110 protein-coding genes and 1 other RNA gene (2 of these 111 running past the window's edge) are annotated in these 115,343 nt (G+C 35.0%); 63 read left to right on the top strand and 48 right to left on the bottom strand.

The genetic code is table 11. From position 1 onward, the window contains the following. From CHRYMOREF3P_RS03215 to CHRYMOREF3P_RS03205, 3 genes are all read left to right on the top strand, one after another. A protein-coding gene (locus CHRYMOREF3P_RS03215; protein WP_180563848.1) for an SRPBCC family protein crosses the window boundary here: on the top strand, window positions 1-239 show its 3' portion. Its footprint begins 208 nt before the window's first position; 239 of the gene's 447 nt are visible here — the last part of the coding sequence; the start codon falls outside the window, past its left edge; its stop codon occupies window positions 237-239. Between the two features lie 5 nt (window positions 240-244). Next, complete coding sequence (locus tag CHRYMOREF3P_RS03210) at window positions 245-532, top strand: hypothetical protein (RefSeq protein WP_077417037.1); 288 nt, start codon at window positions 245-247, stop codon at window positions 530-532. 68 nt (window positions 533-600) lie between these two features. Beyond that, window positions 601-1,287, top strand: a complete 687-nt coding sequence (locus CHRYMOREF3P_RS03205; protein ID WP_077417039.1) for a metal-dependent hydrolase — start codon at window positions 601-603, stop codon at window positions 1,285-1,287. A 116-nt stretch (window positions 1,288-1,403) separates the two neighbouring features. On the opposite strand, the gene ffs is transcribed toward CHRYMOREF3P_RS03205, so the two are convergent. After that, an RNA gene (gene ffs, locus CHRYMOREF3P_RS03200) (signal recognition particle sRNA small type) lies at window positions 1,404-1,501 on the bottom strand. A 131-nt stretch (window positions 1,502-1,632) separates the two neighbouring features. Between ffs and CHRYMOREF3P_RS03195 the strand changes: the two genes are divergently transcribed. From CHRYMOREF3P_RS03195 to CHRYMOREF3P_RS03135, 13 genes are all read left to right on the top strand, one after another. Beyond that, window positions 1,633-2,235, top strand: a complete 603-nt coding sequence (locus tag CHRYMOREF3P_RS03195; RefSeq protein WP_077417041.1) for a DUF4199 domain-containing protein — start codon at window positions 1,633-1,635, stop codon at window positions 2,233-2,235. 16 nt (window positions 2,236-2,251) lie between these two features. Then, complete coding sequence (locus tag CHRYMOREF3P_RS03190; RefSeq protein WP_077417043.1) at window positions 2,252-3,202, top strand: glycosyltransferase family 2 protein; 951 nt, start codon at window positions 2,252-2,254, stop codon at window positions 3,200-3,202. A 196-nt stretch (window positions 3,203-3,398) separates the two neighbouring features. Further along, a complete protein-coding gene (locus tag CHRYMOREF3P_RS03185) occupies window positions 3,399-3,782 on the top strand; it encodes a lipocalin family protein (RefSeq protein WP_077417045.1) in 384 nt (127 codons plus the stop codon). A 196-nt stretch (window positions 3,783-3,978) separates the two neighbouring features. Further along, complete coding sequence (locus tag CHRYMOREF3P_RS03180) at window positions 3,979-4,680, top strand: GIN domain-containing protein (RefSeq protein WP_077417047.1); 702 nt, start codon at window positions 3,979-3,981, stop codon at window positions 4,678-4,680. A gap of 180 nt (window positions 4,681-4,860) precedes the next feature. Next, window positions 4,861-6,576, top strand: coding sequence for a phospho-sugar mutase (locus CHRYMOREF3P_RS03175; protein ID WP_180563847.1), 1,716 nt, complete (start codon window positions 4,861-4,863; stop codon window positions 6,574-6,576). An 18-nt stretch (window positions 6,577-6,594) separates the two neighbouring features. Continuing rightward, complete coding sequence (locus CHRYMOREF3P_RS03170) at window positions 6,595-7,506, top strand: hypothetical protein (RefSeq protein ID WP_077417053.1); 912 nt, start codon at window positions 6,595-6,597, stop codon at window positions 7,504-7,506. A 22-nt stretch (window positions 7,507-7,528) separates the two neighbouring features. Further along, window positions 7,529-8,782, top strand: coding sequence for a pyridoxal phosphate-dependent aminotransferase (locus tag CHRYMOREF3P_RS03165; RefSeq protein WP_180563846.1), 1,254 nt, complete (start codon window positions 7,529-7,531; stop codon window positions 8,780-8,782). Between the two features lie 113 nt (window positions 8,783-8,895). After that, window positions 8,896-9,486 (top strand): hypothetical protein, encoded by a 591-nt coding sequence (locus CHRYMOREF3P_RS03160; RefSeq protein WP_180563845.1) that lies wholly within the window; start codon window positions 8,896-8,898, stop codon window positions 9,484-9,486. A gap of 129 nt (window positions 9,487-9,615) precedes the next feature. Continuing rightward, complete coding sequence (locus CHRYMOREF3P_RS03155; RefSeq protein ID WP_077417057.1) at window positions 9,616-10,602, top strand: phosphatase PAP2 family protein; 987 nt, start codon at window positions 9,616-9,618, stop codon at window positions 10,600-10,602. Between the two features lie 141 nt (window positions 10,603-10,743). Beyond that, a complete protein-coding gene (kdsB, locus tag CHRYMOREF3P_RS03150; RefSeq protein WP_077417059.1) occupies window positions 10,744-11,466 on the top strand; it encodes a 3-deoxy-manno-octulosonate cytidylyltransferase in 723 nt (240 codons plus the stop codon). 99 nt (window positions 11,467-11,565) lie between these two features. Then, window positions 11,566-12,228, top strand: a complete 663-nt coding sequence (locus CHRYMOREF3P_RS03145; protein ID WP_077417061.1) for a histidine kinase — start codon at window positions 11,566-11,568, stop codon at window positions 12,226-12,228. Between the two features lie 35 nt (window positions 12,229-12,263). Further along, window positions 12,264-12,839: a glutathione peroxidase gene (locus tag CHRYMOREF3P_RS03140; protein ID WP_077417063.1), complete on the top strand. Its 576-nt coding sequence runs from the start codon at window positions 12,264-12,266 to the stop codon at window positions 12,837-12,839. Between the two features lie 75 nt (window positions 12,840-12,914). After that, on the top strand, window positions 12,915-13,430 hold the full coding sequence (locus tag CHRYMOREF3P_RS03135) for a VOC family protein (RefSeq protein ID WP_317043615.1): 516 nt from the start codon (window positions 12,915-12,917) through the stop codon (window positions 13,428-13,430). A 129-nt stretch (window positions 13,431-13,559) separates the two neighbouring features. Here CHRYMOREF3P_RS03135 and CHRYMOREF3P_RS03130 read toward each other — a convergent pair whose 3' ends face one another. After that, window positions 13,560-14,216 (bottom strand): NAD(P)H-binding protein, encoded by a 657-nt coding sequence (locus CHRYMOREF3P_RS03130; protein ID WP_077417065.1) that lies wholly within the window; start codon window positions 14,214-14,216, stop codon window positions 13,560-13,562. Between the two features lie 118 nt (window positions 14,217-14,334). On the opposite strand from CHRYMOREF3P_RS03130, the gene CHRYMOREF3P_RS03125 reads away from it, so the two are divergent. Both CHRYMOREF3P_RS03125 and CHRYMOREF3P_RS03120 read left to right on the top strand, forming a co-directional pair. Then, a complete protein-coding gene (locus tag CHRYMOREF3P_RS03125) occupies window positions 14,335-14,688 on the top strand; it encodes an MmcQ/YjbR family DNA-binding protein (protein ID WP_077417067.1) in 354 nt (117 codons plus the stop codon). Window positions 14,689-14,771: 83 nt separating this feature from the next. Continuing rightward, window positions 14,772-15,251: a YbaY family lipoprotein gene (locus CHRYMOREF3P_RS03120; protein ID WP_228408814.1), complete on the top strand. Its 480-nt coding sequence runs from the start codon at window positions 14,772-14,774 to the stop codon at window positions 15,249-15,251. Between the two features lie 40 nt (window positions 15,252-15,291). Here CHRYMOREF3P_RS03120 and CHRYMOREF3P_RS03115 read toward each other — a convergent pair whose 3' ends face one another. Beyond that, entirely contained in the window at window positions 15,292-16,212 is a 921-nt protein-coding gene (locus CHRYMOREF3P_RS03115) for a bifunctional riboflavin kinase/FAD synthetase (protein WP_077417070.1), read from the bottom strand. A 216-nt stretch (window positions 16,213-16,428) separates the two neighbouring features. Here CHRYMOREF3P_RS03115 and atpD point away from each other — a divergent pair, with 216 nt between their 5' ends. The 3 genes from atpD (at window position 16,429) to CHRYMOREF3P_RS03100 (ending at window position 19,204) form a co-directional block, all read left to right on the top strand. Continuing rightward, complete coding sequence (gene atpD, locus CHRYMOREF3P_RS03110; protein WP_077417072.1) at window positions 16,429-17,937, top strand: F0F1 ATP synthase subunit beta; 1,509 nt, start codon at window positions 16,429-16,431, stop codon at window positions 17,935-17,937. An 88-nt stretch (window positions 17,938-18,025) separates the two neighbouring features. Then, window positions 18,026-18,307 (top strand): FoF1 ATP synthase subunit delta/epsilon, encoded by a 282-nt coding sequence (locus CHRYMOREF3P_RS03105; RefSeq protein WP_077417074.1) that lies wholly within the window; start codon window positions 18,026-18,028, stop codon window positions 18,305-18,307. A gap of 78 nt (window positions 18,308-18,385) precedes the next feature. Next, window positions 18,386-19,204: a hypothetical protein gene (locus tag CHRYMOREF3P_RS03100; RefSeq protein WP_180563844.1), complete on the top strand. Its 819-nt coding sequence runs from the start codon at window positions 18,386-18,388 to the stop codon at window positions 19,202-19,204. Window positions 19,205-19,427: 223 nt separating this feature from the next. Here CHRYMOREF3P_RS03100 and CHRYMOREF3P_RS03095 read toward each other — a convergent pair whose 3' ends face one another. Together CHRYMOREF3P_RS03095 and CHRYMOREF3P_RS03090 are read right to left on the bottom strand one after the other, a co-directional pair. Beyond that, complete coding sequence (locus CHRYMOREF3P_RS03095; protein ID WP_077417078.1) at window positions 19,428-21,617, bottom strand: B12-binding domain-containing radical SAM protein; 2,190 nt, start codon at window positions 21,615-21,617, stop codon at window positions 19,428-19,430. Between the two features lie 122 nt (window positions 21,618-21,739). After that, complete coding sequence (locus tag CHRYMOREF3P_RS03090; RefSeq protein WP_180563843.1) at window positions 21,740-22,501, bottom strand: hypothetical protein; 762 nt, start codon at window positions 22,499-22,501, stop codon at window positions 21,740-21,742. 352 nt (window positions 22,502-22,853) lie between these two features. Between CHRYMOREF3P_RS03090 and CHRYMOREF3P_RS03085 the strand changes: the two genes are divergently transcribed. The 4 genes from CHRYMOREF3P_RS03085 to CHRYMOREF3P_RS03070 all read left to right on the top strand — a co-directional run bounded on the left by CHRYMOREF3P_RS03085 (window position 22,854) and on the right by CHRYMOREF3P_RS03070 (window position 27,438). Next, a complete protein-coding gene (locus CHRYMOREF3P_RS03085) occupies window positions 22,854-23,441 on the top strand; it encodes a Crp/Fnr family transcriptional regulator (RefSeq protein ID WP_077417082.1) in 588 nt (195 codons plus the stop codon). A 172-nt stretch (window positions 23,442-23,613) separates the two neighbouring features. Beyond that, complete coding sequence (locus CHRYMOREF3P_RS03080) at window positions 23,614-24,285, top strand: hypothetical protein (RefSeq protein WP_180563842.1); 672 nt, start codon at window positions 23,614-23,616, stop codon at window positions 24,283-24,285. Between the two features lie 122 nt (window positions 24,286-24,407). After that, a complete protein-coding gene (locus tag CHRYMOREF3P_RS03075; protein ID WP_180563841.1) occupies window positions 24,408-25,325 on the top strand; it encodes a hypothetical protein in 918 nt (305 codons plus the stop codon). Between the two features lie 493 nt (window positions 25,326-25,818). Continuing rightward, window positions 25,819-27,438, top strand: a complete 1,620-nt coding sequence (locus tag CHRYMOREF3P_RS03070) for a DUF6119 family protein (RefSeq protein ID WP_180563840.1) — start codon at window positions 25,819-25,821, stop codon at window positions 27,436-27,438. 163 nt (window positions 27,439-27,601) lie between these two features. Here CHRYMOREF3P_RS03070 and CHRYMOREF3P_RS03065 read toward each other — a convergent pair whose 3' ends face one another. Both CHRYMOREF3P_RS03065 and CHRYMOREF3P_RS03060 read right to left on the bottom strand, forming a co-directional pair. Next, a complete protein-coding gene (locus tag CHRYMOREF3P_RS03065) occupies window positions 27,602-28,639 on the bottom strand; it encodes a serine protease (protein ID WP_180563839.1) in 1,038 nt (345 codons plus the stop codon). Window positions 28,640-28,898: 259 nt separating this feature from the next. Further along, window positions 28,899-29,132, bottom strand: a complete 234-nt coding sequence (locus CHRYMOREF3P_RS03060; RefSeq protein ID WP_047486272.1) for a helix-turn-helix domain-containing protein — start codon at window positions 29,130-29,132, stop codon at window positions 28,899-28,901. A gap of 90 nt (window positions 29,133-29,222) precedes the next feature. Here CHRYMOREF3P_RS03060 and CHRYMOREF3P_RS03055 point away from each other — a divergent pair, with 90 nt between their 5' ends. After that, window positions 29,223-29,768, top strand: coding sequence for a hypothetical protein (locus tag CHRYMOREF3P_RS03055; RefSeq protein ID WP_180563838.1), 546 nt, complete (start codon window positions 29,223-29,225; stop codon window positions 29,766-29,768). 179 nt (window positions 29,769-29,947) lie between these two features. Here the strand turns inward: CHRYMOREF3P_RS03055 and CHRYMOREF3P_RS03050 are convergent, their stop codons facing one another. From CHRYMOREF3P_RS03050 to CHRYMOREF3P_RS03035, 4 genes are all read right to left on the bottom strand, one after another. Continuing rightward, a complete protein-coding gene (locus CHRYMOREF3P_RS03050; RefSeq protein WP_232538963.1) occupies window positions 29,948-31,240 on the bottom strand; it encodes a serine hydrolase domain-containing protein in 1,293 nt (430 codons plus the stop codon). Between the two features lie 257 nt (window positions 31,241-31,497). Next, on the bottom strand, window positions 31,498-32,634 hold the full coding sequence (locus CHRYMOREF3P_RS03045) for a helix-turn-helix domain-containing protein (RefSeq protein ID WP_180563836.1): 1,137 nt from the start codon (window positions 32,632-32,634) through the stop codon (window positions 31,498-31,500). Window positions 32,635-32,829: 195 nt separating this feature from the next. Continuing rightward, window positions 32,830-33,369, bottom strand: a complete 540-nt coding sequence (locus tag CHRYMOREF3P_RS03040) for a DUF3575 domain-containing protein (protein ID WP_180563835.1) — start codon at window positions 33,367-33,369, stop codon at window positions 32,830-32,832. Between the two features lie 89 nt (window positions 33,370-33,458). Then, the gene (locus CHRYMOREF3P_RS03035) at window positions 33,459-34,595 is read right to left on the bottom strand and encodes a helix-turn-helix domain-containing protein (protein WP_180563834.1); all 1,137 of its coding nucleotides are present in this window, start codon (window positions 34,593-34,595) and stop codon (window positions 33,459-33,461) included. 369 nt (window positions 34,596-34,964) lie between these two features. Between CHRYMOREF3P_RS03035 and CHRYMOREF3P_RS03030 the strand changes: the two genes are divergently transcribed. From CHRYMOREF3P_RS03030 to CHRYMOREF3P_RS03020, 3 genes are all read left to right on the top strand, one after another. Continuing rightward, window positions 34,965-36,119: a helix-turn-helix domain-containing protein gene (locus CHRYMOREF3P_RS03030; protein WP_077417101.1), complete on the top strand. Its 1,155-nt coding sequence runs from the start codon at window positions 34,965-34,967 to the stop codon at window positions 36,117-36,119. Window positions 36,120-36,256: 137 nt separating this feature from the next. Then, on the top strand, window positions 36,257-37,717 hold the full coding sequence (locus CHRYMOREF3P_RS03025; protein ID WP_077417103.1) for a serine hydrolase domain-containing protein: 1,461 nt from the start codon (window positions 36,257-36,259) through the stop codon (window positions 37,715-37,717). A gap of 43 nt (window positions 37,718-37,760) precedes the next feature. After that, on the top strand, window positions 37,761-38,459 hold the full coding sequence (locus CHRYMOREF3P_RS03020) for a hypothetical protein (RefSeq protein WP_180563833.1): 699 nt from the start codon (window positions 37,761-37,763) through the stop codon (window positions 38,457-38,459). Between the two features lie 327 nt (window positions 38,460-38,786). Here the strand turns inward: CHRYMOREF3P_RS03020 and CHRYMOREF3P_RS03015 are convergent, their stop codons facing one another. Next, the gene (locus tag CHRYMOREF3P_RS03015; protein WP_180563832.1) at window positions 38,787-40,004 is read right to left on the bottom strand and encodes a hypothetical protein; all 1,218 of its coding nucleotides are present in this window, start codon (window positions 40,002-40,004) and stop codon (window positions 38,787-38,789) included. A 521-nt stretch (window positions 40,005-40,525) separates the two neighbouring features. On the opposite strand from CHRYMOREF3P_RS03015, the gene CHRYMOREF3P_RS03010 reads away from it, so the two are divergent. The 6 genes from CHRYMOREF3P_RS03010 to CHRYMOREF3P_RS02985 all read left to right on the top strand — a co-directional run bounded on the left by CHRYMOREF3P_RS03010 (window position 40,526) and on the right by CHRYMOREF3P_RS02985 (window position 47,990). Beyond that, complete coding sequence (locus CHRYMOREF3P_RS03010; RefSeq protein WP_180563831.1) at window positions 40,526-43,030, top strand: PIG-L family deacetylase; 2,505 nt, start codon at window positions 40,526-40,528, stop codon at window positions 43,028-43,030. 100 nt (window positions 43,031-43,130) lie between these two features. Continuing rightward, the gene (locus CHRYMOREF3P_RS03005) at window positions 43,131-44,822 is read left to right on the top strand and encodes a sodium:solute symporter (RefSeq protein WP_180563830.1); all 1,692 of its coding nucleotides are present in this window, start codon (window positions 43,131-43,133) and stop codon (window positions 44,820-44,822) included. Between the two features lie 35 nt (window positions 44,823-44,857). After that, window positions 44,858-45,376, top strand: a complete 519-nt coding sequence (locus CHRYMOREF3P_RS03000) for a DUF2911 domain-containing protein (RefSeq protein ID WP_077417113.1) — start codon at window positions 44,858-44,860, stop codon at window positions 45,374-45,376. A 208-nt stretch (window positions 45,377-45,584) separates the two neighbouring features. Next, the gene (locus tag CHRYMOREF3P_RS02995; protein ID WP_180563829.1) at window positions 45,585-46,118 is read left to right on the top strand and encodes a hypothetical protein; all 534 of its coding nucleotides are present in this window, start codon (window positions 45,585-45,587) and stop codon (window positions 46,116-46,118) included. Between the two features lie 217 nt (window positions 46,119-46,335). Further along, window positions 46,336-47,043, top strand: coding sequence for a hypothetical protein (locus tag CHRYMOREF3P_RS02990; protein WP_077417117.1), 708 nt, complete (start codon window positions 46,336-46,338; stop codon window positions 47,041-47,043). 296 nt (window positions 47,044-47,339) lie between these two features. Then, window positions 47,340-47,990, top strand: coding sequence for an NADPH-dependent F420 reductase (locus CHRYMOREF3P_RS02985; RefSeq protein ID WP_077417119.1), 651 nt, complete (start codon window positions 47,340-47,342; stop codon window positions 47,988-47,990). Window positions 47,991-48,066: 76 nt separating this feature from the next. Here the strand turns inward: CHRYMOREF3P_RS02985 and CHRYMOREF3P_RS02980 are convergent, their stop codons facing one another. From CHRYMOREF3P_RS02980 to CHRYMOREF3P_RS02970, 3 genes are all read right to left on the bottom strand, one after another. After that, window positions 48,067-48,945 (bottom strand): DMT family transporter, encoded by an 879-nt coding sequence (locus CHRYMOREF3P_RS02980; RefSeq protein ID WP_077417121.1) that lies wholly within the window; start codon window positions 48,943-48,945, stop codon window positions 48,067-48,069. Window positions 48,946-49,008: 63 nt separating this feature from the next. Further along, entirely contained in the window at window positions 49,009-50,280 is a 1,272-nt protein-coding gene (locus CHRYMOREF3P_RS02975; RefSeq protein WP_175627264.1) for an aminotransferase class I/II-fold pyridoxal phosphate-dependent enzyme, read from the bottom strand. Window positions 50,281-50,364: 84 nt separating this feature from the next. After that, on the bottom strand, window positions 50,365-51,402 hold the full coding sequence (locus CHRYMOREF3P_RS02970; RefSeq protein WP_077417123.1) for a PLP-dependent cysteine synthase family protein: 1,038 nt from the start codon (window positions 51,400-51,402) through the stop codon (window positions 50,365-50,367). A gap of 223 nt (window positions 51,403-51,625) precedes the next feature. Between CHRYMOREF3P_RS02970 and CHRYMOREF3P_RS02965 the strand changes: the two genes are divergently transcribed. The 10 genes from CHRYMOREF3P_RS02965 to CHRYMOREF3P_RS02920 all read left to right on the top strand — a co-directional run bounded on the left by CHRYMOREF3P_RS02965 (window position 51,626) and on the right by CHRYMOREF3P_RS02920 (window position 65,922). Further along, window positions 51,626-55,111 (top strand): DUF2723 domain-containing protein, encoded by a 3,486-nt coding sequence (locus CHRYMOREF3P_RS02965; protein WP_077417125.1) that lies wholly within the window; start codon window positions 51,626-51,628, stop codon window positions 55,109-55,111. Window positions 55,112-55,198: 87 nt separating this feature from the next. Continuing rightward, window positions 55,199-56,692 (top strand): hypothetical protein, encoded by a 1,494-nt coding sequence (locus CHRYMOREF3P_RS02960; RefSeq protein WP_180563828.1) that lies wholly within the window; start codon window positions 55,199-55,201, stop codon window positions 56,690-56,692. An 83-nt stretch (window positions 56,693-56,775) separates the two neighbouring features. After that, window positions 56,776-57,300, top strand: a complete 525-nt coding sequence (locus CHRYMOREF3P_RS02955; protein WP_077417129.1) for a DUF1697 domain-containing protein — start codon at window positions 56,776-56,778, stop codon at window positions 57,298-57,300. A 406-nt stretch (window positions 57,301-57,706) separates the two neighbouring features. Then, window positions 57,707-58,516 (top strand): 3-deoxy-8-phosphooctulonate synthase, encoded by an 810-nt coding sequence (kdsA, locus tag CHRYMOREF3P_RS02950; RefSeq protein ID WP_047385197.1) that lies wholly within the window; start codon window positions 57,707-57,709, stop codon window positions 58,514-58,516. Between the two features lie 43 nt (window positions 58,517-58,559). Further along, complete coding sequence (locus CHRYMOREF3P_RS02945; protein ID WP_180563827.1) at window positions 58,560-60,797, top strand: TonB-dependent receptor plug domain-containing protein; 2,238 nt, start codon at window positions 58,560-58,562, stop codon at window positions 60,795-60,797. Window positions 60,798-60,949: 152 nt separating this feature from the next. Beyond that, window positions 60,950-61,330 carry an HYC_CC_PP family protein gene (locus CHRYMOREF3P_RS02940; protein WP_228408819.1) on the top strand — a complete coding sequence of 127 codons (381 nt, stop codon included), beginning with the start codon at window positions 60,950-60,952 and terminating at the stop codon, window positions 61,328-61,330. A gap of 119 nt (window positions 61,331-61,449) precedes the next feature. Further along, window positions 61,450-61,923 carry a DUF3347 domain-containing protein gene (locus CHRYMOREF3P_RS02935; RefSeq protein ID WP_077417135.1) on the top strand — a complete coding sequence of 158 codons (474 nt, stop codon included), beginning with the start codon at window positions 61,450-61,452 and terminating at the stop codon, window positions 61,921-61,923. A 103-nt stretch (window positions 61,924-62,026) separates the two neighbouring features. After that, a complete protein-coding gene (locus CHRYMOREF3P_RS02930; RefSeq protein WP_180565744.1) occupies window positions 62,027-64,801 on the top strand; it encodes a multicopper oxidase domain-containing protein in 2,775 nt (924 codons plus the stop codon). A 36-nt stretch (window positions 64,802-64,837) separates the two neighbouring features. After that, window positions 64,838-65,443, top strand: coding sequence for a DUF3347 domain-containing protein (locus CHRYMOREF3P_RS02925; protein WP_180563826.1), 606 nt, complete (start codon window positions 64,838-64,840; stop codon window positions 65,441-65,443). Window positions 65,444-65,457: 14 nt separating this feature from the next. Further along, entirely contained in the window at window positions 65,458-65,922 is a 465-nt protein-coding gene (locus CHRYMOREF3P_RS02920) for a heme-binding domain-containing protein (RefSeq protein WP_180563825.1), read from the top strand. A gap of 64 nt (window positions 65,923-65,986) precedes the next feature. Here the strand turns inward: CHRYMOREF3P_RS02920 and CHRYMOREF3P_RS02915 are convergent, their stop codons facing one another. The 4 genes from CHRYMOREF3P_RS02915 to CHRYMOREF3P_RS02900 form a co-directional block, all read right to left on the bottom strand. Next, window positions 65,987-68,017, bottom strand: a complete 2,031-nt coding sequence (locus CHRYMOREF3P_RS02915) for a S9 family peptidase (RefSeq protein WP_180563824.1) — start codon at window positions 68,015-68,017, stop codon at window positions 65,987-65,989. 73 nt (window positions 68,018-68,090) lie between these two features. Beyond that, a complete protein-coding gene (locus CHRYMOREF3P_RS02910; protein WP_077417141.1) occupies window positions 68,091-69,209 on the bottom strand; it encodes an FAD-dependent monooxygenase in 1,119 nt (372 codons plus the stop codon). 91 nt (window positions 69,210-69,300) lie between these two features. Further along, the gene (locus tag CHRYMOREF3P_RS02905; protein ID WP_180563823.1) at window positions 69,301-69,801 is read right to left on the bottom strand and encodes a GNAT family N-acetyltransferase; all 501 of its coding nucleotides are present in this window, start codon (window positions 69,799-69,801) and stop codon (window positions 69,301-69,303) included. Between the two features lie 15 nt (window positions 69,802-69,816). Beyond that, on the bottom strand, window positions 69,817-70,422 hold the full coding sequence (locus tag CHRYMOREF3P_RS02900) for a hypothetical protein (RefSeq protein ID WP_180563822.1): 606 nt from the start codon (window positions 70,420-70,422) through the stop codon (window positions 69,817-69,819). 238 nt (window positions 70,423-70,660) lie between these two features. On the opposite strand from CHRYMOREF3P_RS02900, the gene CHRYMOREF3P_RS02895 reads away from it, so the two are divergent. Beyond that, window positions 70,661-71,401, top strand: a complete 741-nt coding sequence (locus tag CHRYMOREF3P_RS02895) for a hypothetical protein (protein ID WP_180563821.1) — start codon at window positions 70,661-70,663, stop codon at window positions 71,399-71,401. Window positions 71,402-71,665: 264 nt separating this feature from the next. On the opposite strand, the gene CHRYMOREF3P_RS02890 is transcribed toward CHRYMOREF3P_RS02895, so the two are convergent. Then, window positions 71,666-72,532: an RNA polymerase sigma factor RpoD/SigA gene (locus CHRYMOREF3P_RS02890; RefSeq protein ID WP_002979276.1), complete on the bottom strand. Its 867-nt coding sequence runs from the start codon at window positions 72,530-72,532 to the stop codon at window positions 71,666-71,668. Between the two features lie 450 nt (window positions 72,533-72,982). Beyond that, on the bottom strand, window positions 72,983-73,774 hold the full coding sequence (locus CHRYMOREF3P_RS02885; protein WP_077417147.1) for a S1/P1 nuclease: 792 nt from the start codon (window positions 73,772-73,774) through the stop codon (window positions 72,983-72,985). 488 nt (window positions 73,775-74,262) lie between these two features. On the opposite strand from CHRYMOREF3P_RS02885, the gene CHRYMOREF3P_RS02880 reads away from it, so the two are divergent. Genes CHRYMOREF3P_RS02880 through CHRYMOREF3P_RS02870 form a run of 3 tightly spaced genes read left to right on the top strand, consistent with a single transcriptional unit; the run spans window position 74,263 to window position 77,303 of the window. Then, a complete protein-coding gene (locus tag CHRYMOREF3P_RS02880) occupies window positions 74,263-75,180 on the top strand; it encodes a type VI secretion system baseplate subunit TssG (protein ID WP_232538961.1) in 918 nt (305 codons plus the stop codon). A 54-nt stretch (window positions 75,181-75,234) separates the two neighbouring features. After that, the gene (locus CHRYMOREF3P_RS02875; RefSeq protein ID WP_077417149.1) at window positions 75,235-76,137 is read left to right on the top strand and encodes a TssN family type VI secretion system protein; all 903 of its coding nucleotides are present in this window, start codon (window positions 75,235-75,237) and stop codon (window positions 76,135-76,137) included. A gap of 26 nt (window positions 76,138-76,163) precedes the next feature. Next, on the top strand, window positions 76,164-77,303 hold the full coding sequence (locus CHRYMOREF3P_RS02870) for a hypothetical protein (RefSeq protein WP_047374599.1): 1,140 nt from the start codon (window positions 76,164-76,166) through the stop codon (window positions 77,301-77,303). Window positions 77,304-77,383: 80 nt separating this feature from the next. On the opposite strand, the gene blaIND is transcribed toward CHRYMOREF3P_RS02870, so the two are convergent. Further along, window positions 77,384-78,124, bottom strand: a complete 741-nt coding sequence (blaIND, locus tag CHRYMOREF3P_RS02865; protein WP_180563820.1) for an IND family subclass B1 metallo-beta-lactamase — start codon at window positions 78,122-78,124, stop codon at window positions 77,384-77,386. Window positions 78,125-78,368: 244 nt separating this feature from the next. Beyond that, a complete protein-coding gene (locus CHRYMOREF3P_RS02860; RefSeq protein ID WP_180563819.1) occupies window positions 78,369-79,022 on the bottom strand; it encodes a metal-dependent transcriptional regulator in 654 nt (217 codons plus the stop codon). Window positions 79,023-79,107: 85 nt separating this feature from the next. On the opposite strand from CHRYMOREF3P_RS02860, the gene CHRYMOREF3P_RS02855 reads away from it, so the two are divergent. Then, window positions 79,108-80,142 (top strand): threonine aldolase family protein, encoded by a 1,035-nt coding sequence (locus CHRYMOREF3P_RS02855; RefSeq protein ID WP_077417155.1) that lies wholly within the window; start codon window positions 79,108-79,110, stop codon window positions 80,140-80,142. 46 nt (window positions 80,143-80,188) lie between these two features. Here the strand turns inward: CHRYMOREF3P_RS02855 and CHRYMOREF3P_RS02850 are convergent, their stop codons facing one another. Continuing rightward, complete coding sequence (locus CHRYMOREF3P_RS02850; RefSeq protein ID WP_180563818.1) at window positions 80,189-80,692, bottom strand: hypothetical protein; 504 nt, start codon at window positions 80,690-80,692, stop codon at window positions 80,189-80,191. Window positions 80,693-80,969: 277 nt separating this feature from the next. On the opposite strand from CHRYMOREF3P_RS02850, the gene CHRYMOREF3P_RS02845 reads away from it, so the two are divergent. Then, window positions 80,970-81,929 (top strand): hypothetical protein, encoded by a 960-nt coding sequence (locus CHRYMOREF3P_RS02845; protein WP_180563817.1) that lies wholly within the window; start codon window positions 80,970-80,972, stop codon window positions 81,927-81,929. A 36-nt stretch (window positions 81,930-81,965) separates the two neighbouring features. Here CHRYMOREF3P_RS02845 and CHRYMOREF3P_RS02840 read toward each other — a convergent pair whose 3' ends face one another. The 6 genes from CHRYMOREF3P_RS02840 to CHRYMOREF3P_RS02815 all read right to left on the bottom strand — a co-directional run bounded on the left by CHRYMOREF3P_RS02840 (window position 81,966) and on the right by CHRYMOREF3P_RS02815 (window position 85,643). Next, the gene (locus tag CHRYMOREF3P_RS02840) at window positions 81,966-82,520 is read right to left on the bottom strand and encodes a DUF4256 domain-containing protein (RefSeq protein WP_180563816.1); all 555 of its coding nucleotides are present in this window, start codon (window positions 82,518-82,520) and stop codon (window positions 81,966-81,968) included. A gap of 139 nt (window positions 82,521-82,659) precedes the next feature. Beyond that, complete coding sequence (locus CHRYMOREF3P_RS02835) at window positions 82,660-83,055, bottom strand: DoxX family protein (protein ID WP_180563815.1); 396 nt, start codon at window positions 83,053-83,055, stop codon at window positions 82,660-82,662. An 11-nt stretch (window positions 83,056-83,066) separates the two neighbouring features. Then, window positions 83,067-83,651: a YdeI/OmpD-associated family protein gene (locus CHRYMOREF3P_RS02830; RefSeq protein ID WP_180563814.1), complete on the bottom strand. Its 585-nt coding sequence runs from the start codon at window positions 83,649-83,651 to the stop codon at window positions 83,067-83,069. Between the two features lie 96 nt (window positions 83,652-83,747). Further along, the gene (locus tag CHRYMOREF3P_RS02825) at window positions 83,748-84,218 is read right to left on the bottom strand and encodes an SRPBCC domain-containing protein (RefSeq protein WP_180563813.1); all 471 of its coding nucleotides are present in this window, start codon (window positions 84,216-84,218) and stop codon (window positions 83,748-83,750) included. Window positions 84,219-84,296: 78 nt separating this feature from the next. Further along, window positions 84,297-84,629 carry an ArsR/SmtB family transcription factor gene (locus tag CHRYMOREF3P_RS02820; RefSeq protein WP_077417168.1) on the bottom strand — a complete coding sequence of 111 codons (333 nt, stop codon included), beginning with the start codon at window positions 84,627-84,629 and terminating at the stop codon, window positions 84,297-84,299. A gap of 249 nt (window positions 84,630-84,878) precedes the next feature. Continuing rightward, entirely contained in the window at window positions 84,879-85,643 is a 765-nt protein-coding gene (locus CHRYMOREF3P_RS02815; protein ID WP_180563812.1) for an O-methyltransferase, read from the bottom strand. Window positions 85,644-86,582: 939 nt separating this feature from the next. Here CHRYMOREF3P_RS02815 and CHRYMOREF3P_RS02810 point away from each other — a divergent pair. Beyond that, window positions 86,583-87,365, top strand: coding sequence for a YdcF family protein (locus CHRYMOREF3P_RS02810; RefSeq protein ID WP_180563811.1), 783 nt, complete (start codon window positions 86,583-86,585; stop codon window positions 87,363-87,365). 55 nt (window positions 87,366-87,420) lie between these two features. On the opposite strand, the gene CHRYMOREF3P_RS02805 is transcribed toward CHRYMOREF3P_RS02810, so the two are convergent. The 3 genes from CHRYMOREF3P_RS02805 to CHRYMOREF3P_RS02795 all read right to left on the bottom strand — a co-directional run bounded on the left by CHRYMOREF3P_RS02805 (window position 87,421) and on the right by CHRYMOREF3P_RS02795 (window position 89,907). Further along, the gene (locus tag CHRYMOREF3P_RS02805; RefSeq protein WP_198424126.1) at window positions 87,421-88,296 is read right to left on the bottom strand and encodes a YDG/SRA domain-containing protein; all 876 of its coding nucleotides are present in this window, start codon (window positions 88,294-88,296) and stop codon (window positions 87,421-87,423) included. A 97-nt stretch (window positions 88,297-88,393) separates the two neighbouring features. Beyond that, on the bottom strand, window positions 88,394-89,263 hold the full coding sequence (locus CHRYMOREF3P_RS02800) for a DMT family transporter (protein ID WP_180563810.1): 870 nt from the start codon (window positions 89,261-89,263) through the stop codon (window positions 88,394-88,396). 191 nt (window positions 89,264-89,454) lie between these two features. Then, complete coding sequence (locus CHRYMOREF3P_RS02795) at window positions 89,455-89,907, bottom strand: VOC family protein (protein ID WP_317043617.1); 453 nt, start codon at window positions 89,905-89,907, stop codon at window positions 89,455-89,457. A 93-nt stretch (window positions 89,908-90,000) separates the two neighbouring features. Here CHRYMOREF3P_RS02795 and CHRYMOREF3P_RS02790 point away from each other — a divergent pair, with 93 nt between their 5' ends. Beyond that, a complete protein-coding gene (locus tag CHRYMOREF3P_RS02790) occupies window positions 90,001-90,612 on the top strand; it encodes a hypothetical protein (RefSeq protein ID WP_180563809.1) in 612 nt (203 codons plus the stop codon). A gap of 72 nt (window positions 90,613-90,684) precedes the next feature. On the opposite strand, the gene CHRYMOREF3P_RS02785 is transcribed toward CHRYMOREF3P_RS02790, so the two are convergent. The 6 genes from CHRYMOREF3P_RS02785 to CHRYMOREF3P_RS02760 all read right to left on the bottom strand — a co-directional run bounded on the left by CHRYMOREF3P_RS02785 (window position 90,685) and on the right by CHRYMOREF3P_RS02760 (window position 95,668). After that, entirely contained in the window at window positions 90,685-91,143 is a 459-nt protein-coding gene (locus CHRYMOREF3P_RS02785) for a cupin domain-containing protein (protein ID WP_077417184.1), read from the bottom strand. 22 nt (window positions 91,144-91,165) lie between these two features. Further along, entirely contained in the window at window positions 91,166-92,257 is a 1,092-nt protein-coding gene (locus CHRYMOREF3P_RS02780; RefSeq protein ID WP_077417186.1) for an alpha/beta hydrolase, read from the bottom strand. Window positions 92,258-92,274: 17 nt separating this feature from the next. Beyond that, complete coding sequence (locus CHRYMOREF3P_RS02775; RefSeq protein WP_232538960.1) at window positions 92,275-92,934, bottom strand: carboxymuconolactone decarboxylase family protein; 660 nt, start codon at window positions 92,932-92,934, stop codon at window positions 92,275-92,277. Between the two features lie 113 nt (window positions 92,935-93,047). Then, on the bottom strand, window positions 93,048-93,677 hold the full coding sequence (locus tag CHRYMOREF3P_RS02770) for a flavodoxin (RefSeq protein ID WP_180563807.1): 630 nt from the start codon (window positions 93,675-93,677) through the stop codon (window positions 93,048-93,050). Window positions 93,678-93,701: 24 nt separating this feature from the next. After that, window positions 93,702-94,691 (bottom strand): alpha/beta hydrolase, encoded by a 990-nt coding sequence (locus tag CHRYMOREF3P_RS02765; protein ID WP_232538959.1) that lies wholly within the window; start codon window positions 94,689-94,691, stop codon window positions 93,702-93,704. A gap of 125 nt (window positions 94,692-94,816) precedes the next feature. Beyond that, window positions 94,817-95,668 (bottom strand): aldo/keto reductase, encoded by an 852-nt coding sequence (locus tag CHRYMOREF3P_RS02760; RefSeq protein WP_077417194.1) that lies wholly within the window; start codon window positions 95,666-95,668, stop codon window positions 94,817-94,819. A gap of 195 nt (window positions 95,669-95,863) precedes the next feature. Between CHRYMOREF3P_RS02760 and CHRYMOREF3P_RS02755 the strand changes: the two genes are divergently transcribed. Next, window positions 95,864-96,760, top strand: a complete 897-nt coding sequence (locus CHRYMOREF3P_RS02755) for a helix-turn-helix domain-containing protein (protein ID WP_077417196.1) — start codon at window positions 95,864-95,866, stop codon at window positions 96,758-96,760. Between the two features lie 374 nt (window positions 96,761-97,134). Here the strand turns inward: CHRYMOREF3P_RS02755 and CHRYMOREF3P_RS02750 are convergent, their stop codons facing one another. Continuing rightward, window positions 97,135-97,578, bottom strand: a complete 444-nt coding sequence (locus tag CHRYMOREF3P_RS02750) for an Lrp/AsnC family transcriptional regulator (RefSeq protein ID WP_180563806.1) — start codon at window positions 97,576-97,578, stop codon at window positions 97,135-97,137. A 139-nt stretch (window positions 97,579-97,717) separates the two neighbouring features. Between CHRYMOREF3P_RS02750 and CHRYMOREF3P_RS02745 the strand changes: the two genes are divergently transcribed. The 6 genes from CHRYMOREF3P_RS02745 (at window position 97,718) to CHRYMOREF3P_RS02720 (ending at window position 104,159) form a co-directional block, all read left to right on the top strand. After that, entirely contained in the window at window positions 97,718-98,602 is an 885-nt protein-coding gene (locus CHRYMOREF3P_RS02745; protein WP_180563805.1) for an alpha/beta fold hydrolase, read from the top strand. A gap of 138 nt (window positions 98,603-98,740) precedes the next feature. Then, window positions 98,741-99,868, top strand: coding sequence for a P1 family peptidase (locus CHRYMOREF3P_RS02740; protein WP_228408830.1), 1,128 nt, complete (start codon window positions 98,741-98,743; stop codon window positions 99,866-99,868). A gap of 56 nt (window positions 99,869-99,924) precedes the next feature. Further along, window positions 99,925-101,064 carry a serine hydrolase domain-containing protein gene (locus CHRYMOREF3P_RS02735; RefSeq protein ID WP_180563804.1) on the top strand — a complete coding sequence of 380 codons (1,140 nt, stop codon included), beginning with the start codon at window positions 99,925-99,927 and terminating at the stop codon, window positions 101,062-101,064. A 219-nt stretch (window positions 101,065-101,283) separates the two neighbouring features. Further along, window positions 101,284-101,454: a hypothetical protein gene (locus CHRYMOREF3P_RS02730; RefSeq protein WP_175627251.1), complete on the top strand. Its 171-nt coding sequence runs from the start codon at window positions 101,284-101,286 to the stop codon at window positions 101,452-101,454. Window positions 101,455-101,485: 31 nt separating this feature from the next. After that, a complete protein-coding gene (locus CHRYMOREF3P_RS02725) occupies window positions 101,486-101,647 on the top strand; it encodes a hypothetical protein (RefSeq protein WP_175627252.1) in 162 nt (53 codons plus the stop codon). Between the two features lie 283 nt (window positions 101,648-101,930). Then, window positions 101,931-104,159 (top strand): TonB-dependent receptor domain-containing protein, encoded by a 2,229-nt coding sequence (locus CHRYMOREF3P_RS02720; RefSeq protein WP_180563803.1) that lies wholly within the window; start codon window positions 101,931-101,933, stop codon window positions 104,157-104,159. 81 nt (window positions 104,160-104,240) lie between these two features. Here the strand turns inward: CHRYMOREF3P_RS02720 and CHRYMOREF3P_RS02715 are convergent, their stop codons facing one another. The 3 genes from CHRYMOREF3P_RS02715 to CHRYMOREF3P_RS02705 all read right to left on the bottom strand — a co-directional run bounded on the left by CHRYMOREF3P_RS02715 (window position 104,241) and on the right by CHRYMOREF3P_RS02705 (window position 106,179). Next, window positions 104,241-104,570 (bottom strand): DUF2845 domain-containing protein, encoded by a 330-nt coding sequence (locus CHRYMOREF3P_RS02715; RefSeq protein ID WP_077417206.1) that lies wholly within the window; start codon window positions 104,568-104,570, stop codon window positions 104,241-104,243. Window positions 104,571-104,951: 381 nt separating this feature from the next. Then, a complete protein-coding gene (locus CHRYMOREF3P_RS02710) occupies window positions 104,952-105,344 on the bottom strand; it encodes a DoxX family protein (RefSeq protein WP_077417208.1) in 393 nt (130 codons plus the stop codon). A gap of 10 nt (window positions 105,345-105,354) precedes the next feature. Beyond that, window positions 105,355-106,179 carry an SDR family NAD(P)-dependent oxidoreductase gene (locus CHRYMOREF3P_RS02705; RefSeq protein ID WP_180563802.1) on the bottom strand — a complete coding sequence of 275 codons (825 nt, stop codon included), beginning with the start codon at window positions 106,177-106,179 and terminating at the stop codon, window positions 105,355-105,357. A gap of 70 nt (window positions 106,180-106,249) precedes the next feature. Between CHRYMOREF3P_RS02705 and CHRYMOREF3P_RS02700 the strand changes: the two genes are divergently transcribed. Further along, window positions 106,250-106,618, top strand: a complete 369-nt coding sequence (locus tag CHRYMOREF3P_RS02700; RefSeq protein WP_228408832.1) for a winged helix-turn-helix transcriptional regulator — start codon at window positions 106,250-106,252, stop codon at window positions 106,616-106,618. A gap of 25 nt (window positions 106,619-106,643) precedes the next feature. On the opposite strand, the gene CHRYMOREF3P_RS02695 is transcribed toward CHRYMOREF3P_RS02700, so the two are convergent. The 3 genes from CHRYMOREF3P_RS02695 to CHRYMOREF3P_RS02685 all read right to left on the bottom strand — a co-directional run bounded on the left by CHRYMOREF3P_RS02695 (window position 106,644) and on the right by CHRYMOREF3P_RS02685 (window position 110,060). Next, complete coding sequence (locus tag CHRYMOREF3P_RS02695) at window positions 106,644-107,654, bottom strand: phosphotransferase (protein ID WP_180565741.1); 1,011 nt, start codon at window positions 107,652-107,654, stop codon at window positions 106,644-106,646. Window positions 107,655-107,778: 124 nt separating this feature from the next. Then, window positions 107,779-109,272 (bottom strand): BspA family leucine-rich repeat surface protein, encoded by a 1,494-nt coding sequence (locus CHRYMOREF3P_RS02690; protein WP_180563801.1) that lies wholly within the window; start codon window positions 109,270-109,272, stop codon window positions 107,779-107,781. Window positions 109,273-109,775: 503 nt separating this feature from the next. Further along, complete coding sequence (locus tag CHRYMOREF3P_RS02685) at window positions 109,776-110,060, bottom strand: bacteriocin-like protein (RefSeq protein WP_047374658.1); 285 nt, start codon at window positions 110,058-110,060, stop codon at window positions 109,776-109,778. A 448-nt stretch (window positions 110,061-110,508) separates the two neighbouring features. Between CHRYMOREF3P_RS02685 and CHRYMOREF3P_RS02680 the strand changes: the two genes are divergently transcribed. Beyond that, complete coding sequence (locus CHRYMOREF3P_RS02680) at window positions 110,509-111,297, top strand: LexA family transcriptional regulator (protein WP_180563800.1); 789 nt, start codon at window positions 110,509-110,511, stop codon at window positions 111,295-111,297. 94 nt (window positions 111,298-111,391) lie between these two features. On the opposite strand, the gene xth is transcribed toward CHRYMOREF3P_RS02680, so the two are convergent. Beyond that, entirely contained in the window at window positions 111,392-112,165 is a 774-nt protein-coding gene (gene xth, locus CHRYMOREF3P_RS02675) for an exodeoxyribonuclease III (RefSeq protein WP_180563799.1), read from the bottom strand. 191 nt (window positions 112,166-112,356) lie between these two features. Here xth and CHRYMOREF3P_RS02670 point away from each other — a divergent pair, with 191 nt between their 5' ends. Beyond that, window positions 112,357-113,589 carry a YaiO family outer membrane beta-barrel protein gene (locus CHRYMOREF3P_RS02670; RefSeq protein WP_180563798.1) on the top strand — a complete coding sequence of 411 codons (1,233 nt, stop codon included), beginning with the start codon at window positions 112,357-112,359 and terminating at the stop codon, window positions 113,587-113,589. On the opposite strand, the gene CHRYMOREF3P_RS02665 is transcribed toward CHRYMOREF3P_RS02670, so the two are convergent. Then, window positions 113,586-115,343 carry the 3' portion of a sulfatase-like hydrolase/transferase gene (locus CHRYMOREF3P_RS02665; RefSeq protein ID WP_180563797.1) on the bottom strand. The gene runs 1,680 nt beyond the window's last position, so the window shows 1,758 of its 3,438 coding nt (coding positions 1,681-3,438); its start codon lies off the right edge, out of view; the stop codon is at window positions 113,586-113,588. The two genes, CHRYMOREF3P_RS02670 and CHRYMOREF3P_RS02665, sit on opposite strands and share 4 nt — an antisense overlap.

Raw genomic sequence — 115,343 nt, 5'->3', positions numbered from 1 at the left:
AACTGATCAAAACAGAGTGGGGAGAGCCTTCAACGAACGTAGATTATGAATTCAAAACCATGGAAAAAGGCACTCTTGTTGTGATTAAAAGCTACGGATTCAGCCAGACAGGTGAAGATCTGTTAAAAGTAATTAATGACAATACAGGAGGTTTTACGACGGTTTTAGACGGCTGTAAAGCATATCTGGAACATGGAATTAATCTCAGACTGATTGAAGATAAATTCCCGCAAAAATAGAACACATGAAGACTGCTTTAAAGATAACTTCTTGTCTGTCTATTGTTTTAGCTTTATTACTTATTTATTATTTGATAGAAGAGTTAATGGGGGGTATGTCAGTTTTTGAAATTGATTTCATTCCTGCCTTGGTTACTTTGATTATCATTTCTAATGCTGTGTTAGCTTTTTATGTATTAATCGGGAAAGTACAAATAATGAAACCGTTATTGGGTCTCCAGATTTTAATAATAATACCCACATGTCTGTTGATATATGAGTTTTTTATAAAGCCACCCATGGGATGTTCTTAAATAAAAAGATGATTCTTTTCCTTAAAGGGATGAGACATCATTATTCAAAATTTTAAACTAAATTTAAAATGAAAATACAATTCTTAGGGCAAAATTGCTTCCTGTTTACGTACAAGGACAAAACAATTTTGAGCGACCCTTTTTACAATTACAAAAAAGCAGAATCAGGTTTTGATATTTCTGCTCAGAAAATTGATTACATCCTGTTGACTCATGCACATGGTGATCATATTGCCGATGTAGCAGAAGTATTGCAGCATTATCCGGAAGCTACCATCATTGGAGTACCAGAAGTATGCGGTTATTTTCAACAGGCTAAAAATAGAGACGATGTGAACTTAGGAGGATCTGCAAAAATTGACGATCTTAAAATTTCCATGGTTCCGGCTCATCATACAAGTTCTTTCCCTGATGGAAGCTATGGTGGCGTTCCTGTAGGGTATATCTTCAGATTGCCTGAAGGTAAGAATATCTATTTGGCAGGAGATACAGGAGTAATGGCAGATATGGAGCTGTTCCCGAGATTATACGGAAACATTGATCTTTCTATCCTTCCAATCGGGAGCCACTACACAATGTGCCCTAGAAAAGCATCTTTTGCCGCTGCAGAACTGTTGAAAACTCCAAAAGTAATCGGATGTCACTTTGATACTTTCCCGGCAATTGAGATCAATCATGAAAGTGCATTAAAACATTTTGCAGATAAAAATGTAGAACTTGTTTTACCAAAATTAGGCGAGACATTCGAGTTTTAATCAATAACGGGAATAGGTAATCTGAAAAATTAGAAAAATGAAAATGATGCGTAAGGTATTAAAAACAAAAAAAGATAATTATCAAATTACCTCTCTTCTCACTTTAAACCAAAAAAAAATGGCAAGCTACCTAAATCACACCGCTACGACCAATTACCTTTGCTGCGTTCCCACCCTGGAGGATTCTCAGGAGCTGGTTGTTTAGGACTTGCCGTTGCAAAGGTAGGAATATTTTATAAACTTCAAAACTTTATCAAAGAAAATTAGTCGAAAAAATGCCGTGGTAAAGCTAAACACTTGACATTTAGAGGGAAAATTTTTCAACTTTTTTCTAAAAATTTAAATATGACGAAAAGTCCATCAACACTAGGAATTATACTTTTTATCGCTACAATGATCGTTTTCTTTGTAGTATACACTTTTTTCTCAGGAATCAATTATTTTGATATCTCTCTGAAAGCCAACGCTTTTGTTTTGCCTCTTCTCTATGCGGGGGCTGCTTTCTGGTCTGTAAAATCCTATTGGAACAACCATAGAGTAGTAAAATTCAAAGAAGCTTTCAAAAGAGCATTCGTTCCGATGTTTGTCGGAGGAATTCTTTCCATTTTCAGTATTTATGCCTTTTTAAACTTTGTAGATCCGGCGGCCAAAAAGCTGTTGAACTACCAATATGTTCAGAGACAAAAATCAGAATTGGATACAGAATACACCTCTGCAAGAAAAATTCTGAAGCATCAGAAAGATATTGATGAGCTGGATCAGAAGTACATAGAAAGATTACAAAGCTTCACTCCAGAGGCGGTTAAAGGAAAAGATATGCTTACCGCAAGTCATTTTTCAGGATACTTTGCAGCAATTCTTATATTTTACGTAGTTTTGTCGGTGTTTTTCGGAGCATTTTTCAGAACAAGAACAATACATCAGCCCGAAGAAACAAATCAAGCCTAATTTTTATTAAAATTAAATGAATTTATCTATAGTTATTCCGTTACTGAACGAAGAAGACTCTTTGGAAGAGCTTTTTTCAAGAATCGATAAAGTATGCACAACCAACGATTTATCTTATGAAATCTGGTTTGTAGACGATGGAAGTACGGATTTGTCGTGGAGCATTATTGAGAATATGAAAGTTCAGTATCCTCAGATCCACGCTATTAAATTTTCCAGAAATTATGGAAAATCTCAGGCTCTTCATGCAGCCTTTGAAAGAACAAACGGAGATGTAGTTATTACCATGGATGCAGACTTGCAGGATTTCCCTGAAGAAATTCCGGAACTGTACAATATGGTAATCCATGACAACTACGATATCGTTTCCGGTTGGAAAAAGAAGCGTTTTGATAATGTAATGACGAAGAATATTCCGTCAAAATTATTCAATGCAGCAGCAAGAAAAGTTTCAGGAGTTTATCTTCATGACTTCAACTGTGGTTTGAAGGCTTACAAAAAGCAGGTGGTAAAATCTGTAGATGTTTACGGAGATATGCACCGTTATATTCCGGTATTAGCTGCCAATGCAGGCTTCAGAAGAATTACTGAAAAAGAAGTACAGCATCAGGCAAGGCCTTACGGAACTTCAAAATTCGGAACTGAAAGATTTGTAAGAGGTTTTCTGGATTTGATAACTCTTTGGTTTGTAAGTCGTTTTGGAGGAAGACCAATGCATTTCTTCGGAGCAGTAGGGACTTTAATGTTTATTGTTGGTTTTCTTTCTGCACTTTGGCTGGGAATTTCAAAATTGATTGATGTTGCAAGAGGAATTTACGGACATTTAATTACCAATAATCCTTGGTTCTTTATTGCTTTAACAATGATGATTTTGGGAAGTCTTCTGTTTGTAGCAGGATTCTTAGGAGAAATGATTATCAGAACGAACCGCGAACACAAGAATTATAATATTGATGAAGTGATATAATTTAAACACTAATGATGCAAATGTTTCACAAATGACACTATTGGTGTTTGTGATATTAGTGTATAAAATTAGTGTACTTAGTGGTTTTTAAGCTAAATAATAGTACACCACAATTAATTATAAAAATTTATCTTAATAAATGAAAGCACTCTGTCAGCAGGGTGCTTTTTGTAATTTATAAAAACTTTTAACCTTCATGTTTAACCTCAAACCTATTCTTTTTTATTTTCTTTTACTTTTTACAGCCTCCTGCTCATCTAACAAACTTTCTGGTTCCTGGGAGTTTATTGATATTTATGACGGAGAAATCCGTCAGACGGATACGTTGAAGACCAAGACAAACAATTCCAGATACGGAACAGGAATTCTCACTTTTTATCGGGATAAAACTTTCAGTTCGATTGGGAATAACGGGACTTATCAGATAGAAAATAATTTGTTGAAAATGAAGTATCATGGTGATGAAAAAGTAACATCCATGAGAATTTCTAATATCAGTAAAGATTACCTGCTTTTATTTTCAATGGCCGGAAGTCCTAAAACATGGTTTTATAAAAAAGTAAGAGGAAAGGAGAAATAAGAAATAGTCTTTTTCTGAAAAGCAAAAAATTGAAAATTATCAGGTATTTTATTGTCAAAAGACAAAGATTTTTAGAAATTTTAATCCTATTTTTGTTTAAAATAATATTGAAAGTCCTGTGAGAGACATGAAAAACCTTTTATAGATTTTCAGTAAAGATCGTTACGGTTATAATATAGAATATTTAAAATTAAATATGAAAAAAGTTGTATACACATTAATGCTGATGGCAGTAGTTTCCTGTGGAAAAGTTTCTCCGAAAGGAAATATTGAAAAGAAGGATGTGGATGTTTCGGAGTTTGTAAACCTTGATCTGGAAGGGAAATTCCGTGTATTTTATGCCAAAGGGCCTAAGAATTTTGTGGAAATAGAAACCTATCCGAATGTTGCTAATAACCTTGATGTGGATGTAAAAGATAAGACCCTTTTCATCAAAGAAAAAAGAGGTACTAAAGGAGTGGATTTTTATAATGTAACAATTTATTCAAAATATAACCTGGAAAAAGTAGCTGTTTCTGATTCTGTGGAAGTGAATATTTCAAGTGAAATAAAGACAGACAATTTCAGACTTAGCATGAAAAATAATGCAAGCTTCATGGGGTCTGTAAATACCAGAAGAGCAGAGGTGGAAATGCACAACAGAAGCCGCGCCAATTTCCTTGGATTGTCCAAAGATGCCGTTATAAAGATTTCAGATACAGCAAGTTTAATTGCTCCATACTGGAAAATTACCAATTTGAATATCGACTCTAAAAACGGGAATTATGCAGAAGTAAATGTAAAAGATTCTTTAAAAGGACATATTCAGAATACTGCAAAATTTATCTATTACAACGACCCTATCAGAGCTTTTAAAATAGAGAAAACAACGAAAGTTGAAAATAAGAAATTAGAGTAGTTTGGCTGGAAGATGGGAGGAATGTTAGTTTTCATACCTTTTGTTTTCAAAATTAGAAATTTGCTTCCAACAAAATTGATAAAATAAAATAATATAAAAATAAAATAAAGCCGGAATTGAAGCTAGGCATGATATAACCTCCAGCTTCTCTCTTCCAGCTTAAAAAACTTAGACATAAATATGAATACACTAGAAAAAGCGAAACTTTGGTTAAGTGATACCTTCGATAAAGAAACAAGAGAGGCTGTACAATCACTGATTGACAGCAATTCTCCAGATCTGGAAGATTCTTTCTACAGAGAACTGGAATTCGGGACAGGAGGAATGCGTGGAATAATGGGAGTAGGAACCAACCGCTTGAATAAATATACATTAGGACAGGCTACGCAAGGATTGGCGAACTATATGCTGCAGCAATTCAAAGGAGAAGAGATCAAAGTAGCTATTGCTTATGATGTTCGTCATAACTCAAAAGAATTCGGAAAGCTGGTAGCTGATGTTTTGACAGCCAATGGAATCAAAGTACTGCTTTTCAAAGATCACAGACCCACTCCGGAATTGTCTTTCACAGTACGTGATAAAAAATGTAACGGGGGAATTGTATTGACAGCTTCTCATAACCCGCCGGAATACAACGGTTATAAAGTATACTGGAATGACGGAGCTCAGATTGTTCCGCCTAATGATGAAGCCATTATCAATGAAGTGTATTCTGTAAAGTTTGAAGAAATTAAATTCAACGGAAATGATGATCTTATCGAGTGGATCGGAGAGGAGCAGGACGATGTATATATCGATGCATGTATTGAAAACTCTACCTATCAGAATGTTGGAAAAGAAAATTTAAATATAGTTTTCACATCAATCCACGGAACAACATATACCACTGTTCCTAAAGCACTTGAAAAAGCAGGATTCAAAAAAATAGATCTTGTGAGAGAACAGATGATCCCAAGCGGAAATTTCCCTACTGTAGATTCTCCAAACCCGGAAGAGCCTGCAGCATTGGAAATGGCAATGGATCTTGCAAGAATTACGAATGCAGATATCGTGATTGGCACAGACCCGGATGGTGACAGATTGGGAATTGCGGTAAGAAATCTTGATGGTGAAATGCAGCTGTTGAACGGAAACCAGACCAATACCATTCTTACCTACTATATCCTGAATGAATGGAGAAAACAAGGAAGAATTACAGGAAAAGAATTTATAGGTTCTACGATTGTAACTTCAGATATCTTCTTTGATATCGCTCAGAAATTCGGAGTAGAGTGCAAAGTAGGTCTTACCGGATTCAAATGGATCGGAAAAATGATCCGTGAAGCAGAAGGAACACAAAAATTTGTGTGTGGAGGTGAAGAAAGTTTCGGATTTATGACCGGAGATTTCGTTCGTGACAAAGATTCTTGTGGAAGTATCCTTTTAGCTTGCGAAATTGCAGCGTGGTGCAAAGCCAACGGAAAAACAATGTATCAGTACATGATCGAGATCTATGAAGATCTTGGAATGTATTACGAAGGATTAATCAACATTGTAAGAAAAGGAAAAGAAGGCGCTGAAGAGATCGAGAATATGATGAAAAACTTCCGTGAAAACCCTCCAAAAGAATTGGCAGGATCATTAGTGGAAGAAGTAAAGGATTTCAAAGAACAGACAAGCCTTACCATTTCTACGAACGAGAAAAAAGTAATGAATGATATTCCAAAGTCCAACGTATTGATTTATTACACACAGGATGGAACAAAAGTATGCGTAAGACCTTCAGGAACAGAACCAAAAATCAAGTTCTATGTTTCAGTGAAGGATTCTATTACTTCAGAAACGGATTTCAGAGATAAATTAAAATCATTGGAAACTAAAATAGGGGCCGTTAAAACAGATTTGAAACTGGATTAATTTCCCCAAAAATAGTAGATGATTAAAAAAATAATAGCGGTTTGCCTGCTTTCTGCAGCTGTAGTTTCCTGTAAAAAGGAAACTGCAGTTTCAGAGACAAAACTTGAAAATGATTCGATTGCTACTACAGAAACCAAAGAAGATCAGTACAAACCGATAGATACAGCATGTTCTCCAGCTCATAAAACGGAGGATTATATCACATCACTTCAATGGTACCGTACAAAAATCGAAAAAGAAATGGCTGGAAACAGTCCGGAGCAGAATGACAATGTATACGAAGATTATTTAAAAATAAGAGGAAAGTATACAGAATGTCTGATGAGCTTACATACTGATATTTTAGATAAATATGTGAATTATTATAACTATGATAAGGATCAGTACAATTTGCCGGACAATGTTAAAAAAATAGCTTCAGAACTGAAAAAAGAAGGCCTTGAGTTCAGGGAAGTAGGAGAAGGGATGACTGAAATATGGACTGTGCCCGGATATTATTCTTCTCTGTTTAAAAATAAGGTAACTCCTGATTATGAAGTCTACATTTCACAGACTGATAAAGAAAGTGAATCCAATTATGCTGCAGATGCAGGACTGATAATTACCTGGGAACAGCTTGGAGACAGGCTCATGTTTTGGGAAAATTTCATGAAGAAATATCCTAAGAGTAACCTTTTAAAAGCTGTAGAACAGGATTATAAAATATATTTGTCTGATTATCTTTTGGGAATGGATAATACACCCACTTACGAAAGAGATCAGGACAAAGGAACAGGAAAACTAAACGATGAAAACAGAGCGGAATTCAACAGGATTATTAAAAAATATCCGAATTCCAATACGGCAAAAAAAGCAAAAGAAATAATTACTCTTTTTGATGCGCAAACGCCGGTAGATCAAATAGATGAAAAGATCAATGGAGAACGATAATATAAATTTAAAATAAGAAAAAGTGAAAGTTTCAAAATTAGCAGCGAACCTGATCGGTTCTGAAATTGTAAAAATTGGTAACGAAGTAAATGATCTAAAAGCAAAGGGAGCAGAAATTGCCAATCTTACTATTGGTGATCTGAATTCTAATATCTATCCTATTCCGGCATTGCTGAAGGAAGAGATTCAGAAAGCATATCAGAATAATCTGACGAATTATCCGCCTGCAAATGGACTTTTATCTTTAAGAAAAGAAGTTTCCAAAGACCTTAAAAAAAGATGGAACCTGGACTATTCTCCAGAAGATATTTTGATTACGGCAGGATCAAGACCTTTGATTTATGCGGTATACAAAACAATTGTAGACGAAGGAGATAAAGTAGTTTATCCTACACCATCATGGAACAACAATCACTATGCTTATCTTACTTCTGCCAATGCTGTAGAAGTAAAAACAAAACCTGAAACTAACTTTCTTCCGACAGCAGATGATCTAAGACCTCATCTGGATGGAGCTGTATTATTAGCACTTTGCTCACCATTGAACCCTACAGGAACAATGTTTACAAAAGAGCAGCTTTCAGAAATCTGTGAATTGGTCATCGCTGAAAACAAAAAAAGAGGGGCAGACGAAAAACCGTTATACTTAATGTATGACCAGATCTATTCTTGTCTTACTTTTGGCGCTGAGCATGTAGATCCTGTTTCTCTTTTCCCTGAAATGAAAGACTATACAATCTACATCGATGGTATTTCCAAATGCCTTGCAGCAACAGGAGTACGTGTAGGATGGGGATTCGGGCCTGCTCATATTCTTGATAAAATGAAAGCACTTCTTACTCACGTTGGAGCATGGGCACCAAAACCAGAGCAGGAAGCTACGGCTAAATTCTATGCAAACCCAGAGAATGTAGATACTTTTGTTGAGGATTTTAAAGGTAAACTTGAAGAAAGTTTAAAAGTTCTTCACAACGGAGTTCAGGATTTAAAAGGAAAAGGACTTTCAGTAGACAGTATCGAACCCATGGGAGCTCTTTATCTTACGATTAAGTTAAACTATATCGGAAAAACAAAACCCGATGGAGGAATCATTGAAAACTCTTCAGACCTGGTATTTTACCTGATCAATGAAGCAGGGGTGGCTTTAGTACCATTCTCAGCCTTCGGAGAAGACAAATCTGAACCTTGGTTCCGTGCTTCTGTAGGAGGATTGGCTACAGATGAGATCAAAGTAATGCTTCCAAAACTGGAAAGTGCTTTGAACAATTTAAAATAGGCTTTACATAAAAATATGCTTCGACTCTGTCCGGCATGACATCATTAAAATTAAATTTATATTAATAGTGTCAGGCTGAGCGGAGTCGAAGCGTTTCAAATACAATATAAACCATGAAACTTCCACGGAAATCTTTTCTGGAAACAAAATATCTGTTTTTTTCAACGCTGGTGATTATTGCAGTAGTAATTCTAAGCGTTTGGCTTTCCGGAAAAGCAGCACATCGCTCTCTATTTCAGAATTCTATTGTATCAACCTCTTTTTTGGCTGGAACATTTTTTCTGTTTATCAGTGCAGGACTGTATTATGGCTTGAAATTGAAAGACAATGTCGGGAATGTTTTAAACAAAGAAAGAATACAAAGATATACTGATAAAACCCCAAAACTTAATGGTTTTGAATTTGATCCCCCAGCTGTAGGCGATGGAATAGGAGGCATTATCATTTCCATTCTTTTGTGGATTGTATTTTCAATTTTGTTGATCTTTCTTTCTTATTTTTTGGGACTTTTCTTTTGGTCGGCTATATTATTATTGACTGCCAGCTTGTATTGGGTGTTTTTCAGGGCACTCAGATTGGTTTTTAAAAATTCAGGAAAATGTAAAGGCGATTTCTTAAAAAGCATTGGATTCGGTTTTTTTTACTCTTTTCTGTACATTTCCTGGATGTACGGAGTTATTTTTCTCATCAAATATTTGAATTAGATGTGCGTTTATCCGTAAAAGATTAAATAAATATTAAAAATTAAACAACTTCTTTGTACTAAGCTCAACTAGGAATTACCTTTGAGGCTTTTACACACACCTGAATATAATAAAGTTGAAAATTACACGATGAAAAAACTGAGATTTCTACTCTTACCAGTTTCAATATTGGTATGCTCACAAGAAGTTGACACACTGAAAGTAAAAGAATTGCCCAAGGAATCTGAGCTGCAAAAAGTACAGACTTATACCTTGAAAGACGGTTCTGTCAGAACTTACCCAAAACCCAAATTATTGGACTTTGTAACGAAATTACCCAGAAACTTTATCAATACAAATAAAGATTTCGTTGCCAAAGATCATGCTTATTATCTTGGAGGTGCCGTTGCTGCTACTCTGATTCTCTTGCCATTTGATCAGAAACTGATTGACAATTCAAGAGAGTTGGGAGAAAGATGGGGAATGGATAAAGACAATAACTACAACAAAATAGGTGGTGTTTTTAAAATCCCTAAAGATATTGGATCTACCTTATATCTGATAGGAAATGGTTCCACACTGGTCTTACTGGGCATTGGTTTTGGAACGTATGGTTTGATTAAAAATGATTACAGGGCACAGGCTACAGCCAGTGGTTTGATGGAAAGTTTAATTCTTTCCGGAGTTTTCACCCAAACTATCAAAAGAATTACCGGAAGAGAAAGCCCTTTTATTGCAGAGATCAACGGAAATAAAGGAGGTGCCTGGAATCCTTTTCCAAGCTTTTCAGAATTTGGCAGGAATACCTCGAACTATGATGCGATGCCGTCAGGACATTTAACAACCTTTATGGCTGGAATTACAGTGATTGCAGATAATTATCCGGATGCAGTATGGATCAAACCGATAGGGTACACTTTAGCAGGAGCTTTATGTTTTCAGATGATGCAAAGTAAAGTTCACTGGGCTTCAGATTATCCGCTCGCTTTATTAATGGGATATTTTATTGGAAAAACAATATCAAAAAGCCGATATACTTCATCAGAAGGCACCATCGGAAAAACAAAATATAATCTGAATTTTACGGCATCCCGCCAATGGGAATATAATATGGTAGGTGTAAAACTCTCTTTTTAAGCTGCCAAAAACTCTGTTTTGTAGAGTAAATAAGATACTTTTCACTACATTTGATCTCAAGATAAAAGGATTATTGCAGCTTTTACAAATATTGCAATGAAACCTGTTGAATTAAAGAGATTTACTTAATATTTTTATTGAATGAAAATAATAGCTGTCATCCCTGCACGTTACGAAGCGAGCCGTTTTCCAGGGAAACTAATGCAGATTTTAGGAGAAAAAACCGTTATCACTACCACTTATCAGAACGTAGTGGAAACCGGGCTATTTGACGAAGTTTTTGTGGCAACAGACTCTGAAATTATTTTTGATGAAATCGAAAAAAACGGTGGAAAAGCTGTTATGACAGGACAGCACGAGACTGGAAGCGACCGTATTGCAGAAGCTGTACAGAATATAGACTGCGATATCGTGATCAATGTTCAGGGTGATGAGCCTTTCCTTAAACTGGAACCTTTACATCAGCTGATTGAAGTCTTTAAACATGATGATCAGCAGGAAATTTCTTTAGCTTCTTTAAAAATACAGCTGCATGAGAAAGAGGAAGTTGAAAATCCTAATAATGTAAAAGTTATTACAGATAACAATGGTTTTGCTTTGTATTTCAGCCGTTCTGTAATCCCTTTTCATAGGGAAGTTTCCTATGGTATAAGCTATTTTAAACATATTGGGGTATATGCTTTCAGGAAGGAAGCGCTATTGCAGTTTTCAAAACTGGAAATGAAACCATTGGAAATATCTGAAAAAATCGAATGCATCCGCTATCTTGAATACGGAATGAAGATCAAAATGATAGAAACCAATTTCGTAGGAGTGGGTATTGATACACCGGAAGATCTTGAAAAAGCCAGAAAGCTGATTTAAATAATGTAGAGGCAAAAAGCAGATTCACAGATTCGCTCTTTCGCCTTTTTTTGCAATTGTACATAAATCCCCCTATATTTGAATTTATAAATAAAATTAATGAAGAAGTTACTATTAGTATTTGGACTGATATTTTCGTATTTAACATTTGCGCAGACTGCAAAGGAAATTATAGACAAAAACATTGAATTATCCGGAGGGTTAACCAATTGGAAACTTTTGAATTCAGTATTGCTTCAGGGAAAAGTAGTATTGGGAATCAAAGATGAATATCCGATAAAAATTTATCAGCAGCGTCCAAATCTTACTAAAACATTAATTACTACCGGCGGAAAAGAAACTGCAATTGAAGGTTTTGACGGTACCAAAGGATATGCAATGAATTATGCCGCCAATAAACTTCAGGAATACCCTGAATATGTACCGGAAAGTTTTGATAATGACTTCATTGATTGGGAAAACAAAGGTTTTGATGCCAAATATCTTGGAAAAGAAAAAGTAGGAGACATCTACTGTCATAAAGTAGAACTTACCAAAAATGTGAATAAGAATATGTATTATTTTGATACAAAGACTTATATGCTTTTAAAAGAAGTGAAAAAAGATGAAACGCTGATATATTCTGACTATAAAAAAGTAGGAAATATTATTATGCCTTTCAGAATTGAATCTTCCAGTACCAAAAAAGACGGAGATTATGTGATGTTACTGAACAAAGTAGAAATCAACAAAGTTTTTCCGGCTAACATTTTTAAGTTTTAATTCAACTGCAGCCCGGCTGCATAAAATGATAAAAAATGAAAAATATTTTTTTACTGCTGCTTTCTTGTATAGCATTCCTGCAAAGCTGCACCAATCAAAAAAGTGAAATTTCTAAAGCCAAAACCACTGAACTTATGGGAAAAACAATATATGACTTCAAAGTAGAAAGTCTTGACGGGAAAGAAATCAATTTTGCAGATTTCAAAGGAAAGAAAATCCTGATTGTCAATACCGCTTCAGAATGTGGATTTACTCCTCAGTATGCTGATCTTGAGAAAGTATATGAGGAATATAAAGATAAGCTGGTTGTAGTAGGATTCCCTGCCAATAATTTTGGCGGACAGGAACCTGGAACCAATACCGAAATTGGCGCTTTCTGTCAGAAAAATTACGGAGTGACATTCCCTTTGGCAGCTAAAGTCTCCGTAAAAGGAGATGATACCGCCCCGATCTTCAAGTATTTAACAGAACAGGAATTAAACGGAGTAAAAAATACAACCATTCTTTGGAACTTTACCAAATTCCTGGTTGATGAAAACGGAAAATTGATTGATTCTTTTGTAAGTACTACAAAGCCTACTGATGAGGCGATTACAAAGTATCTGAAATAAAGAGAAAAAAGTATATTTTTACAAGTGGGTGTTTACATCCACTTTTTTTATTTTTATAACCATCAATGATTTCTTATGAAGAAAATAATTTTTACCCTTTCTATTCTGGCAGCTTTTATGTCAGGATTTGCTTTTAAAGCCGTTACAGAAAATAAATCTGATGAAACAAAAAGAGTAACCGGTATCGGCGGAATCTTTTTTAAATGTAAAGATCCTAAAAAGATGAGAGAATGGTATGAAAGCCATCTGGGACTTGTGACCAATGAATACGGAGCTGTATTCGAGTGGTATCAGGGAGCAGATCAATCTAAAAAAGGATTTAGCCAATGGAGTCCTTTCAGTGAAAAAACAAAATATTTTCAGCCTTCTGAGAAAGATTTCATGATCAATTATCGGGTAGAAAATCTTGAAAAACTGATCGAGCAGCTTAAAAAAGAAAATGTAACCATTGTTGATAAAATGGAGATTTATGAATATGGGAAATTTGTCCATATTATGGATATAGAAGGCAACAAAATAGAACTTTGGGAACCTAATGATATTGAATATGAAAAGCTGGGGCAAAAAATGGGAAGTAAAACCACAAAGTAATTTTGTAATAGGTAATAGGTAATAGGTAATAGGTAATAGGTAATAGGTAATAGGGGGTAGGGCTTAGGTTTTAGGGAAATTAATAACAAAGCCAAACCGCATTATCCCGAAGCCAGTACCTCTAATCTTTTATTCATTAGTCTTTTCCGCAAAACAGAAAATATTTCCAAGTTTTATACTGGAGTATCCGTTACTTTTTATTTTTGAAGATTTTATCATTGCTTTTGCCAGAATATTGGTGGGGAGTGGCTTCTGGCTTTCTAATAACCCCAGTTTATTGGCAAATTTTATAATCCGGCTGCCAAGAACTTCTCCGGTTCTCTCAGAATTTGTTCGTTCAAGCATTCCCGGTTTGAAAATAGTGATCTTATTGAAATGCAGCAGCTTTACGGCTTCTTCCAGCTCACCTTTCATTTTAGAATAGAAAATTTTGGACTGCGGATTGGCACCATAAGCGGATACCAGAATATAATCTTCCACATTATTTTCTCTCGCAGCTTTTGCAAATTCATACTGATAATCGAAATCTACTTTCTTTTGAGCCTCTTTACTTCCTGCATCTTTTAAAGTAGTTCCCAGGCACGAAAACGCCACATCTCCATTCACCATATCTTTCCATTCTTCAGGCTTTTCAAAATTCACAATATGAACCTTAAGCTTTTCATCCTGAATATCAACAGGTTTTCTAACAAAAATATCCACTTCGTCAAACTCTTTGTCATTCAATAGCTGATTGACAAGATCTTTTCCCGTGGCGCCTGTAGCACCTATTACCAAAGCTTTCATAATAATTGTGATTTGTGAGATTATTTCTTTCTTAAATTTACTAAATTTGAATTAAAGATTAAAGAATTATATCATTTAATCATTACTAATTATTGATCACTCATTACTTATCTCTGATATGGATGCCAACGAAATTTTAGATTACTGTCTTGCGAAAAAAGGAGTTACGGAAAGCTTTCCGTTTGATAACGAGACTCTTGTGTTGAAAGTAGACACCAAAATGTTTTTACTGATGGGGCTTGAAAGACAACCCTTAGCGATTAATGTAAAAACAGATCCTGAATGGAGTGCAGAGCTTCGTGAACAGTATCCTCAGATTACAGGGGCTTATCATATGAACAAAACCCATTGGAATTCTGTAACAGCAGATGGTTTGAAAAGAGATATGATCTTTAAACTCATTGACCATTCCTATGATTTGGTTTTTAAATCCCTGACAAAGAAGGCTCAGAATGCAGTAAATTCTTTATAAAATAATAAAAATAATTTAAGGTATGGAATTTGTTACATATGGTCAGTGAAATACATGATTAATGTTAACAAAATAAATAACAAATGAGAAATCACCTTTTATTATTCGTAGCAGCAGGTACATTGATGTTGTCAAGCTGCACCCAATCAGTAAAGAAAAGCACTGCTGAAAATCCGGCTTCTGCTGTCTCAGCTTCAGAAAATCTTAAAATAGAATTTTCAGGAACAGAGAATTTTACGATTAAAAATCCAAAACTTAAAGTAAGCTTATACGGAATGGATGAAAAACTGGCAGATGCTCCTGCCACTTTAATTACAGAAAAAGAGTATGAGCAGAAATCTGTACCGTTCACTATTGACCTGCCAGTACCCAAAGATGCTGAAAGCAAAATCAATCCAAAACCTGCAGGACCGGCAAAATATTATGTAACAATAAGCTGGGATTCTGACGGAAACGGAAAAGCAGATGAAAAAGGGGATATTTTTGTTGATTATGACAAACAGTTTCCTAACGTGAAACTAAGTAGTGAACCTCAGAAAATATACTTAAAAATATTGAAATAAATAAAAAGGCTATTCATCACTGAATAGCCTTTTTGATATCTTAAAAATCAAATTTCTCTGTTAACCTCTTATCTTCGTCCAGTCTTTCAATCAATTTTTCAAGACCTTCAAATTTGATTTCATCATGAAGAAAATCTCTGAAACTTACCGTAATTTCTTCATCATAGATATCTCCATCAAAATCAAGGATATAAACTTCCACAGTTAATTTCTCTCCATTTACCGTAGGGTTGGTTCCCACACTCAGCATTCCTTTATATTGGTTGCCTTTTATGAATACTTCTACAATATAAGCTCCTTTTTTAGGTAAAAGTTTAATTGATTCCGTATCAATATTGGCCGTTGGATAGCCAATTGTTCTTCCGATTTTCTTCCCGTGAACTACCGTTCCTGAAACAGAGTAGGAGTATCCCAGCATTTCGTTGGCCTCCTTAATATTTCCTGTTAAAAGGGCATTACGTACTTTCGTGGAACTGATATTGTTTTCGTGAATATTGATTGCTTCCATTTGTTCAACATCAAAATCAAGCTCCTTGGATAATGTTTGAAGAAGTTCAAAATTTCCACTCTTGTTTTTTCCGAAAGAATGGTCATATCCTATAATAAGGTATTTAACGTTGAGTTTATCAATTAAAATTTGACGTACAAATTCTTCTCCGGTTAAGTTTCTGAACTCTTCATCAAACTCCTTCAGGAACAGATTATCAACACCATACTTCTCAACCAGCTGTTTCTTTTCTTCTAAGGTATTCAGAAGTTTTAAATCTTCATTAGGATTAAAAACAAACCTTGGATGCGGCCAGAAAGTAAGGATAGCAGTTTCCAGATTGTTCTCTGTACCTACTTTCGTCAGTTCATCAATAATACTCTTGTGCCCGAGATGTACCCCGTCAAACATTCCTAAAGACAATGCTAAAGGCTTCTGTGAGGAATAATCTGTAAAATTCTTGAAAACTTTCAAAACGGAAAAATTTGACTGCAAATATAGAAATAATGTGCCAATGTATCAATATAACAATGGAGTAATACCTATAACCTTACTATTGCAGCACCTATTCATTGTTATATCGTTATAATACTAAAATAATCTATTCTCAAAAGCATGATAAAAATCTTTTTTTTACCAATTGCGGGTTTATGAAGAATCACTATATTTGCACCAAGAAAAAATTTAGCAATGGCAAACCAAATTAAAGGTAAAATTTCTCAAATTATTGGTCCGGTAATCGACGTTGTCTTCACAGATGTGGAAGCTGTTCCAGCAATCTATGACGCGTTAGAAATTACAAAAGAAAACGGTGAAAAAGTAGTTTTAGAGGTAGAACAACATATTGGCGAAGATACAGTAAGATGTATCGCAATGGACGCTACTGACGGTCTTAAAAGAGGGCAGGACGTAATTGGATACGGAAATCCTATTATGATGCCAATCGGAGAGGCTGTAAACGGAAGACTATTCAACGTTGTTGGTGATGCTATCGACGGACTTCAAGATATTTCTAAGGAGGGTGGTCTACCAATTCACAGACCAGCTCCAAAATTTGATCAACTTTCAACTTCTGCAGAAGTTTTATTTACAGGTATTAAAGTAATCGACTTAGTTGAGCCTTACGCAAAAGGAGGTAAAATTGGTTTGTTCGGTGGTGCCGGTGTAGGTAAAACAGTATTGATTCAGGAGTTGATTAACAATATTGCAAAAGGACACGGAGGTCTTTCTGTTTTTGCCGGAGTAGGTGAAAGAACGAGAGAAGGAAATGACCTTTTGAGAGAGATGCTGGAATCAGGAATTATCAAGTATGGTGATGATTTCATGCACTCTATGGAAAACGGAGGTTGGGATCTTTCTAAAGTAGATTTAGAAGCTATGAAAGATTCTAAAGCTGCATTCGTTTTCGGACAGATGAACGAGCCGCCAGGTGCAAGAGCTAGAGTAGCACTTTCTGGTCTTACATTAGCTGAGTACTACAGAGACGGTGGAGAAAGCGGACAAGGTAGAGACGTACTTTTCTTCGTAGATAACATCTTCCGTTTTACACAGGCTGGTTCTGAGGTATCTGCACTTCTTGGTCGTATGCCATCAGCGGTAGGTTACCAACCAACTCTTGCTTCTGAAATGGGTGCGATGCAGGAAAGAATTACTTCAACTAAAAATGGTTCAATTACTTCAGTACAAGCGGTATACGTACCTGCGGATGACTTAACTGACCCGGCTCCTGCAACTACGTTTGCTCACTTGGATGCAACTACGGTACTTGATAGAAAGATTGCTTCATTAGGTATTTACCCAGCGGTAGATCCATTGGCTTCTACTTCAAGAATCCTTGCTCCGGAAGTTATCGGTCAGGAACACTATGACTGTGCTCAAAGAGTAAAAGAAATTCTTCAAAGATACAAAGCTCTTCAGGATATCATCGCAATCCTTGGTATGGAAGAACTTTCTGAAGAAGATAAATCTGTTGTATACCGTGCAAGAAAAGTTCAGAGATTCTTATCTCAGCCTTTCCACGTAGCAGAACAGTTTACAGGTATTCCAGGATCATTGGTAGATATTAAAGATACAATCAAAGGATTTACTATGATTATGGATGGTGAATTAGATCACTTACCAGAAGCTGCTTTCAACTTGAAAGGAACTATCGAAGAAGCTATCGAAGCAGGACAAAAAATGTTAGCTGAAAACGCTTAATAATTAGACATAAAGATAAAAGATACCAGACATGAGACTTTAAGGTTGTCTGAAATCTGAAATCTGAAATCTTCAAATCTAAATTAAAATGAATATAAAAATTTTAACACCAGAATACGTAGTTTTTGAAGGAGAAGTAGACTCAGTATTGTTGCCTGGAAAAAATGGTGAATTTCACATCATGAAAAACCACGCGGGAATTGTTTCTTCTTTGATCGGAGGTAATGTAAAGCTTTTTGCTAATTCTATTGATGAGGCTTTTGCTAAAAACTTTACCAAAGAAGCTGGAAAAGACTCTGTTTTTGCTTATGCTATCAAAAGCGGTGTTGTAGAATTTAATCATGATAAAGGTATTATCCTTTGTGAATAATTAAATGAAAAGCTAAATATATTTTCAAGAAAGTGTAACTTTGTGTTACACTTTTTTTATTTGTAAAAGTTTGATTGTATGAAGAGAGGCATAATCATATTCTTTACAGTTCTGGGTGTTTTCCTTCAAGCTCAGAATATCAAAACCAAAAGAGGAATTATCAATCTGGATGGTATTCCGGTAGCGAAACTGTCTAACAAATCCAGCGAATATACGTTTATGGATCTGAAGGAAACCCCAATGTATACTATAAAATTCATTGATAAAAGTATCGTTGATTCTGTTCGCGACAGCTATATCAGTATCAATAGAGTATATAACAGGGACAAAACGATTGAAATTGATTATTCATCACCTTCAGCGTTCTCCGGTGAAGAAAAGTCAGCGGTTTTTACTTCGGTTAAGGATCTTAAAATCATTGATAATAAAGGAATCAATGTGAAAAACCTGGATGATATCTTTTCAAATGTTCCGAAAAGAAAGCTGGACAGCAAGACCAAAGATGCTTACACTATCAGAAAGAAAATAGATAAACTGAATATTGAGGTCAATAAAGTGGGAGAGATCTTAAGTAATGGTGTTCCGGTGGGATATTTTACTAATCTGCCTGTAAGTTTCGGCTCACAGGATATAATTATGGATAAAACACCTATAGATATTGAGATTTATGATGCCAAAAGCAAACTAATCGGCAGGTATATTACGACCACAAAGCAATTAAAGACAGCAGGCGGAAAATCTTTCACGATTTACAAAGAAATGTCTGGGAGAGCTTCTATTCTAAAGTTCCCGACTTATAAAGCCCTTGCAGAACGCATGGCTATCATGGATCCAAATTTTATTAAAATTCAGGAAAAAGTATCTGTGGGTACTGTTTCAAAAGAAACCCCTAATTAATGCTTTAAAGAGAAAACAGATTTGTAAAATTTGTAATCTGTATTCGAGAGAAATAATATTTAATAGAAACGGGCTTTAGCCCGTTTGTTCGTTTAATAAAGTGACAATTGGCTTCAGCCAAAATAATTTTCATAAAGTAAAACGGAGCTTAATCATCCCATAGGATATAAAAAAGCACAAAACTTCCTATTTTTAAAAATCCCTGAGAAAAAATTGAAAATTTTTATAAACTTAAAATCACTCCATTTTCCTTCAACTGCTGCATTGGTTTTGAGAACCAGAATAGCTCAAAATCTTCAAAATTCTCTTCAAAGTGATTCTTAAGTTGTTGAATAGTAGGTTTTTTTGAGTTTTCAATAGAATTTTCTTCCAATACATTCATCAGCCATTCTGCCTTTTCCTGTTCCAGTTCAACCTTTACAATATTGGTTTTTAGGTGGAATGTAAGGATCGTATATGTACCAGAGTATTTCTTTTTATTTTTTACGCGATTCTCAGCGATTACATTTTTGGTCAGAAAGACAACTTTCGAATTGGTCTTCAGTTGAAACTGCCCATCTTCTAAAAGACAGTCGTGGATATAATCCGGATGAATAGTTGTTCTTGGAATTTTAAAATCAAACCATTCCTGAAGTGGCAGTTCAAAATTCACTCCATGCATAAAATTGAATAAAGATTTTTTCAATCCGAAACTGAACTTGTTATGATCAATTCCGGTTTTATCCTGAAAGTCTATATCATTATTGGCAAACAGAATTTCCTGTTTTATAGGAATTACTCCAAAATCCTCAGGCTTCATTCCAACAGGAGAATGGGCAGTCATTGCAAACTGATGCCAGAAACCACTTTGAAGAATTCCCATTTCAAACATCTGCCGGATCATTTCCAAAGAATCAACTGTTTCCTGAACGGTTTGGGTAGGGTAGCCATACATCAGATATGCATGCACCATAACTCCGGCTTCTGTAAAATTTCTTGTTACGTTGGCAACCTGTTCTACAGAAACTCCTTTGTCAATTAATTTCAGCAATCGGTCACTGGCCACTTCAAGTCCTCCGGAAACAGCAACACATCCCGAAAGTTTCAGGAGGTAGCATAAGTCTCTGGTGAAGCTTTTTTCAAAACGGATATTCGTCCACCAGGTAACGACAAGATTTCTTCGGAGAATTTCCAAAGCAACCTCTCTCATCAAAGCAGGCGGTGCAGCTTCATCCACAAAATGGAATCCTGTTTCACCTGTTGTTCTGATCAATTCTTCAATTCGGTCTACCAGGATCTTAGCAGAAATAGGCTCGTAGATTTTGATATAGTCTAAAGAAATATCACAGAATGTACATTTTCCCCAATAGCATCCATGGGCCATCGTGAGTTTGTTCCATCTTCCGTCACTCCATAAACTGTGCATGGGATTGGCGATTTCGATAACGGAAATATATTGATCCAGTCTTAGATCTGTATAATCCGGAGTACCGATATCAGCCTGTTTGTAGTCGTGTCTTTTTGAATTATTCTTATAAACAACTTCATTATTTTCGAGAAGAAAAGTTCTTTTAAATTCACCTTCTCCATTGGAAATTTCTAAATTTTGATGAAGAAGTTCAATAGGAAGTTCGCCATCATCTAGGGTAATAAAATCAAAGAATTCAAAAACTCTCTGATCTTTAATTTCTCTTAATTCGGTGTTGGGGAAACCTCCACCCATCGCAATTTTGATGTGAGGGTGATTCATTTTGATCCATTGCGCACATTTGAAAGCAGAGTACAGATTGCCGGGAAAAGGGATTGAAAAGCAAACCAGTTTCGGCTGAACCGTTTCTATTTTTTCACGAAGAATTTTTAAAGTAAATTCATCAATAAATGTTGAGCCTCCAGATAATTTTGAATACAATTCATCAAAAGAATTGGCACTTTTTCCGAGACGTTCAGCATATCTGCTGAAACCAAAATCAGGATCAATATTTTCAACAATATAATCAGATATGTCTTCTAAGTATAAGGTTGCCAGATGTTTGGCTTTGTCCTGCAGACCCATATTTCCAAAAGCAAATTCCATATCATCCAGCTGGTTGAAACGGGAAGCTTCAGGAAGGAAGTTCATACTGCAGATCTGTCTTGCCAAAGTGGGCGTTTTGTCCTGTAAAAACAGAATAACCTGATCTATGGTTTTGATATATTCTTCTCTTAAGGCATAGATTCTCTGAGAATTTTCAGAGGTATCATGAAGATCAGTTTTTTTGCTGAAAACCTTCTGAATTCCGTCTTTTGAAAATAATTCCAAAATAACATCAATCCCCAAATCTACCTGATAACCGGAAATATTTTTGGTATTTAAAAATCCTTTAATATAAGCAGTTGCAGGATAAGGAGTGTTAAGTTGTGTAAAAGGCGGAGTAATAAGAAGCAGGTCTTTCAACAGAAATTTTTTGCAAAGTTATTCTAAAGTTTTTTCAGAAAAAAATTTTTTCTCCTGATTATAAACAGTGATGAAAAGTCTTTAGAGTTCTGGTTTATAACAATCTGTTGCTGTGGGATGTATCAAAATAAGTTAGTAGGTTTTACAAATAAGGCATCCGGAGGATTGGTATCAATAAAGTTTAAAAAAGAATCTTCATCAAAATATCCGTCTTCGTCAAGAATTTCGGGATTCAACAGTCCAATTTCACTTGGTTTTTCCATGCTGATATTTTCGATGAACTTTCCGGTTTTTCCTGTTATTTCGTTATGAAAACTAATTAAATACCTGGAATATATATTGCCTTCTGCAACCGTATAATGTCCGTTTTCTGCAATCAGAGAAGTCATAATACTTCCACCGATATACGTTTCATTATCATTACCAGATGCTCCGAATAATACTTTGCTGGTAACATTTCCGGAACAGTACAGTGAACCGTTGATGATAATATTTTCTGCCTGTATATTACCTGTTGCAATAAGAACGATATAGTCTTCAACAAAAAGGGTTTCGGATAAATGAATGTCACCTTCTATGAAAATGATTTTATAGCCCTCATTTTCATCGGTAATCAATTCAAGGGAAGTGCTGTTTTCGTTCTCTATGAGGACAATCTCTGGAGCGTCATTTTCATTATTAATGTGAAGGGAAGCATCTTTTATTTTTTCTGCTGTTTCCTCATCCAGCATTTCAAGAAACTCGGCAAGACTTTCTTCATCTAAAGAACTTTCATTAAAGAAATTATTTTCCAGCGCTTCATGGGCAATGGTATATAGATTTTCAGATTTTTCTTTGAGTTTTTTGTATAATTGATCTTTGGTGAGTTTTTGTAATTCTTTCATCGGCTTTTAAAAGTATATACATTGGTCTGTTCAGTGGGGGAAACACTTATTAATAGACAGATGCAATATAATCAGATAAATTTTGTTATGCCAGAAAGTAAGGTATTTATTTTTTCAAATATTTTTCTTATGGGTGATTTCTTACGTTCAAATATTATATTTTTTTCACAAATAATCTGTTTTTTGAGCTTCTGCATATTGTTTTATGATTGTTGATATAAAAAAGAACATTGTTGAGCTTATATTTTGATATTATTTTTTTTGAAGCTTTTCATATGTGTATCTGTTCAGTTTTTTTTGATATATTGTTATGGTGATTTATTCAGAATCTATATAACAAGTTTTATTTACAATGTCAAAAGAAACCATTCCGCTTGTAGAATATTTTAAAAGCTATATTCCGCTTTCAAAGAAAGAAATTGAATTGTTGAATGAACGTTTTGTTGAAAGGAGAATCAAACGAAAACAGTTTATTCTGAAAGAAAATGAAGTGTGTCAATATTATACATTTGTTGTCTCAGGATGTTTAAAAATGTACAATATAGATGGTAACGGCGAAGAACATAATCTCCAGTTTGCGGCAGAGAATGACTGGATTGTGGATATAGACAGTTTTCATCATAAAAAACCAAGTCAATTGTATATTGCGGCTCTTGAAACTTCCACTGTTTTGCAGATTGAAAAAAATGATCTTTGGTTTCTTTATACTTATTATCCCAAATTCGACAGAAACTTCAGAATAATTATCGAACAGAAATTCATCGAGCTCCAAAATCGGGTACTTCAAAATATAAGTGCAACAGGAGAAGAAAAATATGAATTTTTTCTTAAACATTATTCTCAGCTGGCCAACAGGCTTCCCAATACACAGATTGCTTCCTATCTTGGAATCACTCCGCAATTCTTAAGTAAAATCCGTCAGCGGCGGATCAAAAACTGATGATTATGCGCCGGAAAAAGTGTTTATAAAGAATTAATTAAAAAATTACATCAGATTTCAATATTTTGAGAAATAAATAAGTATTTTAGAATAATTTACTCATGTTAAATAAAACCGGCTCTGTTTGCATTTTGCGTTCTACAGCATGCCTATGAACAAATATAAAAGGATAATGCCAATACATCATTTACCTCCGGACGGAGGCATGTTATATAAAGAAACAGATATGGCTCAGTTTTTTCCTGAGCCGTTAAATGCGGTGACAGCTGTATTTTTTTTAGCCATAGCCATTTTTTGGACCCTTAAAATGAAAGGTAATTTTAAACAATATCCTTTTTTAACCTACTGTTTGGTTTTATTATATATTGGTGCCATAGGGGGAACTGTTTATCATTCATTCAGACAATGGCCGGTATTTATTATGATGGATTGGCTGCCCATTATGTTGCTCTGCCTGTCTGCCGGATTTTATTTTATAGCACAGAGTACGAAATGGTATTATGCTGTTGTAATGGTTCTCGTATATGTACTGCTTATGTTTGCTTTGAGAAACTGGATTTTGATAGATAATCCTTCACTTTTCATCAACCTAAATTATGCAATCATGGCTTCATTTGTAGTTTTCTCGGTATTGCGTTATTTGATGTATACTCAATGGAAAGCTGGTAAATGGGTAGGCTTTGCTGTACTGTCATTTGTTTTTGCATTGACCTTCCGTATCGTTGATAAATGGGAATGGTTCAGTTTCGGAACCCACTTTTTATGGCATACTTTCGGGGCGGCAGCAACATTTTGTATGTTTAATTATATCAGTCTTACGCGGAATACAATTAGGAAGACATAGGTGGTTTTTATTTCCTGTTGTTTAAAGCTTCCCGACTTTGAGCCAGTCAATAAGATTGTTTCCTTTTTTATGAATCAAATATTTTTTGGGAATCAGCGTTATAACCACTAATAACCTATTTAATGATGAACATCAGATGCTTTACCCTTCTCCTGGGCCTATTTTGTACTAACCTTTTTGGGCAGACTCCTGAAAAAATCACTTTTAAAGATACTCAGAACCATTATTTGAAATTACTTCCGAAGGATAAACCTGAAGGAATACTTGTTATTTTACCGGGTGGAGGTGAAAATGGCGAAAAAGTAATGAATCAGATTAATCTGGATGATCTGGCATTGGAGAAGAATCTTATCGTATTACTCCCAACCTGGGAAGATGGGGATTTTGGATTTCATATAGAGCAGAAGTTTTTAGACAGAATGGTAAAAGATACAGTGGAAAAGCATAAAATTTCCAAAGATAAAATATCAATGGGAGGACTTTCCGGCGGTGGAATGCTGGCTTTTACCTATGCTGAAAGGGCAATCAGGGACAAAAACACCTATTTTATACCCAATTCTGTATTCGCTCTTGACCTACCGTTAGATTACGAGAATATGTATTACAGATTGCAGAGAGAGATGGAAAGAAACTATTCTGATATTGGAACTAATGAAGCTAAATATTTAACTGCTGAAATGGTTGATGCTATGGGTACACCGGATAAAAACAGAGCCAATTACGTAAGAGAATCCATGTTTTCTTATCGTGAAAAAGATGGCGGCAATGCAAAATATCTTGTGAATATCCCTATTCTGATTTATACAGAACCCGGGATTATATGGCAGATGGAAAACAGAGGAAGGGATATTTACGACCTTAATGTGGCAGATATTACAGCTATGATTAATCTATTACGACTAAAAGGCCACAAAAACGCTGATCTTGTCATCACCAATGATCGTGGAATTCGTCCGGACGGTACAAGACATCCTCATTCCTGGAGTATCATGGATTCTAAAGAATGTTTAAACTGGATATTAAAACATATGGGGGCATAAAGTTGCCACAGCTGATTGTACGTTTTACAGGTATTTACTAACGGATATACAGATAATAGTTATGAAAAAGGGAAGGCGCAAAACCGTAGAGTAGAGCTGGTGAAAAAATAATATAAACCTTATAAGAATACAGGATTAGATATTATTTTGCTTAAAAAATCCCAACGAAAGCTGGGATTTTTTTTGTTTTAATTTCTGCTGTGCAAAGTCTCCCGACTTTGGGCTAGTAAATAAGATTGTTTCCTTTAAACTTGCTTGAAAGTCGGGGAGACTTCGGAGAGCTAGTGCAGTGACTGAATTATGTAATTGGTCAAAATTAGAACATGTAGAAAACTTTATTTTAATCTTTACTTACGGAAAACCATAAAGTAAATACATTCTATATAATGATATTTGTAGTGTAGTTTTTTAATTTCCAGTATAAGTCTTAATTAATAAAGCTCTTAATTTTAAATCATAAGTGTTATTTATAATCAATTAAATCAATAATCAGATGGCTAAAAAGAAAATAAAATTAAATGTAGTTCTTTTAAAAAATAATTTAAACATTGCAGCTCCTGAAACATTTATTGAAAATTATAGGCAAGACAATGAAATCAATTTCAATAAAGGAGATCTCAATGCTATCCTTTATAAAAAGTTAGGTAGCTACAGTGAACCTAAGTGGGTTGAGAATTTAAAAAATAAAATTGTTGGGAATTTTGCTAGTGATTTCCCATCTAACCAAAGTTCTGGTGTAACTTTATTTATTGAAGTACAAAATAGAATTTTTGCAATTAATTTTGGAACGCTGGGGCGTTTCAATATAAATAAGAATGTAATAGAGAAAACATTTGGAATTTATACTGCTAATAAATTATTAAACAATGATTTAACAGCAACGATAAAAAGTGCTTATAGTCGGGTAAATGAAACAAATCCTGTTAATAAGCAGCGCCAATACGGGGCAGACATATCAAATGATCAACTCTTCCTTTCAATGGAGGATAATGAAGCTCTTAAAGAACTAGCTGTAATTAGTTATGCATCAGAAGATTTTTCAAGAATGATAGGGAAGTATAGTTCGTTAAATGTTCAATTTCTTTTTAATGATACTGAAATTCCTTGTTTTCAATATCTTCAACCAAAATTAAGTAGGCTTTTAGATATTTATAATTCTGTTTCCACCAATGATATTAAAAAACTATTTAAGGGAATATATCCTCTAAATAGTACAGAATCACAGGATCTGAATGCACAATTACCTAACAAATTAATTATATCAACTGACGCGTTCTTTTTGTTTGAACCTGAAATAGACTATGATTTTAGCCTTGTTGCAGCGATTAAAATCGGAGATGAGCTATACGATGAATTATCTCTATCTGATTATCTCTCCAAAAATCCTCAGCCTAGTTTTGAAGTCCTCAATGAAGATAAGGTTCTTTTTCTCAATGAAGATGAAGATGTTATTAAAGAGTGGTCTATTCTGGAATGCTTGTATGGAGAAATTGAAGAAAACAATACAAATTATATCTTATCTGGTGGTGAGTGGTTTGAAGTTTCTAAAGATAAATATGATCGTATTAGTCATGCAATTGATGAGATCATTGATACTGAATTTGTTATTCCTGATCGTATTAAAGAAAATATAAGAGAAGCTATTGAACAAGCTCTTACTCAAAATCCAAAAATTAATAAAGAAAATATCTTTAATACACATTTATCAAATCACATTCATGGCTATTTGTTTGATGAAGCAGCTAAACAAATTAATCTTTACGAAGATAGATTCGAAGTTTGCGATGTTCTCCATCAAAATAGTTTTTTTCATGTAAAGTATAATTATGGCGCTTCGGTATTGAGTCACTTATTTAATCAAGGTTATGTGTCAGCTAAATCATATGCAGAATTTACGAGTAAATATGCAGAAGCAGTTAATGTACACATACCGGATGTTGCAAATCATCTTTCTCATCAACCTGATAATGTTACGGTTCACTATCTTATTCTTAATGAGAAATCACAAGATAGATTAACATTTTTTTCGAAAATGGCTTTGGAAGACAAAATTAGAACTTTGCAAGCTATGCGATTTAATGTGAAGTTGACTTGGGTTAGAGATATGTATTAAGTTAATGCAGTCACCAATTTTATTAATATTATGCCTCTACTGCGCAAAGTCTCCCGATTTTGAACTGGTAAATAAGATAATTTTCTTTGAACTTGCTCCAAAGTCAGGAGAATTCGGAGAGCGTGGGTTTGTCCAAAATTATATCTTCAAATTTCTGTAATAATCACAATAAAGGAAAATCAATAAATTCAATTCCTGATTTGTCAAATTCAGTAAAGTTTTCTTTAATGATTGAATCTAAAAATTCAACAGGTATTACTGTTCCATATCCTAAATTATCATAATTACCTTCGCCAGTTGGTAAGTATGATGAAATTCCAATAATTTCTCCCTTGTTATTAATTACAGGTCCTCCACTGTTACCAGCTCTAATTTTTGCTGTTATTAGCATGAGATTTTCCTTTAACCAAAAATCTTGTGCTATTGCAGCAATAGTTCCTACTGATGGAGTATATCTTGAAGATATAGTAGCAACTTCACTTGTTTGAAACGAATGAAAACCTGGAACATTTGGAAATCCAATTGCAAGTACTTTGTCAAGAATTTCTCCCTTACCAGACATTAAAAAAGTTTCTGAAAATTGTAGATGGTCATCATTAAACTGAATAAATACTAAATCAATTTCCTTTTTTTTGTGAACATAAAATGTGGATTCTTTTAATTTTTCTTTAGAGACATTCTTTATAGCAATTTTTTTTGCTCCGTCAAAACAATGCTTAGCAGTGGCTATACCATTATGATAATTAAATGTAGTACCTATGGACTGGTCTTCATTTTCGTTTATATTCAGTAATGGCTGTACTTTGTTAGATGCATATTTATTAACATATGAGAAACCAAAGACTAGAGAATTATATGTTATATTAATGATATCTTTTGAAAGCCCACCCCTCAAATTTGCAAGAGTTTCTTCCACATTAAATGGCATAAAGTTGTACATGTCTTCACTTGGTGGACCATATCCTTTTCTATTTAAATTCAGTACATGATTTTCAACAAGTACTTCACAAATTTTTGCAATTAAGACAGGTTGTGGAAATTCTGTGGGTTTAAATTTGTCTTGGTAATACACACAAAATTCAAAAACCTTACGTGACTCTATAATTCTGGTATTCCCCTCTATTTTGTAATTACAAAAAAATAAAAGCATTTCGCTAATCAAATCAGGATAAACATCAGGATATTTATGAAATGGTATCATTAAATTAAAAGTTTTCTTTAATATGTAAATGCAGATTAATCATTACTGGTTGTTAAATATCTAATGTTGCATCGTATAATATTTTTATTTTGGTAGTTTTTATCGATTTCTGTAATTTGAATTTGAAGACATTTTGAGATTACGATTTTCCGGAAAAACAAAAATAAAAAGCATTTCAAAATTTTCAATCAGTATTTTCACTGAATTTCTTAAAGATTTCCAAAGTTTCATCACAAAAAAATCCCAACTTTCGTCAGGATTATTCATTTATAAGTTTAAAAAAATCAGATAAACTAATTTTTCTTGCTTCACATATTTTAAAAAGTGTTTCAACTGGTATTCTGTAGGTCTCTTCACTTTTAATTTTTCTAATGGTACTTTCTTCTACACCATGATTTTTGGCAAAAGAATTTTGTGACTTGCCTTCTTGAAGCCAAGGTATCAACCATTTTTTTGTAATGTATAAACAAATTTTTTCGTTTATATCTGTCATGGAGCAAATGAAATAATTAAATAATAAAAAATTACGGTCGATCGACCGTAATTAGATTTCTTTTCTTACATTTATAAAAAAATACAAACAATGAAAAAGATAAAAACAGATTTTGATATGCGGTTTCGGGCAGGTAAGAAGTGCTCCGGGTTGCAGCTGATGGAAACGTTCTTTCAGTTCAATGAGCTGGATATTTCCAAAGAATTGCTCAGCAACTTGATGAATTATGCGGTAAAGAGGAATAGTTGGATCAATGAAGATCCGGCGGTGGTCTTTGAGTTTTACCATTCGATGAGGTCGTTGATCCGGGCAGGATATCTCATCATGCTGAAGGAAAGGCAATGGACGGTCGATACCCGGCCGGAAAAGATCTCTCCGTGGGTTCTTGGCCTGCTTTCGGAGAAAGAATACCGGAATCCTCTGCTGGTTTTCAAAAAAGCATTCGGAGCATACAGTATCAAAGAATATGATTATTTTATGTCCGGAATCGTCTATTTCTCAATGGGCGTCTATGAAAATCTACCGGAAAGAAATATCGTGATGCCCTACATCCATACGGTTAAAATGCTGGATGCTGCCCACCTTATTCTTCAAAGAAGGAGAGAAAAGAAAATGGCTGATACCAGTTCAGGATAAGAAGGTTGTGCGCAAATAAAAAGTAGGAGTTGTAGATCAGTCTCAAAACTTGGGAAGAAATAAAAGTTTTAATTCATCTGAATAGAAAAAATGATTTTATAAATTTCAATAAGTCGAATACAGACAACTCGATCTGGAATGAAAAAAGCACCACTTTTTAAAGTAGTGCTTTTTAATTGTTATTTTTTAGAAGACAAAAGTGGGTTGATTTTCAAAATCATTTCCTTCGCATTTTGATTGGTGGGGTCCAGCTCTAATGATTTCTGATAATCGTTTTTTGATAATTGATATTCTTTTTTATTGAAGTAGGCTTCACCGCGACTGTCATAAACGTTGGCTGATCCGGGAAATTCAGAAACATTAAGACTGAAAATTTTAAGGGCTGAATCTACATTTCCACCCCTTAATAGTTCATATCCTAGTTTATTAAGCTCACCTGGGTTTTCAAAGCTATATTCATTTTTAGATTTTTCTTTGAGTACATGGTAGGTTTCTATAGCCTTATTTACGTCACCCAGAGATTCTTTTCTGATCTGTTGATAAATAGATTTTTTAGGAATTTCGTACTCTTTTCCCAACATTAGGTTGTGAATAATATGCCCCAGGTCCCACACTCTATTTAGATTATTGGACACCAGAATTATGGTAATATTATTTTTAAAATCGTTTAAATAGATAGATTCAAATTTATAAGAGACTCCATTATGTCTTTGCAATTCGTCATTTTCAAAGTATCTGCCAAGTGACCCACCTTCATCTTTTGCGTATGGATTATTCAGCAAAGTCTGAAGAGATTCTTTGGATATTAATCGATTAGAGTTCAGTGCTTCAATCCATTTATAGAGATCATTACTATCTACCCAGAGCCATCCGCTGATAAATTTCAATTCCGGGCATCGGGCATTGTCCATATCATAACACGATGTTCGGTTTTTATAACCCAATTTGGGCTCAAATACCGAATTGGTCATTTTCAATGGCTTAACTATATTTTTAATGACAAATTCCTCAAATGATATTCCGGTTACCTTTTCAATTATTCTTCTTTGTAGAAATACATTTCCATTATCATACCTGTAACTGGTTCCCGGTTCAAAGAGCAGGCTGTCATTACTTCTCAAAATATTCCACGCCGCCGCATCATTTTCGGGTTTTAATCGTTCGATGGGAGGAATACCACTGGCATAATTAAGAAGGTGTCTTATGGTCACTTTTTCAGACCATTTCGGCAGGCCCAAATTAAATTTGGATACCCTGTCATCAAGACTAAGAAGACCACGTTCCACTAAAATCATGATGGCAACAGCATTGAATTCCTTTGCAATGGAGCCAATATTAAATATCGACTTATCATTTAAATAAGTTGTATGCGTTTCATCTGTAAAACCAAATGATTTCTGATAGATGATTTTATTATTTTTAGCGATCAGGACATTTCCATTGAATAAACCTCTTTCATAGGATTTTGCCATTAAGGAATCAATTTGATTAACGTGTCTATTTTTCGTTTTATCAACTGTGATATCTTTTTTTTGTTGCGTAACGAATTGAATATTTTTCTCACTTTTTTGAGAAAATACGGGTGTTGAAAATAGAAAAAGAAAGGGTACAATTATATTTTTCATGAGTTTTTTTGAATTTGTTTTTTTTGATGCAAATATGCTTCAGAAAGTCTCAGGACGCGACCGATTAAAAAAAATCGAACTCATTTTTTGAAAATAATTTGATTTTACAAAGTTTGTTTTCTGTAATCTGTTGGTGTTTTTCCTGTATATTTTTTGAAAGAGGTATTGAACGAAGATTTGGAATTAAAACCAACCTGGTATAAGATTTCCAAAACCGTCAGTTCTTTTTGAGAAGGATCTTTAAGGATTTGCATTGCTTTTTCAATTCTGTATTCATTCACGAAATCGAAAAAGTGTTTATCCATATACAAATTAATCAAAGTAGATAAATCTTTAACAGGCATTTCTACTTGCTCTGCTAAATCCTGAATGGTTAATGAGGAATCCAGATAAGGCTCTTTTTCAACCATAAAATCTTTTAAAAATTTAATTTCCTTATTTTTTTCTTCAACTGGGAGAAGGCTGGTTTTTTGTTTCGGAACAACTTCTGTGATAGGTTTCAGCTCAGAATCTACTCCTCGAAAAAATTCCGGATTGTTTAATGCAGTAAATAGATACCAGCAAGTACAAAATAAAAACGCAAATCCATCCAGCGTTACAATCCAGGCTCGGATCTCACCCAAACCAAAGGTAAAAGTGGCCAGCCATCTTATCAAAACTATAAAATGTAAGACATAATACAGAATGGTTATTTTGTATAGCACGTTAAGTACGGAAATATTCGGATTCGTATAATTCTCGAGATAGACCGTTCTGGATTTTCTAATAACTAGAAATGAAGCAATAAAATACACTTGAAACAAAAATTCAAAAAGAAATTGAAAAAATTGCATTAAAGGCATATCATTCATGCCATTTATAAAATCTATTTTCGAGGCTCTGTCTACAAAATAGATTCCCCACATTAAATACAAATTGTAAGCAACAAAGGGAATTGCATGCAGTAAATATTTCGGTTTTAAGCGAAAATTGGAGTAACAAACGGACAATACATAGAGATAAAACGATGCCGGGACCAAATAAACAATACTCCAACGAAACGCCTCCAGGTTGATATAATTAACAGGAAATTCTCGCTGTAAAAATTTTAATGCATCTACGGCATTGGTAAAAACAAAAAAAGCAAAAAGCCAATTTGAAAGTCTGTGCTTGGCTTTTACGGTAATCAAAAACAAGGCAAGCAAAAGTACCATGAAAATCCCAATAGAGGAAACGAGTTCTAAAAAGTTGTATTTGTCCATTGTTTCTAATAGAAATACAAATTTAATTCTTCCCAAATTAAAATATTTGATGTTTTACTGTAATTTTTGTTCAACAGTTTTTTATACCTGTGAAAAAAGAGACAACTATGAAATAATTGTCTCCTTAAGTGACCAAAACAAGGACATCATCAAAATACTTTAATAAATAATTTATTCTTTTAGATAGAGTTGATTTTAAAATCGATAACCAATACTTAAGCCTAGCTTTAGAACCTGATTGTGATCTGTTTTATCTGCATTGAAGACTAGTCTTCCGTAGGCAGTGTTGGCTTCAAAAACCAATCCTTTCTTTGTAACCAGTTTCCATCCCAAACCTGCACCCAGTGCAAGATCATATACATCTTTACCTTCAGTGAATGTCAGATTGTCTGCGGCATATATTTTTTTTCCATCAATGGAAGTGAACATTCCAAATCCTTCGACAAAAAAACCGGAAGCATATTTTTTTCCCAAATAATATCTGTAATAGGGAGAGATATAGTAATTCAGATCTTTTTCTCTTGTATTATCATAAACCTTAAATACAGAAATTCCCAGTGACGAATTTTTGCTGAGGTACCGCTCAAAACCTGCTTCTACAGCACCGGATAATGGCGAAATTAGATTCAGTTTAATTTCATTGTTTTTCTGATAAGGATTTGCATCAGGTCCATTTTGAGCATTGACAGAATTAAAAGCAAACAAAATGATGGCTAGTAAAAAGGGTTTTTTCATAAAAAATTAATTTGAATTATTTGAATGCAAAACTCAAATAATTCAAATTAGAACGGGTTTCAAAAGCTTAAAAATGGAGAAAATGGTACTTATTTGAGGGTGTTTTTATATTCATTTGGCGTCTGACCAGTCACTTTTTTAAAGGAATTATAAAAAGTTGTTTTTGAAGTAAACCCGGATTCTAATCCCATCGTCAGCAAAGTATAGTTTTCAAATTCAGGATCTGATATCATTTCCTTGACGGCTTTCACTCGATATTGATTGATATAATGGGCAAAATTATCTCCTGTTATTGTGTTTACAATTTGTGAAAGATATCCCGCGCTTATGCCTAGTTTTTCAGCCACTTTTTCTCTGTTTAATGTACTGTCTGTATAAATGTGCTGATCTTTGCAAAGAAGTTCCAGTTTTTGAAAATAAAGATTATCAGCGGTGATAGATTCCTTATATTCTTGCGGTGTACTATTTTGTACAATTTGCAAATCGGGATATGAAATAACAGAACTATTATTTAGTAAATTATAGATAGCATCTTTGTTTTTGGCCAGTTTATATTTGTAAATACCTATATAAGCTGTCCAATGCATGATGAATGTTGCACATAAAGCAAGGACGCTCATGGTAGAGGAAATATCTAATCCAAAAAACAAACCAGTCATATAGGTCGTAAGCCAGACAAGTAACACCAGATAGATAATGGTTAATAAGGTAATGACCCATTTTTTCTCTTGTGAGTCTTTTAAATGCCTTATCATAAAATAAGAATAGAAAGGAAGAAACAAGATAATAATTACCGCCAATAAAAGCTGAATCATTTGAAGTATATTGACTAGATACATGTAAGATTCAGGGATTTTATAAATTCCTGCTACAGTATCAAGACAGATGGCAGTATTAAGAATACTATTATAGACAAATGGAATGTAATACAAATACGTTTTTTGCCTGTTTTTAACTGCATCATCAATACGATTTATAATAAACAAAAATGTAAAAACGGGTAACAAAAATACCCAGTCGATATTGTCTATAAAACGCAATAAAGGATAGGATATGAAAGCTCCCTCAATTTCAAAAACATAATTTAGTAAGACAATGGAAAGTGCAAATAGCAAGTATGCCAAATATTTATTTGAATTGCTATTGAATAGGGAAGACTTTAAAATAATAAAGCCTAAGATTATTCCCTGGAAAATCGCAATATTTAAAAGTGTTGTATAAATCAATTTTTGAATATAAAAGATGTTTTTAAATATAGTTCTTTCATATAAACTGATACAACTAATCAGTAATAGTTATCATATTTTTTTTACTTCAGTGGGGAAGGCCGGATGAGTGAGATCATTTTAAATATAAAGTATGAAATGGATAATCTTAATCTTGGAAATATTTTGCATTTATATTGTTGAAAATCATCAATTTGTAATTTGCTCGTCTGCTGGATAGCTATTTAATATACTTTTGATGAAAAAAATTCAAACAAAAGTTAATCTAATTTTTATATTTGCACCTGTTGGATTTTTAACCTTGATAGACTTTCGGAATTCCAATAAAAATTTAAAAATAAAATAGTAATAAACAAATAAGAATAAAGAATGGATAATATTAGTTTATTAATTATTGTAAATATAATCTCTTTATTCATCTCGTTGTTTCTGGCATTTTTCCTGATTACCCTTAAAACAAAGTACAAAATAAGTAATTCTTTATTTGCTTTTTTTCTAATATTAAATGCAATAGATATTAGTGAGCCTTTGTTTAGCATGGTAACTGATGGTCCGTCCAACCTGGGAATGTTTAGGACCACCTTTGCTTTTCTGCAGATTCCTGTTTTTTATCTTTATATCATATCAGTCTGTTACTCTGATTTTAAGCTAAAGCCAAAATATCTGCTGCATCTGCTTCCGTTTTTGATTGTTAATCTTGTTTTACTGCCTCGTTTTTATACTGTGGACGCGGCATCAAAAATGAGTTTTATTCAGAATCGTCAAAATATGATAGAGTTTCAGTTCATTCATATTTTAATACATCTGCAGATGGTTCTATATATCATTGCTGTTTTTAGAGTACTAAGAAAATCGAAGAAACTATATCTTGAAAACTATGCAGGAAAAAACATCAGTTCCTATAACTGGTTATTCCAGTTTACCGTTGTACTGAGCATTTTATATGCGGTAGCTCTTTTAAAAAATATTTTGAAATTCTCTGATTATCAAAATGTTTCGGAATGGATCAAGATCGGACTTTTCGTATCATCTCTTTTTATTTTTTGTTGGTATCTGTTCAAAGCGTTAAATAACCCTGATCTTTTTAGAAACATTGATTCAAAACTAAAACTTGTTTCTGAGATTGTTTCCGAAGAAAAAAGCAGTAATCAATCAATGGGAGATGAAAAAGAATATAATGAAGAACTTTTGAAATTGAAAAAATATATGGTTGAGAAAAGACCTTTTCTGAACTCCTCACTAACCATTCAGGATGTTTCCAATGATATTGAAATTCCTGTCCGGGATTTATCTCTTTTAATCAATCATCAATTAGGGCAGCATTTTTATGATTTCGTAAATGCTTATCGGATAGAAAGTGCTAAGGATATTTTAAAAGATACTTCAAAAAGTAAGGTAACGATTTTAGAAATTCTATACGAAGTTGGTTTTAATTCAAAATCTTCCTTTAATACCGCTTTTAAAAAGCACACTGGTAATACGCCGACTTCCTACCGCAAAAATCTACAAGACAGTGTTTTGTAATTATTCGTACTCTTTTTTATAAAGATTCGTACTCATTTTTTTAGATAAATCTGACCGATTACATGTACTCGGTCGCATAGCTTTAATGTCTTCCACATCTTTGTATCGAAATAATTTTAACATAAAAAAACGATACCATGAAAAGCTCCTTTTATTTACTAATTCTTATAGCGTTTCTTTCAAGCTGCCAAACAAGTAAAAAAGTTTTTTCGGAAAAAAGAGATTACAGCTTTCTTACTGATAGTTTAAATATTGAACCCCAATTAGAAAAGTACAAACTTCCTGGATTCAGCCTTGTTGTTTTTGAAAATTATAAGATTGTATACTCAAGCCAGGTGGGAGTAAAATCAATGAATTCTAAAGAAAAGTTAGATGAAAACACTGCTTTTTCTACAGCATCTATTACAAAACCAATCACCGCACTTCTTTGCCATATTCTTGAAGAAAAAGGCTTAATCAACCTGAATGATCCAATAGATAAATACTTAAAGCGATGGCATTTGCCAAAAAGTAAGTTTACTGAAAATAATAGCCCAACCTGGAAACAGTTTTTAAATCATACAGCCGGTACAAGTCAGGGGGGATTTGAAGATCATTATGAAGGAGAAAAAATTCCAACGATAACACAAAGCCTTTTAGGGCAGATTCCCAGATATGATAAGGAAATTGAATTTTTGTTCACACCGGGAACCAGCTTTGAATATAGCGGTGGTGGCTATGTAATCATCCAAATGGCATTAGAAGATACTTTGAATAAATCTATTGCAGAATTGGCACAAGAATATATCTTTTCTCCTCTTGGAATGAAAAATACCACAATGATTCAGCCTAATGAAAAAGGATTTCTAAAGAATGTGGCTTTTGTACATGATAAAGAAGGAAAAGTGATAAAAACAGGTCTACCCATCACGCCTCAGGTTGCACCATCAGGGTTATGGTCTACTCCTACAGATTTAGCTAAGCTTTCCATTGAGATCCAAAATGCGCTACGCAATAAAAACAATAAGGTGATTTCTCATCAGGTAGCAAAAGAAGTAACAAAAGTGACTGCTTTGAAAAATGCAGTTGGAGGATGGAGCTATGGCTGGCAAAAATCTTTTGGATATAGTAATTATGATTGGTTCTCGTGTAATGGTTCCAATACTGGAGTTGGTGGCAATATTTTGGCTTCTATGACAGATGGTAATGGGATGGTATATCTTGCCAATGGTGAGAAACCGAATCGTTTTCCTGTAATGAATTATACCAGAACAAAGGTTCTCACATTGATGGATTGGAATAAAACAATTCATGAAGATATTCAGGAACTCCCATTAAATCTTAAAAAACAACTCATCGGAACCTATGACGATTTTCTGTATGGACAGGGAATGGAAACGAAAATTCTGGAAAAGAATAACCGTCTGTATGTAGAGTCTCCAATTTTAGAACATTTTAAAGGGAAAAATGAGTATGAATTACTCTATCTGAAAAATGGAACCTTCAGAATTGTAGATTATCCGAACCTGTTAAAATTTGATTTTAGCAATGGAAAGGTAAACTCTGTCATCTTAACAAGAGATTCGCTGAAAACAGAAGTCAAGATTATTAAAAAATAGATCTAATAAATATTTAAAAAACAAAAACTTAACCCCCAAAAGTATGAACCTATTATTTTTAATTCCAATAGTAGTAATAATTGCAGGTGTAGCTTTCATGATTATCATGAATAATAAGCACAAAGCTGCAAAATCAGAAATTGATTTAGATTCTGAAAGAACTAAATATGACCGGTACAAACAAGAGCTCCTGGCTCAGGATTTTTCAAAATTGAAACAGTGGATGGAAGGTAAGTCCATTGATGCTTTTACTTCGGCCTCTGTTCCCCAGTCAACAGCCAATAAAGTGCAGGACCTCGTAACCGACGGGATAAAAAATGTAGCATTATCCACGATTGGGGTAAAGCTTACACGAATTGAAACAGATTGTTTCTGGGTGTTAAGTGGAAATGATCTGCATTTTTTCAGTACCGATACTGTTGGAGAACTAAATGAACACATTGTATTTGATAATTTTAGAGTTGAAAAAGCAAGCCTTCAATATGGAGGTCTCTTGAAATCACAACTGGGTGTTTATTCAAAATCATCAGAAGAATATTTACCAAAAACATATATTATCACCTTTGATATTGACGGAAGTTCATTATCTCTTGCAATTCATGATAGACTTAATTACGGAGTTGATCCGGAAGATATGCTCAATCTAAAAAAGCAATTGGAAACAAGAACAAAATATCAGGTAGTTGGTGAAAAATTTGTAAAAATTTCTCAGGATAGATTCCCTAACCTCAAAATGTCTTAATATAGTATGGGAATTGTATCAAAATTTTTAAGCTCATTTAAAAGCATACGATTAAATGATAAGAAAGGAATGGTTGAGTTTCGGAACACATTTTTTATGGTATACTTTCGGGGTGGCAGCAATATTTTGCATATTTAATTATATCTATCTTACTTCGTAGATAAATAAAAAATGAGGCTGTCTCAAAAATGACATTCTGAATGAAATGCAATGAAGAATCTCAAATAATTGATTCCTAATAAGATTCTTCCTTCGTCAGAAATCGAAGATTCAACATAGCCAAGACAAAAACTCAATTATATGACTTTTTGAGACAGCCTCATTATATTATTGTGCTTTTACTTGCTCTAGTTTTATGAATATTTTAGAGAGGTTGGGTTGGGCACTGCCTGAAGTGGGGGCTCCTGCCATAATGGTTGCGGTATAAGCGGTTTTTGAAGAAGAATTACTGTCTATCCAGGTATATCTTCTATGTTCAGGTCCGCCACCGGCTCCATCTATAATCCCTACGTTCCCCCAGTAAGCATTACCCACTGCCCCTGTACCTTGAGGAAACCAGGTAGCTGATGAATCTGCCATACCGCCCCATACTCCTGAAGTAATATTGTTTGTTGTTACCGCTGAACCAATATAACCACCATATTCGGTATTATAATTCCAATACAGATTAACGGTAGAACCTGTATTATTATATAATTGTACATTAGGAACTGCAGCGGTTGTACCACTTGTGGTATCAAATATTACCCTGATTGAATATTTACCATCCGGGGTAGCAAGAGGAAAAGTATAGGCTTGTTTCCCATTGGGATCGGTTGTTAGGGTGGGATATCCCATCACAGCGACAGATGAAATGTCTGCACGACTGGTATTTCCCACTGTAGCGGTACAGTTTTGTCCGGCCGTTAAGAAAGGAACTGCAGCGCTGGTCATAGGAAGAGTCATATCATTACCAGTGGTAGGAGTTCCACTCACTGAGAATACCAATTCGCCATCACCAAACTCTAGCGTTCCAGGTCTTAGTTGGAAGGTTAATCCATTTACTGTAAAAGGAGCTCCTGAATTATATGAACCTCCGTTTCCCTGGCTATAGATAACTCTCAGGTTTCCGTTGAAAGGAGTACCGGGAGTATAAGTAGAAGGATTTAAGTAAGCTGTAGTACATTGTAATGCGGAAATAGAAGGAGAGAGGGTATTTGTTGCCTGTGTCAATCTTTGCCATACTGATCCATCAAAATAGTAATAGCCCATAGCAGTAACATTGATACGTTGTCCTGTGGCATCTCCACCGGTAACATCCGTAATATAAATTAATGCTCCTCTCTGATCGCTGCCATAGGTAGCCGTATTTACAGTAAGTTCAGCTCTTGTAAGCCTCGGAGCCTGTAATCCGAATGTTTGTGCGTTATCTGTAATCACTCCTGAAATATCTCTTTTAGCAGATACATCCACCGTTGTTTTTGGTGATGCTGTATTGAACCCTACTTGGGCAAATGAGAATCCTGAAATAAGAATAGCACTGATTTGTATAAATTTTGTTTTCATATTAAGGTGTTATTTTGGGTAAGTCAAATATAACTTTTTTTTTATGGAAAATAAAAAAAACACCTTTATAATTGAGAAGAATTAACTAATTAGTAATATTCTATTTGATTTTAATATTTTATCTGTGGTAAAATTATTTATATCAAATTCTATTTTTCTCTCAATCAAATTCTTTAATTGTTCTTTGATTAAAAATACAATTCATTGATTATAAGTTCTTTGATGAAAATTTTTCATTCTTTTAATACTTTAGAAAACTTTAGAAAATACCTTACAATTAAGTTCACATAAGATGAAAAACTTTGATTTTCAGCAACTTTAGTGTACTTCTTATACAAAAAAGTAAATAACTTAAGTGTTTAAAAAGCTTTTGTGTCTCTTTTGTGGTTTAATAAAAAAATTAAACAGCTTTATAGGAATGAACAACAATGCTTATTTAATTTTGTGAAATTCAGAGTCTGATTCTTTTACGGTTGAAAGAAAGAGGATTTACTTATATTTGCCTCGCAAAGCAAATTCAAATGTTCAAAAAAGTAATCATTGTATCTATCCTTGGATTTAATACGGTTTTTTGTTCGGCCCAACAGGTTCGGCCCTCAAAATCATCTGAAATTTACCGCGAACTCAAAACACTTAAACATCTACCTAAAGTTTTATACCTTGCCGCTCATCCCGATGATGAAAATACAGGATTACTTTCCTGGTTAATCAACGACCAAAATGTAGAAACGGGTTATTTATCTTTAACCAGAGGTGATGGTGGTCAGAATTTATTAGGTACAGAGCAAGGTGCTGCATTGGGTTTAATCAGAACACATGAGCTTTTAGAAGCAAGAAAGTTAGACGGCGCCCAACAGTTTTTTACCCGGGCGATTGATTTCGGGTTCTCTAAAAATACAACCGATACCTTTAAACAATGGGACGAAAACAGCATTATCGCTGATGCAGTTTGGGTCATCCGTAAATTCCGTCCAGATGTTATCATTTGTCGTTTTCCTCCTACTGCTGCGGCAGGCCACGGACAACATGCGGCTTCGGCTGTGGTAGCGGAAAAAGCTTTTAAGCTGGCAGGTGATAAAACGGCTTTTCCAGATCAACTAAAATATGTGAATGTATGGCAGCCAAAACGCGTATTGTGGAATACTTTCCGATTTGGCGGAGTCAATACGACTGCTGAAAATCAACTGAAAGTTACCGTTGGGCAATATGATGCGCAACTGGGAATGGGCTACGGTGAGCTTGCAGGATTAAGCAGAAGTTTACATAAAAGCCAGGGTGCGGGAACACAGTCTGTAGCTGGCATCAGAACTGAATATTTTGCCCATGTTACCGGCGAGCCTGCAAAAGAAACACTTTTTGACGGAGTTGTTAAAACCTGGACTTCAAAAGGAAATGCTGATATTGACCATTCGTTAGATGAAATTATTTCTGCTTTCAATTTCAATAATCCGGAACATAGCCTGCCTGCATTGCTTGCATTGCGAAAAAAGATTCTGGCGCTGCCTGATGCAGACCTAAAAAAGGATAAGATTACGGCACTTGATAATATCATTCTAAGCTGCGCCGGTTTTATGGGCGAGGTGGTTACCAGTCAGGCTGAAGCTGTTGCCGGAGATCATTACAATTTCAGGCTCAATCTGATTTCAAGAACTGTAAATCCTGTTGTTTTAGAAAATGTAAAATGGCTAGGTCAGTCAGAGAGCATCAACAAAAAACTATCAAAAGATTCTTTAGTTACCATTCAGCATGACATTCAGATTCCTGCAGATGCAGCACTCACGGAGCCTTACTGGCTGGCAAAACCAGCTGTGAACCCGGCAATTTTCTCTGTTCCCAATGATACTTTAGTTGGTTTGCCTGAGGCAGAATCACCACTTAATGTTTTGCTTGATTTAAAAATCGGTTCGGAAAAGCTTCAGGTTAAGCTTCCTTTATCTTTCAAGAAATTAGATCCGGTGCGTGGTGATGTTGTCGAAGCTTTGCGCATTGTTCCTGCACTGGAACTGAAATTTACACAACCGGTTTATTTAGTCAAAGAAAATGAAGATTTACATTTGAGTTTAAATGTTAAGGTTAATTCTAACAAACAGTACAGCAACGGTATTCTCAACCTGATGTATAACGGAGAGAGATTGGGAAGTGCTGATGTAAATTCGCTCAAAGGGAAAGACACTACCATCGAATATATTATTCCTAAAAATAAGCTTGCCTCCATACATTCGGATCGTTTGCAACTGGATGCAAATTTTGTGGCAGACGGAGTAACTTATAATAAAAAACAAGTATTAATTCAGTACCCGCATTTACCCACCTTGCAATATTTTGCGCCTGCAACGGTAACCGTAATGAAAGGTGATATTCAGGCAGCGGTTAAAAAAGTGGGTTATATAGAAGGTGCTGGTGATTTCATTCCTGATTTTCTGCGTATAGCAGGTATTCAGGTAGATGTCCTGAAGGACGAAGATTTTTATGGCAGCGTAAATGAATCCGGCGGAAGCGGCAGTCAAAACAAGCTGTCACAATATGATGCCATCGTAATGGGTGTTCGTGCCAATAACACAGAGAAAAAGCTGGGTCGCTGGATGCCTTTTTTATGGTCTTATGCAAAAGCTGGCGGTAATCTGGTGATGCAGTACAACACCAATCAGGATACCACTGTTGACAAATTGGGGATTTACAATTTCAGTATTGCCAATAAGCGGGTTACCGAAGAAAATGCTGCAGTTACGTTTTTAAATCCCAATCATAAAGTACTGAACTTTCCGAATAAAATTACTGCGGATGATTTTAAAGGCTGGGTACAGGAGCGTGGTGCCTATTTCCCTGCTCAATGGGATGCAGCGTATGAACCGCTTTTTGAAATGCACGATACAGATGAGGAACCTCTGCAGGGATCAACTTTATATGCCAAATATGGAAAGGGTAATTTTATTTATACACCGTTGGCATTTTTCAGACAGCTTCCTGCGGGAAATGTTGGGGCGGCACGTTTATTTTTAAACTTTTTATCTGCACAGAAAAACTGATGAACAAGAAACTTAAAAATTGGAATACCTGGTACATACTATTAGCAGCTGCATTAGTATTCCAGATCGCATTTTATTATTTGTTTACTAAATTCTGGGCATGAGCAATATAGATTGGACAGTTCTCATTTTTACACTTGTTGTAGTAGTTGTTTACGGCGTATTTATCGGTCGTGGCCAAAAAAGCAACGAATCCTACCTGAAAGCAGATAATAAAATGCCCTGGTACATTGTGCTTATCGGTATTATGGCTACGCAGGCAAGTGCCATTACATTTCTTTCAGCACCGGGCCAGGCTTATACAGACGGGATGCGTTTCGTTCAGTATTACTTTGGCCTGCCTTTGGCGATGATTGTTATCTGTATCACTTTCATCCCGATTTTTCAGCGCTTAAATGTTTATACGGCCTATGAATATTTAGAAAACCGTTTTGATAAAAAAACAAGGGTACTTACTTCACTGCTATTTCTTTTTTCCAGAGGCCTATCAACAGGAATCAGCATTTATGCTCCGAGTATCATCTTATCAAGCGTTTTAAACTGGAATATTTATTTAACCAATGTTTTAACAGGCGGTATTCTGTTGATTTACACTTATATTGGCGGAGCAAAAGCGATTGCTCACACCCAAAAATTACAGTTTCTCATTATTCTGGGAACCATGGCTTTTGCTGGTTTTCTGCTTGTTCAAAATATGCCGGATGGAATTGGTTTTAAAGATGCGCTTTATCTGGCGGGAAAATCCGGAAAGCTCAATGTAATCACCACAGAATTCGATTGGAAAGATAAGTACAATATTTGGAGCGGGATTATTGGCGGTTTTTTTCTGGCACTTTCTTACTTCGGTACGGACCAGAGTCAGGTTGGGAGATATATTACCGCGAAAGACAATACCAATGCAAAAATGGGCTTGCTGTTGAACGGATTGGTTAAGATTCCGATGCAGTTTGCTATTCTCCTGATCGGTGCTTTGCTTTTCGCTTTCTTTTCTCTGAAACCGGCTCCGATTTATTTTAATGAAAGATCTTATCAATATTTAAAGGAATCACAACCTGAACAGGCTGCGATTTTTGAAAAAGAGCATCAGGATTTACAAATAAAATTTAATGCAGAATCTAAAGAAATTCTAAAGTTGAAAGAAACTCATTCTCCCCAACTTAAAAAGACAATTCAGGATTTTAAAAACACACAAACCCAGGTAAAAGCGCTTCACGGCAGGGTAGAGGAAGCGATCAATAATTCAAACTATAATGCGGAGAAAACGGATACCAATTATATTTTCCTGTATTTCGTAAAAAATACCTTGCCTGTAGGGATGATCGGCTTACTGTTTGCCGTCATTTTTCTGGCCAGCTGGGGTTCAATTTCTGCAGCGCTGAATTCTCTTGCCGCCTGCTCATTAAAAGATGTTCATTTGATATTTAGCAAAGAAATTCCTGATCAGGAAACCGAATTGAAGTATAGCCGGCTGCACACTTTAGCCTGGGGTATTTTCTCAATTGGTGTAGCCATGTTTGCCACGCAGATGGGTTCCCTTATTGAAGCGGTGAATGTATTAGGCTCTCTTTTCTATGGCCCGATATTAGGGATTTTTCTTGTCGCATTTTACTATAAAAAAATCAATGGTGCGAATGTATTTATTGCTGCCATTTTATCAGAAATTGCCGTCATTGCCGTTTATCAGTTTGATATCGTTTCTTTCCTTTGGCTTAATGTAATTGGGGCTGCTGCGGTAATTATATTTTCGACAATTGGGTTATTGTTTTATAAGCCAAAAGCAGTAAATTCGTAAACGGATAAATGAAAATAACCAAATAACAAAATATTATGAATACAATGATTAAGTCTGCTACCATGATTTTTGCTGCAATGACGATTTCAGTGAATGCCTTTGCACAGGAAACTAAAAAACCTGCCAGCCCTCCGGCTACTGCTACAGGGAAAATTAAAGATGCAACCATTACCATTGCCTATAGCAGTCCTTCTGTTAAAGGACGTACAATCTGGGGCGGTTTAGAAGCTTATGATAAAGTTTGGCGTGCAGGTGCCAATGAAGCAACTACTTTCGAAACGGATAAAGATATTACCGTTCAGGGTAAAAAACTGCCTGCAGGTAAATACAGCTTTTTCTTAATTCCTAAGGCATCCGGAACCTGGACTGCCATTTTCAACAAAGAGCCAAAACAATGGGGTGCTTATAAATACGAAGAAGCAAAAGATGCTTTGCGTGTTGATGTAAAAACAAAGGCTTTACCGGCAACACAGGAAACTTTAGTTTATAAAATAAACAATAATGGATTCACAATGGATTGGGATAAAATCTCAGTTCCTGTAGAGGTAAAATAAATTTAAATATAAGAAATTAAAATCCCGTTAATCCGGGATTTTTTGTTGAGGTCAAACTCTTAATGAGAGGGATTGATTTGAATTATTTACGGTTTTCCATAATTAATGTCTAAAACAAATAATTAATATTGTCCGATTAAATAGGTGAACCCGATATTTAGGAATAAAACATTATTTTTTTAGCTATTAATTAACAAAATTAAATATAATGACCATAAAATCTAAACAACTTTTCATTATCATCGGAGATGACAGAACAGGTAAGACAACACTTCAGAAACTTTTAATTGATCGACTTTGTGGTTTAGGCTATGAACGTTTACCAGTAAACAAACTGTTTGATATTAACCATCCCGAAATAAAAAGAAAGTATCAAAGTATTTCTTTTGGTAATAGAAGTTATCAAGAAAAAATTGGCGACTATGAAACGGTTGATAATTATTTTCAAAATCATTTTCATCCAGCAGATATTGCTTTTATTTCTTCGCATTTAGTTCTTTCAGATATTCAACAAATGATAACAAATGGCAGAAATATGTTTTATAACGTGAATGGGCTTTTTTGGACAAATTCTATAGATAGCAATAGAACTGCAAACTCTCAAATCTCTTCGCTTGACTGGAATGAAAGATTTTTAATAACAAATCCTTATTCTGATAATGAAGAATTGATACAACGACAACTTGAGCAAATAGCCGACAGCATAGTTGATTTACTAATTAATAGGACTTCAATTTCATAGTTTTTTGAAGGATATTTACTGAAATTATTCTTTAATTATTACTGATGATTTTAATTAAAGAATCTCATCATATTTTCTAAATATCAAAAAGAAGTGAAAGGTAAGAACCCTTGGAATTAATAGATCGATGACTGATGATGGGACTTTTGATTCTGTAATACATAAATTTACAGGTTAGTAGAAATATTAAGTAAAACAACTATATTAAATAACAATTATGAAAAAAACAATTGCTTTTTTTACTATTCTTTTATCAGTAATTAATATTCAAGCTCAGGAAAATATTGATTTATTGACATACGAAAACACTCAGGATATTAAATTTTTTAACACTATTAAAAGTGGCACTCAGGTTAAGGAATATATAACAACGAGTAAAAATAGTGTGAAGGTGGGGGACACTTTAATATTAGGATCTCCTACCTCTGAAGAACTGAATACAAGAACTTATTCAGGGAGTTATGGAAATAAGGCAAGAGGGGGTATTTCACAATCAAGAAGTACTTCAAAAAAAACGTATGAATTTATACAAATGGGAAGACCAGCTGGATTTGGAAGTATTATGTCTGCTATGGGTGGTGATGCACAGAATATGGCAGATAACAGTTTAAAAAATACTAGAGTTATTGTCAATGAAATAAAAACATATCATAGAGGCAGTAAAAATAAACCTCTGTATGTAGTTATGGTTCTGGGAGAAATAAATGGCAGAGCTTTTGGAATAAATAAATATTTAAGTGTAATGGATACCGAATTAGGGATTGAGTCTGGTGAAATTCTTTTAAAAAATAAAAAAATGACCAGAGATGAAGCGATTGCAAAATTAAAAGAAGCGAAAGAACTAGTGGAAATTGAGATGATGAGCAAAGAACAGTTTGAAGAATTAAAAAAAGAACTCGCTCCAATTATTAACAATAATAACTAAGAATAATACTTGTGCTGATAAGGATTAGCAACAGCGGGGCTGAAATTTTTCAATCCACGATTGTGTGTTGTTACAATTTTGTGATATAGTTGAAAGTTTCGTATTCGTTTTGCCTACCATCACATGCCCAAAACGTTTATTTTATTACGTTTCAATCTCAAGAATGATGTTTATATGAAACTAGTTTAATGTTTCGCCTTACCATTTATCAAGATTATTTCTTAAACTAGTTTGCCCTTTTTTGAATGACTTTCCTCCTAATTTTGATCTAGATAAATAATTAAAAATCAAAAGAAATGGAAACATTAAAAAAAGTGGCCGTTATCGGTCTGGGGAATATTGGAAAAGCAATCGCAGGTGATCTGATCAATAACAGCCATGAGGTGATTGTAGCATCAAGAAATAATGAAGATTCTGCGGACTTCGCTCAGCAATCCAACGGTTTTGCTCAAAGTATGGATATTGATCAGGCAATCAACGAGGCAGATATTGTGATACCTGCAATATGGTTTGGGGCTTTTAAGGAATTTTTCAATGATTATGGGGATATGCTGAAAAATAAAATCATTGTTGATGTATCCAATCCTATTGCTCCAGATGGAAATGGAGGGTTTAAAAAGATTATCGGAGAGAAAGAATCTGCTGGAGAGCTTAATAGATCTGTACTTCCCCAGGGAGCCAAGCTTGTAAAAGCATTCGGAACATTAGGGGCTGGAAATCTTGCCGGAGCATCCAACGGAAATCCTGAAAAAGCAGTATTGTTTTATGCTTCAGATGATTCATCTATTGACAAGGATATTGAAAAAGTGATAGAAAATGCAGGATTTGATCCTTTAAAAGTAGGAGGGATTGATCAGTCTATTCGTATTGAAGTTTTTGGAGATTTGCATGAATTCGGTGCATTGGGGAAAACAGTGAGCCTTTCAGAAGCGAAGTCTAAATTATAGAAAACACTTGCTTAAGTATACAAAAAGCCGGATTCATTAAGAACCCGGCTTTTTGTATTATTTTTTATATTAATTTCTAGATATGTTCTATCTTCTTTTGACTACTAATTACATTCAGGGTAACTCCCAAAAGGATCAAAGTGATTCCTATCAGCAGGTTTGTAGTAAATTTTTCATGAAATAGCAATACACTTACCATTACCGCAACTACCGGTTCTAATGCTCCTAAAATGGCCACTGGTGTAGAACCAATATGTTTAATGGCATATACTAGGCATAAACTTGAGATCACTGTAGTAAGAAATGCAAAAACAAGAAAGTTCAGAAAGATGGATATGGAAGGAATAGCAAATGATTCATGACCCATAACTGCCTTTGTCATAAAAAACAGCGAAGTAAAAAACATGGAAAAAAAAGTAAGCTTAAATCCTGATACCTTTAGGTTTGCCTTGTTCACAATGACCATATAAAGGGCATAAAAAAGAGAACTCAGCATCACGATTCCTAAACCTGTGAAATTAATTTCCAATCCGTTTCCTTTTAAGCATAAAACAATCACCCCTGCAAAAGCAAACAATAATGAAACTACAGATAATCTGGAAAGTTTTTCCTTATAAAAGAAAAACATGATCAAAGCTACAATAACCGGATAGATAAACAACACGGTGGAAGCAATTCCCGGAGTAAGAAAATCATAACCCAAAAACAAAAAATCCGAAGAAAGAGCATAACAGGTCCCAAGCACTGCCAGAATTAATGCTTCTTTTTTATTGATTTTAAAACTCTCTCTGGAATACAGCAGATATCCTCCCACCATCAAAGCTGAAAAGAAAAATCTATAAAACAATGTAATATCCATTGAAAAATGTACCTGCTTGATAGGCAGGATGAAAATCGGAATCAGCCCATATGAAACAGCTGACAGAATCCCCAATGCGTAACCTCTAAGTTTCATGTATTGTTATCGGTATTAAATAAAAAACCACTGAATCAATCAGTGGTTTTTATTATTTTAAAATTAAATCGGTTTAAAACTTAATCCTTGTTCCTGCAGTAATTTTTGTTCCTGCTCTTTATAGTAACCACTTACTAATTTATCATGAATCGCTTCAAATGCGGCCAGAGTTTCGTTAATCTCTGCATCTGTATGAGAAGCGGTAGGAATTAATCTTAAAAGAATCATTCCCTTCGGAATCACCGGATATACCACCACTGATGTGAAGATACCGTAATTCTCTCTTAAGTCTTTTACTAATAGAGTTGCTTCTACCGGAGTTCCCTGCATCATTACCGGAGTTACACAAGTGTTGGTATCTCCAATGTTGAATCCTCTTTCTTTAAGTCCGTTTTGCAGTTTGTAAACATTCTCCCAAAGTTTAGCTTTGATCTCAGGCTTTGATCTCAACAGTTCCAATCTTTTCAATCCTCCGATTACCATTGGCATTGTAAGAGATTTTGCAAAGATTTGTGATCTCAGGTTGAATTTCAGATATCTGATGATTTCTTTATCACCTGCAAGGAATGCTCCGAAACCTGCCATTGATTTAGCAAACGTAGAGAAGTACACATCAATCTGATCATTACAGTCTTGCTCTTCACCCACACCGGCACCCGTTTTACCAAGTGTTCCGAAACCGTGTGCATCATCTACCAATAGTCTGAACTGATATTTTGATTTAAGATCACAAATCTCTTTGATTTTTCCCTGCTGGCCTCTCATCCCGAAAACTCCTTCTGTAATCACAAGAATACCTCCTCCTGTTTCTTCAGCCACCTTAGTTGCTCTCTGAAGGTTTTTCTCAAGGCTCTCCATATCGTTGTGCTTGTAGGTAAATCTTTTACCGGCATGAAGTCTTACTCCATCCACGATGCAGGCATGAGAATCCATATCATAAACAATTACATCATTTCTGCTCACCAAAGCATCAATGGTAGAAACCATTCCCTGGTAGCCAAAATTCAATAAGTATGCTGATTCTTTTTGTACGAAGTCTGCCAATTCTCTTTCCAGCTGAAGATGCTGATCTGTTTCACCAGACATTGCTCTTGCTCCCATTGGATAGAACATTCCGTATTCTGCCGCCGCTTTTGCATCCGCTTCTATTACTTCAGGATGATTACACAATCCTAAATAGTCATTGGCACTCCAGAAAATTACTTCTCTACCCTGAAATTGCATTCTAGGGCCAATAGGTCCCTCTAATCTTGGGAAAATAAAATAGCCTTCACCATAATCTGCAAATTGTCCAAGTGGTCCTGGATTTTCTTTTATTCTTTCAAAAATATCCAACATTGTATCGTAATTTTTAAGTAATAAAGCCTTTTTTGTCAGAACACGCAAAAGGCTTTATTTGTATTTTGATTTTATTCGTTTTTATTTGATAAACTCCGTTTTGAAAACTTCGTCATAATTGTGAACACAGTTGTTGACAAATCCCTGTTCGGCCATCCATTGATCACTGTATACTTTAGTGATGTATCTGGAACCGTGGTCAGGATATATTAAAACAATCAGGTCATTCTCTGTAAGCTCATGAGACTGGGCATACTGTATCAGACCCTGCGTTACTGCTCCGGTAGTATAACCTCCCATAATGGCTTCTTTCAAAGCAATTTCGCGGGTTCTGTACGCGGACATTTCATCATTTACCCTTACAAACTCATCTACCTTGTCGAAAAGCAGGGCAGCAGGGATCAGGTTTTTACCCATTCCCTCAATCTGATAAGGATGTACATCTTCTTTATGGATTTCTCCTGTCTCGTGATAGCTCTTCAATATAGAACCATCTGCATCCACACCAATGATCTTGATATCCGGATTTTTTTCCTTCAAAAACTTGGCAGAACCGGATAGTGTACCACCAGTTCCTGTACAGGCAAAAAGGTGAGTGATCTTACCTTCTGTCTGTTCCCAGATCTCTGGACCCGTCGTCTGATAGTGCGCATCAATATTAAGCTCGTTAAAATATTGATTGATGTAAATAGAATTAGGAGTCTCCTGGGCAATTCTTTTAGCAACTTCATAGTATGATCTCGGATCATCTGCAGGTACATTGGCTGGGCATATATACACCGTAGCACCCAATGCTTTCAGATAAGCAATTTTCTCAGGTTTTGTTTTATCACTTACTGCAAGAATACACTTATATCCCTTAATGATACATACCATCGCAATAGAAAACCCAGTATTGCCTGATGTAGTTTCTACAACTACAGAATCTTCTTTTAAAAGGCCTTTTTTCTCTGCGTTCTCTATAATGTGAAGTGCGATTCGGTCTTTGGTGGAATGTCCAGGATTATATGATTCTAACTTGGCGTAAACGGTTGCTGGAATATCTTTTGTAACAGTATTTAGCTTCACCATCGGAGTATGTCCTATTAGGCCAAGAATATTATCGTAAACATTACTCATTATTTGTTATTTTCAATAAAAATCTGACTGCAAAAATACAAAAAAATAAATAATTACTAAACTTTTGTTTGGTTTCTAGGGCATAGTTTTGTAAAAAGTCATTTTCTTATTTACAGTTTTGACACGTCTATAATCGCAAATACTACGCCAAAATTTTTAAATTTTGTTAAAACCCGCATAAAATAAGATAAAAGCCTTATTTTCGCATAATTGATTTAATACTATGAAAAATTGGACTTTTAGGCAATGGAACACCGTTTCAGGATGGGTGATTTTCGTCATTGCGTTTTTCACGTACTTGTCCACCATAGAACCCAATTTCAGTTTTTGGGATTGTGGCGAGTACATTTCTTCTGCAGTAAAACTTGAAGTAACGCACGCTCCCGGAGCAGCTTTATTCCAGATAGTGGGTGCCGTGGCAGCCATTTTTGCATTAGGGAAGGGCGAAAATTATTCTATCGTGATCAACGCGATGTCTGCATTGTTCAGTGCGCTGACTATTTTATTTTTGTTCTGGACGATCACACATTTTGTGAGAAGACTTCTGAACAAAGATTTTGAAGAAATTACAAAACATCAGGAAATCTCTATTTTATTTGCCGGAGCGGTAGGAGCACTTTGCTTTACCTTTTCAGATACATTCTGGTTCTCAGCAGTAGAGGGAGAGGTTTACTCTATGGCTTCTATGTTTATCGCGCTTTTGGTCTGGTTGATCACTAAATGGGAAAATGAGTACAAAGCGGGAGACAGTGAAAGATGGATTATTCTTATTTTCTTCGTTTTAGGACTTTCTGTAGGGGTGCATATGATGGGTATGCTGGCAATTCCTGCAGTATGTCTGGTATATTATGCAAGAAACTACAAGTTTACCTGGAAAAATTTTATCTGGGCAAACCTTATTACATTGGGGATTTTGATTATTGTTTTCAAAATTATCTTCCCTTTGATTATGACAATGTTCGGAAGACTTGAGATTTTCTTTGTGAATGGTCTTGGACTTCCTTTCCACTCAGGAACGATTGCCGCTTTTGTTTTAATGGTAGCGATTTGCTATTTCTTAATCAAATATGCAAAGAAAGCAAAGAAAAACATCTACCAGACTGCAGCTTTATCAGTAGTTTTCATGATGATCGGATTCTCTTGCTGGATGGTTATTCCTATCAGAGCCAATGCTAATCCACCGATGAACCTTAATGATCCGGATACTGCAATTGGTATGCTGGATTATTATAACAGAGAGCAGTATGGTGACTGGCCTACAATCTACGGACAAAACTATACAGCATTCCTTGATGCTAACGGAATTGAGAAAAACGAAGACGGAAGCTTTAAGACACAAAAAACCGGAGAGATCTACGAAAAAGATGAAAAAACCGGAACGTACAGAAAGACCGGAGACCGTTTCAATTATGTCTTCAATAAATCTCAGGTAAGCTTAATGCCGAGAATGTTTAATGAGGATAAGGATGTAATGGCTAACTATATTTCAATGTATGGTGCGCCTGATTTTACATTTAATTATGCTAATGAAGATGTGGCAGATAATCCACAGGCCAAGCAGATCTTTGACGAGCTGAGAGCAAAATATGAAGACAAGTCAATTACTGCTGCAGATTATCTGAAAGTAAAACCTTATAACCTTATCAATGTTCAGAAGCCTTCATTCCTTCAGAATATGGAGTATTTTATTTCTTTTCAAAATGGATATTACTTTGTAAGATACCTGATGTGGAACTATGTAGGAAGACAGAATGATCTTGAAGGAAACATGGAAAGCACAAAAGGAAACTGGATTTCAGGAATTCCTTTTATAGATAATGTAACTGTAGGAAACCAGGATAAAATGCCTGCTAAATTCAAAAATGAAAGTACGGTAAAATTCTTCTTCCTTCCGTTAATTTTAGGTCTTATTGGATTCTTTTTCCAATTAAACAGAGACTTCGGAAGATTCTATGCACTGTTATCTTTATTTATTTTAACAAGTGTCGGGATTGTTTTCTATACAGGAGTAAAACCTTTTGAACCGAGAGAAAGAGATTATGCAATGGTAGGTTCATTCTACGCATTTGCAATATGGATTGGTATGGGAGCAGGAGCAATTCTATGGTTCCTGCAGTCTAAAATAAAATCAAACGGAGCTAATATTGCTTTAGGAGTGGTTTTATTAGGTGTACCTTTCATGATGGGCTTCCAGAACTACAATGTTCATGACAGAAGCAACAGATATACAGCGTATGATTACGCGTATTCAGTTTTAAAATCATTACCGAAAAACGATATTCTTTTCGTTTACGGAGATAACGATACTTATCCGGTTTGGGCGATCCAGGAAACAGAAAGATTCAGAGATGATGTGAAGGTAGTGAACTTTACCCTTGCTTCAACTCCATGGAACCTTGATCAGATAAAAAGAAGAACTTATAACGCTATGGGAATCCCTAGCCAGCTGACCCACGAAGATTACAGAGACGGTGTAAATGACCAGATCTATATGATGAAGAAAGAAGATTGGGAAGGTGTTTTCTCTATGTTGAAAGAGCAGGGAGCTCCTGAGACAGAATTCCAGTCTTTCAGAAAGTATCTTACTCAGGATTCTTTAACATTGAAAGAAGCAATCAATTTCATTAAATTCAAATCTCCTGAGAAAGACGAATTGTTGAAAATGTATTTTGGGGAAGAGAAATTTGAAAAGTATAATATTCTTCCGGTAAATAAATTTATTCTTCCGGTAAATAAAGAAAATGCTTTAAAAGCAGGAATCATCAACAAAGAAGATCTTCCAAATGTTGCGAATCAGATCATGATTACTTACAAAGGAAATACATTATATAAGAACAACCTTATTTTGATGGATCTTTTGGCAAACTTTGATTGGAAACGTCCAATCAACTTCTCATCAGGAGGTATCTATGACAGTGAGAATATTTTCTATCTGAACGATTATCTTCAGTTTGACGGATTCAGCTACAGATTAATTCCCATCCAAACACCTCCTACAGCTGATGGAGACATGGGAAGAGTAGATGCTAATTCTCTTTATAACGTAGTGAAAAGCTTCAGATGGGGGAACTTCAAAAACTTAAATGCTCACTTTGATGAAACAGCGACTTCCAATATTATCAGCTATAGAATGTCGGCGAGCAGAGCTGCTGCTGCACTTGCATTAAACGGACAGAAAGCTAAAGCATTAGAAATTCTGGATCTTGCAGCAAAAGAAATTCCTGCTGAGAAATATAACGACCCTCGTTCATTAAGCTCAATTGTATCAGGATATATTATTGCAGGACAGGAGCAGAAAGGTCTTCAACTTGCTGAGGTTCTTAAAAAAGGAATCTTTGAAGAATACGATTATTATTTAAGCCTTTCCAAAGCAGATCAAAGCTACCTGAGAAGACAAATGAGAACAAAACCTATGGAATATTCTCTTGTAGTAGCTGCTGTAACGGATGCTTACACGAAGATCGGGCAGAAAGAAAAAGCATATGCTTATCTGGTAAAATCTATAGAGCCTATTGACAAGAAGTTCAATGTATTTGTCAAAGATCTTCAGGAAATGGGCAAAGAAAAGGCGATGAAAGAGTCTGAAAATGTTCAGCAGATCACGCCATTCTATCAGTACTTATTTGATGTGATGGAACCATATGATTCTACGTATTCAAAAGAAAAAGAAAATCAGATAACGACAGCAATTATCAAAGCAACTAAATAACATACTTTAAAACGGGACTTCGGTCCCGTTTTTTATTATTGGGATTCCTGAATATTAAGATTATATTTGTGAAATTAAAAATACATAATGGCTGAAACAAAAAATAGCAGGTTCCCTATCTATGCCGTAATTGCTACAGTTGCTTTTAAACTTCTTTTTTTACTGACACATTATATCCAGGAAGATGCGTTTATTACCTGGAGAGTGGCCCAGAATCTACTGGATTACGGAGTAATCGGTTTCAATGGTGATGCCAAAATTTCTGCATCTACTACCCATTTTTATGTTTTTGTATCTTACCTTTTCAATCTTGTTTTTGGAAAAGAAAACTTTATTGAACCTCTTTTAATATTCAATTCTATATTGTTTACGATAGGAACGTTGCTTCTTTCCCATTTGGTTCTTAAAAACCCATGGCATAAGGCAATCTTTATATTTTTGATCGGCATTTTACCTCCGGCCATTAAAATTTCAATTCTCGGAATGGAATATGGAATCCTGTTTTTCCTCGAGATGGCATTGTTGTATTATGGTTTCCATAAAGGGAAAAAATGGATGCTGACACTTCTTCCGGTGTTAATTATGTTTACAAGAATTGATACTGTGATATTCCTGGGAATTGTATTTCTCGTAGATCTGTTCTGGAACAGAAAAATCAGATGGAACTATATTTTTGGCGGAATTCTGGGTGTTTTATCCACGGTTGCTTTCAACTGGTTTTACTTTGGCGAATTGGTTAACAATACCATTACAGCAAAAAAACTTCTTTATAGCGAGAACTTTACGATCCAGCAGCATATCGGCTACTTTTTTAAGAGCTTCGGAAACTTCTGGGGAATGCTGAAAGTTCCCGGAGATTTCAATCCTATGACAGTTGTAATATTGATTTTTGAACTTCTTTGCTTCATTTATCTGATCAGACAAAGAGAAAAGAGAAACTACTTCTTATGGATGATCTTCATTTTCGGATGGGTAAAACAGATTATTTTTATTTCTCAGAAAAGCTTGTTCGACTGGTATTACTGGGTACCTCAGCTTTTGCTTTTCGTTCCTATTCTTATTTTTGTACTGGAACAGAAAGAAAAGAGAAATTTATGGCTGTCATTACTTGTTGTATTTTATATTTTTCCGATGCTTGTTTTCCAGACTGTTCACTGTATTGCAACCGGAAACGGAGAGTGGAACTACCGCAGAACGATTGGTATCTTTTTAAATCAATATGAAAAGGATAAAAACCAGTGGATACTATTGGAACCTGCTGGTTATGTACCTTATTTTTCAGGATTAAAAACGATTGATGAGGTTGGATTGGTAGATAAGCAGATTCAGTCAGAAATTAAAAAAGACAAAGTAAATTACTGGATCAATACGGTAAAGACAAGAAAACCGAAATACCTTCTTTCTTACCAAAATCTATATGACGGGAACAATACAAATTCAGAGTACTATAAAACTCATTATAAGCTTCTGAAAGAATTCAGAGTGAAAGATCATCTGAGAAGTGACAATAAAATTTTAGAGAAAATTTACAACCTGAAACCTTCCGGTACAGACTATAATTTGTACATTAGAGTTGATTAAAATATTTAAGCATTTAAAAAATAAGGAGCTCCCTTAACTCTTTTACTCCAAACCTTGCAACCTATCATCTAAACCCTGCAAAAATGAAATACTGTGCTTTTCTCCGTGGCGTCAACGTAAAAGGAACCAATATGAAAATGGCGGATGTCTGCCATGTCTTTAAAGATGCCGGAATGACTGATGTGGTTTCAATATTGGCTTCCGGAAATATTGTATTTTCTTCGGATAAAAATACTCAGGATTTAAAGGTGATTCTGGAAAAGGCAATGTCAGATTATTTTTCTTATGAAGCATTTTTGTTTGTAAAATCTCAGGAAGAGACTGAGGTTTTCTGGAAGAGTATACCTTTTGAAAAGAATGAAGAACTTCATATTTATGGTTTTGTTGGGATTCCGGGTATTGAAAAAGTTCTGATGGAAGAATTTCAAAAAGCTGCTCAGGTGGAAAATGAGAAGGCGGAAATTGTCAATGATATATTTTACTGGCAGGTTCCGAAAGGCAATACTTTGGACTCTACCTTTGGAAAGGTACTGGGCAAAAAAAACCTTAAAGATCAGTTTACCAGCAGAAATGTGAATACGTTTGAGAAGGTTTTGAAAAAGTTCTGATGCCTGGGTTGTTGATTTATCTAATAGTGATGTTCGCAATTGCTAATTTCTATTATTACGTTTTTAAGAATCCCTCAAAGATTTTTAAGCTTTTTATCCTTTTCTTTATCCTTATTTCTATTATTTCGTTAGTGGTTTCACTTAATTATTCAGCAAGTGTATTGGAAGGTTTCATTACACTCACCGGGTATTATACTTTGCTTTTTGGAATACATTTATTATTAAGGAAAGTGTTTAAAATCAATAAATATCCTTTTTATATCATTGCTTTTTTCCTTGCTTCATTTTTGATTACAGTTTTCTTTGCAGCATTGATGCAGGATATCTTTAATTACTCTTAGTACCAAATAATTTCCATTTGTGAAACTTTCTCAGTATTTTTACTGAACTTTTTAATTACAATAAAATGATTCAGTATTTAGATAATATTTCGCACAAAGATTCAAAGAACTTTTTCCTTATTGCCGGACCTTGTATTATTGAGGGGGAAGATATGGCACTAAGAATTGCTGAAAAAGTAATCAATATCACGGATAAATATAATATTCCTTATATTTTTAAAGGAAGCTTCAAAAAGGCCAACAGAAGCCGTGTAGATTCTTTCACAACTATTGGAGAGGAAAAATCACTGGAAATTCTAAAAAAAGTAGGAGAGACATTTAACATTCCTACGACAACAGATATTCATGAAAATGAACACGCAGCTCTGGCAGCACAGTATGTAGATGTTCTGCAGATTCCCGCATTCCTTGTTCGTCAGACTGATTTATTAATCGCAGCAGCGAAAACAGGAAAATGTGTTACCCTGAAAAAAGGACAGTTCCTTTCACCGGAAGCCATGAAGTTTGCTGTTCAGAAAGTAACAGATTCTGATAACCAGAAAGTAGCGATCATTGAAAGAGGAAATTCTTTCGGATATACAGACCTTATCGTGGATTACAGAGGAATTCCTACGATGAGAGAATATGCTCCCGTTATTTTAGATGTTACACACTCTCTGCAGCAGCCTAACCAGAATTCAGGGGTTACAGGTGGAAGACCGGACCTTATCGAAACCGTTGCCAAAGCAGGAATTGCAGTAGGAGCAGACGGAATTTTCATAGAAACACACCCTACACCGGAAACAGCATTGTCTGATGGTGCCAACATGTTAAGATTAGATTTATTAGAAGATTTGTTACAAAAACTAACAAGAATTAGAGAATCGATTTTGTAATTGTTAAAAAAACATTAATTTTAGAAATTCTAAAACATTTCTTTTGAAAAAACTAGTTTTACCGCTAAGCCTTATGGTCCCGTTTCTGATTTTCTCACAACAAAGAAAAAAGGATACAGCGACCACTAAAGTGACCGATATAGAGGAAGTTGTCTTCCAGAAAAAAACAACAGGAAGAACCAACGACCTTACCAATGTGAGAATTTCAGCAAAAGAAGCAAAATCTGTAGCTTCTATCAACGGTGGAATTGAAGGATTGCTTAAGACACTTCCTTCCGTAAACTCCAATACCGAGCTGTCTTCCCAATATATGGTTCGTGGTGGAAACTATGATGAAAATCTTATCTACATCAATGATATTGAGATCTACAGACCTTTCCTGATCAGAAACTCACAACAGGAAGGGATGAGTATCATCAATCCGGATATGGTTTCTGCAGTGAATTTCTCTGCAGGAGGATTTGAAGCCAAGTATGGTGATAAAATGTCTTCCGCTTTGAATATCTATTATCGTGAACCTGAAAAATTTGAAGTTTCAGGAGAGGCTAGTTTAATAGGAGGCAGGCTGACAACAGGGCTGGCTTCAAAAAATAAAAAATTTACAGCTTTATTTTCCGGACGATACAGAAATACCAATCTTGTTCTTAATACCTTGAAGGAAGATACAGACTTTAACCCTACGTATTGGGATTTCCAGTCTTATCTGAATTATCATGTCAGTGATAAATTCTCTGTGTCATTCATCGGATATTATTCCAAGAATGATTACGAAATGATTCCTAAAGCAAAAAGTGTTACTTTCGGAAGCCTTCAACAGCCTATTACAGTAAATATAGGATATGCTGGTAAAGAAAATGACCAGTATAAAAATATGATGGGTACATTCTCCATGAATTATAAGCCGACCGACAAATGGAAGCTTACTTTGGATGCCTTTGCCTATCAGAACAGAGAAAGAGAATATTATACAATACAGTCAGCATATGAGCTTCAGACATTTGATCCGGTAACACAGCAGCCTGTGACATCTTTCGATGTTGGCGGACAGATAGAACATGCAAGAAATGATTTATTTGTAAGAACATACGGAACACAGTTCAGAGCCAAATTTTCTCCTAATGTAAATACCGACTTTGAAGTTGGATTTAAATATGAGAAAGAAAACCTGAAAGATTTTACCAACGAATGGAAATTGGTAGATTCCGCAGGATATAGTATTCCAAGACCGGAAATTATTGATCCCAGAACCGGAACTACAGGAGATCTTAAGCTTGCTTATTATATTGCCGGACAAAACAATATTGAACCTACAAGACTTTCAGCCTATGCACAGTATTCGCAGAAATTCTACTGGGGAGCGAGCAAAGTGTTTGTAAATGCCGGAGTACGTGTTGCCAACTGGAGTTTCAATAAAGAAACAATATTCTCTCCAAGAGTCCAGTTTGCGATAAAGCCTGATTGGGACAGTGATATGTTGTTCAAAATTTCAGGAGGTATCTATTATCAGTCTCCTTTCTATAAAGAAATTAAAGATTTAGACGGTAATTTTAATTCTAATATAAAGTCACAGCGCTCTATCCAGGTAATTCTTGCCAACGATTATGAGTTCCAGATGTATGACAGACCATTTAAGCTTACAACAGAGCTTTACTATAAGAAAATGGATAATCTGATTCCGTATTATATGGATAATGTGAGGATCCGTTATTCCGGGCAGAATAATTCCAAAGGATATGCGTATGGTATTGATACCAGATTATTCGGAGAATTTGTGCCTGGTGTAGATTCTTGGCTGTCTGCAAGTTATGCCAGAGTATATGAAAATATTGATGGAAGGGGAGATATTCCGAGACCTACAGATCAGAGATTGAGATTTGCCATGTTCTATCAGGATTATATGCCAAGCTTTCCGTCTATGCGCGTGAATCTTACTTTGGTCTATGCTATGGGATTGCCTACAGGAGCTCCTGTACTATTCAACAGTAACGGGCAGCCGGATTTTGGTTCTGCTTATAATTATCAGCAGACTCTTCCTGCCTATAAAAGAGTAGACTTAGGATTGACAAAAGTATTTATCGATCCGAAAGAAAAGAATAAGAGATCTGGTTTCTGGGGTAATTTTGAAGAACTGACATTAGGAGTTCAGGTTTTCAACGCATTCAACATCAACAACACGGTAGCGAACCAATGGATCACCGATTATAACAGCAATTATATGTATCCGGTTCCGGTACGTCTTACAGGACGTTTCTTCAATGTGAAACTGGAGTTCAAACTGTAAAAATTAGAGGTTGAGGTTGACTTTAATCTCTCAAAAAATAAATAAAAGCTTTCGGAAAAATTCGGAAGCTTTTTATTTTGCCCGAATTTTATAACAACATTACCAAATTTTATAACAATGGTCTCAAAGATATTTTTAATTTTGTCTTATCAATGAAAAAGATTCTTGCCATATTGTTTTCTATTTTCTACTTCGGATTTTCTTCCGGAGCAGCTTTTAGCATTCATTATTGCATGAAGGAATTTGTTTCTGTAAGCCAGAAAACTGATGGTATCTGTGCTAAATGCGGTGTTAAAGACAAAAAAGGATGCTGCAAAACAGAGATCAAAGTAGTAAAAGTAGATGATTCCCAGAAGTCTGATCTTCTGAACATCGATTTTTTAAGTTCAATTTCAGAAGTCCCGGTGAAACATCAGTTTGCTGTTGTTGACAAGTCTTTTTCAGTAACCAAGTATACTCAAATTCAGATTAATGGACCACCAGAATACCGGCCGGTTCCTATCTACATCAATCATTGTAATTTTAGAATTTAGAATCCGTCTGTCGTTTTCTGTATCATTACCGTATACAGCTACTGGCGACATGTTCTGACGCATATTTCTGATGCGTCACCATTATTCTTTATTAAAAATTAATTCTAAAATTTAAAACAATGAAAAAATATATCATCACAGCAGCCTTATCTTTATTCTCAATCATTTCATTATCAGCACAATCTAAAAAGGATGCTCAGGTTTCTAAGCTGTATCAGAACTATATCGCAATCAAATCAGCGTTAGCTTCAGATGATGCTGACAAAACATCAAAAGCCGCAACAGAATTCATTAAAACAGCTTCAACCATTGATTATAAAATGGTTTCAGAAGGTAACCTGAATGTTCTGAGAAAAGATGCATCTGCTATTTCTGAAGCAAGAAACGTTGCTGCCCAAAGAGAAACTTTTTTCAATCTTTCAGATAATATGATCGCTTTGACCAAGCAGTTCAAACTTTCTGAAAAACCAGTCTATGTACAATATTGCCCAATGGCTGACGGAAGCTGGCTGAGCGACGAAAAACAGATCCTTAATCCATACTACGGGAAGTCTATGCTTTCATGCGGAAGTGTAAAGTCAGAGATTAAATAATTAGTCTATTATTCTTTAAAATAATAAGTTGTATATCTTAAGTTATAATTAACTTTAAGTTGTACGGCTTCTAAAACTTTGAAATATTATGAAAAAACTGATAATGTTTCTGGTGCTTTTATTCTCTGTTTTTACTTTCGCACAAACTACAAAAACATATTATACCTGTCCGATGCACCCTGAAGTGGTGTCCTCAAAACCTGGAGACTGCCCGAAATGCGGAATGACTCTGGTTAAAAAGACGGTCGTTGTAAAGCCTTATGCGAAACCTATACTTAAAACAGAAACGAAGACAAAGCCTGCAGAAACAAAAATAAATAAGGTAAAAGTTGAGAGAAATGGAGACCTTAAAAAGGCAAGTAAAACAAAGGAAACCAATAAGGCTGAGAAAGCAAAAGTAATAAAGCCTTCTGTTCAGCCAGAGAAAAAAGCTCTATCACCAGCTAAAACCCAGGTTTTAACTCAAGCTCAAACTACTTATACCTGTCCGATGCATCCTGAAGTAGTTTCCGATAAGCCGGGAAAATGTCCTAAATGTGGGATGGATCTGGTTGAAAAGGAAGATCATTCTCATGTACAGGCAGAAAATCCGAAAGAGGAGAAATCTATTTTAAAACGTAATTCTGAAAACGGAAGAATTACTTTTGGTGGGAAAACAGTTCGTTATGATCTGTATGTAAAAGATACCATTGTCAATTTCACTGGAAAAAGCAGGAGAGCTATTGCGATCAACGGGAAACTTCAGGCTCCTACTTTATATTTCACAGAAGGAGATACTGCCGAGATTTACCTGCACAATATGCTTAAAGAAAATACAGGATTGCACTGGCATGGAGTAATTCTGCCCAATGAGCATGATGGAGTTCCCTATCTTACTACAAAACCTGTGACACCGGGAGAAACCCACTTATACAAATTCAGAGTTTCCCAAAACGGAACGTATTGGTATCATTCCCATGAAGCCCTTCAGGAGCAGATAGGAATGAATGGAATACTGGTTTTCAATAAAAGAGAAGGTGAGCCTAAAACAGAATACAATGCGGAAATTCCTGTTTTGCTGGGCGATTGGAGTGATGATGATCCCATGCAGATTGCAAGACGACTTCATATGGCCAATACAGACTGGTATGCGGTAAAGAAAAATGCAGTACAGAGTTATTGGGAAGCCATCAAGTCCGGAAACTTCGGGACAAAAGCATTGAATGAATGGAAAAGAATGGAAGCCATGGATGTAAGTGATGTCTATTATGATAAATTTCTGATTAATGGTACTCCCAGTTCTGATTATTCTAATCTAAAAGCTGGTGATAAAGTAAGATTGAGAGTCGCCAATGGAGGTTCATCCACCTATTTCTGGCTGAATTATGGTGGAGGAAAGATAAAAGTAGTTGGAAATGACGGAAATGATGTTGTCCCGGTAGAAGTTGACCGTCTGATTGTTGGGGTTTCCGAAACGTATGACATTGAAGTTACCATTCCTGAGAATAAAAGCTTTGAATTCAGAGCGACTTCTGAAGATAGAATAGGACATGCTTCCCTTTGGCTGGGTTCAGGTGAAAAAATTGAAGCACCCAATCTTCCAAGGCTGATGCTTTTTGAAGGAATGAAAATGATGAACGGAATGATGGAGATGAGCGGAAATATGAAACCGATGAATATGACGATGGGAAATCAGATGATGGATATGAATGAAGTGATGTACCCGGAATTATCTGAAAATCAAAGAAAAACTACAGCGAAACATATCAATGAGATGATGGGAATGAAGACAAAGGAAGATAAAAAAGAAGATCACTCTCAACACTCAGAAATGGAGATGAAGGAAGAAAAAACAATCAAGAGATTGTCTTACAATATTTTAAAATCTCCTGAAAAAACTATTCTTCCTACGGATACCATTCGTGAAATGAAATTTACACTGGAAGGAAATATGAACCATTATCTGTGGACGCTGGACAACAAAACTGTTACAGAAACAGATAAAATACTGATAAAAAAGGGAGAAATTCTTAGAATTAAAATGTATAATAATTCTATGATGCGCCACCCGATGCACCTTCACGGGCATGATTTCAGATTAATCAATTCAAAAGGAGAGTATTCTCCATTGAAAAATGTGGTAGATATCATGCCGATGGAAACCGTAACAATAGAGTTTGCTGCCAATCAGGATGGAGACTGGTTTTTCCACTGTCATATTTTATATCATATGATGGCAGGAATGGGAAGAGTTTTCAGTTATGAAAATTCAAAACCGAATCCACAGCTTCCGAACAGAAAATTAGCCTGGAAAAATTTTATACAGGATAATACAATGACCAGTTCTATGGCGATGCTGGATATAGCAAGCAATAAAATTCATGCAGAAACAATGACAATGTTCGGACCGAGATGGGCAAACCTTAACGAGTTTCATTCCAACTGGAATTTTGATCATTTTGAAGGAAGTGCAAAAGTAGGACGCTTCTTAGGAAAATTCCAATGGGCGCTTCCTTATGCAGGAGTCAGAGTTCAAAAAAATCATGAGATCATGGAAAGACAGATGACAGAGGATATGGGTATGGATTTTCATGGTAAAAAAACCTGGTTCGGACAGCAGAAAGCTTCCAAAAACAAATTTGCATTCATGATAGGTATGCAGTATGTACTTCCCATGTTGATTACCGCTGATGCAAGTGTGGACCAAAACGGAAAAGTATTATTGGAGCTGAGCCGTGAGGATATTCCACTTTCCAGAAGACTGAGAGGAAATTTCAGTGTCAATTCTGATGGGGAATTCTCAACAGGAATGAGATATATTCTTCAAAAATGGTTATCCGTTTCCGGAAACTATGATAATGAAATGGGCTGGGGTGCAGGTGTTACTTTAACCTACTGATACACAATAGAATTTTATAAAATTAATTAAAAAAAAATGAAAAACATATTAACCGTTCTTTTAGTAGGAGTTCTTTTATACTCGTGTAATAAAAACAGTTCCTCAAAAAAGGCAGCAGAAACTTATCTTAAAACGCAGGAAGAGCAGTCTGTAGAAGCTGTACCACTAAAAACAGAGAATGATTCTGAAAAAGATATAAAAAAATCAACAGTTTCTTCAGTATTTTCAATAAAGCAAATTGTGGAGGGGTATCTGCCTTTAAAAAATGCTTTAACAAAGGATGATTCTAAAACAGCCTCATTAGAAGCTAAAAAACTGTATTCTATCTTAAAAAAACAGGATGGAAGTAAGCTAAATTCTGAAGTAAAAGATATTTTGGAAAGTGCAGCAGAGAATGCAGAACATATAGGTGAAAAATCTGACGATATAGCCCATCAGAGAGAACATCTGCTGTCCCTGAGTAATGATATTGCCGATTTAATCAAAGAAAAAGGAACCGACGGATTAAAATTATACCAGGACTTTTGTCCAATGTACAATAATGGAAAAGGAGGAACCTGGATCAGTGAGTCGGAAGAGATCATCAATCCGTATGAAGGGCAAAAAATGATCAACTGTGGATCTATAAAAAAAGTATTTTAAAATTGTAAAAAGTGATGAACCGGCACATAAAAAACATATTGTTAGGGTTTGTTCTAATTTTTTTACTTATTCAGATCATTCAGTCTGCCCGTAATATTGATTACGGGCAGGTTCCTTCAACAGATATTTCAAAGGTGTACAAACTTCCTGAGAATGTGCAATCTGTTCTTACAAATTCCTGTTATGATTGTCATAGCAATTCTACTCATTATCCGTTTTATTCCTATATACAGCCTTTAAGTTATTATCTTGAAAAACATATTAAAAAAGGAAAAGAAGAATTGAATTTTAATGAATGGGGTAGTTACAGCCGCCGTAAACAGGCCAATAAATTAGAATCTATTGCTCATCAGATACAACAGAAGAAAATGCCGCTTACCTCTTATACTTATCTTCATCCGGAAGCTAAACTTTCCGAAAAACAGATAGAAGAAATGGTCCGTTGGGTAGAGCAAATGCAGGTTGAAAATGAAAGATAAGGACTTAAAAAATAAAAGCCATCTCGTAAAAATGAGATGGCTTTGTTTTATTTATACAGCAGCTTTATTTAGAAGCTCCTGCAGTTTTTTCGCTTTTGGGTGTGTAAGTCACCTTTGAAATATCAACGGTCATTTCCTTCAGACGTTTTGCCACATTTTCAGGCATTTCTTTCTGATATCTACCTCCGATTACTTCAGCAAGGAATTTCTCCGTTTCAGCATACATTGCCATGCTGTTAACCGGCTTACGGAATCCATGGCCTTCATCATCAGCAAGAATGTAATTTACCTTTTTACCCTTATCACGAAGCGCAATGACAATCTGATCTGCTTCAGCCTGCTTCACTCTTGGATCATTAGCTCCCTGAACAATCAATAATGGTTTGTTGATTTTATCCACACTGAATAAAGGGCTGGCATCATGCATACGTTTTTTACCTTCTTCGGTTTTAGGATCACCTACCATTCCGTACAGGAAAGCACGTGCCGCTTCCCAGTAAGCAGGTACAGAATCCAATAAAGTAAAGAGGTTGCTTGGTCCTACAATATCTACTCCCGCAGCATATACATCCGGAGTGAAGGCTAAACCTGCCAGTGTTGCATATCCACCATAGCTTCCTCCCATGATCACTACTTTGTTTTTGTCTGCAATTCCCTTATCAATCAGGTATTTTACACCCCATGTGATATCGTCCTGCATCAGTTTTCCCCACTGAAGATCTCCGCCATTCTGGAACTTTTTACCATAACCACCACTCGCTCTGAAGTTAGGCTGTAATACTGCATATCCTCTGTTGGCTAAAAACTGTACCGTTGAATTGTACCCCCAATAATCCCTTGGACCCTTCGGACCTCCATGAACAAGAACAACGACAGGAACATTTTTGCCTGATGAACCTACAGGTAGAGTCAGATATGCCGGAATTTCAAGTCCGTCACTGCTTTTATAAGAAATAGGAGTCATTGCAGCCAGATACTTTTCAACCTTTTTTAATTCTGTTCTTGGGGTATACTGGAAAATCAGCTGTTTTGTTTTTGCATCAAAAAAATACGCTTCAGAAGCATATTTATCCCCTCCAACAGCAACTAAGAATTTAGAATAATCCTTGGTAGAGCTTGAAAAATTAACTTCTCTTCCAGGAAATTTACTTTGCAGAAATTTATAATTGTCCTCCCATGTTTTGTCTTTCCAGTAGTATTCTGTTTTGTCTCCGGTGTAAGAGGTGTAGATCATCTTTCTGGTATTTCTGTCCAGAAACAGCCCTCCAAAATCTACTTTATCTTTAGGGTCACTTTCTATTTTTGTAATCTGTTTGGTTTTCGGATCCATCAGGAATAAGGTAGATTTATCAAGATTCCCTTTGTTGGTTACCAGATAGAATTTAGAATTATCTTCATTCCAGTTTGAGATATAGGCACTTTCTGTTACCAAAGTCTCATAAATAGGAGTCAGTTTATCGCCTTCTTTATAAAAAAACTGGGTAGTTCCTTTATCATCCGTTTTGGAAAGGACTCTCAATTTTTCATCCCAGTCAAATTCATAGCTTGTGATACGGTCTGTATTTTCATAAATCTTTTTCAGCTCACCTGTAGAAATTTTCAATGAATATAAATCATGCCATGCTTTATCACGGTTATTTAATCCAATCATCAATAAATCAGGATCTTTTCTGCTCACCATATAGATCTGTGCTGTAACATCTTTAAGAGGTGTTATATTCCTGGATTCCGGAACTCCGGTGGTAACTTTTGCCATAGGATCTACGGCGAAAATATTCATGTTTTCATCTCCGTTACCATCTTTTACATAAAGAATATACTTTCCGTCTTCTGACCAGAAATATCCGTTCATCGGGCGTTTGCTATCCGTGAGTGGACGGGCTTTTTCAAAAGGTTCATCAATTTTTTTTACCCATATATTCATGATACCGCCATATTCTTTTGTAAAGGAAATCCATTTTCCATCCGGGCTCAACTGTCCTCCGGAAATTTCCGGATTTCCAAAAAATAATCCTCTGTCCAGTACCGGGACCTCCTGTGCTTGTGCTGTATGTACTCCTATGAATAAGAGCAATACGTAAAAGATTTTTTTCATGTTTTTAATTTTAGTTGTTATTAATAAATCGAATATAATTTTTTAAATTTTATATTTTTCTTAAACCGGACTTCTACATTTCCAGTTGTATAATCTTTTTAGCCATTTTTTGATTGATGCTCTCCGGAATCATACCCATCAGAAAATTACGTATTGAATTTCCTCTTTCCCATTGAGAAACTTTTCCTATGGTTCGGCTTGTGTTGACAATATAATCTACTTTTTTTCTTCTGATGCTTTGAAATGCTTCAAAAACCGCATTGAAATCCTGATTTTTTTCCAGCAGTTTTCCAATGATATAAGCATCTTCAATTGCCTGGCAGGCACCTTGTCCCATATTGGGAGTTGTGGCATGAGCAGCATCTCCAATCAGACATAAATTTTCAGAATACCATTTGGGAATAGGTGAGAGGTCAGAAATTGTGTTACAAATAATATTTTCGTCTGCAGTAGCTTCGATAAGTTGTAATACCAAAGAATCAAAATCATTAAAAATCTCTGCGATTTCAGTATATTTCCCAAAGCTTTTTTCATTCACGCAGGCATACCAGTATACTTTTTTATCAGAAATTTTTACAAATCCAAAACGTTTTCCTTTTCCCCACATTTCAAAGGCCTCCTGATGATGTTTCTCAGGCAGATCGAAATCTAAAAGACCACGCCAGCATTTTTGCCCTGAATTACGGATCATTCCGGTTTTTAGAATCTGGTTTCGGATAGGGGATTTTATGCCGTCAGCTCCAAAAACAATCTGACTTTCAAATTGATTTCCGTTTTCAAAATCTAAAATATAGTTTCCCTTTTTTTCAATTTTTTGTAGAGAATGATTCAGTTTAATGGAATCGGAAGGAAGGTTTTCAGCTAAAATCTTCTGGAGCTCAGCCCGGTGAATTGCAACATTGCATGAATTGTATTGAGTTTCAAGTTCCAGAATTTCTGTCTTGGAGATAGTTTGTAACGATTCATTGGCAATAACAATTCTGTGAATTTTATTACCTGCTTTTTCAATTTTTTCCTTTAAACCCAGTTGATCAAAGACCTGCATCGCATTTACCGCCATCATAATCCCGGCTCCTACAGGTTTTATTTCGGAAGCGGATTCATAGATCGTGAAATCATACTGATGCTGTTTCAGTACATTTCCGAGAGTTAACCCTCCGATTCCGGCCCCGATGATTGAAATGGTGTTCATAAGTTTTTTGTTGGATGATTGAGACTCTTGATGTTATGCAGTTTTTAAGGCGAGGATTTTACCTTTAAAATTTGATTCTGCATATTTAAATTTATATTGTTAAAATATAGCTTTCCGATACCTTTTTAAAACCATACTTACTAAAAAAGTTGTGAGCTCCATGATTGTTGACCCCACTTTCCAATAGGATAAAGCTGATATTCCAGTCTTTAGATTCATGAATAGCTTTCTCCAAAAGCTTACTTCCAAGTGACTGACCTCTTACAGACTGATCCAGCAGCATATCCTCCAGAATTGCATACTTTTTAAAAAGGCTGTTGATCACATTGAAAACCATCATTCCAACAATTTCCCCATTTTCATTTTCTGCAATTAAAATATTCAGCTTGGAGCTGCCATCAGAATTAAAATCAGTAATCAGCTGCTCGGTAAGAATCAGTTCAAGATCCGGATTCCAGTGATGGGAATCAATAGCTCTGCCGGACATCATTTCGCCATGGGAAATATAAGAATCTGTTTTATGGGTAATAAAAAAGTCTACCAGTTCTTTAACGCGGGCTTTATCAGTGAGCCATTTTGTAGTATATTTCATGAGGTGTAATGGTGTTTATTTTAATTTTTTCAATTCTCCCAGCAGTTGATTCTGCTTATTGATAAATTGGTTAAGGCTGTCCGTTTTCAAAGGATGAGCATTTTGATATTTTTCAATTTCAGGAAGAGTATTTCTGATTTTGAATACAATATATTGATCATAAAGCACTGCTTTATTCACCTTTATTTTGCCGATGAGATCTCTGATAGCTTGTGTTTTTACATCATATTTTTTAGAGCTTGCCTTTATTTCTTCTTCAATATGCTTTTTGATAATGGAATCGGTTACAGAGCTAGATAATGTAGTAGCATCATTATAGTATATTTCTGATTTTCCGATAATATCATCATATTCCGAAATAGCGGTTTCGGTTTCTTTTTGAATGTTTTCTATTCTGTTGTCCAGTTCCTGTAAGGATTTATCATTTTTTATAAGTTCCTCATAGATTTCATGAACAAGGTTTCCACCACGTGAGTATGTGGCATTTTTCTTAATAGATCCTGAAACTGAAGATTCAGCATTGTCAACTGCATTTTCTACTATAGGAGCTTGCCGTGATTTGTTTTCTTTGCAGGAAATTACGGAGAAAGCCAGGATAGAGGCGAAAAGTATTTTTTTCATAGTCTGTTTTATTTTGGTGTATTATCAACGTCATATCCCAACAACTAAAATTACTCATTTAGATTTTACCACAAATGAGTAAAGGATATGATTTTAATTAGTTGAACAAACGATGAAAAATGTTACAGAAGTCCGCACACTTGTGTTATACTTCATGTCATATCTATGTAATAGGCGTTTTTTAGAAGTGATTTTACTCTTTTTGTATTATTGCGGCTTAAATATTAAAAAAATAGTAATGGGGAAAAAAACTATTCTCTTATGTTCTTTGATCATCTCATCATTAGCATATTCACAAGTAGGAATTAATACGACGAACCCTCAAGGCACTTTCCATGTTGATGGAGCTAAAGACAATCCTTCTACAGGAGCTCCCTCCACAGCTCAACAGGCTAATGATTTTACTGTAACTCCTGCCGGAACTGTGGGAATTGGGGTAACGGTTCCAACTAACACTCTTGATGTTAATGGGACTGCAAGAATAAGAACTATCAATTCTGCTTCATCAGGAACTGTTTTGTCTTCTGTTTATGTAGATGCTACAGGGGTTGTAATGAAGCAAGCAGGTTCAACTACTGGTGAGGTAAGATCTAATAGTGGTTCTATTGGAGCTGGAGTTAATGCTGCATATTTAACAGGTATCCCTAATGGTTTATATATGCTTGCTATCACAACCGTTAACGGTTGTGATGATGCTACTACCGTTAATTACTTGGTTCATAGTTATGGGTCTAATAGTTATTATGGTCTTAAAGGAATAAATGGGTTTTTAACCAGTACTTTTGGTTCCCCAACATATGCTCAGACAGCAAGGAATACTGTTGCTGTGACATGGCCAGGTCTTGGGGGATGTGGTGATGGTGGTAATGCAACAGCATTTAATTATACTGTAACTATGCCAGCTGCAGGACAGATCAATATAATAAATAACGGAAACGTAGCAAGAAATTACAAATTAACTCTTACTAGAAATGATTAAAAGTAGCTTGTTTTTTTGAAATCGGGATATCGTCTCCGAATAAATTGGCGATAATATTACGGTACTTAGTTATCCGGAGAAAAGTGTTTCTCCGGGTTTTTTGTGTATCTGATCTCAAAGAAAGTGAAATTGATGTGTTTGAACAAACTAAAAATGTTACATCAATTATACAATGCATATTAAATAGGTTGCTTTATCGATGAATTACAATAAAAAACGGAGCCTGAAAAACAGACTCCGCCTATAAAATTTTTTACGCTAAAATTATTTACCCAGGTAAGATTTAAGAATCTTGCTTCTGGTATTGTGTTTTAGTCTCTTAATTGCTTTTTCTTTGATCTGACGAACTCTCTCTCTTGTAAGATCGAAAGTTTCACCAATTTCTTCTAAAGTCATTGGGTGTTTTCCGTTCAGTCCGAAGTATAATCTTACCAAATCAGCCTCTCTTGGCGTCAAAGTATTCAATGCTCTTTCAATCTCAATTTGCAGAGATTCAAGCATCAGATCTTTATCAGGACTTGGAGATTCTCCTGAACGCAATACATCATAAAGATTAGAATCTTCACCTTCTACTAAAGGTGCATCCATAGACAGGTGTCTTCCGGAGTTTTTCATTGATTCTTTGATATCTTCCTCGCTCATGTCAAGAACTTCAGCCAATTCTTCCGGAGAAGGTGGTCTTTCATTTTCCTGCTCAAGGTGAGCGTATGCTTTATTGATTTTGTTGATAGAACCAATCTTGTTCAATGGTAGTCTTACAATTCTTGACTGCTCAGCCAATGCCTGTAAAATTGATTGACGGATCCACCATACTGCATAAGAGATAAATTTGAAACCTCTAGTTTCATCGTACCTTTTTGCCGCTTTCATCAATCCTAGGTTACCTTCATTGATCAAATCGGGTAAAGAAAGACCTTGATTTTGGTATTGCTTGGATACAGAAACTACGAAACGAAGGTTGGCTTTGATTAATTTCTCCAGTGCGGCTCTGTCGCCTGCACGTATTCTTTGTGCCAATTCTACTTCTTCGTCCGCAGTGATCAGTTCCACTTTACCAATTTCCTGCAAATACTTGTCTAATGAAGCAGTTTCCCTGTTGGTAACCTGCTTAGTGATTTTTAATTGTCTCATTTATTTTATCCTCAAAAAAGAGTTACTATAATATATACGTATGAAAAGGTAAAAAGGTTACACAAGTTTTATTTTTTTTTGTAAAATGTACAAAGTAAAATGTATGAATGTTTTATTGTTTTTGTGTAATTGATTGATATAAAGCGAATTAATGTGGTCTAAGTAGAGCGTTTTTGCATAATGTAAAAAGTAAAATAAATGAATATTTTTTCAGATATATTTTAATAAATTGATAACTAGCATGTTATGATTTATTTCATTTAAAAACCAAAGTATACATCAATAAGAGGATCTGAAATTCTTTAAAAAACCTCGTAAATTCCCTAAACCCTAAACCCTAAACCCTAAACCCTAAACTTTAAACAAAAAAAACGAAACCGAAGTCTCGTTTTTATATCTAAGAATACTTTTTAAGCTGTCTTTACTTAATCCACAACTTACAATCCGTATTTAGAAAAGCTCATTTAATACTTTTGCCAGTCTCAATCCTCCGTACAATAGTTGTCTTTCTACAGTATCATTGAACTTATACTGATAGTCGTAAGATAATTTAGAATCGTTAGGAGTCTGTGCATAGATCTTGTTGGCAATTTTATGAGAATCGTACAACCAGTCTTCCAGTGTCCCGGACTGTATCTGTGCTACTTCTTCTTTAGATTTGATATCCAGAAGCTTAGAATACTCCGTGTAGCTGTATTTTTGAGAATCCACCAATTTCCCGTCCCAAACGGAGTGTAAATTAGTTTTTTCCCCGAAATAGGTCACATTGATTTTGTTTCCACCTAAATCTTCTGCTCTTCCCACATGAAGGGGTTGTGCAAGATCTCCCATAATATGGATAAGGAAGATTAAAGCAATTTTTCTGTCTTTTTCAGAAGTCTTTTTGTCTTTGATCTGGCTGGATAATGTGTTTACCTGAGTGTAAAGGCTTGGTCCTGCCTGTGCTTTTAAGTTTTGTTCAAAAGCTTTAAAGTCGGTCATCGGATCAATATTTACATAATGCCATGATGAAGCCTGTTTCCATGCTCCAGTGGTATCAGATTTGATGAAGTCCGGCCAGTTGGCCCAGTACGCCAGGCGTTCTTTTCCCATCATCTTTTTAATTTCTCTTCTTGCTTTTCGGGAAAGATGGTTTTCTGCAATGTCTGCAATAACCCTGTGTCCCGTTAATCCCCATGCATAAGAATAAAGTGAAGAGGCCATGAATGCTAAAATCAGAATTTTAGAATAAATACTTTTCATTTTAAATAACAATTTTCAGTCTGCAAAGATACGGCCCGCTTTCGGAATGAGCATGCATTATCCTGAATTTATTCCATAAGATGATGTTAATAAAATTTAATCTAAATAAAAGACCTATTTATATTACGTTTGAAAACTGATATTTTTCAGAAAAAGAGGATAAATAACTGATGAGAAGTAGGAGAGCATAAGGTTCTTTATATAAGGAAGACCTAAAAAACGGTATCTCAACCTTAAACCCTAAGCCTAGAATTTTGAACCCTTAACCATTTGATTATGAATAGTTAATTTTATATTTTAAAAAACAAACGAACCTTCTATTTACCGTATTTTTACGGAATTTGCTTGAATTTATTCCTTTTAATGTCAATAAATTATTATTTTTAGGATAAAATTATTAGTAAAATATTTTTTCAAACTTATGAGATATATTATCTTTACAAGTCATAATCAGAGGAAACACTATGTATGAGACTAATATTGTAGATATGCATTACAATAAGCTGCAGACAGACTTTAAAGCTGAAGCTGTGGCTGTTAATCTATTGAAATACCATCGTGCGGTAAGTAATATATTCATTGAGCGTGTTGGCGTGAACGACCGTGCTTACCTGAAGGATATAAAGAGCATTTCAAGCAGTTATTTGGGATTTGATGAGGAAGTATTTACCATAGAGAGTTACAGGGAGGGTATTTATGACTATCTTCCGGAAGGCTTATTTCATCCGCCATCTCTTGGAGCTTCCAGAAAGAATGTAGATACTGTGGTAAGGGAAATCCGCAAACAGAAAAGAGTAGAAGATGATGCCCGTAAGTTTTTCCGCCCTTTTGAACTGGAAGTTTTTTTTACGGAAATCAGTGCTTTACTTAAAGAATCAGAATTTGATATTACGAGCAATACGGATTCTTTATTGGAAACGGTAAGTGAGCTTTGGCCTCTGATAAAGATGCTGGATAAACAGAGTGCTTATATTTTTATGCATATTCTGCCATTTTTCCACCAGATCCGGGGAGACAAAAAATGGTTTGAAAGGTGTATGACTGCTTTTCTGCAGGTACCGGTAAACGTAACTTTTTCACCCAACATCATTGATGAGATTGAGAAAAATGATAATTCCATGCTATTGGGAAATTCAAGATTAGGAGTAACCTATATTCCAAGTGGTCCGCATATGGACGGGCAGCGAAACTGGGTGGTGAATATTGGTCCTATTCGATATGAAGATATGAAAAAATATATCCCGGGAAGTCCGTTCAGAAATGTACTTCAGTCACTCTATGATTATTTTCTTCCGGTAACAGTTGACGTGGAAGAGAATTTTGTTACAGAAAAAGAGGAATATTCATTCAGTCTTGAAGACGATGGAAGAAATGCCAGCCGCCTTGGATACTCTACATTTCTCTAAATTATTTTATTATATTTACAGCTACCAACAAAGTATAAATTCGAAAAGAAACAAATGGAAATTTCTTCAGTAAAAGGTATTTTTCTAAGGTATATCTTAATGCCTTTAATCGCAATTATTATGATGGTTATACTGGGTGTAATCCGGAGAAATAAACCTGCAATAAAAATTAAAGTAATTATTATATACGTGCTTCTGTGCAGTCTATGCCTGGCTATTCCGGGATTTTTTGGATTTGCCGGAAATCTCTTTAATCCGTACTGGTATCTCATCGCACAGGTTATTTACCTTATTTTTGGGATTATTCATGTGAATTTATTGCATAAATATTTCAAAAAGCATATCGAATCTCTGGCAATGAGTATTCTGTTTGAGTCTATACTTTCATTAACGTGTATTGCTTTGGGAGGGTATCTTTTTACACTGATCTTTAACTGGATGAGTAAAGGATTGGGATATTCTGTAATGGCGGCAACAAGTATGCTGATCTTTGTAGTTCCAATGGTATTTTATTACTGTTATATCCAGTTTATCACGATTCCTTTTGATATTTATAAAACATGGAGATATTCACCGGAGCAGAAGCTGCCTGATTTCGAGGGTGCCGATTTTGACCGATTAATGGTATTGAATGTTGAATTGAGCAAAAAATTAGAAGATACCAACCGTTTCAGAATCAAAGCGAAAACACTTCCAACGGGAGTTACTTTCGGAGATTGGTTCTACAGGGTAGTGGATGATTATAACCATAAGAATCCGGGTTCTGTTATTCATCTTTCAGACGAAGGAAATGAACCTTATTACTGGATCTTTTACACTAAAAAATCGTTTTTCAGCTTTAGAAAATATATAGATTTCGACCACGACATTACAACAAACAGCATTTCTGAAAATGAAGTGGTGATTTGTAAGAGAGTTATTCAGCATGAAGAGGAGGGAGTCGCAAAAAAATCATAATCACAAAAAATTAAAAAGTATTAAACATGATACAGCCTATTAAACATTTTGCAATCAATTGGGTGGATGGGATGAAGGTTTCCCAGAGACACCTGAATGATCAGGATAATTTCTTAATTGATACCATCAGAGATTCCAATTCCCTTGGAATTACTACATATAATTACGGACTTCTGCCTATTTCCAACGAATTTACAGACCGTACCATTTTTGATGTTCACAATACGGCAACCAATGATGTACAGCTTGTTATCAAGCGTTGCAGCGCTGTGACAATGGCTGGATACCGTATTGAGCTGACAGACAGAAGAATCAGCGTGAAGTCTTTGGCAAAATCCATGAATGAAGAGCAGGCAGACGGAGAATATTATATCTTAATCTCAGTAAATCCTTTTGATAAAGTTCCTTTTGGAGATATTGACCCTGAAGAAATTCCGCCGCGCCACCCAAGTGCACAGCCGAATCACCATATTGAACTGCTTCCTGTAACTTCTTTAAACAGCAGCTATTCGGGAGGGAACTACCTAATCATTGGAAAAGTAGATTTAAAAGGAAATATTGCTCAGGTAGATTCCAACTTTATTCCGCCATGTACTTCTGTACAGAGTCATCCGGCTTTGGTAGAGTATTACAGCAGCTATGCAAAGTCTATCGGGAATCTTCAGCAGTATGCTTTTAAAATTATTCAGAAGACCTCTCACAAAAATCAAAATACAGCTTTGGCACAAAATGTTAAGTTTCTGTGCAGTACCATGGTGAATACCTTTGGAGATATGTATTTCCAGTTCAGAAATATTACTCCATGGCAGCCACCTGTATTTCTGATCGAGTCTTTTGCGAGATTAGCCCTTCATTTATATAATTCTACCCAGCTTCTTGTTCCTGCTGAATTGGAAGAAATGCTGAATTATAGCTTAGAGTGGAGTGAGATTGCTCCCCACACCTTATTGAACCAGCTTTCTATTGTAGCAGAGACCAATTATGATCATCATAACTGTGGTGAGCCATTGCTTTATATTCAGCAGATGCTGAGAAGCCTTGAAACAATTTTCTCTAAACTGAGCGAGCTTGATTACATCGGTCAGAGAAAAGAAAACATCATCGTTAACGAACAAGAGGTTTCTACAAATACAAACCCTAAGAGAGGTTGGAGTGTATTAGACTAATACAACCATCGTTAAAAATATAAATCCCGAATGAAAATTCGGGATTTTTTATGGTATATACAGATTATGGAAATAAATTATTATTCCGGCTTTTTGTTTTTGTCAAGAAGATCAAGAGTATGCTCTACATGTCCGCCTCCTTTCCATTCATCATGACCTGGAATAATCAGGGTTGCCTGTGAATATTTGTTTTTCAGCTTTGTCATGGTTTGTGGCCACTGTGCGACGTTGGCTTCTCCGGTATAACCGAGATCAACTGCTGCTTTGCTCTTCACAAGACATCCTCCGTCCAGAATTTTATATTTTGGGAACCATACCACTACATTATCGGCGGTATGTCCTTCTCCAAGAAAGTCTACCACAAATTCTTCCCCGCCAATACGGTAAGGTTTCCCTGTTTTAATGATTTCTGTAGAAGTAGCTTTTCCATCTTTCTTCAACAGTTCATTGGTTTTTGCTGTTGCATAAGTTTTAATTCCTTTGTTGTTATAAAAGCTTAAATCTCCGGCTCTGTCTTCATGTGAATGTGTTGCAAATACTGCAATAACAGGAAGATTATGACGTTTTTGAATCGTATCCAGCAAGCTTTGATATTGGGTTTTCTGCCATGGCACATCAAATAAGACAACTCCTTTTTTTGTAACCAGATAAACAGCATTGGTAGAATATTCTTTACCTCCAAATACGCCAAAAGTTTTGTAAATATAAAAGTTGGGTTTAATCTGTGGTTCAATCACAAAATCTCTTACCTGAGTTGTCTGAGCGTTTGTAAATGGACTTAATAACATCGAAATAATAAAAAACGGAATGCTTTTTTTCATAATTTTTTTTGGTAATAATTAAAATGTTGGTATTTGTCAGAAAGACAAAGTTTGTAGAATATTTTGCAAACCTAATTAAAAATTAATTTTCAGGTATTTTATGAAAGAGAGTTTAACCGTTTTTTAACAGTTATAGAATAGAAATATGTTATTTTAAGAGTTCAAAAATATTTAGTATGATATTGCCGGAATGAAAAACCTCACAGATTGTAAAGTCTGTGAGGTTTATTTTGATTGTTTAAGATTATTTCTTAATCAATATTTTTTCAGTCGCTTTTTTGCTTAAAATTTCCGTTTTGCCATCAATTTCTATGGTCATAGATTTATCAAAACTTTCTACTTTAACGACTTTTACTTTAGTGTTGAGGAGAAGTTTCCTATCGTTGAGATAAGTTAAAAAAGCATCATCAGATAAGGTGACTGAGGCAAAAGTAACGTTTTCACCAGCTTCACAGTTGCTTAGTTTCTGCAGATCCTGAGAAATAATATTTCCGTCTTTGTCAGGAATAGGTTCTCCATGAGGATCAAATTTAGGATAATCCAGGATTTCATCCATTTTATCAAAGAAGATCTGAGAATGTACATGCTCAAGTTGTTCTGCAATCTCATGAACGTTTTCCCAGCCAAAATTCATTTTTTTGACCAGAAACATTTCGGTAAGTCTATGTTTTCGAACTACCAGAGCAGCTTCCCGTCTTCCGTTTTCTGTAACGATTAAAGGTTTGTAGGTTTCATAAATGACCCACTTTTTCTCTGCAAACTTTTTCATCATATTATTGACACTCGGCATTTTTACATTTAAAAATTTACTGAGTTCATTAATCGTAACCTTTCCTTCATTGTCAACTAAATGAAACAAAGCTTTCAGGTAATTCTCTTCTGTTAGGGTTGTTTTCAAAATGTTAGATGATTTTCAATACAAATCTAACAAAATAAAATGAAAAGTTTACTCTTGTTATTTTAACTTTTTTTACTTTTACTCTATGAAATTTTCATTCAAAAATGATTATTCTGAAGGATGCCACCCCAATATTTTACAGGCTCTTTTACAGCATAATCTAGATCAGCAGGCCGGATATGGAGAAGATGAGTATTCATTAAAAGCAAAAACATTAATTAAAGAAAAAATCAACAATCACAATTCTGAAGTTTTTCTGGTTTCAGGAGGAACGCAAGCTAACTTAATTGTTATTTCAGCAATCTTAAAACCTTATCAATGTGTGATTTCTGCCGCTCCCGGCCATATTCTAAATAATGAAACAGGAGCTATTGAAGCCACAGGTCATAAAGTATTGAGTATTGAAACTGCAGATGGAAAACTAAGACCGTCAGACATCATCCCGGTTTTAGAAGGACATAGCAATGTACCACACCAGGTGATGCCTAAGCTGGTGTATATATCCAATTCTACAGAGCTGGGAACTATTTATCAGGCAAAAGAACTGGAAGAGCTTTCAGTATTTTGTAGGCAAAATAAGCTATACCTGTTTATGGACGGAGCAAGATTGGGACATGGGCTGACATCAGAAATCAGTGATCTTACCCTGGAAAAAGTAGCTCTTCTGACGGATGTCTTTTACCTTGGAGGAACTAAAAACGGTGCGCTGATAGGAGAAGCTATTGTTATTAATAATCCGGTTCTTCAGGAGGATTTTGCATTTAATATCAAACAGAAAGGTGCATTATTAGCGAAAGGAAGGCTGTTGGGAATACAGTTTATGGAACTGATGAAGGATAATCTGTATTTTGATCTGGCAAAGCATGCCAATCATCAGGCTATGAAAATTAAGAATGCTTTGCAGAAAAAAGGAGCGGCATTTCTTTCAGATACCTATACCAATCAGATTTTTCCTATTCTGAGTAACGAACTTATTGAGATTCTGTCTGAAAAATTTGAATTCTATGTCTGGAAAAAAGTAGATGAGAATTTTTCGGCCATTCGTCTTATTACTTCCTGGAATACAGGTGATGAAGCAGTAAACCGCTTTATTGAAATTATAGAAACGGAATTACCATAAAATAAAAACAGCCTTATCTTTAAGGCTGTTTTTTATTGATAATGCATTATTTTTTTAAGGCTTCATTCACTACTTTACAGTCTGCAGTGCTTAGCTTCTGTCCATCTTTATAGCTGATTTTTTTCTCATCAGCATATTTAGACTGTCCGTCTTCCTCTTTATGATCTCCAATTCCTTCTGTCAGAGCATTGTCTTTCTGGATGAAGTAAATATCTCTTTTGCTTTTTTTACCTTCTGAAGCAAATTCGTAAGTCAGTTTCAGTGTATCTCCGGATTTGAAACCGGTTACATCTCCTTTTGAACCGTCTTTTTCACTGTTTTTATAAGATAATTTTCCGGTGATTGTTCCTAAATTGTCATCAATAGAAGCAAAAACACTATCTTTTCCTGTTACCCCGATATAGCAGAACGATTTTGGTCCAAGAGTATCTATCACAGGTTCTTCAACAGCTATGGTATCTGCAGCTGCTTTGGGAGCCGGAGCTTCAGTTTTCTTATTACAGTTGATTAAAAAAGCTGATACAGCGCCCAATAAGATTAATTTTTTCATATCCTTAATTGTTAAATCAAATTTCTATTCTGCTAAAATAACAATAGTATTTGTATATTAAAAATAGGATATAAAGAGATAATCATTTTATGATGAAAATTAGTGTTTTTTAGAAAAGATTTTAACAAAAAATATTAATTAAAATATGGTTTTATATGTTCAATTGATTCTTATTTTTCTATCTCAGGACTCAGTTCCTATAACCTTGTAATCCTAATCTTTAATTATTAAACGGATTTAGGCACGGAAAATGATTTACCTAGCAAAATTGATTTTAATGAAAAAGATTACTAAAGCGCTGGGATTGGGATTGCTTATGCTTGGGTTGTATTTTATCTCGGGTCAGACCCCTCAGAATTATATTTATACTTCTTCAGGAGACCTTAAGAAAATAGAAAAAATGATCACTCGCCAGGATATCGGAGGGGTACAGATTGTTTACAACTGGAGAGCTTTGGAAACTTCAAAAGATGTGTATGATTTTTCTGTTATTGAAAAAGATCTGGAATATTTAACTTCCATCAACAGAAAACTATTTATTCAGCTTCAGGATAGATTTTTTGAACCGCAAGCCAGATATATTCCTGATTATGTATTGAATGATAAAGAATATACAGGAGGGTTGGTTCCCCAATATGATAATCCCGGGGAAAATAAACCTGTTGGAAGCGGATGGGTTACCCAGCAATGGAATCCTGCTGTCCGCGAAAGGTTCCAGAAGCTTATAGGAGCACTGGCACAGAAGTTTGACGGTAAAATTCAAGGGATTAATCTTCCCGAAACATCAATAGATATAGAAATGAAAGCAGATAAAACAGGTTTTAGCTGTGACCGCTATTTCCAGGCCGAGCTGGAAAATCTGAAGTTTGCGAGAGATGCTTTCCATCAATCCAATGTATTGCAGTATGTCAACTTTTTTCCGTGTGAATGGGACAATGACCATCAATACATGTCCAGACTGTTTGATTTTGCGTATAAAAATAATATAGGGCTGGGAGGGCCTGATATTGTTCCGAATAAAAAAGGGCAGATGAAGAACTCTTATCCTTTCTTTAATCAATACAAAGGGAAGCTGCCTTTAGTTGCTATGGCGGTTCAGGAGCCAACTCTTACGTACAAAAATCCTAAAACTAAAAAACCTTTTACCAAGGAAGAATTTGTAGAATATGGTGAAAATTATCTGGGAGTAAGAATTATTTTCTGGAGTGTGGAATCTCCCTGGTTGAGAGATTCCTGATATATTCTGAGAAAAGATCTCAGTCAGTTCTCCTTTTTATACTTTTAGTATTCCTCTGAATCCTCTTGCTGCATAATAAGAATCTGCACCATTGTGATAGGTGAATACGGTGTTGTATCGTCTGTCACAGAAAAGGGCGCCTCCAAGCTCTCTTACCTGTGATGGCGTTTTTATCCAGCTTGATGTCTTTTGATCGAACTTTCCAAGTTCCTGAAGATTGCGGTATTGTTCTTCTGCTAAAAGTTCAATGCCCATTTCTTTAGCTTTGTCAATGACGTTGCTTTCCGGTTTATTGGCTTTTCGGGCATCCCAAGCCTGATAATCATAGCATAGACTTCTTCGTTTCGGGCTTTCCGGGGAACAGTCAACGAAAGAATATTCATCTGTTTTTTTATTGTAATCTACGATATCGGGTTCACCTTCTGTAGTTTCCATTTCGTATAGAGACCCTATTTTTTCAGGATTGGCTTCCAGTTTTTGCTGTATTTTTTCCCATTTCAGGTCTTTATGACGGTCCATATTTTTTTCAAAACGGGCTTTTAGTGTTTTTAAAAGTTCGTTGATTTGCTCCTGTGTCAGTTTCTTTTTCATATCAAATTTTGTTTTACTATTGATTGAATTGGTTTATTTTGTTGGATAATCGCAAAGGCGCAGGTTTTACAAATAAAAGTTTTTAAGGCGCAAGGATTTTATCTGCGATAAAATTTATGGCTTTTTATCTTAAAAATGATTAATCAGTAATAGTAATTTTTCTGTCTGCAGGTCTGAAATACCAGGAGATTATAACCAGTACCAGTAATAATACTGCCGGAAAAGTTCTTCCTGCCGTATCACCTACGATCAGATGGGAAATAACAGCTCCTGACATCACAAAGAAAAATCCTGCATACGCCCATTCTTTTAAAAGCAGGCGTTTGGGAATCAGTATGGCAATTACGCCCAATATTTTCCATATTCCAATAATGGTCATCAGGTAAGAAGGATAACCCAAATTGGTGAAATTCAGCAGTTCATCTTTACTTTTCATCAGCTGGACAATTGCAGTGGAAACCATTCCAAGGGCCATCCAAAGTGTGAATATCCAATAGATGATTTTTGTTCTTTTTTGTGATTGTGGTGTGTTCATGATTTAATTTTTTATAGTGAATCGTTTAATCCTATACCGTCCATGATTTGTGGAATGCATTTTTCAATACGGGCTTCCCGGGTTTTGGGCTGTTTGGCAGAGGAAAAGTGGAGTAAGTAGGCTCTTTGTCTTCCGGGAGTTAATGCCTTAAAAGCTTCTTGCAATGCCGGATCCTGGTCCAGCTTATTCTGAAACTCTTCAGCCATTTCAAACTCTTTTGTTTTCTTCATTTCGACTTTAGCACCTGATTCTTCTATTTCAACGGCTTCAAACATATAACTGCGAAGAACATCTTCCAAATCATTGATTTGCTCTACCTCTGTAAAACGAATCTGCCTTGCAGCCTGTACATTTTTAGACTGCTGGATCAGAATATGATCTGGGTCTTTCATTAAAGCACCCTTAAAGAAAAGAAGGGCACAGTATTCTTTAAAACCGTGGATCAGGAAAATATTTTTCCCTTCATAGGTATAACATGGACATCCCCATTTTAAATCTTCTACAAGGTCGGTGCTTAGGGCAATTGCTCTTAATTTTTCAAATTCTTTGTGCCATTGCTGGCTTTTATCAAAGAAGAAATTAACTTTTGGATTCATGGTGTTTTATATTTGAGGGTTGGAGAGTATTAGAGTGGGAGAGTTGTTGGATTTTTGAGAACAAGATTATCGTTACGGTCGACAGCCTGAAACCTATTATCTGCTACCTCCACCTACAATCTCCTGTAAACGATTGTGAGCCATATTGATGCCTTGAGCGAATGGCATTTTCAGATGCTGGTCTCTGAAATCTACGGATTTATAGATTGTCTGGATTGTGATTTTGCTGGTGGTATCTGTTAATTTTTCAAATTCTAAAAACTCTATCTGAACCGGAAAAGGAGTGTTTTCCATCTGAAAAGTTCTTATAATTTTCTCATTCTGAATCACTTCATGAATAGTTCCGTTGGCACTGAAAACTATGTCACCTTGTGGATTGGAGGTTTCAAAGCGGTAACTTCCGTGTTGTTTGTTTTCAAATTTTGTCACTTTGGTACCCATCCATTGTTCGAAAAGCTCAGCTTCTGTATACGCTTTGAAAAGGAGTTCTACCGGAAGATCAAATTCTCTGGTGATGAAAATTTCCTGTTTTCCGTCTTCGGCGTGGATTTTTGTTTTAAGTTCCATGATGTTGGTGTTTGAGGGTTTCTTGGATTTGAGAGTGGGAGAGTTTGAGGGTTTGAGAATATAAGCGTCTCTCATCTTTTATCTCTTATCATTATTGTTCTGATACGCTTTCATCACACTTTCCAGCTTGTTGAATTTTTCGTCCCACATTTTGCGGAAAGGTTCTATAAAATCGGCTATTTCTTTCATTTTATTGGGATTTAGGTGATAGATTATTTCTCTGCCGTTTTGTTCAGATCTCAGCAGTTCACATTCTGTAAGGATCTGGAGATGCTTTGAAACGGTAGGTCTCGCCGTATCAAAATTAGAAGCAATAGCTCCTGCTGTCATCGACTGTGCCGCCACCAACATCAATATAGATCGTCTTGTAGGATCTGCTATCGCCTGAAATACATCTCTTCTTAAATTCATTGTGAAGTTATTTGACTACAAATATATGTGTAGTTATTTAGCTACGCAAGTTTTTTTGAAAAAAATTTGTATTAATTAATTGTAAGTATGCTTTTTAAAAGAAAAATGGAGAGCTTAATGCTCTCCATTTTATTATTTAAATAATGCTTCTATATATTTTTTATTGACTACTGGCTTGCCAGATGAAGCGAACGAATAGCTTTCCGCAGATTTTTTTTGATTATTTATATATGCTTGATCAGTAATAGGCTATTGTTTTACAAAAACGCCGATGTATTTCCCATTGTATTCTACAACAAGAGTACTGATATTCATTCTATTGCAAAAATCCTGATAAGCGGAATTGTCTCCAATATCATCACTGATAAACACTGCACCAGGTCTCAGTCTTTTATAGATCTTATGATAAGCCCACATTCTTCCGTGATAGCTTTTGTCAGAATCATAGTGGAAAACATCCAAAGAGGAAACTTTTTTCAAAATTTTAGGCAAAGATTCTCTGTCTGCAAAACGGAATAGCTGCCAATATTTTTTAAGGTTTTCAGGAACAATATATCCTACATACTGATCACCATCCTGAGCAAGATAAGGCATATCTGAGCTATAGAGCGTACCATTTCTTTTTTGAAGCGAAAGCAATATGGCTAAGGAAGACCATCCATAAGCCACTCCGGTTTCAAGAACGTTTTGTGCTTTGGTGAATTCACATGCATAATAAATAAGCTCCAGGGCACCAGGCCCACCCATTGTAATAGGGCATTCTTTTTCTTTTAAACTGGCTTTTTCAAGGGTCTCAGCATAGATAGATCTGAAACGATCGGTATCCATAGAGAAAAGTCTGGAGATTACTTCTTTTTGGGAAACTGCTATGGATGCAGCCCAGAAATTTGCTTTTGCTTTTCCTTTGAACGGACTTCTTCTGCTTACCGTATTTTTAATGATTTTTCTGCCCAGTTCAGGATAGAGAGCAGGTCTTTTGAGATAAGCTACAAATGTTTTGAGAACTGTTGACATTTCATTGATTATATTAAGGTTACAAGACAAATGTATTTTTTTTAAAACCATATCGCATTTAGATAATATTAATTTTGATATTAAGTTTTTTTAAAATCGTATTAATAATATGGTCCTGTAATTAATCAGTGAGATATCTTATTTTTAATTTAAAATAAAATTTTAACGTGGTGATTTTCTTTAATTTACGAGATGAAGATTGCAGTGGGTACGGCAATGTGGTTTTTGGGCAGATCAATAGTAGTTTCGGCAAGTAGAAACCAGCTTATTTTGAAAAGGGAAATAAATTGTGAGGAATAAAATTTGATCTTTGATTGTCTCCCACAGATTATACTGATTTTGGGGAATGTGATAATCTGTGCTGTCTGCTTGATCAGCGGGAGATGATATTTCTTTGATGGTTATCGCAGAAATATCCATCTATTTAAGGTAGAGATCGTTTCTTGAGATTTAAGGAAGAATTTTTGTTTTTTTCTTTACAAAAATGCCTGTCCAAAAATATATGGAATACGGTCATCAAAACGGTGATGCTTTTCTGCTTTTTCATTGGGTAGGTATTTATCTTTTTCATTAGCACACCAAAAAGTGTGCTGTTCAGTGAGTGCAAATGTATAAAATAATTGTATAAACAGAAAGATAAATGATACGAAATTTGTTCTGATTATAAAATTTAAGTTATCTGAACTTCATTACCACAAAAGACACAAAAGTTTGTAACGTTTAAATTATTTTAGAACCAGGCTTTATGTATAATAAGTACACCTAAGTTTTGTGAAAATATTTGATTTTCATCTTAATATTATCTTTTCTTCGGCATTATTTAAAACTTACTTAAGTGTTTTCAAATAGTGCTTTTGTGACTTTTGTCGTTGGTAAAGTTTAGAAATGCCTACCTTTGAGGTTCTGATGTTTTCTATACATTAATCAATATTATCTTAAATGAAATTTTTATTGGATCTTTTATTTCGTGTTTTACAGCTTTTTGCAGAACCTTATTTCTTATTATTTCTTGCGGTAGTTATAATCGCTCTGCTGAAAAGAAAAAATAAACGCAAAAATCTGAGAATAGGAATTGGTGTATCGGTCGTTTTAATGATCATCTTTATAGGAAATGGCTTTTTGGGTAAATTAACTTCAGAATATCTGCAGAAAAGCTATATCCATACTTCTGCAATAAAGAATACCGCTTCTCAGAACCCCGTTATTGTTGTATTGGGTGGTGGAGTTGTAGATATTGACAATACTGAAAAACTGCATACGATGTCTTATTCAAGAATCGTCACAGCCTATCAATTGTATCAGGAATTCAAGAAAAAGAATATACCCTGCAAAATAGTGATTTCCGGAAAGGGCAGAGGACATACCAGTGAAGCGGAATTATTCAGTGAAAATTTCAAAAAAATGGGGGTGTCAGATTCTGATATTATTAAGGAAGATAAAAGCATGAATACCTATCAGAATGCAAAATTCTCAAGTCCGATAGTAAAAAAGATGGCTCCTGGAAGTGTTTATTTGGTTACTTCGGGTTTTCATATAAAGAGATCTGTTGCTCTGTTTCAGATATTTGGATTAAAGCCCATTCCGCAGGCATCAGATTTTATAGATACTGAAATAACGGTATTTCCTAACACTTATAATGCTGCGTTTACATTCGTCATGCTTAAGGAGATAGTGGGAATATGGCAGGTGCAATTATATAACAGTTTGGGAATAAATAAATAAATAAATTTAAATAAAAAAGCCTCTCAACATATTATTTCTGAGAGGCTAAAATATTTTATTCGAAACCATGCGTTTGACGGTGGTATTGTAGATTTGAAAGATTCAATGTATGATTATCATTAATTGTAAGTTCTCCAGATAAACAACCAATTAATTGTAAATCATCTTTAATTGAAAATACACCTTTATCAAACATAATATGATGATTAGGGCAAAGACAAATAACATTATTAGGATTATCATCTCCATTATGAGGTTTGCCTAGCGGTTTGATATGAGCACCTTCTGCATAATGACCTAATTTGGTTGGAATAGAAATCTGACAAATTTGGCATTTAAAATTATATAATCTTTTTATTTGCCATGCAACTTTAGTATCTCGTACAATCCTTAAAACAGTACTTTCTATTCTTTTTTTCGTTCTTTCAGAATAGTCTAATTCAATTTGACGCACTGCTTTTTTAGACTGATTATTGCCAGAATATTCTAAACGAAACCTACAAATTTTGAACCCACTTTTACCAGTTTCCTCCCAAGCATCAACAACGCTATATAATCCAGCATAAGAATAACCATTTTGAGGAGAAAATTCAGATGTATGTGTTGATCCCCGAATAACTCTTACGGGTAATCCTTGGTCCATACTTATTATAAGTCCAGCATTTCCTTTTTCCCATGTTTGATCTCTTATTTGTTTTCCAGTATTGCTATCATTACCACCAGCACCAGTATAAACAATTTCTTCCCCAAAATCTAAATCATCTTCATAACCCCCAGAAAGAACGATTGCAGCAGTACCTTCTTTTGCATTTCCATCAATTCCTGCTCCCCAATTTCTATGAAAGCTTGTTGGCATCATCTCTTTTCTATTATTAAAATGATATCCTTCTTCAATACCTTCAATTTCACCAAATATAATAGGTTTACTCACAGTTATTTTTGTTTAGCAGCAAATATATGATTTTGATGAAAAAAAATAACTGTGAGCGATTTAATTTAGAATATTTTATTTATTAAAATATTTATTTTTAATATTTTTTCTTAATCGAAATCAATGTCTGCAAGACTACAGAAGCAATAATAAATGCTAATCCTATATAAAATGAAAGATTGACTTCTTTGCTTTCATCAAAAAATAAAAAAGCAATAATAATAGCATATACCGGCTCCAGATTGAAGGTTAAGTTGACCGTAAAGGCTGGAATTTTTTTTAAAACTTCTGCAAATATGACATAAAGCCCTACCGTACAGAAAAGAGCTAAGAGCCCCAAATAAGCAGTGTCTTTTAATCCAGGAACTATGCTATCTGCTTTGAAATAGAGGAGGTATATGGGCAAAATTGCTCCGAGGCATACAGAACCGGCAAGCATCTGATAATAGTTGATAACAATGCTGTCAAAACGCTGAACCATGCGCTCATTATAAATGGTATAAAGCGCAGCAACTGCAGAAGAAAATATGCCCAGAATAATTCCTAGCTGATATGATGTATCAAAGTGGAAGATGAGGCTGATTCCCAGAAGTGTCAAAGTACTGAGCCCCAGTTCTGATAATTTGAATTTCTGTCTATCAATGATTGGTTTGAATAAAGCTGTAAAAAAGCTGGTAAGACAATAACATACAACTCCAATTGATATATTGGAATATTTGATACTTGCATAGAAGAGGACCCAGTGTAAAGTAATAAGGAGTCCTGCCTGAGCGATTTTCAGTTTTTCTTTTCCTGAAATGGTATTGGAAATTTTAAATATTTTCAGGATAAAAAACAGAATAATATAGGAAAACAGTACTCTGTACCATGTTAAAAGTCCTTCATTAAGCGATATTAATTTTCCAAATACTCCTGTAAAGCCGGCCAGTATTACGGCCAGATGCAATAATAAATATGATTTTTTCATTTAGAATGAACTGTAAAGATTTTAAATTATTTGTAATGAATTTGAATCATATACCAATTGGCCAATAAAACTTTATCAGCATCAGTACTTCAAATTAGAATTTGAAATATTAAAATCTTGGTGGGGAGATACAGCTCGCTACGTTCATATTTATCTGTTGAATATCAAATATAGAGAAAATATTACAAAGCTTACATAAAAAATACATTAAACTTGTGCCCATCAGGGTCTGCAAACACAAATCCATAATAATTTTCTCCAAAACTCTCAGGTTCCGAAACAATAGTTCCACCGGCTTTTTTTACTTCCTGAGCCCATTCATCTACCTGTTCTTTATTTTCTGCAGAGAGGGTGAAGATGATTTCGTTGGAACTTTGAGGATCCCCGAATTTCATGGGTTTTAAATTTCTCTCTATGATATTTTTTAAGAAAAAGTGAATAATAAATTCATTTCCAGCCATAAAAAAACTTACCAACTCATTAGAGCTGTGCGGATTATTGGGCTTGAATCCCAGCTCTGTATAAAATTTCTGTGTGCGTTCAAGGTCGGCTACTGCCAGATTGGCCCAGATCATTTTTGGTTTCATATTACTTATTTTTGGTAGGATAAAGGTACTCAGTTTCATGATTATAAAAACTGCCATGTGGCAAGATTTTGTATTTTTAGATCAAAGAGAGATTAGTTTCCATAGTGGTTTCAATTTAACATAATATATTGGATGACTAAATTATAGCCTATGAATGAGAGTATTGTAAATAAAATCAGAAAGTTAGGAGGAAATACAGACGCTGCACGTGCTGACAAAAATTTTGCCGAGAATTGGCGGAGTATCATATTTGGACATCATCTTTATGACAGAGATTGGGATGTCTACGGGATAGATCAGTATTATGAAGAAAATTCAACCGTATATCATAATGATCAGGAAAGTTTTTATAAAGAATTATTGAAGCATTATTTTTCTGACCATGAATTGGCGTACGGACAATATTTTTTCAAAGATTGGTTTTTTACGCCGTTTAAGAAAGATACAGACGATTACGAAGAACTAGATGGACTTATAGAGGAACATGAAGTAAAAAAAATGGTAGAAGGCTCTGAAATGGATTTCATCTGTATATTTTATTTTTATGGATATCCTGATCATTTTTTTGTTTGCACAACAGATCCGGATCAGACCAATCCAACAGTATACAGCACAGACCACGAAGTTTATTTTCAGGAAATCGAGAATGAAGGAAAGCTGGAAAATTTTCTGGACAGATTTATGACTAAAGAAGAGTTCTTAGAAACCGTTAAAGAATATATGAAGGAAAAATTAAAAAATAACGGATTCTGGAGTGGTTAGTACTCTCTTTCAAATGGTATAATAAATGTCCTATAATTTATATTATGTTAAATAGAATGTAGTATTTGCTTTTCAATCACCTTTATGATATTCAGTATCAGTTACAGGTTTTAACCACACTACTGCGCCTTTGCCATTATTTGAAATTGCCAAATGAACAAGATGACTGTTTGGACTTGCTCCATGCCAATGTTCAACATTTGGTGGACATTTTATAACATCGCCTTTATGCAATACTTTTTTCAATTGACCTTTTTCTTGATAATATCCAATACCTTCAGTTACAAGTATAATCTGCCCTCCAGGATGCAAATGCCACTTGGTTCTTGTTCCTGGTTCAAAAGTTACATTACCTATACTCATTTGCTCATCCTGGGCAAGCATTTGCAGCCAGACGTTACCTGTAAAATTTTTATTGGTAACTTTTTCACCTTTTGGAAAAATGTAAGTCCTTCCAACTTCTAATATAGACTTAGTACAACAGCTTGATAACAATAACACTGATAGAAATAATACAACTGCTTGTTTCATTTTATATTAGAGCTTTTATTGGTTATAAATTTTTTTCAAAGAATTCAGTTAGTTTATGCATTGCTTTTTCTACATATTCTAGTCTCCAATAAGTTTGGATATGCGTTGCACCGTCAATAATGAACAATTCTTTTTCTTTTGCATTTACCGCTTTTAGAAATGCTTCATCTGTCATATATTTTGTATCTGCTTTACTGCCAGTCATCATCAATAAAGGTTGATTGATCAAATCCATATTTTCTACAGCATCCCAGGTCATTAAATCCATTAAATTACTGGTCGGATATAAAAATGTTGAATTGGGATGTGCATTGGTTCTGTAGTAATAAATATATCCTTCACGATAAAGATCTTTACTGATCTTTTTAATTTCTTCATCGGTAATGCTTGCAACACCGGAATAAAGAATTTCACCACCTGCAGCTTCCTGTGCTCTTGCGTCAGAAGCTTGTTTCAATCGTTCCTGGATGGTTTTTAATCCCGAATTTTGAAATCCGTTTCTTCGTACTTCACCGGAGTTAAACATACTTAAAGTAGCAATCGCTTTAAATCTTTTGTCAGACTGAGTCGCCTTCAAAGTATAGCCACCGCCACCACAGATACCGAATGCGCCTATTCGATTGGTATCAACTCCGGGATATTGTGAAATAAAATCTGCCATTCCGTGAATGTCTTCTGTTCTATAAACAGGTTTATCTGTGTGACGAGGTTCTCCCCCACTTGCTCCCTGATAAGATGCATCTGCAGCAATTGTAATATAGCCTGCTTCCGCTAAGCGTTGTGCATAAAGTCCCGCAGTCTGTTCCTTAACACCTCCATTTGGGTGTGCGACAGTGATTGCTGCATATTTTTTTGAAGAGTCATAATTTGCAGGAGTATAAACATTGGCTGCAATTTCAATTCCATTCAATTTATACTTTACAGGATGAATATTTACTTTTCCTGTTACATTTTCTGTGATTGCACCATCATAAACCAATCCGAAAGGATTATTACGTTTGATTACTTCAATTTTTCCCATTTTTGATTGACTATTTTTTTTCGTTTGGGCATGAACGCTAACGCTTGTAGCAACCAAGATGAATGCTATTATTGATATTGTTATCTTTTTCATTTTTTTATTTTTATGGCTTATTTAGATTTATTTTTTAAAACCTGATTTAAAACCATTTTTGCTGCATTTGATTTTTCAATACTAATGGTAGAGCTGATAACAGGAACAAACTCGTTCAACTGCGGTGGTGACCAACCAACGTTTAGTGAAATGCCTAGATGAGATTGCAACATTGGTTCTGCATTACCAATAGCACTGATTACAGAAATCGTCACCAGTTCTCTTTGCGCATAAGCCAAAAGATCTCTCTCGAAAATATCAGCAAATAGATGTTCTTTTAGAAATGTATCTATTGTCGGTGCAAATGCTGAATAGCCCGAAAGTTTGTCTGGCTGTGGTGTTTGGGTAAGTTGAGCCAGAATTTCCTTTCCTCTTTCGTACTTGCTGTTGTCATTTGCAATAGTTGAAGCTTCTTTACCCACAGTATCATTAATTCCTTTTGCCTTCCTTTCATCAAGAACTTCCATAAAAGTCTGTAAACCTCTTATGCTTCTCGGAAAACCACAATAAGCATAAGTGTGTACCAAAATTTCTTTTATTTCATTGATTGTTAATCTTGCATCCAGACCTTTATTTAAACTTGCTTTTAATTCCTCTAATTTACCTTGTGCCGTAAATGAAGAAATGATGATGATGTTTTTATCTTTTTCGCTTAGCTGCGAATTGGATCTTGTCATTTTTTGTGCGTTTATGGTATTTGTAAATAGTGAAACACACATTAATACTGCTATAAAACCCAAATATTTCAGTTGTCTCATTCTTTTTACTTTTAAAAATTATTATAATTATGCTATTTTGACATCCCGATTTTAGCCAGCCATTCTTTCACTTTCTTTTCCGTTTCAACTTTCTTCTTTCCTTCCATTACGAATAAAATTCCATCCCGTTCAACTCCTCCTTTAATCGTAAAACCTTCTAATATTCTGCTTTCAGGACTTAGCTTTTTCACAGTTTCAAAGCTGCTTCCAATCCCGTAGCCAGCATTGGTATTAAAAGGAATAATTGTTTTTCCTTTAAAATTATTCTGGCTTAAAAAACTTTTCATCGGAGGTGGTAACTGCATTCCCCAGGTTGGAAACCCTAAGAAGATCACGTCATATTTTTCAATATTTTCAATCTTTGTTTTAAGCGGAGGTAAAAAATTGGTTTCATTTTCTTTCGCTATCTGATCTACAGTTGCTTTGTAATCTTTGGGATAAGGATTCTGTAATGCCAACTCAATTAAGATTCCACCAATATTTTGATGAATGATGTCGGCAATTGTTTTTGTATTTTTTGTTCGTGATAAATAAACAATCAATACATTTTTGTCTTTCAACATTTCTTTTTTTTCAGATATTGATTTCTGAGCTTTTGAGCAAGATGATAATAGTAGAAGTACTGCACAAAGCCATACGCCAAAATTTTTCAACTTTTCCATATATCAATTATTGTTTAATCAATATTACTTATCCAAACCTTTCTCCTTCAGCCATTTTGATAATAGCTCTGCAACTTCTACATTATTCAAATCAGACATTAGAAAATGGGTATTCCCCTTAATGCCCAGTTCAGGGAGATGAACAATAGTAACATCTCCACCGTGACTATTGACGACTTTTGCCCATTGTCTTGCTGTCGTAAGAACGTTTTTCCAAAAATTTAATGATGCTGCATTAGTTTCTTCAGTTGGAATATAATCCCCATAGTAAACTACAATGGGAATTTTAGTCAGTTTCATAAATTCGTTCATCGGAACACCTTTTCCTCCTCGGTTTCCTTCAGGTTCTTCTCCTTCCGGAAAGGTGAATCCTCCGGGTTCATAGGCAACGACAGCTTTAATTTTTTCATTTTTAATGGCTGTTTTCCATCCAGGTGAGCCTCCTGCCGAATGTGTGAAAAGAATCCCGTTTCCGGATTTATCCATAACAGAAGACATTGCATTCATAATCGTTGCTTCATCTACATTTCCTATATCCGGTGTCATCATACGGAAAAATTGATCCATAGAAATGCTGTCTTTTGGAAACTGAACGCCTTCATTGAATTTAGGGTACAGACCAATTCGGAATTGAGTAAACCAAGTCTGGTCATCTGGCGTACCGCTAATTTGTCCTGGTTTTGTAGTCTGCCCGGCCTCTCCACGACCTGGTTGATCAACCAGATAGACACTATAACCTTTTCTTAAAAAAATATTGGCAAAACCTTCTCTTCCATCCGCTGTGGTCTGCCAGCTTCGTCTAGACTGTCCGTAACCGTGCAGGAAAATCATCGAAAGTTTTTTAGATTTGACAGGAATTTGGTAAAAAACATCAGCGTGATCTCCGTGTCTTGTTTGCCCTCCTTGAGACACATTCCATGGTTTTAACGGATCGAAAACGCCTTCACTTTTGATAACCGAACCTCCGGCTGAGAAATTGCCTTGTGACGCAATAGTAATTGGTTTTTGTGCCACCTTATTTTGTGCTTTAACAAAAAAATTGGAGACTAAAATTAAGGTGATTAAACTTATATATTTTATTGTCTTATTTTTCATTGCTAACCTATTCATTTGATCATATTTTTACTGATGAAATTGGATTACAAGTCCAATTTTCTTTCACTTAGCCATTTAACCATGTTGGGGTCTCTATGATCAAAAAACAAGCTGGATTCAGTGTCTAAAGTTGCGATAGCATCCATATCTTCAGAAGAAAGCTCAAAGTCAAAAATGTCAAAATTTTCAGCCATTCTTTCTTTTCTTACAGATTTTGGAATAACGATAACATTTCTACTCGTCAACCAGTTCAAAATGACCTGAGCTACAGATTTGTTATATTTTTCTGCGATCGTTTTTAAAACTTCATTATTAAAAATATCATTCTTTCCTTCTGCAAAAGGCCCCCAGGATTCAATCTGTACATTATTTTCAATTAGGAAATTTTGTGTTTCAACCTGTTGATGGAAAGGATGAGTCTCGATTTGATTGATTGCTGGTGTAAATCCACTGTTGGCAATCAAATCTGCGATCCTGTCAGGATGGAAATTAGAAACTCCTATAGCTCTTACTTTTCCTTGTTCATACAATTCCTGCATTGCTTTCCAAGATCCGAAAATATCTCCGTACGGCTGATGAATAAGGTATAAATCCAGATATTCCAACTGAAGTTTATTCAATGATGTTTCAAAAGCTTTTAAAGTTTTTTCATATCCTGTGTCTTGTACCCAAAGTTTTGTCGTGATAAATAAATCTTCTCTCGCAATTCCACTGTTTTTAATGGCATTACCAACCGCTTGTTCATTACCGTAAGATGCAGCAGTATCAATTAATCGATAGCCTGTATCAATTGCATCAATAACAGCTTTTTCACATTCTGCGGGATCCGGGACCTGAAATACTCCAAATCCTAAAACCGGCATTTCTATACTATTGTTCAATATTACTTTTTTCATTTTTTATCTTATTTATTTTTTTGTTTCGCAAAGAATAAAATTGGTTAATCAATTTGTTATTGCAAATTTCCAACTTATTGACAAGCCTGTTGGTAGATATATTACGGAACTTGTAACCAATATTACTGTTCTGGGGCATAATGTAAAAAAGCGGGTATTTTTATCTTTAGATTTGTATTACAAAATGATACCGTTATGAGCCAATCAATCTATTTTGAAACAGTAAACGATTATAATCAATTTAATAATCACGAGACCCTTCACCCTTTGGTAAGTGTAATAGATTTTTCGAAAGCACATAAAAGAACAGGATCTAAAATGTATTTTAATCTGTATTGCATTTTTTTAAAAGATGTAAAATGTGGTGATCTGAAATATGGTCGGGCAACTTATGACTATCAGGAAGGAACATTGGTTTTTGTTTCTCCGGGACAAGTTGTTGATGTAGAAAACAAAATTGATAAGTATCAGCCTTTGGGGCATGGATTAGTATTTCATCCGGATTTAATTAAAGGAACTTCTTTAGGTAAGGGCATCTCTGAATATGGATTTTTTGGTTACCAGACCAATGAAGCGCTGCATCTATCAGCAAAAGAACAACAAATGGTTTTGGAAATGTTTGCTGATATTCAATTTGAATTGAGCCGCCCAGTAGATAAACACAGTAAAAAAGTCATCACATCGAATATTGAACTTTTTCTTAATCACTGTGACCGCTTCTATGACCGTCAGTTTATCACCAGAGAAAATGTGAATAAAGGTATTTTAGAAAAATTTGAAGAATTACTAAACAGCTATTTTTCATCTGAGAAACCTAATACTATTGGGCTTCCATCTGTAGCATATTGTGCAGATGAATTACATTTTTCGCCTAACTATTTTGGAGATCTGATTAAGAAAGAAACAGGGAAAACTGCGCAGGAATACATACAGAATAAAATTATTGATATAGCCAAGCAAAGAGTATTCAATGTTGATAAATCTATTAGTCAGATTGCTTATGAATTGGGTTTTAAATATCCGCAGCATTTTATTCGATTATTCAAGCAGAGAACTGGTGTTACCCCTAATGAATTTCGGAATTTAAATTAAAATTTAATTAATTGTTTTTGAGATTTTGTATTGACTTCTTTATTTACTCTTTTATAATAATTAATTATTCTTTGAGTCAGAATTTCCATCACATATGAAATAAAATTATTCCTAATATTTTTTATATAATCGTTTTATGAGATTTTTATATTCATTTTAAACGTTATTTGTGGCTTTGTGATGGTGCAGCAATAAAATTCAAATCTTCAATTTTATACAAAAGTTGAATTGAAAAAATACCGTTGAACTTTGCAGTTTCGCACCACTATTGCAAAACCCTTGTTGAAGGAAGTTTTGTTATAATTAAATAATCATTGATAAGAAAAAAACTCCTACTGCCTCATTTTGTCTTATTTCTTTCATGGAGGCTAACACTACTTAAAAGTAATTGGTTTGTGATCAATAGGCACCGACAGAATAGAATAAGTTGTTGTTGTGCCAAATTTATTCAAGCGGTCCAGAACTAAAGTAATTTCTTGTGTAGATTTCAGAAACATATGTAAAAAGAAACAATATTCTCCTGTAGTATGTACCATTTTTACAATCCCTTCTATTTCTTCAGTTTCTTTCAAAAAGGACATAATCATAATATTGGGGTGTAATTTTATTGCAATTAAAACATTTTGTGTGTATTGCAGTTTTGTATATTCCACAACAGCAGTGTAGCCTTTTATTATCCCTGCTTCCTCCAGCTTTTTTATACGTTCTGCAACAGCCGGAGCTGTGAGTCCTATTTTTCTGCCTATTTCAGCATTGCTCGCTCTGGCGTTTAATTGTAGTTCGTTTAAAATTGCGTAGTGCAGTTTATCTAATTGCATATCGAAATAAAAATAATTAAAAAACATTGATTCGAAAGTTTGAAGCAGCTACTTCTATCAAAATGATAGCCCGATTTAAATGCCCCTGTCAGATCTTTGTAAAGATAAAAATTTAATACTGAAACATACCTATAAGAATATGAAAGATAAAGAATTACCTGGTGATGTTAGCTTGAATCATGGGATGGCTGTTATCAGCAGTACATTACGTATACATTACGCAGAAGCAGGAAATGGAGAGATTATAATTATTCTGATACATGGTTTTCCGCAGACATGGTGGGAATGGCGATTTGTAATACCTGTATTGGTTAATAAGGGATTTCGAGTTATTGCCTTGGATTACCGAGGAGCCGGAGATTCCTGGAAACCTGCGGGTGGATATGATAAACGCACTATGGCCAGTGATATTCACCACCTGTTAAAGGAACACCTTAAGATACAAACCCCTGTAGTCCTTATAGGACATGATATAGGTTTAATGATTGCGTATGCTTATGCACAAGAATACCGTACATCTGTATCTCAGCTGGTGGTAATAGATGCTCCTTTACCCGGCACAAAAATATTTGATAAAATAAGAACAGATCACAGGGTCTGGCATTTTGCATTCCATAACGTACACAACCTGCCTGAAATGCTTATTACTGGTCGTGAACGGGAATATTTACATTATTTTTTCAACTATCGTATTTATAATACAGCTGCCATTAATGAAACTGATATGGATGTTTTTAGTCAGGCATATTCTTCAGCCGGTGCTATGAAAGCCGGATTGGAAGTTTACCGGGCATTTGACCAAGATATACTGGACAATAAAGAAAGCTTGGCAAAAAATGGGAAACTAACTATTCCCGTTCTGGTAGTTGGAGGAGAAATAAGTACAAGTGGACCTTTTATGAAAGAAATGATGGAAGAAGTAGCCGAAAGGGTTACATCAGTACGCATTCCTAAAACAGCACATTGGATAGCTGAAGAAAATCCGGAGGCATTTATAAAAGAACTCTTAACGTTTCTCGGTTAAATAATCATCACACGAATAAACTAAAAATCAATAATTTAATTTTAATATAGAAGTTTTCAAAGGTATTTCATGCTGCCTGATCGCCTTCTATAACTGATAATTATGAAAAATATAATATTCTCTTTTTTACTAATATATATGCAAAGTTTAACATTTGGACAGAAATTACGGGCCAGGGATATAGGAATTCCATTTAGCGGAACCGCTGGCACATTTAATTCTATAACAGACGTAAAGGGAGTTGAGGTAGGCTATAGTACAATTATTTCGGGAAAAGGTAAAAATACAATCGGGAAAGGACCTGTCCGGACAGGAGTTACAGCTATTTTACCAAGGGGCCGGAATAATAATCCTGTTTTTGCCAACTGGTACTCACTGAACGGGAATGGCGAAATGACAGGTACTACCTGGGTAACGGAATCCGGTTTTTTAGAAACCCCTATCATGATTACCAATACCAATAGTGTGGGAGTAGTGAGAGATGCAGTTCTCAAATGGTTTGTGAAGGAACATTGGTATAAAGAAGATTGGTGGTACACTTATCCTGTAGTGGCTGAAACGTATGATGGTTTTTTAAACGACATCTATGGTTTTCAGGTAAAAGAAAGTAATGTTTACGAGGCGTTAAATAGTGCGAAATCTGGTAAAATCCAGGAAGGAAATGTTGGCGGAGGAACCGGAATGATGTGCCTTGGTTTTAAAGGCGGAACCGGAACGGCATCAAGGATTGTGAAAACCGGAGATTCTATTTATACCGTTGGTGCTCTGGTACAGGCTAATTTTGGGAGAAAAGAATCCCTGAAGATCGCAGGTGTACCTGTAGGAAAAGAACTGGAGCATACAGTGGGCAGCGAATTAAAACTGCCTTCACAGTCTTACCGGCAGGAAGGTGACGGTTCCATTATTGTGGTCATTGCAACCGATGCGCCGTTATTACCCCATCAATTAAAACGTATTGCATCAAGAGTTCCTTTGGGAATCGGGAATGTAGGCGGCTATGGAATGAACAGTTCAGGGGACATTTTCATTGCTTTTTCAACAGCCAATCCCACAGCTTTCCAGAGGAAAGATTTTTCCACAGTGAAGGTGCTTCCCAATGATCTGATAGATCCTCTATTTGATGCAACTGTACAAGCCGTCGAAGAATCTATCATTAATGCCATGATCGCCGCCGAAACAATGGAAGGTGTCAATGGAAATAAATCGTATGCCCTTCCCCATCAGCCTGTGATCGATATCTTAAGAAAATATAAAAGAATACCATAAGAAGAAAAATTTATCTGCTTCAGTTTAATTTAATACTAATTCATTAAAATTTTTCTATGAAAAAACTATGGTTTCTAACATTTCTAACTGCTGCTTTTGCTGCAATGAATTCCTGCAGGGATGATCAATCTATTAATGTACCTGCCGAGCATCCGAATGCAAAAAAATATCAGCGTATCGTTGATCAGTTTATAGCGGCCGGTGCTGTGGGCGTTAACATTACAGTCATTTCTCCTGAAGGAATATGGAGCGGTTCAGGCGGACTAGCCGACAGGGAAAAAGGTATCAGGATGTCTGCTAATAACAGGCTCCGCATCGGAAGTATGACGAAAATGTTTGCCTCCACAACTATTCTGAAATTGCAGGAAGAAGGTCTCCTGAATATCAAGGATAAAATCAATAAATATCTTCCTTACACTATTACAGATCGTATTGCCAATGCCAATGAGGTAACGATTGAGCAGTGCCTTAATCACAGAGCGGGAATCCGGAATTATTTACAGGATATCGCCCCCGGTGTTTTTGACGGGAGTATTGTCAATTATTCCGCAGAGCAGACTCTTCAGCTGATCTATGATAAACCTGCCGACGATCCGGTTGGAAAGGGATATTATAGTAATTCCAATTATCTTCTGCTTTCCCTGGTTATAAAAAAAGTAACGGGAAAACCTTCCTATCAGGTAATTACCGAGAAAATAATCAACCCCCTGGGGCTGAAAAACACAATAGCAAGCACTCTGCTCCCCGATCAGCTCACCCGATCCTATTATGCTGAAACCGCTAATGAGGCATTGACTGAAGTAACGCATATAGATAATAACGGAATCGGTGGTGAAGGAGCAATTGACGGTGGAATGATTTCAACATCTTCTGATGTAGCTCAATTTTTGGAGACCCTGTTAACGAATAAAATACTTTCTCCTACTTCAATGCAGCAGCTTCAGACTTTTGTAGATAATGATCCTGATCGCCTGGAACCAGACTTAAAATACAATAAACAATATGGATTGGGATTAATGAAACTGGATACCAACCAGGGAGTGGCCCTGGGCCATGACGGACACGTATTCGGCTTTGGCGGTAAATCCTATTATTTCCCAAAGCAAAAAGTAACGGTATGCATACTTCTCAACACATGGTCTCCAAAAGTAGTTGCATTACTTAATGCAAAAGAGACTTTCAACTTATTGTTCTAATCTTTATCAATCTGGTAGTAAAAAATTTGATTCAAAGGTTTTTCGGCCTTTATTCTTTAAAAAATAAAGCATTATTAATCAATTATAATATGATCTTTACTCCAACGGTAATGATTATCCGTTCGAATCAAATCTCCAAAAAAGATCAAAATACATGATAGAAAAAATAAGTAATTATTCATAAATCATATAAATTATAACTAATCTAAAATTTTAAAAATGAAAAAATCAGAAAACAGAAAGGTGCTCTCAAGAGAGTATTTAAAAAATGTAATGGGCAATGGAATGAATATCACTATCAAAGAATGTTCATATGAATGCTGCCCTCCTGCCGGGATCCCCCGGTGCCCAAGCCTTAGTGCATGCCCAGCAGTGGTATGTCCACAATAATTAACATATTTCTTAACCAAAAAATATTACAATGAAAAATTTAAAAAACCAAAAAAGCCTTTCCAGAGAACAATTGAAAAGCATTGCCGGAGGTAATGTACAAGGAGTCTGCAGACTTTCCAATGGTAGTTATGTGATAAGAGACTGTACATTAAAATGTCCAAACGGAGGATATCCTATCTGTCCTGCTTAAGGATTTAATTTTTATTTAAACTTCAGTCAGCCCGGATAAACAAATAATCTATCCGGGCTGATTATATATACACATTCTGCATATAGCTCTATTGAGTGGGTTTCTGTTTATAGCTTTTCTCATTATAATTCAGGACATCTGCAGTACTATTTGGCTCGCGATGTAATACTTGTGATATCTCGAATGTCTTATTTAAATAGATTCATGATTAATTCATGAATTGTATACATGTATATTGCATAACAAGCTACATTGTAATGCATAAAATAAAAAACATAAATATATGAAACGTCTGATCCATTTAATCATTGTACTGAGCGGAACAATTGTAACTGCACAAGAAAAAAAAGATACAGTAGCAACAAAGAAAATAAATGAAATTGTACTGAAAAAAAATAAATTCCAGAGAAAAAATGACCGGTTTATATATGATGTAGGAGCTTCCCCGGCAGCAAAAGGGACTACGGTCTTTAGTCTTTTAAAAGAAACTCCCCTGATTTCATCAATGGATGATAAAACTTTACGGATTGCCGGAAAATCAAATGCTGTAATATATATCAATGGTAAAAAAAATCAAATGGATGCTGATGCTCTGGCAGCCTTTTTAAAAAGTATGCCATCTGAAAGCATACAGAAAATAGAGATTATTACGATGCCCGGCAGCGAATTTCAAGTTGAATCTTCAGATGGGGTTATTAATATTATTCTAAAAAAGATAACAGAAAATGGCTTGAACGGAAGCTTAAGAATGAGCAATAATCAGGGATATTATAACAATCCGGGAATGGGATTTTCTATCAATTACAGAAAAAATAATCTCGGAATTAATTCAAGTTTTAATAGTAGTGAAAACACCAAACGGCAGTATTATATATTGGAAAATGGCAGCAATATAGCTTCAAATCGTTCGGAAGGAACCGTATCTATTCCGAACAAGGACTATGGAGGATATCTGAATATAGATTATGCTTTAAATGACAAAAGCAGCATTGCATTGAGCTATAACAACTGGTATAACAAAAATTTTACTTCTGTTACCAATTTATTTAACACTGTAAATGTATTAAATGATACCGTCTGGAAAACTTCTTACAACCGAAGCATAAATCATGAAAACGCTCAATCTTATAATAATTCTGTCAATTTAAACTATGAATTAAAAACGGATTCTATCGGCAGTAAATTAAATCTAAATGCAGCCTATCTAAACTTCAGAAAAAAACAGAATGGCCTCAATACGACATCAGCATCAGATTCCAATGGAAATATGGGAGAAGATATAAGCCAGATTATTCAGGAAACACCACAGATTATTAACAGTTTTTCTGTAACGGTAGATTATTATAAGAAATTTAAAAATGATTTCACACTGTCTTTTGGAGGAAATTACAGCTATACGAAAACAGATAATGATACAGAAACAAGTCTATATCAATTGGCTACCGGTGTAGCAGTTAGAAATCCAAATCATTTTTTTTATCTGGAGAATATTTACGGAGGATATTTGACTGTTGAAAAAAAAGTAAACGATAAAATCTCTGCAAAAGCCGGAATCCGTTATGAATTAACACAAAATAAAGGAAACTCTTATAATGCTCAGGATGATAACTTAAAAAATCTTACGAGAAACTATCATAATATTTTACCTTACCTAAACCTGAACTACTCTATCAATAAAGATCATAATCTTTCATATTCTTTTTCAGGCCGTATGAAAAGACCTTCATTTTGGGAAGTAAACCCTGTAAGAACTTATTTAACGGAAACCAATTATGTTCAGAATAATCCGTTTATGAAAGCTTCCGCAGTTTATTCCCAGGAACTTAATTATATGTTCAAAAATTCATATTTTTTCATTGTCGGTCATAAATATTATAAAGATGTTATCCTGCAAATACCTTTGCAGGGAATAATTGAAAATAACGGCAGCCATGTAAATGTATTAAGGTATATAAGAACCAATTTTGGCAACCGTCAAGAATTCAATTTTACAATCGGTTTCCAGAAATCATTTTTTAAACAGTATTGGAATACCAATGTAAGTATTGGTTTACAGCATAATATTAATGATGGAAGTATTGATACGGATCCGTTAACAGGTGAAAAGTTTCCGGCATATATTAATTCCAGAAAATCAAATGGAATAACAATTTCAACTAATAATAATATAAGACTTGATCAGGCTAAAACATGGTTTGCCAGTATTAACTATTGGTACGTTGGCAATTACCAGATAGAACTGGGCCAGTTAAGGCCTCTCGGCAGTTTGGAAATAGGGCTCAAAAAAATATGGAATGACTGGACCTTTGCAGCCACTGTTTATGATGTTTTAAATACCAATAGGGTTATAATTAATGATCCGCAACAAAACGGAAACTACAATTATATCAATATTTATAACTATCCACGTCAATTAAATATTTCTATCTCTTATAACTTCGGAAACAAAAAAATTGAAAAAATACGTGATTTCAATAATGCTTCTGATGAAATCAAAAACAGAACAAAATAATAAAATTGTTATGTTAATCTAAATGTAATTCAGATTTGATGAGAGTTGCTACTCAATTTTCTTTTTACAGTAAGCATTTGATTAGGGATGAATTATAACCGGAGAATTGTTTTCAGATTCCTGCCCTTGTTCAAGAGAAACCAATTTTCCACCTTTAAAAGTTAAAATATTTGTTATTGATCTATTTCCCATATTTAAACTTTCTCTATAGTATAAAGATTCTTTAATTTCTCCGGCTTCTTTATTTTCTGTAAATGAAGATTTATAGGGTTTTCCAAATTTTGATATAACCTGTTCTTTTGTCATTCCAATGCTCAATGATTCAGAGGTGAATTTACTTCTTGAAGAGCAGGAAATTAACATTATACCTGTTATAATTAATGCTAATAATTTAAACTTTAAAACATTCATATTGAATTATTTAGGCTGTACTACTGCGGGACATTGAAAATCGGAACATCGTGGTAATGAGCTATCATCACAGCATTTGTAAGTGCATGGGAAGATAAATCTATTTCCTGAAATTTGTTTCAATCCTTCTCTGGAAAGAACTTTTCTGTTTACTGATTTTTTTACAAAACTTTGTGTAGCTAAATTAATAAATTATTTCACTTTGACAAGAAAAAATAATTAATAGTAGTCGCTCATTATCAGTATTATACAGTATTGAAAAATGTTATTTTATATTAAATTAATTAAAATAAATATCTATTAAAAGTATTTTGCTTTCATTTATGCTGAATACTTTTATTATGATAAAAAAATGATCATTTTCTAGACTGCTTTATTTCTTTATAATTTTTTAGTACTGGAAAGATTTATTTTGATCCTGTTGTCTAAAAATAAAAGGATTGCAGAAAGACAACACATGATGAGTGAATGCCCATAATGATGATACTCCTGATGTGCCATGTGAGTAGTAAAGGCACCAATCGCAAAGGGAAACAGGAATAATATGCCTATAGTTCTGAATTGAGACCTGTAGAGTCCCAGAATCACCAGAACAACTCCGATCACTTCGGCAATTCCGATGGCAAGAGTCCATGTTTTGTTAAAACCTAATGATTCCATGCTTTGCATCATCGCCGGACGTTGAAAAATTTTAAACAATGAGGATGGTACTATGATGTACAGGTATCCTATGTACAAAACCCAGTACAGAATGTTTTTAAAAGTTATTTTCATTGTTCAGCTATTAATAATCCACACTTACTGCAATCTCTTCGGTTAATGCTATACAATTCTGTAAATCAGCAATTTTAGCTTTCATAGTTTCGATAGTACCCGCTGTAAGAGGTAACCTGAAGGTTGGAACATCATTATTTACAGCCCTGATGATAGCCTGTGCAGCGGCAACAGGATTACCGGGTTGATTACCGTTGATCTTTTTTGTATTTATCCTTATATTCCCTAATTTTTCTGCATATAGAGGAAATTTGTTCCGGACATAATGCACAGATTCCCCAAAAAAATCGGTACGCAGAGCACCAGGCTCTACCAGCAACACTTTTATACCAAATTGTTTCACTTCCTGTTCAAGTGATTCACTCATTCCCTCAAGAGCAAATTTACTGGCTGCATAAATACCGTTCCCAATACCAGCCGTAATGCCAACCCTTGAAGAAAGCTGCACAATCACTCCCTGTCCCTTATTTCTCATATATGGAATGACGGCCTGGCAAAGTTTCCATACAGACATAAAATTGACATTGAATTGCCTGATAATCTCCTGTTCCTCAAACTCTTCAATCATTCCAAATACACCGAAACCCGCATTGTTTACCAAAACATCAATCTGACCGTATTGTTCAATGACCTCCTTAATAAGTGAATCAATATGATCTGTTTTGGCAAGATCAATAATAAAAGATTTTGCATTTACATTCTTGTCGAAGGTCTGCTGATCCTCCTCATTCCGCACAGTTCCTATAACAATATCCCCGGCATCAAGGATTTGTTTTGAAAGTTCTTTTCCCAATCCTTTGGAAACACCTGTAATTAGCCATACTTTTTGTCCCATTTTAATTTTGTTTTATATCTAGACAAAAATATTTTATACCTTTACCATAAACAAGTACCTACAAAATTGTATGTACCCACCCATGTATATGAGAAAAGAAAATTCAACAAATTTTTTAAACGAAACAGACCTTATTAAAAACTGCGGGATGTTCTATACCTTATCAGTTATCGGAGGTAGATGGAAAGTGGGCATACTGGCTTCGTTGCTGGATAATGATGAACTCCGTTATTCTGAAATAAAAGGGAGGCTGCATAACATTACCGAAAGAATGCTGATCAAACAGCTTAAAGAACTGCAGGATGAAGGACTTATCATCCGGAAAGATTATAAAGAAGTGCCTCCCCGGGTTCATTACAGCATCAGTGATAAAGGCAGAAGCCTTCAGGATGTGCTGATAACCCTAAGATACTGGGGGAAAAAATACAGAAATGAGTAGATAATAACTGTTAAACCTATCCCTTTTAGTTTGTTACAAGTTTGTTATTAATCTCAATGTGGTTGTAAACAATCCATCGTTTTAAATTTCCAACCATTCTTTTTAAATGATCTTCATTCAGGAAAATATTTGTCCAATATTCAAATCTGTCACACTGAACGCTTATGTAATAGGTCATAATTGCTAAACATGCGTAGGGTAAAAACTTTTTCTCTTCGCTACTAATTTTAGTTACAGTCTCGTAACCTTTTATGAAACTATCTGCTTTTACCTGATATTCCTCTTCGTTCAAATTGGTAGTAAATAGCTGAAACAGGAAATAAGAAATGTCAAAGCATAAATAACCGTTGCCACAAAAATCAAAGTCAAAAAATGTTATTTCCTTTTCATCGTCAATGTGCAAATTGTCAAACCAAACGTCAAGATGAACGGCTCCATATCTCATTTTCTGTTTGTCTGTATTTTCCATTTTTAGCATTAAAAAAGCAGAAAGGGTTTCTAAAAATTCAATTTCAGCAACATTTTTACTATAGAATTCTTTTGTTTTTAAGACAGGGTTCTTAAGCAGGTTTTGAACATTGTAAGACATTCTCATCAGTTCAATATTTTCTGTGGACTGATGAACTTTTGCTAATGCCTGTCCAATTAGAAAACTTGTTTGGGATGAAAATTTTGCTGTCTTTATGCCTTTAGCATACGAAAATAAAACGCCCAATCTCTTTCCTTCCGGAGCATCAATTTCTTGAATAAATTTGTTCGATTGATCAGCTATTGGAAAAGCAACTTGTCGGTCTGCTTCTTTTAGCAGGATTAAAAGTCTTAATTCTTCCTCAATTTCTAATTTTGTCCGCCAGTTATGGGTGTACACTCTAAAAACGTATTTGTTTTCATCATCATGAACAATGTATAAATGATTCATAGCAAGCCGAAATATGCTGCATTCCGTTTTGTCAATTAGTCCATAATTTCGTTGAATAAATTTGCCGAGCACATTTGGTGAAAGTGTACTGTTTATTGTGGGGAATTTCTCTGTCATCAATTCTTAGTGAGTCGTTGGTTATTCTTCTTAGTTGACACAAATATAACACACTTAAAATTAAAGCTCCAAAGTACAAAGACCTTGGAGCTTAATTGATAGAGGTAACCTTTCGGCTGATCTATTATTTCTTAATTATTTTACTGAAAATAGTTTCGCCTTTTAATAGATAATTCCCTGAGGGATATCCGGTAAGATCGATCGTGTTTTTTCCTTTTATAAACGTCACATTTTTAATGAGTTTGCCGTTGATATCATATAAAGAAACATTTTCATTTACAGCTGCCTCCACTGTTATCACTCCTGTTGTTGGATTGGGATAAGCTGGAGTTTTTAGTTTTTTTGAAACTTCTGCTGTTGATAAGTAGCATCCCGGGTTATATGTGTCTCCAACAATAGTAAAGCCTCTGTTAACCAATTGAGCTCTTGCCATAATGGCCTGCGGTGTAGAATAGATCAGCCCTGTTGCATCTATACTTCCAGATGTTAATGTTGTGTTCGCCCATGTAGGATTATTATTGAGAGCAATTAGAAAATTATTATAGTTTGTACATGATAAACCGGAATTTTTTAATCCGAAAGCGATTGATCCTCCGAAGAAATTCTGAAGTCGGATATTCCAGCCGGAAAGATCCTGATCAAAAAGTACAGCACCATTAAACATGTTAAAACCTGAATAATAACTAACCTTGGCTACATTCCAGTTTCCAATCGGCTGGTTGAATGAGACTGCATTTTCAAACATATGTTCAAAATCTGTTACTTTAGCGGTGTTCCAGTTATTAAGAGGTTGATTAAATGCTGCTGCATTAGAGAATACATAGCGAAAATTGACACCATTTGATGTATTCCATGAATTTAATGGCTGGTTAAAAGCTACTGCATCTTTGAACATTGCAGAGAAATTAGTTCCGGATGCAGTATTCCAGGCGGAAATATTCTGATTAAAAGTAGAGGCAAAAGAAAACATTCCATTAAAATCTTTTACATTCGCTGTATTCCAGCTTCCAATATTCTGGTTAAATAGCTTTGCTCTGCTAAACATATTACTCATATTAGTAATTGTACTTGTATTCCAACTTGAAAATGAATTATTTCCGATCAAAGATGAACAATTATAGAACATTTCCGATAAATTGTTTATTTGTGTTAGATTGGGAATGTCTGCAGCAGTTACATTAAGGTTTGGACAGCCCGCAAATCCCTGATTAAATTGCTGAAGCCAAATGATGTCTCCCCACTGACTGATTTCGGTGAGTTCCAGATTAGCATTAGGATCAATAAAGTTTGTACTGGCCCTGAACCCGTAAAATAGCCCGTTGCCATTGTATACTTTCAATTTGTAGGTTGCCTGGATAGGGTTTGTATGTAATGAAGGTCCAAAAAGAATGGTAATCGGATTGGTGCTATTGGATGTAACAGAATTAAGGACTCCATTATGTTGTGGGTATCCCACTTCTTCCCAGCTAATGGTATAATTGGTTCCTGTACCGCCAAAAGATATTGCATGGTCAATGGTACCATTTACATTAGGTTTCCATAAAGTAATAAATTCAGTCTGTGCATAAGAACAGAAAAATAGAAATAGAAAAATGATTACTAGTTGTTTTTTGTGCATAATTTAAAAAATAGTTGTTAAAAAAGTTAATTTTGGATTAGTAAGACAATAATTTCCCGGGATTCTTTATCTTATCTCTAACATAAAGATATAGACGCGCAGCGTCAAAACATGTCGTATTAAAATTTTATTACTTTTTTTTAATATTTTTTTGATTAATTAGCCTTATAATTTGATTAATTAGCCTTATAAAAAACCACAAAAAATATGCAGCTATCATTGAATGACAACTGCAGAAATGAGATTATTTATATTGTTATTTTCATACCTGCTGAAATATTAATTCCAGGGATAAACGGTTGTCTTTATAGGCTAAACGTACATTCAGTAATGAAATGCCGGCATAGGAAGCTCAGGATTGATATTCTTTCAATCAAAAGATCTCAAAATAAAAATAAATGATTGATTGTAAGTGTAATACGTTGCTTTTATTTTCTGTTTGGGATATAAAAAAAATCCGCTCTGAAAAGAGCGGAATGATTTTTAATGTCTATTCTTGCAGATTAGCAAGTAGAACCACACTCAAGTAATTTGATGTGAATTACACCATTTACAACACATTGTGTTTGGCATAAAGCGTTAGTTACGACAGTGCTTACACCGCCAACTACACCACCAACAGTAGATCCTACGCCAGTAACTACACCACCTACGATAGTACCTACTCCGCCTACTACTCCACCAACTACACCTCCTAGTCCACCTAGTAAAGTACCGATTGGATCTAGTAATCCGTTACCTGAAATAGCTTTTAATTCGTTTCTGTCTAATTTTTTTAAGTTTTTCATAACTATAATTTTATATGATTATTACATCACGAATATATGAATAATAATAATACAATTGCAAATTATTTTCAATAAATTAATTATATGTTTTTATTATTTAATATTTCATTAATATATATGTTTTTTAGTATAAATATGATTTTCACTTATATGTGATTGATTTACTAAATGTTAAAAATAATAACTCAATTTATGAAATTTAGAGTTATTATTTATGCACTAAATTCTATTTATTGATGATTATTGTTTAAACTATGTAAAGCCTTCTATATTTGTTCATAAATCAATTTTCAGCGTGCGGAAATTAAATATCCAGGCATGAAAATTTACCCGTTTTAGTAAAAATGGAGACCTTAGTGGTGAAATTTCCTTATATCTTATAGTAAAACCTGCTTCGGTGGTTGGTAACGCATTCAAATTTTGTATTTTTGCTTACATATTTTTATCAATGTCAATTTTTTCAAATAATATACGCTTCTTAAGAGCCAGGAGAAAGCTTTCCCAACAAAATGTAGCTGATGAACTGATGATTTCCAGAGTTCGCTATTCAAAATATGAAAACGGAATATCTGAACCTCCTATCGAACTTCTTATAAAAATCTCTAAATATTTTCATGTAAGCATTGATCTTATGCTGTCCGTAGATATCCAGAAGTACCCTATGGATGATATGCTGAAATTGCCTGACAACAGAATTGTTCTTCCTGTGGCAGTAGATACCCATGGAAATGATACAATAGAAATTATCCCTCAAAAAGCTTCTATGGGATATCTGGAAGGTTACAGTGATGTAGATTATATTGAGAGCCTTCAGCGTATCGCTCTTCCCTTTCTTACTAATGGAAAATACAGGGCATTCCCTGCAGATGGAGATTCTATGCCTCCATTCAGAAACGGGTCTTATATTGTAGGAAAATATGTGGAAGGAATCAATGATTTGAAACAGGGAAAAACCTATGTTTTTGTAACATTGAATGACGGGATTACCTATAAACGTTTTAAGGAAAGAAAAGAAAATGCAATCTGTGTAAGTGCTGACAATTCTTTTTATGAGTCTTATGAGATTCCGTTTGAGGAAGTTGTAGAAATCTGGCAGTATGCTTCAGGAATTTTCCCGGAAGATTTTGAGCCTGGTGACTATGAAAGTTATAATTTTAAAGAAATGTTCCGCGAACTGAGACAGGACATCAGGGATCTTGATAAAAAGGTTTCTGGTCGCCGCCGAAAACAGTCTTAGTATTCATACCAACGTATTATATATTGTATACTCCTGATTTTATAAACCAGGAGCATATTATAATGTATATGATCCTGCAATTCTTGAATTACAATTAGTCCGCAAGTTCAATCCATACCGGAGCGTGATCGCTGCTTTTCTCCCAGCCGCGCACATGGCTGTCTACTCCACCTGATTTCAGCCGGCTCTGTAGATAAGGACTTAATAAAATATGGTCCAGCCTTATGCCTGCATTCCTGTCATAAGCTTTATATAGATAATCCCAGAATGTGTATACTTTTTCTTCGGGATAAAGACTTCGTATCGAATCAAGCCATCCTTTCTTCTGAAGATCTTTATACGCTTTTCTTACTTCTGTTCTGAACAGGGCATCATTTTCCCAGCGTTCAGGTTTGTACACATCAATAGGCTCCGGAATAATATTAAAATCGCCGATAAGGATGGCGGGAAGTTCCATGGTGATGAGTTGGCTGGCTCTTCTTTTAAAACGTTTGATCCAGGATAATTTATAGTCGAATTTAGGTCCTGGATAAGGATTGCCATTCGGGAGATAAAGACAGCAGATGACCATTTTATCAATAATCACTTCAATATAACGGCTTTGAATGTCTTCAGGATCTCCCGGTAAAGATCTTTGTACTTCTGTAATTTCCTTGTTTTTTGCCAATATAGCAACTCCATTCCAGCTTTTTTGTCCATTCCAGACAGCTTCATAACCTGCTTTGTTAATTTCTTCTACAGGAAAACGTTCCTGAGGTGCTTTTAGTTCCTGAAGACAGACAATATCTGGAGAGGCTTCTTTCAGCCATTTCAATAAAACAGGCAGGCGGCCGTTGACTCCATTAACATTATATGTGGCTATTTTCATAATGAAATTTTGAAGAAATTAATTTTTTTTAATTACGGCAATAATTATTCCATCATAATTGCTTTTTAAGCATTGTTTAATTGAAAAATAATCTAAAAAAAATAAGGTTTGACGAATAATCTCTGGGTTGTGATGTAAAAGTTCAATATATTTGTGATACCAGATGTAGTTCATTAATAATTAAACTTTCAATGAAAAGATATTCAACCTTTTTATTTGCTTTACTTTTTCCAATCACAATGTACAGTCAGCAGAATTTATCAGCTGATGAACTATTCCTTAAAGCCCGAACCGCTGCTTTTGAACAGAAAGATTATCCTGCATCTATTGCTCTGGCCAAAGAGGCATTGGAAAAAGCTCCCAATTATACTGATATTTCAGTTTTCCTGGGAAGGCTATATACCTGGAATAAAGATCTGGTTTCCGCAAGGGCTATATTTGAAGAGCTTGGAAAAAGAGAGATTCAGGATGAAGATTATTTTCTGGCTTATGCTTCATTGGAATATTGGAATGATCAGAATACAAAAGCTATTGAAATCATAGATAAAGGACTTTCCTATCATGCTAAATCTGAAACATTATTACTGTTGAAAGCGAAAGTATATTTTGGAAAGGATAATTACGAGGAAGCAGATAAAGCTGTAAGTACTCTTTTATTCATCAATCCTAAAAACACTGAAGCAAGAGCTCTTGCAGTAAGAATAAATGAGCTTACGTCTAAAAATGCAATAGGAATTGTTTATAATTATTCTCATTTTGACAAACAGTTTGATAACGACTGGCATATTGTGGGAGTAAGTTATAAGAGAGTTACTCCTATTGGTTCCGTGATTGTTCGCGGAAATTATGCCAATAAATTTGCCGAGGGCGGCACACAGATTGAACTGGAGGCATACCCAAGGCTTTCTAAAATGTTCTACCTGTATGTTGGCGGAGGATATTCTGATGATGTGGGATTGTTTCCGAAGTACCGTACCGGAGTTTCTCTGAATGCAAACCTTCCCCATAGTTTTGAAGCAGAATTAGGTTACCGTCAGCTTTATTTCAGCAGCAGTATCTGGATGTATACCGCTGCTATAGGGAAATATTATAAAAATTTCTGGTTTAACCTGCGTACTTATATCACTCCTGACAGCAAGAATATTTCACATTCTTATACGGGAACTGTAAGGTATTATACAAAAGGTGCTCAGGATTATTTTGCTTTTCAGATCGGAACCGGGATCAGCCCGGAAGAAAACCGTAATAATCTTCTGGAAAACGAAACCTTTAAGCTTAAAACTTTTAAAATTGGAGGTGAATACAATTTCTCCTACCATTCCAATCTGTTTTCAGTGGGAACAATGTATTATAACCAGGAATACCGCCCGGGAGAAAAAGGGAATCAGTTTGATATTACATTAGGCTACACCAGAAAGTTTTAAAACTTTGATTTTACTTTTTTCTTAAAGTTCACCATTACCGAATCAGGCATCAGTTTTTTAGTAGAATAAAACTGGGAATTCATGCTTTTATACTGATTAAATCTGCCATTCATCTTATTCAGGGCTGCATTATCATTGGAAGCATCTTCTTCCATATTTTTCAGGGTAAAAAGCTGTCCGTCATGGATATAATACTTTTCAGAGACAAAATCAATAAGTTGGTTTTTACTCTGCATCATTGGAATTCCGGTTTTGCTGATTTCAGAATCCGGAGAAAATCCTCTTCCTACCCATGTTATTGTAGCAGGTGTGCTGATTTTATAATTATTTCTGTAATAAGCTAAAATAGAAGGAGCAATATCAAAATGACTTACGGTTTTATAGAAACGTTTTGATTCTTTCAATAAGGGTGAGTAGATCAATAATGGCACATGGAATCTATCAATCTTGGCCTGTAGTGTGATTTCAGGCATGCTGTGATCTCCTGTGATCACAAAAATGGTATTCTTGAAATCCGGACGTTTGCTGTATTTTTTGAAGAAATCTTTAATGGCATCATCAGCATTAAGAACTGAAATTAACTGGTCTTTGTGAGCTGCGGCCCATTTCTTCTGTTCAGAATTTAAAATACCTGAATTCAGTCTTTGATTGTACAGTTTTTCATAATAATCTTTATTGTTGATTAAAAAAGGATTGTGCGTTGAAAGGGTGAGAATCATATTGAAATACGGTCTATCCTGTGGCTTTTGTTCTTGCTGCATCTTACCAAAAACGGCCTGATCTTCATATCCCCAGCTTTCTCCGTTATTGGCAGGAAGCTTACGGTAAGGACTGCCGAATGAGGTTTCATCTGTGATATGGTCTACCCCGCTATATTCCAGGAATTCACGGTAACGGTCAAAGGATGTATGACCTCCATAATAAAAACCTGTCTCAAAGCCGTTTGCTTTCAGAATGTTATAAAGATTGAAGTTTTCCGGTGTCTTTTCAATTTCAAGGAAGCCATTCTTTCCAAAAGGAAGTGATCCTGTGATTGATGGCAATGCGGCAAAAGTCCTTCCTGCTGAGCTTAACGAGTTTTCCCAATATAATCCTTTGTTGGATAAAGAATCCAGATAGGGAGTAAAGTTACCGATATATCCTTTTGGGGAAGTATAGGCATGTCCGAACCCCTCCATGACAAGGAAAACAAGATTGGGAACTTTCTCAGATCTGTTAAAATAAGACCCTAAAAAATCCGGGGTATTTTCTTTCCTCCAGAAAGGGAAATTTTTATTGAGCATTTCGGCATTGGTGGTGAAATCTTCATTTTCGCTCAGTAATTCATTCAGTTCAGGATGATCGCTGATGAAATTGTCCTCATTGGATTTAAGGAAATAAGCCCATTTACTTTTTGCCGCATTTTGGTTAAATTCATTCTCAGAGTTCAAGGTTTTGGATCCTAATATATTGGAGGGAATAAAAAAGGCTGCAAACCCGAAAGCAAGCAATACAAGTCCCGGGTAGATGGATTTCAAAGCTGATTTACCGGCTATCCATATAGGAATGAAAGAGGCTGTTATTAAAATACCCATCAGGGCAAAGTTCTTAAAATTAAGCATTCCGCTTGCCTGTAAAATCTGCTTCATCTCTTCTTTGCTGTAGTATAAAAGGTCTGCACCCAATACGTTGCGGGTTTCTGAGAAATACAGGAATAAAATATATTGGGTAACGGTCACAATAAGTAAAGCTGCAATAGCCAGAGTCTTTGCCCA

This window comes from Chryseobacterium sp. JV274 (assembly GCF_903969135.1).
GTDB lineage: Bacteria > Bacteroidota > Bacteroidia > Flavobacteriales > Weeksellaceae > Chryseobacterium.
This window is presented reverse-complemented; position numbering and strand designations above follow the sequence as displayed.

Coding starts and splice junctions, on each gene's coding strand:
- CHRYMOREF3P_RS03210 (WP_077417037.1), top strand. CDS start 245: ATGAAGACTGCTTTAAAGATAACTTCTTGTCTGTCTATTGTTTTAGCT.
- CHRYMOREF3P_RS03205 (WP_077417039.1), top strand. CDS start 601: ATGAAAATACAATTCTTAGGGCAAAATTGCTTCCTGTTTACGTACAAG.
- CHRYMOREF3P_RS03195 (WP_077417041.1), top strand. CDS start 1,633: ATGACGAAAAGTCCATCAACACTAGGAATTATACTTTTTATCGCTACA.
- CHRYMOREF3P_RS03190 (WP_077417043.1), top strand. CDS start 2,252: ATGAATTTATCTATAGTTATTCCGTTACTGAACGAAGAAGACTCTTTG.
- CHRYMOREF3P_RS03185 (WP_077417045.1), top strand. CDS start 3,399: ATGTTTAACCTCAAACCTATTCTTTTTTATTTTCTTTTACTTTTTACA.
- CHRYMOREF3P_RS03180 (WP_077417047.1), top strand. CDS start 3,979: ATGAAAAAAGTTGTATACACATTAATGCTGATGGCAGTAGTTTCCTGT.
- CHRYMOREF3P_RS03175 (WP_180563847.1), top strand. CDS start 4,861: ATGAATACACTAGAAAAAGCGAAACTTTGGTTAAGTGATACCTTCGAT.
- CHRYMOREF3P_RS03170 (WP_077417053.1), top strand. CDS start 6,595: ATGATTAAAAAAATAATAGCGGTTTGCCTGCTTTCTGCAGCTGTAGTT.
- CHRYMOREF3P_RS03160 (WP_180563845.1), top strand. CDS start 8,896: ATGAAACTTCCACGGAAATCTTTTCTGGAAACAAAATATCTGTTTTTT.
- CHRYMOREF3P_RS03155 (WP_077417057.1), top strand. CDS start 9,616: ATGAAAAAACTGAGATTTCTACTCTTACCAGTTTCAATATTGGTATGC.
- kdsB (WP_077417059.1), top strand. CDS start 10,744: ATGAAAATAATAGCTGTCATCCCTGCACGTTACGAAGCGAGCCGTTTT.
- CHRYMOREF3P_RS03145 (WP_077417061.1), top strand. CDS start 11,566: ATGAAGAAGTTACTATTAGTATTTGGACTGATATTTTCGTATTTAACA.
- CHRYMOREF3P_RS03140 (WP_077417063.1), top strand. CDS start 12,264: ATGAAAAATATTTTTTTACTGCTGCTTTCTTGTATAGCATTCCTGCAA.
- CHRYMOREF3P_RS03135 (WP_317043615.1), top strand. CDS start 12,915: ATGAAGAAAATAATTTTTACCCTTTCTATTCTGGCAGCTTTTATGTCA.
- CHRYMOREF3P_RS03130 (WP_077417065.1), bottom strand. CDS start 14,216: ATGAAAGCTTTGGTAATAGGTGCTACAGGCGCCACGGGAAAAGATCTT.
- CHRYMOREF3P_RS03125 (WP_077417067.1), top strand. CDS start 14,335: ATGGATGCCAACGAAATTTTAGATTACTGTCTTGCGAAAAAAGGAGTT.
- CHRYMOREF3P_RS03120 (WP_228408814.1), top strand. CDS start 14,772: ATGAGAAATCACCTTTTATTATTCGTAGCAGCAGGTACATTGATGTTG.
- atpD (WP_077417072.1), top strand. CDS start 16,429: ATGGCAAACCAAATTAAAGGTAAAATTTCTCAAATTATTGGTCCGGTA.
- CHRYMOREF3P_RS03105 (WP_077417074.1), top strand. CDS start 18,026: ATGAATATAAAAATTTTAACACCAGAATACGTAGTTTTTGAAGGAGAA.
- CHRYMOREF3P_RS03100 (WP_180563844.1), top strand. CDS start 18,386: ATGAAGAGAGGCATAATCATATTCTTTACAGTTCTGGGTGTTTTCCTT.
- CHRYMOREF3P_RS03090 (WP_180563843.1), bottom strand. CDS start 22,501: ATGAAAGAATTACAAAAACTCACCAAAGATCAATTATACAAAAAACTC.
- CHRYMOREF3P_RS03085 (WP_077417082.1), top strand. CDS start 22,854: ATGTCAAAAGAAACCATTCCGCTTGTAGAATATTTTAAAAGCTATATT.
- CHRYMOREF3P_RS03080 (WP_180563842.1), top strand. CDS start 23,614: ATGCCAATACATCATTTACCTCCGGACGGAGGCATGTTATATAAAGAA.
- CHRYMOREF3P_RS03075 (WP_180563841.1), top strand. CDS start 24,408: ATGATGAACATCAGATGCTTTACCCTTCTCCTGGGCCTATTTTGTACT.
- CHRYMOREF3P_RS03070 (WP_180563840.1), top strand. CDS start 25,819: ATGGCTAAAAAGAAAATAAAATTAAATGTAGTTCTTTTAAAAAATAAT.
- CHRYMOREF3P_RS03065 (WP_180563839.1), bottom strand. CDS start 28,639: ATGATACCATTTCATAAATATCCTGATGTTTATCCTGATTTGATTAGC.
- CHRYMOREF3P_RS03060 (WP_047486272.1), bottom strand. CDS start 29,132: ATGACAGATATAAACGAAAAAATTTGTTTATACATTACAAAAAAATGG.
- CHRYMOREF3P_RS03055 (WP_180563838.1), top strand. CDS start 29,223: ATGAAAAAGATAAAAACAGATTTTGATATGCGGTTTCGGGCAGGTAAG.
- CHRYMOREF3P_RS03050 (WP_232538963.1), bottom strand. CDS start 31,240: ATGGCAAAATCCTATGAAAGAGGTTTATTCAATGGAAATGTCCTGATC.
- CHRYMOREF3P_RS03045 (WP_180563836.1), bottom strand. CDS start 32,634: ATGGACAAATACAACTTTTTAGAACTCGTTTCCTCTATTGGGATTTTC.
- CHRYMOREF3P_RS03040 (WP_180563835.1), bottom strand. CDS start 33,369: ATGAAAAAACCCTTTTTACTAGCCATCATTTTGTTTGCTTTTAATTCT.
- CHRYMOREF3P_RS03030 (WP_077417101.1), top strand. CDS start 34,965: ATGGATAATATTAGTTTATTAATTATTGTAAATATAATCTCTTTATTC.
- CHRYMOREF3P_RS03025 (WP_077417103.1), top strand. CDS start 36,257: ATGAAAAGCTCCTTTTATTTACTAATTCTTATAGCGTTTCTTTCAAGC.
- CHRYMOREF3P_RS03020 (WP_180563833.1), top strand. CDS start 37,761: ATGAACCTATTATTTTTAATTCCAATAGTAGTAATAATTGCAGGTGTA.
- CHRYMOREF3P_RS03015 (WP_180563832.1), bottom strand. CDS start 40,004: ATGAAAACAAAATTTATACAAATCAGTGCTATTCTTATTTCAGGATTC.
- CHRYMOREF3P_RS03010 (WP_180563831.1), top strand. CDS start 40,526: ATGTTCAAAAAAGTAATCATTGTATCTATCCTTGGATTTAATACGGTT.
- CHRYMOREF3P_RS03005 (WP_180563830.1), top strand. CDS start 43,131: ATGAGCAATATAGATTGGACAGTTCTCATTTTTACACTTGTTGTAGTA.
- CHRYMOREF3P_RS03000 (WP_077417113.1), top strand. CDS start 44,858: ATGAATACAATGATTAAGTCTGCTACCATGATTTTTGCTGCAATGACG.
- CHRYMOREF3P_RS02995 (WP_180563829.1), top strand. CDS start 45,585: ATGACCATAAAATCTAAACAACTTTTCATTATCATCGGAGATGACAGA.
- CHRYMOREF3P_RS02990 (WP_077417117.1), top strand. CDS start 46,336: ATGAAAAAAACAATTGCTTTTTTTACTATTCTTTTATCAGTAATTAAT.
- CHRYMOREF3P_RS02985 (WP_077417119.1), top strand. CDS start 47,340: ATGGAAACATTAAAAAAAGTGGCCGTTATCGGTCTGGGGAATATTGGA.
- CHRYMOREF3P_RS02980 (WP_077417121.1), bottom strand. CDS start 48,945: ATGAAACTTAGAGGTTACGCATTGGGGATTCTGTCAGCTGTTTCATAT.
- CHRYMOREF3P_RS02970 (WP_077417123.1), bottom strand. CDS start 51,402: ATGAGTAATGTTTACGATAATATTCTTGGCCTAATAGGACATACTCCG.
- CHRYMOREF3P_RS02965 (WP_077417125.1), top strand. CDS start 51,626: ATGAAAAATTGGACTTTTAGGCAATGGAACACCGTTTCAGGATGGGTG.
- CHRYMOREF3P_RS02960 (WP_180563828.1), top strand. CDS start 55,199: ATGGCTGAAACAAAAAATAGCAGGTTCCCTATCTATGCCGTAATTGCT.
- CHRYMOREF3P_RS02955 (WP_077417129.1), top strand. CDS start 56,776: ATGAAATACTGTGCTTTTCTCCGTGGCGTCAACGTAAAAGGAACCAAT.
- kdsA (WP_047385197.1), top strand. CDS start 57,707: ATGATTCAGTATTTAGATAATATTTCGCACAAAGATTCAAAGAACTTT.
- CHRYMOREF3P_RS02940 (WP_228408819.1), top strand. CDS start 60,950: ATGAAAAAGATTCTTGCCATATTGTTTTCTATTTTCTACTTCGGATTT.
- CHRYMOREF3P_RS02935 (WP_077417135.1), top strand. CDS start 61,450: ATGAAAAAATATATCATCACAGCAGCCTTATCTTTATTCTCAATCATT.
- CHRYMOREF3P_RS02930 (WP_180565744.1), top strand. CDS start 62,027: ATGTTTCTGGTGCTTTTATTCTCTGTTTTTACTTTCGCACAAACTACA.
- CHRYMOREF3P_RS02925 (WP_180563826.1), top strand. CDS start 64,838: ATGAAAAACATATTAACCGTTCTTTTAGTAGGAGTTCTTTTATACTCG.
- CHRYMOREF3P_RS02920 (WP_180563825.1), top strand. CDS start 65,458: ATGAACCGGCACATAAAAAACATATTGTTAGGGTTTGTTCTAATTTTT.
- CHRYMOREF3P_RS02915 (WP_180563824.1), bottom strand. CDS start 68,017: ATGAAAAAAATCTTTTACGTATTGCTCTTATTCATAGGAGTACATACA.
- CHRYMOREF3P_RS02910 (WP_077417141.1), bottom strand. CDS start 69,209: ATGAACACCATTTCAATCATCGGGGCCGGAATCGGAGGGTTAACTCTC.
- CHRYMOREF3P_RS02905 (WP_180563823.1), bottom strand. CDS start 69,801: ATGAAATATACTACAAAATGGCTCACTGATAAAGCCCGCGTTAAAGAA.
- CHRYMOREF3P_RS02900 (WP_180563822.1), bottom strand. CDS start 70,422: ATGAAAAAAATACTTTTCGCCTCTATCCTGGCTTTCTCCGTAATTTCC.
- CHRYMOREF3P_RS02895 (WP_180563821.1), top strand. CDS start 70,661: ATGGGGAAAAAAACTATTCTCTTATGTTCTTTGATCATCTCATCATTA.
- CHRYMOREF3P_RS02890 (WP_002979276.1), bottom strand. CDS start 72,532: ATGAGACAATTAAAAATCACTAAGCAGGTTACCAACAGGGAAACTGCT.
- CHRYMOREF3P_RS02885 (WP_077417147.1), bottom strand. CDS start 73,774: ATGAAAAGTATTTATTCTAAAATTCTGATTTTAGCATTCATGGCCTCT.
- CHRYMOREF3P_RS02880 (WP_232538961.1), top strand. CDS start 74,263: ATGCATTACAATAAGCTGCAGACAGACTTTAAAGCTGAAGCTGTGGCT.
- CHRYMOREF3P_RS02875 (WP_077417149.1), top strand. CDS start 75,235: ATGGAAATTTCTTCAGTAAAAGGTATTTTTCTAAGGTATATCTTAATG.
- CHRYMOREF3P_RS02870 (WP_047374599.1), top strand. CDS start 76,164: ATGATACAGCCTATTAAACATTTTGCAATCAATTGGGTGGATGGGATG.
- blaIND (WP_180563820.1), bottom strand. CDS start 78,124: ATGAAAAAAAGCATTCCGTTTTTTATTATTTCGATGTTATTAAGTCCA.
- CHRYMOREF3P_RS02855 (WP_077417155.1), top strand. CDS start 79,108: ATGAAATTTTCATTCAAAAATGATTATTCTGAAGGATGCCACCCCAAT.
- CHRYMOREF3P_RS02850 (WP_180563818.1), bottom strand. CDS start 80,692: ATGAAAAAATTAATCTTATTGGGCGCTGTATCAGCTTTTTTAATCAAC.
- CHRYMOREF3P_RS02845 (WP_180563817.1), top strand. CDS start 80,970: ATGAAAAAGATTACTAAAGCGCTGGGATTGGGATTGCTTATGCTTGGG.
- CHRYMOREF3P_RS02840 (WP_180563816.1), bottom strand. CDS start 82,520: ATGAAAAAGAAACTGACACAGGAGCAAATCAACGAACTTTTAAAAACA.
- CHRYMOREF3P_RS02835 (WP_180563815.1), bottom strand. CDS start 83,055: ATGAACACACCACAATCACAAAAAAGAACAAAAATCATCTATTGGATA.
- CHRYMOREF3P_RS02830 (WP_180563814.1), bottom strand. CDS start 83,651: ATGAATCCAAAAGTTAATTTCTTCTTTGATAAAAGCCAGCAATGGCAC.
- CHRYMOREF3P_RS02825 (WP_180563813.1), bottom strand. CDS start 84,218: ATGGAACTTAAAACAAAAATCCACGCCGAAGACGGAAAACAGGAAATT.
- CHRYMOREF3P_RS02820 (WP_077417168.1), bottom strand. CDS start 84,629: ATGAATTTAAGAAGAGATGTATTTCAGGCGATAGCAGATCCTACAAGA.
- CHRYMOREF3P_RS02815 (WP_180563812.1), bottom strand. CDS start 85,643: ATGTCAACAGTTCTCAAAACATTTGTAGCTTATCTCAAAAGACCTGCT.
- CHRYMOREF3P_RS02810 (WP_180563811.1), top strand. CDS start 86,583: ATGAAATTTTTATTGGATCTTTTATTTCGTGTTTTACAGCTTTTTGCA.
- CHRYMOREF3P_RS02800 (WP_180563810.1), bottom strand. CDS start 89,263: ATGAAAAAATCATATTTATTATTGCATCTGGCCGTAATACTGGCCGGC.
- CHRYMOREF3P_RS02795 (WP_317043617.1), bottom strand. CDS start 89,907: ATGGCAGTTTTTATAATCATGAAACTGAGTACCTTTATCCTACCAAAA.
- CHRYMOREF3P_RS02790 (WP_180563809.1), top strand. CDS start 90,001: ATGAATGAGAGTATTGTAAATAAAATCAGAAAGTTAGGAGGAAATACA.
- CHRYMOREF3P_RS02785 (WP_077417184.1), bottom strand. CDS start 91,143: ATGAAACAAGCAGTTGTATTATTTCTATCAGTGTTATTGTTATCAAGC.
- CHRYMOREF3P_RS02780 (WP_077417186.1), bottom strand. CDS start 92,257: ATGAAAAAGATAACAATATCAATAATAGCATTCATCTTGGTTGCTACA.
- CHRYMOREF3P_RS02775 (WP_232538960.1), bottom strand. CDS start 92,934: ATGACAAGATCCAATTCGCAGCTAAGCGAAAAAGATAAAAACATCATC.
- CHRYMOREF3P_RS02770 (WP_180563807.1), bottom strand. CDS start 93,677: ATGGAAAAGTTGAAAAATTTTGGCGTATGGCTTTGTGCAGTACTTCTA.
- CHRYMOREF3P_RS02760 (WP_077417194.1), bottom strand. CDS start 95,668: ATGAAAAAAGTAATATTGAACAATAGTATAGAAATGCCGGTTTTAGGA.
- CHRYMOREF3P_RS02755 (WP_077417196.1), top strand. CDS start 95,864: ATGAGCCAATCAATCTATTTTGAAACAGTAAACGATTATAATCAATTT.
- CHRYMOREF3P_RS02750 (WP_180563806.1), bottom strand. CDS start 97,578: ATGCAATTAGATAAACTGCACTACGCAATTTTAAACGAACTACAATTA.
- CHRYMOREF3P_RS02745 (WP_180563805.1), top strand. CDS start 97,718: ATGAAAGATAAAGAATTACCTGGTGATGTTAGCTTGAATCATGGGATG.
- CHRYMOREF3P_RS02740 (WP_228408830.1), top strand. CDS start 98,741: ATGCAAAGTTTAACATTTGGACAGAAATTACGGGCCAGGGATATAGGA.
- CHRYMOREF3P_RS02735 (WP_180563804.1), top strand. CDS start 99,925: ATGAAAAAACTATGGTTTCTAACATTTCTAACTGCTGCTTTTGCTGCA.
- CHRYMOREF3P_RS02730 (WP_175627251.1), top strand. CDS start 101,284: ATGAAAAAATCAGAAAACAGAAAGGTGCTCTCAAGAGAGTATTTAAAA.
- CHRYMOREF3P_RS02725 (WP_175627252.1), top strand. CDS start 101,486: ATGAAAAATTTAAAAAACCAAAAAAGCCTTTCCAGAGAACAATTGAAA.
- CHRYMOREF3P_RS02720 (WP_180563803.1), top strand. CDS start 101,931: ATGAAACGTCTGATCCATTTAATCATTGTACTGAGCGGAACAATTGTA.
- CHRYMOREF3P_RS02715 (WP_077417206.1), bottom strand. CDS start 104,570: ATGAATGTTTTAAAGTTTAAATTATTAGCATTAATTATAACAGGTATA.
- CHRYMOREF3P_RS02710 (WP_077417208.1), bottom strand. CDS start 105,344: ATGAAAATAACTTTTAAAAACATTCTGTACTGGGTTTTGTACATAGGA.
- CHRYMOREF3P_RS02705 (WP_180563802.1), bottom strand. CDS start 106,179: ATGGGACAAAAAGTATGGCTAATTACAGGTGTTTCCAAAGGATTGGGA.
- CHRYMOREF3P_RS02700 (WP_228408832.1), top strand. CDS start 106,250: ATGTACCCACCCATGTATATGAGAAAAGAAAATTCAACAAATTTTTTA.
- CHRYMOREF3P_RS02695 (WP_180565741.1), bottom strand. CDS start 107,654: ATGACAGAGAAATTCCCCACAATAAACAGTACACTTTCACCAAATGTG.
- CHRYMOREF3P_RS02690 (WP_180563801.1), bottom strand. CDS start 109,272: ATGCACAAAAAACAACTAGTAATCATTTTTCTATTTCTATTTTTCTGT.
- CHRYMOREF3P_RS02685 (WP_047374658.1), bottom strand. CDS start 110,060: ATGAAAAACTTAAAAAAATTAGACAGAAACGAATTAAAAGCTATTTCA.
- CHRYMOREF3P_RS02680 (WP_180563800.1), top strand. CDS start 110,509: ATGTCAATTTTTTCAAATAATATACGCTTCTTAAGAGCCAGGAGAAAG.
- xth (WP_180563799.1), bottom strand. CDS start 112,165: ATGAAAATAGCCACATATAATGTTAATGGAGTCAACGGCCGCCTGCCT.
- CHRYMOREF3P_RS02670 (WP_180563798.1), top strand. CDS start 112,357: ATGAAAAGATATTCAACCTTTTTATTTGCTTTACTTTTTCCAATCACA.